Source organism: Variovorax sp. AC194 (assembly GCF_979257995.1).
In genome coordinates, this window is the sequence record NZ_OZ409823.1 from 4,040,179 (window position 1) to 4,152,677 (window position 112,499).

100 protein-coding genes and 1 tRNA gene (1 of these 101 running past the window's edge) are annotated in these 112,499 nt (G+C 68.5%); 62 read left to right on the top strand and 39 right to left on the bottom strand.

The genetic code is table 11. The features are described from left to right. Positions 1-21: 21 nt before the first annotated feature. From ACZYRS_RS19245 to ACZYRS_RS19255, 3 genes are read right to left on the bottom strand one after another with little or no spacing between them, the layout of a single operon-like run. Positions 22-291 (bottom strand): helix-turn-helix domain-containing protein, encoded by a 270-nt coding sequence (locus ACZYRS_RS19245; protein WP_013541111.1) that lies wholly within the window; start codon positions 289-291, stop codon positions 22-24. Then, positions 288-1,202, bottom strand: coding sequence for a serine O-acetyltransferase EpsC (epsC, locus tag ACZYRS_RS19250; protein WP_463420529.1), 915 nt, complete (start codon positions 1,200-1,202; stop codon positions 288-290). Before epsC ends, ACZYRS_RS19245 begins: the two co-directional genes overlap by 4 nt. Positions 1,203-1,240: 38 nt before the next feature. Further along, the gene (locus ACZYRS_RS19255; protein WP_463420530.1) at positions 1,241-1,720 is read right to left on the bottom strand and encodes a rhodanese-like domain-containing protein; all 480 of its coding nucleotides are present in this window, start codon (positions 1,718-1,720) and stop codon (positions 1,241-1,243) included. A gap of 176 nt (positions 1,721-1,896) precedes the next feature. On the opposite strand from ACZYRS_RS19255, the gene ACZYRS_RS19260 reads away from it, so the two are divergent. Beyond that, positions 1,897-2,259 (top strand): hypothetical protein, encoded by a 363-nt coding sequence (locus ACZYRS_RS19260; protein ID WP_463420531.1) that lies wholly within the window; start codon positions 1,897-1,899, stop codon positions 2,257-2,259. Between the two features lie 82 nt (positions 2,260-2,341). On the opposite strand, the gene ACZYRS_RS19265 is transcribed toward ACZYRS_RS19260, so the two are convergent. Next, positions 2,342-3,295 carry a TauD/TfdA dioxygenase family protein gene (locus tag ACZYRS_RS19265; RefSeq protein ID WP_198784146.1) on the bottom strand — a complete coding sequence of 318 codons (954 nt, stop codon included), beginning with the start codon at positions 3,293-3,295 and terminating at the stop codon, positions 2,342-2,344. Positions 3,296-3,440: 145 nt separating this feature from the next. Between ACZYRS_RS19265 and ACZYRS_RS19270 the strand changes: the two genes are divergently transcribed. Beyond that, the gene (locus ACZYRS_RS19270) at positions 3,441-3,887 is read left to right on the top strand and encodes a hypothetical protein (RefSeq protein WP_463420532.1); all 447 of its coding nucleotides are present in this window, start codon (positions 3,441-3,443) and stop codon (positions 3,885-3,887) included. A 58-nt stretch (positions 3,888-3,945) separates the two neighbouring features. Here ACZYRS_RS19270 and ACZYRS_RS19275 read toward each other — a convergent pair whose 3' ends face one another. The 11 genes from ACZYRS_RS19275 to ACZYRS_RS19325 all read right to left on the bottom strand — a co-directional run bounded on the left by ACZYRS_RS19275 (position 3,946) and on the right by ACZYRS_RS19325 (position 13,089). Next, positions 3,946-4,161 carry a TOBE domain-containing protein gene (locus tag ACZYRS_RS19275; protein WP_042579699.1) on the bottom strand — a complete coding sequence of 72 codons (216 nt, stop codon included), beginning with the start codon at positions 4,159-4,161 and terminating at the stop codon, positions 3,946-3,948. Between the two features lie 49 nt (positions 4,162-4,210). Further along, positions 4,211-4,807, bottom strand: a complete 597-nt coding sequence (locus ACZYRS_RS19280; RefSeq protein ID WP_463420533.1) for a malonic semialdehyde reductase — start codon at positions 4,805-4,807, stop codon at positions 4,211-4,213. 22 nt (positions 4,808-4,829) lie between these two features. Continuing rightward, positions 4,830-6,116: an O-acetylhomoserine aminocarboxypropyltransferase/cysteine synthase family protein gene (locus ACZYRS_RS19285; RefSeq protein ID WP_463420534.1), complete on the bottom strand. Its 1,287-nt coding sequence runs from the start codon at positions 6,114-6,116 to the stop codon at positions 4,830-4,832. Between the two features lie 111 nt (positions 6,117-6,227). Beyond that, positions 6,228-7,091: an ATP-binding cassette domain-containing protein gene (locus ACZYRS_RS19290; RefSeq protein WP_198784150.1), complete on the bottom strand. Its 864-nt coding sequence runs from the start codon at positions 7,089-7,091 to the stop codon at positions 6,228-6,230. Between the two features lie 4 nt (positions 7,092-7,095). Next, positions 7,096-8,061 carry an aliphatic sulfonate ABC transporter substrate-binding protein gene (locus ACZYRS_RS19295; protein WP_463420535.1) on the bottom strand — a complete coding sequence of 322 codons (966 nt, stop codon included), beginning with the start codon at positions 8,059-8,061 and terminating at the stop codon, positions 7,096-7,098. An 11-nt stretch (positions 8,062-8,072) separates the two neighbouring features. Further along, positions 8,073-8,930: an aliphatic sulfonate ABC transporter permease SsuC gene (gene ssuC / locus ACZYRS_RS19300; protein WP_463420536.1), complete on the bottom strand. Its 858-nt coding sequence runs from the start codon at positions 8,928-8,930 to the stop codon at positions 8,073-8,075. Positions 8,931-8,943: 13 nt separating this feature from the next. Then, entirely contained in the window at positions 8,944-10,113 is a 1,170-nt protein-coding gene (gene ssuD / locus ACZYRS_RS19305; protein ID WP_463420537.1) for an FMNH2-dependent alkanesulfonate monooxygenase, read from the bottom strand. Beyond that, on the bottom strand, positions 10,113-11,072 hold the full coding sequence (locus ACZYRS_RS19310) for a sulfonate ABC transporter substrate-binding protein (RefSeq protein ID WP_463420538.1): 960 nt from the start codon (positions 11,070-11,072) through the stop codon (positions 10,113-10,115). The genes ssuD and ACZYRS_RS19310 overlap by 1 nt, the downstream gene beginning before the upstream one ends. A 31-nt stretch (positions 11,073-11,103) precedes the next feature. After that, positions 11,104-11,241: a hypothetical protein gene (locus tag ACZYRS_RS19315; protein ID WP_198784155.1), complete on the bottom strand. Its 138-nt coding sequence runs from the start codon at positions 11,239-11,241 to the stop codon at positions 11,104-11,106. Positions 11,242-11,362: 121 nt separating this feature from the next. Further along, positions 11,363-11,947: an NADPH-dependent FMN reductase gene (gene ssuE / locus ACZYRS_RS19320; protein WP_198784156.1), complete on the bottom strand. Its 585-nt coding sequence runs from the start codon at positions 11,945-11,947 to the stop codon at positions 11,363-11,365. A gap of 92 nt (positions 11,948-12,039) precedes the next feature. Continuing rightward, the gene (locus ACZYRS_RS19325; protein ID WP_198784157.1) at positions 12,040-13,089 is read right to left on the bottom strand and encodes a sulfate ABC transporter substrate-binding protein; all 1,050 of its coding nucleotides are present in this window, start codon (positions 13,087-13,089) and stop codon (positions 12,040-12,042) included. A 140-nt stretch (positions 13,090-13,229) separates the two neighbouring features. On the opposite strand from ACZYRS_RS19325, the gene ACZYRS_RS19330 reads away from it, so the two are divergent. Beyond that, entirely contained in the window at positions 13,230-13,505 is a 276-nt protein-coding gene (locus ACZYRS_RS19330) for an oxidative damage protection protein (RefSeq protein ID WP_013541095.1), read from the top strand. A gap of 15 nt (positions 13,506-13,520) precedes the next feature. After that, positions 13,521-15,359 (top strand): bifunctional tRNA (5-methylaminomethyl-2-thiouridine)(34)-methyltransferase MnmC2/FAD-dependent 5-carboxymethylaminomethyl-2-thiouridine(34) oxidoreductase MnmC1, encoded by a 1,839-nt coding sequence (mnmC, locus tag ACZYRS_RS19335; RefSeq protein ID WP_463420539.1) that lies wholly within the window; start codon positions 13,521-13,523, stop codon positions 15,357-15,359. Here mnmC and ACZYRS_RS19340 read toward each other — a convergent pair. Next, positions 15,356-15,697, bottom strand: coding sequence for an antibiotic biosynthesis monooxygenase family protein (locus tag ACZYRS_RS19340; protein WP_463420540.1), 342 nt, complete (start codon positions 15,695-15,697; stop codon positions 15,356-15,358). The genes mnmC and ACZYRS_RS19340 overlap by 4 nt on opposite strands. Before the next feature lie 113 nt (positions 15,698-15,810). Here ACZYRS_RS19340 and ACZYRS_RS19345 point away from each other — a divergent pair, with 113 nt between their 5' ends. Then, positions 15,811-16,710, top strand: coding sequence for a transglutaminase family protein (locus ACZYRS_RS19345; protein WP_013541092.1), 900 nt, complete (start codon positions 15,811-15,813; stop codon positions 16,708-16,710). 196 nt (positions 16,711-16,906) lie between these two features. Then, entirely contained in the window at positions 16,907-18,421 is a 1,515-nt protein-coding gene (locus tag ACZYRS_RS19350) for an alpha/beta hydrolase (RefSeq protein WP_463420541.1), read from the top strand. A gap of 28 nt (positions 18,422-18,449) precedes the next feature. Here the strand turns inward: ACZYRS_RS19350 and ACZYRS_RS19355 are convergent, their stop codons facing one another. The 3 genes from ACZYRS_RS19355 to ACZYRS_RS19365 form a co-directional block, all read right to left on the bottom strand. Then, entirely contained in the window at positions 18,450-19,394 is a 945-nt protein-coding gene (locus ACZYRS_RS19355) for a crotonase/enoyl-CoA hydratase family protein (protein ID WP_463420542.1), read from the bottom strand. 135 nt (positions 19,395-19,529) lie between these two features. Beyond that, a complete protein-coding gene (locus ACZYRS_RS19360; protein ID WP_198784161.1) occupies positions 19,530-21,017 on the bottom strand; it encodes a sensor histidine kinase in 1,488 nt (495 codons plus the stop codon). Continuing rightward, a complete protein-coding gene (locus tag ACZYRS_RS19365; RefSeq protein ID WP_198784162.1) occupies positions 21,017-21,745 on the bottom strand; it encodes a response regulator transcription factor in 729 nt (242 codons plus the stop codon). Before ACZYRS_RS19365 ends, ACZYRS_RS19360 begins: the two co-directional genes overlap by 1 nt. A 97-nt stretch (positions 21,746-21,842) precedes the next feature. On the opposite strand from ACZYRS_RS19365, the gene ACZYRS_RS19370 reads away from it, so the two are divergent. The 4 genes from ACZYRS_RS19370 to msrA all read left to right on the top strand — a co-directional run bounded on the left by ACZYRS_RS19370 (position 21,843) and on the right by msrA (position 24,414). After that, positions 21,843-22,487 (top strand): cytochrome b/b6 domain-containing protein, encoded by a 645-nt coding sequence (locus tag ACZYRS_RS19370; protein ID WP_463420543.1) that lies wholly within the window; start codon positions 21,843-21,845, stop codon positions 22,485-22,487. 1 nt (position 22,488) lies between these two features. After that, on the top strand, positions 22,489-23,280 hold the full coding sequence (locus tag ACZYRS_RS19375) for a molybdopterin-binding protein (RefSeq protein WP_463420544.1): 792 nt from the start codon (positions 22,489-22,491) through the stop codon (positions 23,278-23,280). Between the two features lie 87 nt (positions 23,281-23,367). Further along, the gene (locus ACZYRS_RS19380; RefSeq protein ID WP_198784165.1) at positions 23,368-23,619 is read left to right on the top strand and encodes a pentapeptide MXKDX repeat protein; all 252 of its coding nucleotides are present in this window, start codon (positions 23,368-23,370) and stop codon (positions 23,617-23,619) included. Between the two features lie 93 nt (positions 23,620-23,712). Then, a complete protein-coding gene (gene msrA, locus ACZYRS_RS19385; protein ID WP_463420545.1) occupies positions 23,713-24,414 on the top strand; it encodes a peptide-methionine (S)-S-oxide reductase MsrA in 702 nt (233 codons plus the stop codon). A 9-nt stretch (positions 24,415-24,423) separates the two neighbouring features. Here msrA and ACZYRS_RS19390 read toward each other — a convergent pair whose 3' ends face one another. Genes ACZYRS_RS19390 through ACZYRS_RS19410 form a run of 5 tightly spaced genes read right to left on the bottom strand, consistent with a single transcriptional unit; the run spans position 24,424 to position 30,069 of the window. Continuing rightward, positions 24,424-25,719, bottom strand: coding sequence for an acetyl-CoA hydrolase/transferase family protein (locus tag ACZYRS_RS19390; RefSeq protein ID WP_463420546.1), 1,296 nt, complete (start codon positions 25,717-25,719; stop codon positions 24,424-24,426). Positions 25,720-25,738: 19 nt separating this feature from the next. Next, a complete protein-coding gene (locus ACZYRS_RS19395) occupies positions 25,739-26,764 on the bottom strand; it encodes a class I fructose-bisphosphate aldolase (RefSeq protein ID WP_463420547.1) in 1,026 nt (341 codons plus the stop codon). A 47-nt stretch (positions 26,765-26,811) separates the two neighbouring features. Continuing rightward, positions 26,812-27,984: an NAD(P)/FAD-dependent oxidoreductase gene (locus tag ACZYRS_RS19400; protein WP_463420548.1), complete on the bottom strand. Its 1,173-nt coding sequence runs from the start codon at positions 27,982-27,984 to the stop codon at positions 26,812-26,814. A 13-nt stretch (positions 27,985-27,997) separates the two neighbouring features. Then, positions 27,998-28,903, bottom strand: a complete 906-nt coding sequence (locus ACZYRS_RS19405) for a delta(1)-pyrroline-2-carboxylate reductase family protein (protein ID WP_463420549.1) — start codon at positions 28,901-28,903, stop codon at positions 27,998-28,000. A gap of 8 nt (positions 28,904-28,911) precedes the next feature. Continuing rightward, positions 28,912-30,069, bottom strand: a complete 1,158-nt coding sequence (locus tag ACZYRS_RS19410) for a branched-chain amino acid ABC transporter substrate-binding protein (protein WP_463420550.1) — start codon at positions 30,067-30,069, stop codon at positions 28,912-28,914. 177 nt (positions 30,070-30,246) lie between these two features. On the opposite strand from ACZYRS_RS19410, the gene ACZYRS_RS19415 reads away from it, so the two are divergent. Then, positions 30,247-31,140 (top strand): LysR substrate-binding domain-containing protein, encoded by an 894-nt coding sequence (locus ACZYRS_RS19415; RefSeq protein ID WP_042579678.1) that lies wholly within the window; start codon positions 30,247-30,249, stop codon positions 31,138-31,140. 6 nt (positions 31,141-31,146) lie between these two features. Here ACZYRS_RS19415 and ACZYRS_RS19420 read toward each other — a convergent pair whose 3' ends face one another. After that, a complete protein-coding gene (locus tag ACZYRS_RS19420; RefSeq protein WP_463420551.1) occupies positions 31,147-32,175 on the bottom strand; it encodes an aldo/keto reductase in 1,029 nt (342 codons plus the stop codon). A 120-nt stretch (positions 32,176-32,295) separates the two neighbouring features. On the opposite strand from ACZYRS_RS19420, the gene ACZYRS_RS19425 reads away from it, so the two are divergent. The 4 genes from ACZYRS_RS19425 to ACZYRS_RS19440 all read left to right on the top strand — a co-directional run bounded on the left by ACZYRS_RS19425 (position 32,296) and on the right by ACZYRS_RS19440 (position 34,979). Then, the gene (locus ACZYRS_RS19425) at positions 32,296-32,748 is read left to right on the top strand and encodes a GNAT family N-acetyltransferase (protein ID WP_463420552.1); all 453 of its coding nucleotides are present in this window, start codon (positions 32,296-32,298) and stop codon (positions 32,746-32,748) included. A gap of 14 nt (positions 32,749-32,762) precedes the next feature. Then, positions 32,763-33,188: a PaaI family thioesterase gene (locus tag ACZYRS_RS19430; protein ID WP_463420553.1), complete on the top strand. Its 426-nt coding sequence runs from the start codon at positions 32,763-32,765 to the stop codon at positions 33,186-33,188. A gap of 191 nt (positions 33,189-33,379) precedes the next feature. Continuing rightward, a complete protein-coding gene (locus ACZYRS_RS19435; RefSeq protein WP_463420554.1) occupies positions 33,380-34,228 on the top strand; it encodes a histidine kinase in 849 nt (282 codons plus the stop codon). A gap of 100 nt (positions 34,229-34,328) precedes the next feature. After that, a complete protein-coding gene (locus ACZYRS_RS19440; protein ID WP_463420555.1) occupies positions 34,329-34,979 on the top strand; it encodes an extensin-like domain-containing protein in 651 nt (216 codons plus the stop codon). A 9-nt stretch (positions 34,980-34,988) separates the two neighbouring features. Here the strand turns inward: ACZYRS_RS19440 and ACZYRS_RS19445 are convergent, their stop codons facing one another. After that, entirely contained in the window at positions 34,989-35,339 is a 351-nt protein-coding gene (locus tag ACZYRS_RS19445) for a hypothetical protein (protein ID WP_463420556.1), read from the bottom strand. Positions 35,340-35,662: 323 nt separating this feature from the next. After that, positions 35,663-36,490, bottom strand: coding sequence for an alpha/beta hydrolase (locus ACZYRS_RS19450; protein ID WP_463420557.1), 828 nt, complete (start codon positions 36,488-36,490; stop codon positions 35,663-35,665). A gap of 421 nt (positions 36,491-36,911) precedes the next feature. Here ACZYRS_RS19450 and ACZYRS_RS19455 point away from each other — a divergent pair, with 421 nt between their 5' ends. From ACZYRS_RS19455 to ACZYRS_RS19490, 8 genes are all read left to right on the top strand, one after another. Continuing rightward, positions 36,912-37,895 carry a MurR/RpiR family transcriptional regulator gene (locus ACZYRS_RS19455; protein WP_463420558.1) on the top strand — a complete coding sequence of 328 codons (984 nt, stop codon included), beginning with the start codon at positions 36,912-36,914 and terminating at the stop codon, positions 37,893-37,895. Beyond that, the gene (locus ACZYRS_RS19460) at positions 37,892-38,851 is read left to right on the top strand and encodes an isoaspartyl peptidase/L-asparaginase family protein (protein WP_463420559.1); all 960 of its coding nucleotides are present in this window, start codon (positions 37,892-37,894) and stop codon (positions 38,849-38,851) included. The genes ACZYRS_RS19455 and ACZYRS_RS19460 overlap by 4 nt, the downstream gene beginning before the upstream one ends. A 159-nt stretch (positions 38,852-39,010) precedes the next feature. After that, positions 39,011-40,894, top strand: coding sequence for a dipeptide ABC transporter ATP-binding protein (locus ACZYRS_RS19465; RefSeq protein ID WP_463420560.1), 1,884 nt, complete (start codon positions 39,011-39,013; stop codon positions 40,892-40,894). 73 nt (positions 40,895-40,967) lie between these two features. Further along, on the top strand, positions 40,968-42,521 hold the full coding sequence (gene gsiB / locus ACZYRS_RS19470) for a glutathione ABC transporter substrate-binding protein GsiB (protein WP_198784177.1): 1,554 nt from the start codon (positions 40,968-40,970) through the stop codon (positions 42,519-42,521). 80 nt (positions 42,522-42,601) lie between these two features. Continuing rightward, positions 42,602-43,522, top strand: coding sequence for a glutathione ABC transporter permease GsiC (gene gsiC / locus ACZYRS_RS19475; RefSeq protein ID WP_198784178.1), 921 nt, complete (start codon positions 42,602-42,604; stop codon positions 43,520-43,522). 10 nt (positions 43,523-43,532) lie between these two features. Then, the gene (gene gsiD, locus ACZYRS_RS19480) at positions 43,533-44,459 is read left to right on the top strand and encodes a glutathione ABC transporter permease GsiD (RefSeq protein WP_463420561.1); all 927 of its coding nucleotides are present in this window, start codon (positions 43,533-43,535) and stop codon (positions 44,457-44,459) included. A gap of 21 nt (positions 44,460-44,480) precedes the next feature. Then, positions 44,481-45,560, top strand: a complete 1,080-nt coding sequence (locus ACZYRS_RS19485) for a DmpA family aminopeptidase (protein ID WP_463420562.1) — start codon at positions 44,481-44,483, stop codon at positions 45,558-45,560. After that, positions 45,557-46,378 carry a M55 family metallopeptidase gene (locus tag ACZYRS_RS19490; protein WP_463420563.1) on the top strand — a complete coding sequence of 274 codons (822 nt, stop codon included), beginning with the start codon at positions 45,557-45,559 and terminating at the stop codon, positions 46,376-46,378. Before ACZYRS_RS19485 ends, ACZYRS_RS19490 begins: the two co-directional genes overlap by 4 nt. A gap of 7 nt (positions 46,379-46,385) precedes the next feature. Here ACZYRS_RS19490 and ACZYRS_RS19495 read toward each other — a convergent pair whose 3' ends face one another. Beyond that, positions 46,386-47,348, bottom strand: a complete 963-nt coding sequence (locus ACZYRS_RS19495) for a cupin domain-containing protein (RefSeq protein ID WP_463422512.1) — start codon at positions 47,346-47,348, stop codon at positions 46,386-46,388. A gap of 121 nt (positions 47,349-47,469) precedes the next feature. Here ACZYRS_RS19495 and ACZYRS_RS19500 point away from each other — a divergent pair, with 121 nt between their 5' ends. The 9 genes from ACZYRS_RS19500 (at position 47,470) to ACZYRS_RS19540 (ending at position 56,282) form a co-directional block, all read left to right on the top strand. Beyond that, complete coding sequence (locus tag ACZYRS_RS19500) at positions 47,470-48,006, top strand: carboxymuconolactone decarboxylase family protein (protein ID WP_463420564.1); 537 nt, start codon at positions 47,470-47,472, stop codon at positions 48,004-48,006. Positions 48,007-48,034: 28 nt separating this feature from the next. After that, on the top strand, positions 48,035-48,643 hold the full coding sequence (locus ACZYRS_RS19505) for a peroxiredoxin-like family protein (RefSeq protein ID WP_463420565.1): 609 nt from the start codon (positions 48,035-48,037) through the stop codon (positions 48,641-48,643). Between the two features lie 1,083 nt (positions 48,644-49,726). After that, entirely contained in the window at positions 49,727-51,505 is a 1,779-nt protein-coding gene (locus ACZYRS_RS19510; RefSeq protein ID WP_463420566.1) for a nitrite/sulfite reductase, read from the top strand. Then, on the top strand, positions 51,502-51,897 hold the full coding sequence (locus ACZYRS_RS19515; RefSeq protein WP_463420567.1) for a DUF934 domain-containing protein: 396 nt from the start codon (positions 51,502-51,504) through the stop codon (positions 51,895-51,897). Before ACZYRS_RS19510 ends, ACZYRS_RS19515 begins: the two co-directional genes overlap by 4 nt. A 20-nt stretch (positions 51,898-51,917) precedes the next feature. Continuing rightward, positions 51,918-52,544 (top strand): phosphoadenosine phosphosulfate reductase domain-containing protein, encoded by a 627-nt coding sequence (locus ACZYRS_RS19520; RefSeq protein ID WP_463420568.1) that lies wholly within the window; start codon positions 51,918-51,920, stop codon positions 52,542-52,544. Positions 52,545-52,591: 47 nt separating this feature from the next. Further along, on the top strand, positions 52,592-53,542 hold the full coding sequence (gene cysD, locus ACZYRS_RS19525; protein WP_463420569.1) for a sulfate adenylyltransferase subunit CysD: 951 nt from the start codon (positions 52,592-52,594) through the stop codon (positions 53,540-53,542). Then, positions 53,542-54,882 (top strand): sulfate adenylyltransferase subunit 1, encoded by a 1,341-nt coding sequence (locus tag ACZYRS_RS19530; RefSeq protein ID WP_463420570.1) that lies wholly within the window; start codon positions 53,542-53,544, stop codon positions 54,880-54,882. Before cysD ends, ACZYRS_RS19530 begins: the two co-directional genes overlap by 1 nt. A 42-nt stretch (positions 54,883-54,924) precedes the next feature. Further along, positions 54,925-55,254, top strand: coding sequence for a ferredoxin FdxA (gene fdxA, locus ACZYRS_RS19535; RefSeq protein ID WP_463420571.1), 330 nt, complete (start codon positions 54,925-54,927; stop codon positions 55,252-55,254). Beyond that, the gene (locus ACZYRS_RS19540; RefSeq protein ID WP_463422513.1) at positions 55,212-56,282 is read left to right on the top strand and encodes an NAD(P)/FAD-dependent oxidoreductase; all 1,071 of its coding nucleotides are present in this window, start codon (positions 55,212-55,214) and stop codon (positions 56,280-56,282) included. Before fdxA ends, ACZYRS_RS19540 begins: the two co-directional genes overlap by 43 nt. Here the strand turns inward: ACZYRS_RS19540 and ACZYRS_RS19545 are convergent. Then, positions 56,269-57,570: an aspartate aminotransferase family protein gene (locus ACZYRS_RS19545; RefSeq protein WP_463420572.1), complete on the bottom strand. Its 1,302-nt coding sequence runs from the start codon at positions 57,568-57,570 to the stop codon at positions 56,269-56,271. The two genes, ACZYRS_RS19540 and ACZYRS_RS19545, sit on opposite strands and share 14 nt — an antisense overlap. A gap of 103 nt (positions 57,571-57,673) precedes the next feature. Between ACZYRS_RS19545 and ACZYRS_RS19550 the strand changes: the two genes are divergently transcribed. Then, positions 57,674-58,414: a TetR/AcrR family transcriptional regulator C-terminal domain-containing protein gene (locus tag ACZYRS_RS19550; protein ID WP_463420573.1), complete on the top strand. Its 741-nt coding sequence runs from the start codon at positions 57,674-57,676 to the stop codon at positions 58,412-58,414. On the opposite strand, the gene ACZYRS_RS19555 is transcribed toward ACZYRS_RS19550, so the two are convergent. The 3 genes from ACZYRS_RS19555 to ACZYRS_RS19565 all read right to left on the bottom strand — a co-directional run bounded on the left by ACZYRS_RS19555 (position 58,401) and on the right by ACZYRS_RS19565 (position 63,026). Beyond that, entirely contained in the window at positions 58,401-60,380 is a 1,980-nt protein-coding gene (locus ACZYRS_RS19555; protein ID WP_463420574.1) for an adenylate/guanylate cyclase domain-containing protein, read from the bottom strand. The two genes, ACZYRS_RS19550 and ACZYRS_RS19555, sit on opposite strands and share 14 nt — an antisense overlap. Before the next feature lie 68 nt (positions 60,381-60,448). After that, on the bottom strand, positions 60,449-61,882 hold the full coding sequence (locus ACZYRS_RS19560; RefSeq protein ID WP_463420575.1) for a sigma-54-dependent transcriptional regulator: 1,434 nt from the start codon (positions 61,880-61,882) through the stop codon (positions 60,449-60,451). 259 nt (positions 61,883-62,141) lie between these two features. Beyond that, on the bottom strand, positions 62,142-63,026 hold the full coding sequence (locus tag ACZYRS_RS19565; protein ID WP_463420576.1) for a class I SAM-dependent methyltransferase: 885 nt from the start codon (positions 63,024-63,026) through the stop codon (positions 62,142-62,144). Between the two features lie 526 nt (positions 63,027-63,552). Between ACZYRS_RS19565 and ACZYRS_RS19570 the strand changes: the two genes are divergently transcribed. The 18 genes from ACZYRS_RS19570 (at position 63,553) to ACZYRS_RS19655 (ending at position 94,518) form a co-directional block, all read left to right on the top strand. Then, on the top strand, positions 63,553-70,812 hold the full coding sequence (locus ACZYRS_RS19570; protein ID WP_463420577.1) for an amino acid adenylation domain-containing protein: 7,260 nt from the start codon (positions 63,553-63,555) through the stop codon (positions 70,810-70,812). Then, positions 70,809-75,899, top strand: a complete 5,091-nt coding sequence (locus tag ACZYRS_RS19575; RefSeq protein WP_463420578.1) for an amino acid adenylation domain-containing protein — start codon at positions 70,809-70,811, stop codon at positions 75,897-75,899. Before ACZYRS_RS19570 ends, ACZYRS_RS19575 begins: the two co-directional genes overlap by 4 nt. 4 nt (positions 75,900-75,903) lie before the next feature. After that, positions 75,904-76,761, top strand: a complete 858-nt coding sequence (locus ACZYRS_RS19580; RefSeq protein ID WP_463420579.1) for a serine aminopeptidase domain-containing protein — start codon at positions 75,904-75,906, stop codon at positions 76,759-76,761. Then, a complete protein-coding gene (locus ACZYRS_RS19585) occupies positions 76,754-77,752 on the top strand; it encodes an alpha/beta fold hydrolase (RefSeq protein ID WP_463420580.1) in 999 nt (332 codons plus the stop codon). Before ACZYRS_RS19580 ends, ACZYRS_RS19585 begins: the two co-directional genes overlap by 8 nt. A gap of 56 nt (positions 77,753-77,808) precedes the next feature. Beyond that, positions 77,809-79,020: a polysaccharide biosynthesis/export family protein gene (locus ACZYRS_RS19590; RefSeq protein ID WP_463420581.1), complete on the top strand. Its 1,212-nt coding sequence runs from the start codon at positions 77,809-77,811 to the stop codon at positions 79,018-79,020. Between the two features lie 58 nt (positions 79,021-79,078). Further along, the gene (locus ACZYRS_RS19595; protein ID WP_463420582.1) at positions 79,079-81,382 is read left to right on the top strand and encodes a polysaccharide biosynthesis tyrosine autokinase; all 2,304 of its coding nucleotides are present in this window, start codon (positions 79,079-79,081) and stop codon (positions 81,380-81,382) included. Further along, positions 81,379-82,086, top strand: a complete 708-nt coding sequence (locus tag ACZYRS_RS19600; protein ID WP_463420583.1) for a sugar transferase — start codon at positions 81,379-81,381, stop codon at positions 82,084-82,086. Before ACZYRS_RS19595 ends, ACZYRS_RS19600 begins: the two co-directional genes overlap by 4 nt. 58 nt (positions 82,087-82,144) lie before the next feature. Next, complete coding sequence (locus ACZYRS_RS19605) at positions 82,145-83,125, top strand: GDP-L-fucose synthase family protein (protein ID WP_198784201.1); 981 nt, start codon at positions 82,145-82,147, stop codon at positions 83,123-83,125. Positions 83,126-83,156: 31 nt separating this feature from the next. Then, positions 83,157-84,497, top strand: a complete 1,341-nt coding sequence (locus tag ACZYRS_RS19610) for a hypothetical protein (protein WP_463420584.1) — start codon at positions 83,157-83,159, stop codon at positions 84,495-84,497. Between the two features lie 20 nt (positions 84,498-84,517). Beyond that, positions 84,518-85,609 carry a glycosyltransferase gene (locus ACZYRS_RS19615; protein ID WP_463420585.1) on the top strand — a complete coding sequence of 364 codons (1,092 nt, stop codon included), beginning with the start codon at positions 84,518-84,520 and terminating at the stop codon, positions 85,607-85,609. Continuing rightward, positions 85,606-86,565, top strand: a complete 960-nt coding sequence (locus ACZYRS_RS19620; RefSeq protein ID WP_463420586.1) for a hypothetical protein — start codon at positions 85,606-85,608, stop codon at positions 86,563-86,565. Before ACZYRS_RS19615 ends, ACZYRS_RS19620 begins: the two co-directional genes overlap by 4 nt. Positions 86,566-86,606: 41 nt before the next feature. Then, the gene (locus ACZYRS_RS19625) at positions 86,607-87,563 is read left to right on the top strand and encodes a hypothetical protein (RefSeq protein ID WP_463420587.1); all 957 of its coding nucleotides are present in this window, start codon (positions 86,607-86,609) and stop codon (positions 87,561-87,563) included. Further along, positions 87,560-88,816, top strand: a complete 1,257-nt coding sequence (locus tag ACZYRS_RS19630; protein ID WP_463420588.1) for an MATE family efflux transporter — start codon at positions 87,560-87,562, stop codon at positions 88,814-88,816. Before ACZYRS_RS19625 ends, ACZYRS_RS19630 begins: the two co-directional genes overlap by 4 nt. Positions 88,817-88,826: 10 nt before the next feature. After that, positions 88,827-90,122, top strand: coding sequence for a WcaI family glycosyltransferase (locus tag ACZYRS_RS19635; protein ID WP_463420589.1), 1,296 nt, complete (start codon positions 88,827-88,829; stop codon positions 90,120-90,122). After that, positions 90,119-91,195, top strand: a complete 1,077-nt coding sequence (galE, locus tag ACZYRS_RS19640) for a UDP-glucose 4-epimerase GalE (protein WP_463420590.1) — start codon at positions 90,119-90,121, stop codon at positions 91,193-91,195. The genes ACZYRS_RS19635 and galE overlap by 4 nt, the downstream gene beginning before the upstream one ends. Before the next feature lie 217 nt (positions 91,196-91,412). Next, the gene (locus tag ACZYRS_RS19645; protein WP_198784209.1) at positions 91,413-92,186 is read left to right on the top strand and encodes a response regulator; all 774 of its coding nucleotides are present in this window, start codon (positions 91,413-91,415) and stop codon (positions 92,184-92,186) included. A gap of 46 nt (positions 92,187-92,232) precedes the next feature. Further along, positions 92,233-92,967: a sensor histidine kinase gene (locus ACZYRS_RS19650; protein WP_463420591.1), complete on the top strand. Its 735-nt coding sequence runs from the start codon at positions 92,233-92,235 to the stop codon at positions 92,965-92,967. A 39-nt stretch (positions 92,968-93,006) separates the two neighbouring features. After that, positions 93,007-94,518, top strand: coding sequence for a mannose-1-phosphate guanylyltransferase/mannose-6-phosphate isomerase (locus ACZYRS_RS19655; protein WP_463420592.1), 1,512 nt, complete (start codon positions 93,007-93,009; stop codon positions 94,516-94,518). On the opposite strand, the gene ACZYRS_RS19660 is transcribed toward ACZYRS_RS19655, so the two are convergent. From ACZYRS_RS19660 to ACZYRS_RS19685, 6 genes are read right to left on the bottom strand one after another with little or no spacing between them, the layout of a single operon-like run. After that, a complete protein-coding gene (locus ACZYRS_RS19660) occupies positions 94,467-96,839 on the bottom strand; it encodes a molybdopterin-dependent oxidoreductase (protein WP_463420593.1) in 2,373 nt (790 codons plus the stop codon). The genes ACZYRS_RS19655 and ACZYRS_RS19660 overlap by 52 nt on opposite strands. A 23-nt stretch (positions 96,840-96,862) precedes the next feature. Then, a complete protein-coding gene (locus ACZYRS_RS19665) occupies positions 96,863-97,669 on the bottom strand; it encodes a CoxG family protein (RefSeq protein ID WP_463420594.1) in 807 nt (268 codons plus the stop codon). Beyond that, a complete protein-coding gene (locus ACZYRS_RS19670; protein WP_198784213.1) occupies positions 97,659-98,135 on the bottom strand; it encodes a (2Fe-2S)-binding protein in 477 nt (158 codons plus the stop codon). The genes ACZYRS_RS19665 and ACZYRS_RS19670 overlap by 11 nt, the downstream gene beginning before the upstream one ends. After that, positions 98,132-99,013, bottom strand: a complete 882-nt coding sequence (locus ACZYRS_RS19675) for an FAD binding domain-containing protein (protein ID WP_463420595.1) — start codon at positions 99,011-99,013, stop codon at positions 98,132-98,134. The genes ACZYRS_RS19670 and ACZYRS_RS19675 overlap by 4 nt, the downstream gene beginning before the upstream one ends. After that, on the bottom strand, positions 99,006-101,312 hold the full coding sequence (locus ACZYRS_RS19680; RefSeq protein WP_463420596.1) for a xanthine dehydrogenase family protein molybdopterin-binding subunit: 2,307 nt from the start codon (positions 101,310-101,312) through the stop codon (positions 99,006-99,008). The genes ACZYRS_RS19675 and ACZYRS_RS19680 overlap by 8 nt, the downstream gene beginning before the upstream one ends. 6 nt (positions 101,313-101,318) lie before the next feature. Continuing rightward, complete coding sequence (locus ACZYRS_RS19685; protein WP_463420597.1) at positions 101,319-102,311, bottom strand: Bug family tripartite tricarboxylate transporter substrate binding protein; 993 nt, start codon at positions 102,309-102,311, stop codon at positions 101,319-101,321. Between the two features lie 256 nt (positions 102,312-102,567). Between ACZYRS_RS19685 and ACZYRS_RS19690 the strand changes: the two genes are divergently transcribed. After that, positions 102,568-103,119, top strand: coding sequence for a MarR family winged helix-turn-helix transcriptional regulator (locus tag ACZYRS_RS19690; RefSeq protein WP_463420598.1), 552 nt, complete (start codon positions 102,568-102,570; stop codon positions 103,117-103,119). Between the two features lie 263 nt (positions 103,120-103,382). Beyond that, positions 103,383-104,723 (top strand): purine-cytosine permease family protein, encoded by a 1,341-nt coding sequence (locus ACZYRS_RS19695; RefSeq protein ID WP_463420599.1) that lies wholly within the window; start codon positions 103,383-103,385, stop codon positions 104,721-104,723. Here ACZYRS_RS19695 and thiD read toward each other — a convergent pair. Further along, positions 104,668-105,546, bottom strand: a complete 879-nt coding sequence (gene thiD / locus ACZYRS_RS19700) for a bifunctional hydroxymethylpyrimidine kinase/phosphomethylpyrimidine kinase (RefSeq protein WP_463420600.1) — start codon at positions 105,544-105,546, stop codon at positions 104,668-104,670. The genes ACZYRS_RS19695 and thiD overlap by 56 nt on opposite strands. 44 nt (positions 105,547-105,590) lie before the next feature. Here thiD and ACZYRS_RS19705 point away from each other — a divergent pair, with 44 nt between their 5' ends. The 9 genes from ACZYRS_RS19705 to ACZYRS_RS19745 form a co-directional block, all read left to right on the top strand. Further along, positions 105,591-106,691 carry an FAD-dependent oxidoreductase gene (locus ACZYRS_RS19705; protein ID WP_463420601.1) on the top strand — a complete coding sequence of 367 codons (1,101 nt, stop codon included), beginning with the start codon at positions 105,591-105,593 and terminating at the stop codon, positions 106,689-106,691. Then, complete coding sequence (gene thiS, locus ACZYRS_RS19710) at positions 106,688-106,891, top strand: sulfur carrier protein ThiS (RefSeq protein ID WP_198784221.1); 204 nt, start codon at positions 106,688-106,690, stop codon at positions 106,889-106,891. Before ACZYRS_RS19705 ends, thiS begins: the two co-directional genes overlap by 4 nt. 25 nt (positions 106,892-106,916) lie before the next feature. Next, entirely contained in the window at positions 106,917-107,738 is an 822-nt protein-coding gene (locus ACZYRS_RS19715; RefSeq protein WP_198784222.1) for a thiazole synthase, read from the top strand. 23 nt (positions 107,739-107,761) lie between these two features. Further along, positions 107,762-108,715: a thiamine phosphate synthase gene (thiE, locus tag ACZYRS_RS19720; RefSeq protein WP_463420602.1), complete on the top strand. Its 954-nt coding sequence runs from the start codon at positions 107,762-107,764 to the stop codon at positions 108,713-108,715. A gap of 8 nt (positions 108,716-108,723) precedes the next feature. Next, entirely contained in the window at positions 108,724-110,886 is a 2,163-nt protein-coding gene (locus ACZYRS_RS19725; protein WP_463420603.1) for a TonB-dependent siderophore receptor, read from the top strand. 83 nt (positions 110,887-110,969) lie between these two features. Continuing rightward, positions 110,970-111,045, top strand: a tRNA-Asn gene (locus ACZYRS_RS19730). Positions 111,046-111,207: 162 nt separating this feature from the next. Beyond that, positions 111,208-111,495, top strand: a complete 288-nt coding sequence (locus ACZYRS_RS19735) for a hypothetical protein (protein ID WP_463420604.1) — start codon at positions 111,208-111,210, stop codon at positions 111,493-111,495. Positions 111,496-111,560: 65 nt separating this feature from the next. Beyond that, complete coding sequence (locus ACZYRS_RS19740; RefSeq protein WP_198784232.1) at positions 111,561-111,815, top strand: hypothetical protein; 255 nt, start codon at positions 111,561-111,563, stop codon at positions 111,813-111,815. 117 nt (positions 111,816-111,932) lie between these two features. Beyond that, positions 111,933-112,499: the 5' portion of a hypothetical protein gene (locus tag ACZYRS_RS19745; protein WP_463420605.1), read on the top strand. It continues 93 nt past the right edge of the window; the window shows 567 of its 660 coding nt (coding positions 1-567); the start codon lies at positions 111,933-111,935; its stop codon lies beyond the right edge, outside the window.

Sequence of the window (112,499 nt, forward strand, 5' to 3'; positions counted from 1 at the left end):
CCGGCGCCCCCGGGTTTTCCCTCAACAGGCTATAGCCGCCAAGTTGATCCGCCTCGCAAGGCGCGACTGCTCCAGTTGCTCGCAGCGCGCGAGCAGGTTCACGATGTTGATCCCGAGTGCCGTCGCGAGCTTCTGCGCGGTGACGATCGAGGGGATCACGCGGCCGCGTTCGACCTCGCCCACATAGGAGCGATTGAGGTCCGAGCGCTCCGCGAGCTGCTCCTGCGACCAGCCGTTCGCCTCGCGCAGCTGGCGCACGGTGACACCGAAATCTTCGACAAAGGCTTTCATGGTGCGCTCGCTTTCGGTGCGTTCTGCAAACTGGCCTGGGTCACGCTCGCGCCCGGCTTCACGTCGTCGGTGATCCACACGTTGCCGCCGATTACCGCGCCCTTGCCCAGCGTCACGCGCCCGAGGATGGTCGCGCCCGCGTAGATGACCACGTCGTCTTCCACCACCGGATGCCGCGGCAGGCCCTTCTGCAGGTTGCCCTCGGTGTCGGTGGGAAAGCGCTTGGCCCCGAGCGTCACGGCCTGGTAGAGCCGCACGCGCTTGCCGATGACGGCCGTCTCGCCGATCACGACGCCCGTGCCGTGGTCGATGAAGAAGCCCGCGTCGATCTGCGCGCCGGGGTGGATGTCGATGCCAGTCTGCCCGTGCGCGAGCTCGGCCACGATGCGCGCGAGCAGCGGCAGGTCGAGCCGATAGAGCGCATGCGCCAGGCGGTGGTGGATCATCGCGAGCACGCCGGGGTAGCACAGCAGCACTTCGTCCACGCTGCGCGCGGCCGGGTCGCCCTGGTAGGCGGCGAGCACATCGCTGTCCAGCAGGCGGCGCAGGCCGGGCAGCGCATTCGCGAACTGGCGCACGGCCTCGGTGGCCGCGTCGTCGATCTCGCTGGCCGCGCGCGGTTGCAGGCGCGCATTGAAATTGAGTTCCAGCCGGGCCTGCACCAGCAGCGCCTGCAAGGCGGCGTCGAGCGTGTGGCCGACATAGAAGTCTTCGCTCTCGTGGCGCAGGTCCGGCGGCCCGAGCCGCATCGGAAAGAGCGCGCCCTTGAGCGATTCGACGATCTGCGCGAGCGCATCGCGCGACGGAAACTCGCGCGCACCGGGCTCGCGCGAGCGCCGCTGCGAATCGCGCCACTCGTCGCGCACGCCATGCAGCGCGCGCACGATGTCGCTTACCTCGAAATGGGCCATGTGTTTTTTCTCCCTTGAATGTCTTGCGTGGGCAGCCGTCAGTCCTGCACCCAGGGCAGCTGATGGAAGCGCCAGCCGTCCGCGCCGCCGCGGTGCTGCTGCGCATCGATCTCGCCCTCGAAGCCTTCGAGCACGTTGAAGACGTTCGTGAAGCCGGCCTTCGCCGCGGCTTCGGCGGCCAGTGCGGAGCGCTTGCCGCTGCGGCACAGCAGCAGCGCCACGGCATCCTTGCCGCCGTCCTTGGCGAGCCTGGCTTCGAGTTCGCGCACGAAGCGCGGATTGCGCGTGAGCGCGGTGCCCGTGGCCCAGGCCACATGCAGGCTCTCGGGCACATGGCCGACGAACTTGCGCTCCTCGCCCGAGCGCACGTCGACCAGCACGGCCTGGCCCTTCTGCACCAGGTCCCAGGCTACCGCCGGCGCGATGCCGCCGGCATAGGGCCAGCTGTTTTCGGCGGCCTTGGCGCGTGCCTGTTCCAGTGCTTCGGGCAAGACGAGTTCTTCAACTTCCACGGACATGCTGTGCGCTCCTGTTGTGCGTTGGTAGTCGCCTTGATGGCGATGACCACCACTTTAGGATCGCCGCCCGGAACGTCAAACAACTGAAAAGTCGATTTCTAACAACCAATCGGTCTATAACGCGGTGCCAACGCTTGGACAATATGGCGTCGCCTCGCCCCGAAGGTTCGTTACGCATGCCGAAATCGACCCGTTTCCTGCTCAATCTTGTTGTGCTCTTCGCCAGCATGGGCGCCATCGACTGCCTGATGGCCAGGCCCGACAACGCCAGTCCTCTGGCCATCGTCTATGCACTGATCTTTTCGGGGCTGATGTTCGGCTGGTGCAAAGCCCACGCGGCCGCGCGGGGCAGCGATCCGCCAACCGGCGCGGCCATCATGGCCGCCTTTCTAGCGCCGATTGGCGTACCGCTTTACTTTCTGCGCAGCATGCCCGTCGGCCAAGCGCTCTGGTCGAGCGCAAAAGCCCTGCTCTTCTTCGTCGGCCTTCTTGCGACCTATGGTGTGACGTCGATGCTCTTTGACCTGCTTCGCACCTGAGCGGGGCGAAGGCAAGCCAGGTGCTCTTGCCGGCCAATCACCAGTGCCCTGATCGATCACATCTTGAACTGCGCCTCGGGCATCAACCCGCGACCGCCTCCGCCGCCCGCACGGCCGGCGCGGTGAGGTCCACGCTCTTCGCGCCGTCCACGCCATACGGCACGTCGCCCGCGATCGTCACGCGGCGCACCACGCGGTGCTGGTCGCCGTAGTCGTTGATGGCGTAGTGCTGCGTGGCCCGGTTGTCCCAGATGGCCACGTCGCCCTGCGTCCAGCGCCAGCGCACCGTGTTCTCCAGGCGGTGCACGTGGCTCTGCAGCACGCTCAGCAGGTGGCCGGAGTCGTGGGTCGAATGGCCGGCCAGGCGCTTGACGAAATGGCCCAGCACGAGGCTGCGCTCGCCGGTCTCGGGGTGCACGCGCACCACCGGGTGCTCGGCTTCGAGCAGGCGCCGGGTGAACACCTCCTTGTAGCGCTTGACGCCCTCGTCGGCCAGGTCCGCGGGCTGCCGCGAGGCGGCGTAGTCGTAGTCGTTGCCATGCACCGCGCGCAGCCGGTCGGCCAGCGCCTTCAGGTCGTCCGAGAGGCTTTCGTAGGCGGCGACGGTATTGGCCCAGACGGTGTCGCCGCCATAGGGCGGGATGACGACCGCCCGCAGGATCGACACCTGCGGATAGGCCACCTCGAAGGTCACGTCGGTGTGCCACGAATTGGCGCGGCCGCCGTGGCGCGAATCGAGTTCGAGCAGCTTCGTGCCGTCCTTCGAAGGCACGGTCGGATGCGGCACCAGTTCGCCCCAGAGGCGGCCGAAGGCCTGCTGCTGTGCGTCGTCCAGGTGCTGCTGCCCGCGGAAGAACAGCACCTTGTGCTTCAGGAGCGCGGCCTTGATGGCGCGGAACACCTCCGGCTGCAATTCGCCCGAGAGCCGCACGCCGCGCACCTCGGCGCCGATGTGGCCGGCCTGGCGGACGATGTCCAGTTCGTTGCTGTCCTGTGCGTCCTGTGTCCGGGCTGGAGAAGAAAGAATGGCGCTCATCGAAGGTCCTCTGTGGGGTTGGTCGCAACGATTCTGCGAGGCGCCTGCGCAGGCCGGAAGGAAGCTGTTCGCAGTTCCTCATGCCCCATTCGACTAAGCCATGTTGGATATATCGACGTGCGCCAAAGAGAGGCACAGTCGCGCCATGGATCACAAAGTCATCACCCTCATCAAGTGGCTCTTCCTGGCCGTCGGGCTCGTCCTCCTGGTCGGCGCCATCTTCGTGGACCCCGAGGCCAAGCTGGCCTTGACGATCATGGGCGTGATCTTCGCGGGCGTCGGCGGCGGCATCATCGCCTTCGGCCGCTGGAGCGCGCAGAAGGAAGCCGACCTGCGCCAGAACGGCCAGCTCATCGAGGCCGAGTTCCAGGAGGTGGAGCGCAACGGCAGCATCGAGGTGAACGGCGAGCACCCCTGGCGCATCGTTGCGAAGTGGCACGACACCGCGAACAACCGGCTGCATGTGTTCCGCAGCGCCAACCTCTGGTTCGATCCGACGGACTATGTGCAGGAGTGGATCCCGGTCTACATCGACAGGAACAACCCCAAGCGCTATCACATGGAAACGTCGTTCCTGCCGAGGCTCCAGTAACGCAAAAAAACCCGGCGCCACGAAGGCGCCGGGTTGTTCGCAATCGCCCGAGGGTCCGTCAGAGCTTCGCGATCGAAACTTCGGTCGACTTCACGAGCGCGACCACGTCGGAGCCGACCTTCAGCTGCAGCTCGTCGATCGAGCGCGTGGTGATGACCGAGGTCACGATGCCCCAGGCGGTTTCGACATCGACTTCGGAGACGACGTCGCCGCGGATGATTTCGCGGACCTTGCCCTTGAACTGGTTGCGCACGTTGATGGCTTGGATGGACATGATGGTTTCTCTTTCAGGTTGAAAAAATAAAAAGGATGGGAGGACGGGATCAGACGATCTCGGCCACGTCGTCGAACGCGAGCCGCGGCCCACGCTCGAAAGTGCCGGCGTGATCGGCCACGCCGAGGTTCACGAGGAAGTTGGCGCGATAGCGGCCGTCGGGGAAGAAGGCCTTGTCGACCAGTTCCGCGTTGAAGCCCGACTGCGGCCCCACATCCAGCCCGAGCGAGCGCGCCGCCAGGATCAGGTAAGCGCCCTGCAGGCTGCTGTTGCGAAAGGCCGTGGCCGCCGCGGCCTCGGCGCTCTTCTCGAAGAAGGGCTTGGCGTCGTAGGCCGGAAACTGCGTGGGCAGGTGCTCGTAGAAGCGCGTGTCGTGCGCGACGATGACCGTCACGCCGGCCGCCAGCGTCTGCGCCGTGTTGCCCGACGAGACCGCGGGCTTGAGCTTCGCCTTGGCCTCCTCGCTGCGCACGAACACGTAGCGCGCGGGCTGCGCGTTGTAGGCGGTCGGGCCCCACTTCACGAGGTCGTAGAGCTTGCGGATGACTTCGTCGGTGATGGGCACCGGCTGGAAGGCGTGCACGGTGCGGGCCTTGCGGAACAGCTGGTCGAGCGACGCTTCGGGAATGGCGTTGAGTGTTGTCATGGTTTTCTGTGCCTCGAAGCGGTCAGGACGCGGCGGCCAGGGCCACGTCGAGGTCTGCGATGAGGTCGTCGATGTGCTCGATGCCGACCGACAGGCGCACGGTGTCTTCCGTCACGCCGGCCTTGGCCAGTTCTTCGGGCGACAACTGCCGGTGCGTGGTCGAGGCCGGGTGCGTCGCCAGCGAGCGCACGTCGCCGATGTTCACGAGGCGCGTGAAGAGCTTGAGCGCATCGAGGAATTTCGCGCCGCCCGCGCGGCCGCTGCCGATGCCGAAGGTCAGCACGCCGCTCGATTTGCCGCCGAAGTACTTCTGCGCGAGCGCGTGGTCCGGATGGTCTTCCAGCGCCGCGTAGTTGACCCAGCTGACGGCCTTGTGCGTCTTCAGGTGCTGCGCCACCTTGAGCGCGTTGCTGCTGATGCGGTCCATGCGCAGCGCCAGCGTCTCGATGCCCTGCAGGATCAGGAAGGCGTTGAACGGCGAGATGGCCGCACCCGTGTTGCGCAGCGGCACCACGCGCGCGCGGCCGATGTAGGCGGCCGGGCCCAGCGCCTCGGTGTAGACCACGCCGTGGTAGCTCACGTCGGGTTCGTTCAGGCGCTTGAAGCGCGCCTTGTGCTCGGCCCACGGAAACTTGCCCGAATCGACGATGGCGCCGCCGATGCTCGTGCCATGGCCGCCCAGGTACTTGGTGAGCGAATGCACCACGATGTCTGCGCCGTGCGCGATGGGGCGGCTGAGGTACGGCGAGGGCACGGTGTTGTCCACGATCAGCGGCACGCCGTGGCGGTGCGCGATCTCGGCGATGGCCGCGATGTCGGTCACGTTGCCCGCGGGGTTGCCCAGCGATTCGACGAACACCGCCTTGGTCTTGTCGTCGAAGAGCTTCTCGAAGCTCTTCGGGTCGCGGTGGTCCGCAAAGCGCGTGGTGATGCCGAACTGCGGCAGCGTGTGCGCAAAGAGGTTGTACGTGCCGCCATAGAGCGCCGTGCTGCTCACGATGTTGTCGCCGGCCTCGGCAATCGTCTGGATCGCGTAGGTCACCGCCGCCTGGCCCGAGGCCAGCGCGAGCGCCGCGATGCCGCCTTCGAGCGCGGCCACGCGCTGCTCCAGCACGTCCTGCGTCGGGTTGTTGATGCGGGTGTAGATGTTGCCCGGCACCTTCAGGTCGAACAGGTCCGCGCCGTGCTGCGCGCTGTCGAAGGCGTAGGCCACCGTCTGGTAGATCGGCGGCGCGACGGCGCGCGTGGTCGGCTCGGGCGAGTAGCCGGCGTGCACGGAGAGGGTTTCGAATTTCCAGTTCTGCGACATGCGAGAGCCTTTCAGGGTGGAAAGAAGAGAAGAAACAACAAGCCGTTCACGCTGAGCCTGTCGAAGCGCCGCGCGAGGCTTCGACAAGCTCAGCCCGAACGGTCGCGGGCATCAGATCGCCCAGCGCAATGCGTGCGCGGGTGTTCCAAGCCAGCTGGCGTCGGTGCTGCTCTCAGCCTCTTCGGGTGTCCCGGGCTTTTGCAGCACCCTGTCGAGGATGCGTTTTTCAATGGCCGCGAAGGCCGGATCGCCCTGCGAGCGCGGGCGGGCGAGCGCGATGTTTTCGTCCAGCGCGATGCGGCCGTCTTCGATCAGGATCACGCGGTCGGCAAGGGCCACGGCCTCCTGCACGTCGTGCGTCACCAGCAGCGCGGTGAAGCGGTGACGTTGCCAGAGGTTTTCGATGAGCCGGTGCATCTCGATGCGGGTGAGCGCATCGAGCGCGCCCAGCGGCTCGTCGAGCAGCAGCAAGCGCGGGTGATGCACCAGTGCGCGCGCGAGCGACACGCGCTGGCGCTGTCCGCCCGACAGGCGCGCCGGCCACTCGTTCTCGCGGTCGGCCAGGCCCACCTGCGCGAGCACTTCCTTGCCGCGCGGCTTGGCATCGTTCGCGAGACCCAGCGTCACGTTGTCGAGCACGCGGCGCCAGGGCAAAAGGCGCGCCTCCTGGAACATGATGCGCGTGTCGTCGTGCAGGCCGTTCACGGCCTTGCCGTCGGTGTAGAGGCCGCCGGACGTGGCCTCTTCGAGCCCTGCGATCAGCCGCAGCAGCGTGCTCTTGCCGCAGCCGCTGCGGCCCACGATGGCGATGAATTGCCCGGGCTCGATGGTGAGCTGGGTGTTGCGCAGCACGTCGCGCGTGCCGTAGCGCTTGTGCAGGCCGCGCGCTTCGAGGCGCACGCCGCCGGCGATGGCCTGGTGGCCCGGGGCTTGGGCCTGGGCCCGGGGTTGGATGTCTTTCAGAACGGCACTCATGGCTTCAGGCTCCGGGTTTGAAAAGCGCAACGTCGAGCGCATTGAGTTTTCTGGGCAGCAGCTTTTCGCCGAAGAACGCATCGGCGATGCGCTGCTGCTCGGCGAGGCCCTCGGCCACGACCGGGCGCACCGCGTAGCTGCGGCGGCTGTTGGCCTGTTCGATGGTCGCGGCGTCCAGGCCCCACACGGGCGACAGCAGCGCGGCCGCTTCCTTGGGGTTCTGCTTGACCCACTTGCCGGTCTTCTCGAGCTCGGCGTAGATGACGCGCAGCACGTCGGGCCGCGCCTTCGCGAACTTGGTGCTCGCAAGGTAGTAGCGCTGGTACGACGCGATGCCCGCGCCGTCGGCCAGCACGCGCACCTTCGACTGGCGCTGCGCGGCGGCGAGGAACGGGTCCCACACCACCCACGCGTCGATCGCGCCCTTCTCGAAGGCCGCGCGGCCATCGGCCGGCGTGAGGTACGCGGGCTCGATGTCCTTGAACGAGAGGCCGGCCTTCTCGAGCGCGGCGATCAGCAGGTAGTGCGCGCCGGCCGCTTTTGCGAAGCCGACCTTCTTGCCCTTCAGGTCGGCCACGGTCTTCAGCGGCGAGTCTTCTTTCACGACGATCGCCTGCGCAGCCGGCGACGGCGCTTCCTGCGCGATGAAGGTCAGCTCGGCACCGGCCGCCTGCGCGAACACGGGCACCGTGTCGGCCACGTCGGCGCTGAGGTCGAGGTTGTCGAGGTTCAGCGCCTCGAGCAGCGGCAGGCCGCTGGTGAACTCGTGCCAGCTCAGCGTGGCGTTGAGCGGCGCGAGTTGCTTTTCGAGCGTGCCTTGCGCCTTCAACAGCGCCGTCAGCGTCGACGACTTCTGGTAGCCGAAGCGCACGGTGACGGGGCGCGGTGCGACGCTTTGCGCCAGCACGGCACTTGCGCCCAGAGCACCCAGCGTGGCGATCGCCGCGCGGCGGGAAATGGATGTGTTCATCTGCCCTGCCCTCACTTCGGCTTCTTCTGATAACCGGGGTGCCAGCGCAGCCACCACTGCTCCAGGCCGCGCGCGAACAGGTCGGCCAGCTTGCCCAGCAGCGCGTACAGCAGGATGCCCACGAGCACGATGTCGGTCTGCAGGAACTCGCGGGCGTTCATCGTCAGATACCCGATGCCGGCTTGCGCCGAGATGGTCTCGGCCACGATCAGGATCACCCACATGAGGCCGAGCGAAAAACGCAGCCCCACGAGGATCGACGACAGCGCCCCCGGCAGGATCACCTCGCGGTACAGCTGCCAGCGCGTGAGGCCGTAGGTGCGGCCCATCTCGATGAGCTGCGGATCGACGTTGCGGATGCCGTGGAAAGTGTTCAGGTAGATCGGGAAGAACACCGACACCGAAATCAAAAACAGCTTGGCCGATTCGTCAATGCCGAACCAGAGGATCACCAGCGGAATCAGCGCGAGCGCGGGAATGTTGCGCACCATCTGGATGGTCGAGTCGAGCAGCGTCTCGGCGAACTTCACCGAGCCCGTGAGCAAGCCCAGCGCGAGCCCCGCGCCGCCGCCGATGGCCAGGCCCGCGAGCGCGCGGCCCGCGCTCACCTTCACATGCGTCCAGAGTTCGCCGGACACGGTGAGCGACCACGCGGCCTTGACCACGTCGACCGGTGCCGGCAGCACGCGCGTGGAGAGCCACCCGAGCGAGGAGGCGATCTGCCAGAACACGATGAGCCCCACCGGCACGAGCCAGGGAACGAGGCGGCCCGCCACGTTGAGGCCGAAGGCCTTGAACGCATTGCCGGCTCCTGCGCCTGCGCTTTCGTCGGTCGAAGCCACCGGAAGCTCCTGTACTTGTTCGGTCATGAGGATTCCCTGTTCAGCTTTGCGAGACGAGGCGCGACGGCGCATCGAGGTTGGCGACGACCTCGCCGAACGGTCCGCTCAAAGAACCACCCGCCAGCTGCTTCTTCGCCGTGCGCGAGAGCAGCGGGAACACCAGCTCGGCGAAGCGGTAGGCCTCTTCGAGGTGCGGGTAGCCCGAGAGAATGAATTTGTCGAGCCCGAGCGCCGCGTATTCCTCGATGCGCGCGGCAACGGTCTTCGCATCGCCCACGAGCGCCGTGCCCGCGCCGCCACGCACGAGGCCCACGCCCGCCCACAGGTTCGGCGAAATCTCCAGCTCGGCGCGCGAACGCTTCGCGCCGCCCGCATGCAGCGCGGCCATGCGGCGCTGGCCTTCGGAGTCCATGCGCGCGAAGGCGGCCTGGGCGCGGATGACGGTGTCGTCGTCCACGCGGCTGATCAACTCTTCGGCGGCCTTCCATGCGGTGTCTTCGGTCTCGCGCACGATCACATGCAGGCGGATGCCGAACTCGACGCGCCGGCCTTGCTTCTGGGCACGGGCGCGCACGTCGGCGATCTTCTTGGACACCTCGGCGGGCGGCTCACCCCATGTCAGGTACGCATCGACCTGCTCTGCCGCGAGGTCGTGTGCGGCGGCCGAAGAGCCGCCGAACCACACCGGCGGATAGGGCTTCTGCACCGGCGGGTACAGCAGCTTGGCGCCCTTCACGCTCAGGTGCTTGCCTTCGAAGTCGTAGCCCTGGCCGTCGTGGCTGCGCGTGAGGATCTCGCGCCAGATGCGGATGAACTCGGCCGACTGTTCGTAGCGCGAGGCATGGTCCAGGTACACGCCATCGCCTTCGAGCTCGGCCTGGTCGCCACCGGTCACGAGGTTCACGAGCAGGCGTCCGCCCGAGAGCCGGTCGAAGGTCGCGGCCATGCGCGCGGCCAGGCTGGGCTGGTGCAGCCCCGGGCGCACGGCCACCAGGAACTTGAGGTTCTTCGTCGCGCCGATCAGGCTGGAGGCGATCACCCACGGGTCTTCGCACGAACGGCCGGTGGGAATCAGCACGCCTTCGTAGCCCAGGTTGTCGGCCGCGCCGGCGATCTGCTGCAGGTACGCCAGGTCGATGGGGCGCGCGCCCTCGCTCGTGCCGAGGTAGCGGCTGTCGCCGTGCGTGGGGAGAAACCAGAAGATCTGCATCACGCGACTCCCGCGCCGGCGGCTTCGAGCACGTTGATTTTTTTCGGGATCAGCTTCAGCTCGAAGAAGGTGTCGGCGATCTTCTGCTGCTCGGCGAGGATGGCCTTGGTGATCGGCACGATGCCGTAGGCCGTGCGCGCCACGGTGACGTCGGCCACCGGTTTGGGCAGCCCCCACAGCGCGGCCAGCTCGGCGGCCAGATCGCCCTTGTTCGCCGCGCCCCAGGTGTCGACCTTGTTGAGCTCTTCGACCGCGATGGCCAGCACGTCGGCGTTCTTCGCCACGTAGTCGAGCGACGAGAAGTAATAGGCGCGGTTGCCGACCACGCCCGTGGCGTCGGCGAGGATGCGCGCCTCGAGCGTTTTCTCGGCGGCGGCCAGGAACGGGTCCCAGATCACCCACGCATCGACCGAGCCTTTTTCGAACGCGGCGCGCGCATCGGCCGGCGGCAGGTAGGCCAGGTTCAGGTCGGCATACGAGAGGCCGTGCTTCTCGAACAGCTTGACGATGAAGTAGTGGACGTTGGAGCCCTTGTTGAGCGCGATCTTCTTGCCCTTCAAGTCGGCCACGGTCTTGATGGCCGAGCCCTTGGGCACCAGCACCGCCTCGGTCTGCGGGCGATGCTGCGTGGCCGCCACGTAGGCCAGCGGCGCACCGGCGGCCTGCGCGAAGATGGGGGGCGCTTCGCCCACGTCGACGAAGTCGATCGAGCCGACGTTCAGCGCTTCCAGCTGCACCGGGCCGGCCGTGAACTCGGTCCACTTGACCGTGACGCCCAGCGGCGCGAGCCGCTTTTCCAGCGTGCCGCGGCCCTTCAAGATATTGAGCGTGCCCTTCTGGTTGCCGATGCGGAACTGGCGCGCGGGCGCCTGCGCCAGCGCGGCGAACGAAGGCAGCGCGATGACGGCGGCTGCGGCGCCCTGGACCAGACGGCGGCGAGGAATGGAAATGCGGTTCATGGCTGTGGTTGGGTATTGGGGCGCCACGCGATCACGCGGCAGAAATGAAGCTCACGATCAACGCGATGGCGCTGACCACGATGGCGCTGACGACGAGGTCGCCCAGCGCGTGCCAGAAGGAGCGCGGCGGCGTCTCGAACGCGTGGTCTTCGGTGGCGACGGGGTTCATGCGGGATTCCTTGGTGCAAAAACTTGGGGCAAAGCTGTCCCCTTGCCGCGCACAGGCGGCTTTGAAAAGCGGGGACGGGGATGGGTCTGTTCGAAGCCGGGCTCAATGGAGAGCCCGGTCGTCAGACGCTACATCGCACGCGGGAGAACGGCACGGGCTCGAAGCCGTGTGTGGCTGGCAGCTTCAGGCCCTCGGTCGCAAGCACCTCGACGGCCTCGTTGAGTCGCTCGGCCAGGTCGTTGTGCACCTGGTAGGCGTTCTCGGGCGTGAGCGCGATCTGCGAATCGCTCGCGTACACGCCCGGCAGGATGTGCCGCGCCGCGAGCGACTGCAGCACGGGCCGCAGCGCGTAGTCGAGCGCGAGCATGTGATGGGGGCTGCCGCCGGTGGCCAGCGGCAGCACGGTCTTGCCCTTGAGCGCGTTCTGCGCGAGCAGGTCGAGAAAGACCTTCAGCACGCCGCTGTAGGCCGCCTTGTAGACCGGCGTGGCCACCACGATCACGCGGGCCGCCGCCACCTGGGCGATGGCGCGCTCGATGGCCGGATGGGTCCACTCGGCCAGCAACAGCGCCTCTGCCGGCAGGTCGCGAATCGAGAGCCGCTCGATGCGGGCATTGCGTTTGGCCAGCCGCTCGCCCACGGCCTCTAGCAAGGCGGTGGAACGGGACGGGGCCGAGGGGCTGCCGGCAATCAGGAGAACGGACACAGGAGGCTTTCGGTTTTCTTCGGAAATTCGAGGCGTGCCGGGTCGCGGCCCCCGCGAAACGGGCGCCTGGACAACCGGCTCGGTAGCGCGGGTTACTTTTGCTTCGTGGTGTAGATCTGGTCGAAGGAGGCACCGTCCGCGAAGTGCTCCTTGTCCGCCTTCGCCCAGCCGCCGAAGGCCTGGTCGATGGTCACCAGCGTGAGCTTGGGGAACTGCTTGTCGTACTTGGCCTTGGCCTTCTCGGACGTCGGGCGGTAGAAGTTGCGGCCCGCGATGTCCTGGCCTTCGTCGGAGTACAGGTACTTCAGGTACTCCTCGGCCACGGCGCGGGTGCCCTTCTTGTCGACCACCTTGTCGACGACCGCCACGCTGGGCTCGGCCAGGATGGAGATGGACGGCACGACGATCTCGAACTTGTCCGGACCGAATTCCTTCAGCGCCAGGAAGGCTTCGTTTTCCCAGGCCAGCAGCACGTCGCCCACGCCGCGCTGCACGAAGGTGATGGTCGAGCCGCGCGCGCCGGTGTCCAGCACGGGCACGTTCTTGAAGAGATTGCCGATGTATTCCTTGGCCTTCGCATCGCCGCCGTACTTGCGCTTGGCGAACTCCCACGCGGCCAGGTAGTTCCAGCGGGCGCCGCCCGAGGTCTTGGGGTTGGGGGTGATCACCTGCACGCCGGGCTTGACCAGGTCGTCCCAGTCCTTGAGGCCCTTGGGATTGCCTTTCTTCACCAGGAACACGATGGTCGAGGTGTACGGCGCGGAATTGAGCGGCAGGCGCTTTTGCCAGTCGGCCTTGACCAGGCCGCCGTGAGTGACCAGCGCATCGATGTCGCCGCCCAGCGCGAGCGTGGCCACGTCGGCGTCGATGCCGTCGATGATCGAGCGGGCCTGCTTGCCCGAGCCGCCGTGCGACTGCTTGACGGTCACGTCCTGGCCGGTCTTGGCCTTCCAGTACTTGGCGAAGGCCTGGTTGTAGTCCACGTAGAGCTCGCGCGTCGGGTCGTAGGACACGTTCAAGAGCGTCACGGGGCCCTTGCCGGCGGCTGCGCCTTGCGCGAACGTCGGCAACGCCGAGAGGGCCATGGCACCGGCCACGCCGGCACCCAGGGAAAGCTTGATAAAGTCGCGGCGAAGGCTCATGGTGTCTTGCTCTAAAAAGGCATATCAATGAAGCTGCGTATTCTCAATACGACATATAGAAACTGGAACGACCAAGTTTTCAGTTCTAAATAGCCAAATCAACTAAGCGACACGCTTACCCCACCCAAGAGGCAAAAAAAATGGCACGCATGGTTCAGTGCATCAAGCTCGGCAAAGAGGCCGAAGGGCTCGACTTTCCGCCCTATCCCGGCGACCTGGGCAAGCGCCTGTGGGAGAACGTCAGCAAGGAAGCCTGGGCCGCCTGGCTCAAGCAGCAGACCATGCTGGTCAACGAAAACCGGCTGAACCTGGCCGATCTGCGCGCCCGCCAGTACCTGGCGCGGCAGATGGAAAAGCATTTCTTCGGCGAAGGCGCCGACGTGGCGCAAGGCTACGTGCCCCCTCCGGCGGCCTGAGCTTCACTGCCCGCCGTGACCGCTGAGCCAGTGGCCTGGCGCGCCGACGGCGTCCCGCGCAGCGAACGCTTCGACGACATCTATCACACCGAAACCGGGGCACTGGCGCAGGCTCGCCATGTGTTCCTGGGCGGCTGCGGGCTGCCCGCGGCCTGGACCGGGCGGCCGCAATGGCGGATTCTCGAAACCGGCTTCGGGCTGGGCCTCAATTTCCTGACAACCTGGCAGGCGTGGCGCGCGGATGCGAGGCGGCCGCGGATGCTGCACTTCGTCTCGGTCGAGGCGCATCCGGTCGGGGCCGGCGATCTCTTGCGGGCGGCCGAGGCGTATCCCGAACTGGCGTCGCTTGCCGAGGAACTGGTCGTGCAGTGGCATGGGCTGCTGCCGGGCTTTCACCGGCTCGCTTTCGACGAGGGCCGCGTGCTGCTCACGCTGTGCATCGGCGACGTGCAGCCGATGCTGCGCGCCCAGCGCTTCGAGGCCGACAGCCTCTTTCTCGATGGCTTCAGCCCGCAGCAGAACCCGGCGATGTGGTCGCCCGAAACGCTGAAGGCGGTGTCGCGATTCGCCCGTCAGGGCACCGGTCTTGCCACCTGGACCTGTGCGCGCACGGTGCGCGATGCGCTCTCGCAGAACGGCTTTCAACTCGAGCGGCGCGAGGGCCAACCGCCCGAACGCGACTGCCTCAGCGGTGTGTTCGCGCCCGCCTGGACCGTGCGGCACCGCGGTCCCGTGCCCGAGCGAATCGAAACGCCGGGCCGCTGCGCCGTGATCGGCGCCGGCCTCGCGGGTGCGGCCGTGGCCGCGAGCCTTGCGCGGCGCGGTTGGCAGGTCACCGTGCTCGATGCGGCCGTGCGCCCTGCCGCGGGTGCCTCCGGCTTGCCGGTCGGCGTGCTGGCACCGCATGTGTCCCCCGACGACGCCCTGCTCTCGCGCCTCACGCGCGCGGGCATCCGTGCCACCTGGCTGGAACTGCAGCGCTTGCTCGAAGAGGGCCGCGACTGGCGCGCGAGCGGCGTGCTGGAACGGCGGCCTGAAGGCGACACGCGCGTTCCCACCGGTTGGAGCGACAGCGGCCCCAACGAATCCTGGCCCGCCCACGCCGCACAACTGATTGCTGCCGGCCTGCCCGCCGATGCGCCCGCCCTCTGGCACACCCGCGCTGGCTGGGTGCGCCCGTCGCGGTTGATCGAGGCTTGGCTGCGTGAGCCGGGTGTCGAATTCCGAGGCAATGCATCCGTGGCGCGAGTGGCACGAAACACAGACGGCTGGCATCTGTTCGACGCAGCGGACCAGTTGTTGATCGCAGCAGACCGCGTGGTCGTCGCCGCAGGTTTCGAATCAGGCCGCTTCGCCCCGGCGCTGCCGCTGCAACCGGTGCGCGGTCAGGTCGCATGGGGCCACGCCAATGACAGCGCCCTTCCGGCAACACCGCTCAACGGCGACGGCCACCTGATTGCCCACGTGCCCGATGCGGACGGCGCCCCGCTCTGGCTCGCCGGCGCCACCTTCGACCGCGACAGCACGGACCTCGGGCCGAACGCCACCGACAGCGCCGCAAACCGCGGCCGTCTCGCCCGGCTGCATCCCACCGCAGCCGCCGCATTGACACCGGCCTTCGAGCGCGGCGAGGTCAACACCTGGGTCGGCGTGCGCTGCGCCTCGGGCGATCGTCGGCCGCTGGTCGGTCCGCTGGACGAAGCGGCGGATGGAGTCTGGGCCTGCACCGCGCTGGGCTCGCGCGGCCTCAGCTTCGCGGCCCTGTGCGCCGAACTGCTGGCCGCGCAGTGGCATGGCGAACCGCTGCCCTTGCCCGCCACGCTTGCGAAGGCACTCGGCACGCAGCGGCTCTAGGAGAGCGCCACGCCGGATGGCGAAGGCGCCAGCAGGTGGTCGATCCGGCTGTCCCCATAGGTGCGCACCACCTCGGAGATCACCACCTTGTAGCCGTCCAGCCAGTTCGCCTGCGCGGCCTTGGCCTCCCGGTGCGCCGGGTGGCTGATCAGCGCCTGCAGGCTCTCGAGCGAATCCCAGTAGTAGACGTTCGACACCAGCCCGTTGCCCGTGTTCTCCCACGTCTCCTCGCCCAGGTAGCCGGGCAGCGACTTCGCGGCCGTGGCGATGGTCTGGTCGAGGCGGTGGAACGCGTCGTCGAACTGCTTCTTGGCGAAGATGAAGGTGGCGGAGTACATGGCGGCCGGAATCCCCTTGAAAGCTCGCCCGAAGCGCGAGTGGGCGCCGATTCTGCGGCATTCGCCCACAAGAACAAGCCACTGCGCCCCCCGCGAACGCGTGAGAATGCCCCATGGCCATCCAGTACGACATCACGCACACCACCATCTACCGCTACAACAAGCCGGTCACCTTCGGCTTGCACCGGGTGATGTTCCGGCCCCGCGACAGCCACGACCTGCGCGTGCTCGCCACCGACCTGCAGGTGAGCCCGCAGGCCTTCACGCGATTGATCCAGGACCCGCACTCCAACTCCGTCGCGCTGGTGCAGCCGATGGGCGAGGCGACCGAGCTGCGCATCGTGTGCTCCTTCACCATCGAGCACGTGCCCGCGCAGCAGGACCAGCTGGCGCTCGACCCCGCTGCCGAATTCCTGCCCTTCGCCTATTCGGTGCAGGAGCGCCTGGACCTGGAGCACTACCTGCGCCCGCACCACGAGGACGATGCCAGCGGCACGCTGATCCGCTGGGCGCACCAGTTCCTGCACAGCGACAAGCCCAACAACACGCGCGAGGTGCTCACGCGCATGAACGCGCACATCGGCCAGAGCCTCGAATACAAGGCGCGCGACGAGGAAGGCACGCAGACGCCGCTGGCCACGCTCGCGCTGGGCAGCGGCAGCTGCCGCGACTACGCGCTGCTGATGATGGAAGCCGCACGGCGCCTGGGCATCGCGACGCGCTTCGTCTCGGGCTACCTCTACGACGCCGCGCTCGACCGCGCGGCGCAGGCGCCAGGCGAATCGATGACCGGCGCGGGCACCACGCATGCGTGGCTGCAGGCGTACCTGCCCGGCATCGGCTGGCTCGCGTTCGATCCGACCAACAACCTCATGGGCAGCGGGCAGCTCATCCGCGTGGGCGTCACGCGCGACCCGGCGCAGGCCGCGCCGATCTCGGGCAGCTGGTATGGCGATGCCGAGGCCTACGAGGGCCTCGATGCCACGGTGGTGGTCACCCGCCGCAAGGGCTGATCGCTCCTTGGGTTCTGCGCCGGTGTCGCGCAGGAGATAGCAGCTACGGGAAACCCCGGGCCGATGCGCCCGGCAACGCCCCTACGCTGCGCCGCCGGTCAGCGAAATAGCACGGTCGTTCTTCATGGCCGTCCGGGCAGCGCTGCGCCGGCGATCTTCCCAACCAAGAACCCATAAGAACGGAGAGAGACACCCCATGCATTCCGCGCGCCTGACACTCCTTGCCCTGGCCGCCAGCCTCGCCGTCGCATCCTGCGGCGGTGGTGGCGGTGGCAACGGCTTCGCCTTCACGCCCCTGCCGCCGGCACCTGCGCCAGCGCCGCCGGCGCCGCCGCCGCCCGCACCACCGCCGGTTCCTGAAGAAACGCGTGTGCAGGACACCCGCAACTCCTTCGCGCCCGCCGACCCCGCGGCCACCACCTTCGCGGCGCTTGCGGCCGACGGCAGCGACCTCGTCGACAACGCCACCACGAGCCGCTGGTCGGGCATGCTGGGCGGCGCGCAGTACCGCGTCGAAGTGCCGGCCAACTGGAACGGCAGGCTCGTGATGTACGCGCACGGCTATGTGGGCGAAGGCAACGAACTGAAGATCACGAACCCTGCCATTCGCCGCTACCTGATCCAGAACGGCTACGCCTGGGCGGCATCGAGCTACAGCAAGAACTTCTACGACGTGCGCGTCGGCGTGGAAGACACCAATGCGCTCGCATTGGAATTCAACAAGATCGCCAAGGCCAACGGCCGGGAGCTCGCTGCGCCCTCGCAGACCTACATCACCGGCCACTCCATGGGCGGCCACATCACCGCCGCAGCGATCGAGGACGAGGCCTTTGCAACCGCCAACCACAAGGTGAAGTACAACGGCGCGGTGCCGATGTGCGGCGTGGTCGGTGACACGGAGCTCTTCGACTATTTCGCGGGCGCACAGGTCACGGCGCAAGCACTCGCGGGCCTGCCCAAATATCCGACGCCCAATTGGCTGGACATCCGTGCACAGGTCACATCGACACTTTTCAACACCTTCCCCTCGGCTCCGACGGCCACGGGTGCGAAGTTCGCCACGGTGGTGAAGAACCTCACCGGCGGCGAGCGTCCCATGTTCAACCTCGGTTTGCTGGCGGGCGGCTCGTTCGCCGCGGTCTGGGGCGTGTTCGGCAGCGACGGCACCGTCACCGGCATCCTGAACAAGAACACGCTGGATACCAACCGCTTCACCTACACCATCGACGGCGATGCGCCGGGGTCGACAACGTTGAACAACTCGGTCATCAAGCTCACCGCGGCCGCAGACGCCAATCGCCTGCGCACCGACGGGCTGCGCTGGATTCCCAAGGTCAATGGCGAGTTCAAGATCCCGGTGGTTTCACTGCATACGCTGGGCGATCTGTACGTGCCGTTCAGCATGGAGCAGATCTACAACACGCGGGTGGCAGCCAAAGGAAACAGCGACTGGTTGGTGCAACGCGCGATCCGCGGCATCACCCATTGCGACTTCACGGTCGCCGAGCAGGTCGAGGCCTTTGCCGAAATGGTCAGTTGGGAGCGCGGCGGACCGAAACCTGCAGGCGACGACGTGGTGACGCCGGCGACCGTAGCCGACACGAACTACGGCTGCAAGTTCACACGCCCGCTCGGCCCGGTGGACGAAAACCCCTCGTTCCAGGCCTCGCGCACCTACGCACTGGCCAACTCGGCGGCCTGCCCTCCCTGAGCGGCGCTGGCCGCTGGCCAGCTTTGATTCACCGGCCGGGCGGCACCGCCGCCCGCGCCGCCGCGAGCTTCGCCTCCAGCTCCGCGACGAGCGCCCTCGCCTCGTCGCCCTCCGGAATATCCCGGCCGCTGTCGCGCCATGCGACAGCGCTCTTGAACCCTTCGGCCTCCGCCTGCCTGCGAAACCACATCCCTTCCGGGTTGTGTCGCGTGATGCCGTCGAACACGGTCGCGAACATCTGCGTCTGCTCCAGCCCCATCGAATGCCACACCTGGTTCACCACCAGCTTGTGCATCATCAAATGCGAGCGCGGCACGCCCGCGATGCGCAGCGCGAGCTTCAGCGTCGCGGCGTCGAGTTCCTCGGCCGGCACCGAGAAATTCGCGAGGCCCCATTCGGCCGCCTGCGCGCCATCGATGGTGTCGCCCGTGAACATGAGTTCCTTCGCGCGCATCGCGCCGAGCCGGTAGGTCCACATCGCCGTCGTCGGGCAGCCCCACACGCGCGTGGGCATGTAGCCGATGCGCGCATCGTCGGCCATCGTCAGCAGGTCGCAGCACAGCGCGATGTCGCTGCCGCCGGCCACCGCGTAGCCGTGCACCTTGGCGATGGTGGGCTTGCGGCAGCGCCACAGGGCCATCAAGTCGTCGGTGTTGCGCTTCATGACGGCGTAGTCGAGCATCGGGTCCCACGGCGTTTTCTCTTGCCGGCAAGGGTGGTCGCCCTGGCCTTCGCGGCCGTGGCCTTCGGCGTAATCGCCCAGGTCGTAGCCGGCGCAAAAGGCGCGGCCCGCGCCTTCGACCACGATGACGTGCACCTCGTCGTCGGCCTCGGCCCATTCGACGGCCTGGCGGATTTCCGACGGCGTGGTCTCGCCGATGGCGTTGAGCTTCTCGGGCCGGTCCAGCACGAGGCGCGCGATGCGCGGATGCTGCGGGTCCTTGTCGATCCGCACGGTCTTGAAGGCGGGCATGGTCGTGTGTCTCCTTGGGTTGTGTCGCGCTGCTTTTGTAGCATCGCGCCCGCCGCAGCCGGCACAGGCAAACCCAGGGGGAGCATCACGTGGTAACCGCAAAAAGCGGCCGCCGTCCCGAAGACCCGAATCGCGTCAGGCGCCCTGCGCGCCGCCGAGCTGGAAGCGGAACACCGCGCCCTTGCCCGCCTGCGGCACCAGCCGGATGTCGCTGCCGTGCAACTGCAGGATGCGCTGCACGATCACCAGCCCCAGCCCGCCGCTGCCCGAGCCATCGCTTCGCGCGCCGCTCAGGAACACGGGCCGCACGAAGAGCCCCTTCTGCAGCTCGCCCGGAATGCCCGGGCCCGTGTCGCTCACCTGTACCGCGACGCCCGCGTTCGCGGGGCGCAGCTGCACTTCGATTTCGCCGCCGGCCGGCGTGTGGCGGATGGCGTTGTCCAGGAGGTTGGTCAGCACGCGCTCGATCATCCCGAGGTCGGCCGACACCACCGGCAGGCCCGGCGCGATGTCGGGCCGAAGCTGCTGGTGGCGCGCTTCGGCCGCGAGCTCGAATTTCTGGAACACGTCCTGCACCAGATCGGCGAGCGCGAAGTTCTCCTTCTCGGGCTTGACCACGCCGTACTCGAGCCGTGCGAGCTCGAACAGCTCCTGCGCGAGCCGGCCCACCTTGCGGCTCTGGCCGAGTGCGATTTCCAGGTAGCGCCGGCGCTCCTCGTCGCTCAGCGTGCCGGCCTTGAGCAGCAGCGTTTCGAGGTACCCGTGCAGCGAGGTGAGCGGCGTGCGCAGGTCGTGCGAGATGTTGGCGAAGAGCTCGCGGCGCTGCTGGTCCTGCAGCGTGAGCTCGCGCCATTGCTCGGCGATGCGGCGCGTCATCTGCGTGAAGGCCTGGCCCAGCAGCGCGATCTCGCCGCTGCCGTGCGAGAGCCGCTCCAGCGTGGGCGCCTCGCTCTCGAGCGAGGCGATGCCCTCGGTCTCGAAGCGCTTGACCGCCTTCGTGAGCTCGCGCAGCGGCCGCGTGATGAGCCTGAACGCCGCCAGCCCCGCGATCAGCCCGAGCAGCGCCACCAGCGCCATCGACCACAGCGTGGTGCGCAGCACGTTGTCGGTCGCGACGTTGGCCGCGAGCGCGTCGTAGTCCTCGCCCTGCAGCACCACGTACACATAGCCCGCATCGCGCCCGCCCATCTTCAGCGGCGCGGCGCTGAACACCTTGGCCGCATCGGCGCTGCGCGGGTCGTCGCCCAGGATAGGGAGCGGCGCGCCCGCCAGGAGCTTTCGGATCGGCGCCAGCGCCACGCGCTCGCGCTTCATGTGCCCGGGCGGCGCGGCCTGCGCCTCGATGCGGCCGTCCAGGCCCAGCAGGTAGACCTCCACGCTGGGGTTGACGGCCATCAGCTTGTCGAAGAGGTCCTTCACCGCGGCCTGGTTCAAGCCGCCGGGCTGCATCAGCTCCGAGTTCTCGGCGATGTGCGCGGCCAGCCCGCCGGAGAGGCGCTGCACCACCTCCTGCTCGTGCAGCCCGCTCGATCGCATCTGCAGCCAGGCCGAGGCGCCGCAGCAGGCCAGCAGCAGCACCGCGAAAACCATCGAGAGGCGGCGAGAAAGCGTGGCCCGGGTCATCACACGCCGCCCTCGTCACCCGCGCCCGTCGGCGAAAGCTTGTAGCCCCGGCCCCACACGGTGAGGATGCGCCGCGGCTCGGCCGGATCGGCCTCCACCTTCGTGCGCAGCCGGTTGATGTGCGTGTTGACCGTGTGCTCGTAGCCGTCGTGCTGGTAGCCCCACACCTGGTTGAGCAGGTCGAGCCGCGAGAACACCTTGCCGGGGTTGCGCGCAAAGAAGTACAGCAGGTCGAACTCGCGCGGCGTGAGCTCGATGAGCTTGCCGTCCACGCGCACCTCGCGCGCCAGCGGCTCGATGTCCAGGTTGCCCAGCGTGAGGCTGCCCGACTCCATGCGCGCATTGCGCGCCAGCGCATCGGTGCGCCGCATCAGCGCCTTCACGCGCGCCACCAGCTCCAGCACCGAGAAGGGCTTGGCCAGGTAGTCGTCGGCGCCCAGCTCCAGCCCGAGGATGCGGTGCACTTCGCTCGAACGCGCGCTGATGATGATGATCGGCGTGTAGCGCGCCATGGCCCGCGCGCGGCGGCAGATTTCCAGGCCGTCCACGCCCGGCAGCATCAGGTCGAGCACCAGCGCGTCCCAGTTGCCGCGCTCCAGCTCGCGCAGGCCCGCGTGGCCGTCGGCGGCGTGTTCGATGGCATAGCCTTCGTCGCGCAGGTGCATGCGCAGCAGTTCGGCGATGTGGGCGTCGTCCTCGACGATCAGCACGCGTTTGGGGGTGTCCATGGCGCCGATTGTCCCGCGATACGGATTCCCGAGTTATCACGATTAATTGAACATTGCGTGATGAATCGGCCATGGGGTGCGCCCAAGAATCCACCCCATGAACAGCACAGCCCTCCCCGCCCACACGGCCAGCGCCGGCCCGGATGCCCGTCCCATCCACCCGCTGTGGATGCGCATCACGCACTGGCTCAACGCCCTGGCCGTGCTCGTGCTGGTGACCAGCGGCTGGCGCATCTACAACGCGGCGCCGTTCTTTCCGTTCAGCATTCCGAACTCGGTCACCCTGGGCGGCTGGCTCGGCGGCGCGCTGCAGTGGCACTTCGCGGCGATGTGGCTTCTGGTGTTCAACGGCTTCGTGTACCTGGCCATCAACATCGCGAGCGGCCGGCTCGCATCCAAGTTCTTCCCGGTCACGCCGGCCGGCATCTGGCACGACGCGCTCTCGGCGCTCAAGGGCAAGCTCTCGCATGCCGACCCGCGCCGCTACAACAGCGTGCAGCGCCTGGCCTACCTCTTCGTGATGCTGGACATCGTGGTCATCGTGCTCTCGGGCCTGGTGCTGTGGAAGTCGGTGCAGTTCGCGGTGCTGCGCGACCTCCTGGGCGGCTACGAGTTCGCGCGCCGCATCCACTTCTTCGGCATGGCCTCGCTCGTTGCGTTCGTCGCCCTGCACCTGGTGATGGTGGCGCTGGTGCCCCGCACCCTTCTCACCATGATCCGCGGCCGTGCGCCCAAAGCCTGACATGAGAATCTTCAAAGCTCCCAAGATGACCGGCGTCGACGGCGATGCCGTGGTGCGCGAGGCCCGCACGCTGATCGCGAAGAACCTCGACCAGCCCGCGCGCCGTGCCTTTTTGCAGCGCTCGCTCACGCTGGGGGGCCTCTCGCTGCTCACCGGCTGCAGCATCAGCGACGACAGCCATGTGGAAGCCGCGCTCTCGAAGATCTCGCGCTTCAACGACAAGGTGCAGGGCCTGATCTTCAGCCCCACGCAGCTGGCCGAGACCTTCCCCGAATCGATGATCACGCGGCCCTTTCCGTTCAACGCCTACTACGGCGAGGACGAGGTCCGCGAAGTGGACGAAGCCACCTACAAGCTCGAAGTGACCGGCATGGTCGCCGACAAGCGCAGCTGGACGCTCCCGGAGCTGCGCGCCATGCCGCAGCACGACCAGGTCACGCGGCACATCTGCGTGGAGGGCTGGAGCGCCATCGGCAAGTGGGGCGGCGTGCGCTTTGCGGATTTCCTTCGCCACATCGGCGCGGACACCACCGCCAAGTACGTCGGCTTCAAGTGCGCCGACGACTACTACACCAGCATCGACATGCCCACCGCGCTGCACCCGCAGACGCTGCTCACGCTCACCTACGACGGCCAGCCGCTGCCGCCGAAGTACGGCTTCCCGATGAAGCTGCGCATGCCCACCAAGCTTGGCTACAAGAACCCCAAGCACATCAAGGCGATGTTCGTCACCAACACCTATTCCGGTGGCTACTGGGAAGACCAGGGCTACAACTGGTTCGGAGGGAGCTGAGGCGTCTTCGCGACACCTCGACTGCCGAAGAAAAGCGCGAAAGCGAAAGCAAAGACCTCAACCTCAACGTCAACTCAAGGACTTCCAATGAACAAGATCACCGCAACCCTGCTCGCAACCTGCATGGCCTTCGCCGGCGCCTCGGCCTTCGCCGCGGACGAAATGGCGAAAGACGGCATGGCCAAGGACTCGATGGCCAAGGACGGCATGAAGAAAGACTCGATGGCCAAGGATTCCATGTCGAAAGACGGCATGAAGAAGGATTCGATGGCCAAGGACTCGATGTCCAAGGACGCCATGAAGAAGGACAGCATGGGCAAGGACGAGATGAAGAAGTAAGGCACGCGCCATTGACGGCCGGTGGATTCGGCGGCAATGTCGCCGCCATCGGCTTCTCTCTTCCACGCGCCAACCTCCCCTGAAGGACAAACCATGAAATCCCTCGCACTCACCGCCGGCGCACTGGCTGCCGCCGCCCTGGTCTGGTACGCGGTGCCCTCGTTCGCCGAGCCGGCCAGGCGCGTGCCCGCGCCCACCGCCGACCTCGCCGCCCCGGCCGCCGCGAAGACCGAAACCGCTGTGTTCGCCGGCGGCTGCTTCTGGGGCGTGCAGGGCGTATTCCAGCGCGTGCAGGGCGTGAGCAACGCGGTGTCGGGCTACGCCGGCGGCGACGCCAAGACCGCGCGCTACGACGAAGTGGGCTCGGGCCGCACCGGCCATGCCGAGGCGGTGCGCATCACCTACGACCCCAAGCAGGTGAGCTACGGCAAGCTGCTGCAGATCTATTTCTCGGTGGCGCACGACCCGACCGAGCTCAATCGCCAGGGCCCCGACACCGGCACGCAGTACCGCTCCACCGTGTTCGCCGAGAACGCCGAGCAGGCCCGCATCGCCAAGGACTACATCGCGCAGCTGAACCAGGCCAAGACCTTCGGCAAACCGCTCGCCACCACCATCGAGACGGCCAAGCCCTTCTATGCGGCCGAGGACTACCACCAGGACTACCTCACGCTCAACCCGAGCCAGCCCTACATCGCGATCAACGACATGCCCAAGATCGACGACCTGAAAAAGCTCTTCCCCGAGAGCTACAAGGCCACGCCCTCGCTGGTGCGCGCGGCCAAGGCCGGTTGACGGCCTGGGTCAGAGCAGCTTCGCGCGCTTGACGTGTTCGGTGAGCTCCGCCCGGAAATCCGGGTGGGCGATCGCGATCAACTCCAGCGCACGTTGCCTGGCCGACTTGCCGCGCAGCTGCGCCACGCCGTATTCGGTGACCACGTAGTTGATGTCGTTCTTGCTCGTGCTCACATGCGTGCCGGGCGAGAGCGAGGGCACGATGCGCGAGATGGTGTCGCCCTTGGCCGTCGAAGGCAGCACGATGAACGCCTTGCCCCCGCGCGAGCGGTTGGCCGCGCGCACGAAGTCCGACTGCCCGCCCGTGCCCGAATAAGGCGCATGCCCGAGGCTCTCGGAGCCGCACTGGCCCAGCAGGTCGATCTGCATCGTCGCGTTGATGGCGATGAGGTTGTCGTTGAGCCCCGCGAGCGCCGGGTCGTTGGTGAAATTCACCGGGTGCATCTCCAGCGACGGATTCCGGTTCATGAAGCGGTAGAGCTTGGCCGACCCGAGCGCAAAAGTGGCGACGGACTTGCCCGGCAGGTAGTTCTTGCGCCGGTTGGTGACCGCGCCGCTCTCCACCAGCGTGAGGATGCCGTCACCGATCATCTCGGTGTGGATGCCCAGGTCGTGCTTGTGCGTGAGCTGCATCACCACCGCATCGGGAATGCCGCCGTAGCCGATCTGCAGCGTGGAGCCATCGTCGATCAGGTCGGCCACGTGCTTGCCGATGGCCTCCTGCACGGGGCCGATCTTCGGCAGGCCCACTTCCATCACCGGCGCGTCGCTCTCGACGAACGCCGCCACCTGCGAGATGTGCACATGGCAGTTGCCGTGCGCGAAGGGCACGTTCGGGTTCACTTCCAGCACCACCGCGCGCGCCTTGGCGATGGCGGCCATCGTGTAGTCGGCGCCCAGGCTCACGGCGAAGTAGCCGTGCGCGTCCATCGGCGAGGCCATGCTGAAGACCACCTCGGCGGGGATCTGGCCGCGCTCGATCTGCGCGGGAATCTCCGAGAAGTAGTTGGGGATGAAATCGATCCAGCCCTCCTGCCCGCCCGCGCGCGTGGCGCCGCCGAAGAAGAGCGCGACGTGCCGCACGTGGTCCACGGTCTCGGGATCGATGTAGGCGTACTTGCGCATCGCGAGGATCTGCGCGACCTTGACGTCGCGGAAATCGCGGCGCTGTTCGGAGAGCGCGGTGAGCAGCGATGGCGGCTCGCCGACGCCGGTCGGCACGATGATGAGATCGCCGTTGCGCACGAGGCGTACGGCATCGGCGGCGGCAACGCGCTTGCGCGCATAGAGGTCCTGGACGGTCATTCGCTCTTTCTTTTTTTAGTTATCGCGGCGCGTCGGCCTGCGCGTCGTAGCGGCCGCCGCGCGCGGCCTTGTTGCAGCCCGTGCGGAACACCAGCGCCTGCTGCGCCTGTGCGACGTTGGCGGCCTGGCCCTTCCAGAGATCGAGTGCCGGCTGCTGCACGGCGCGCGAGAACGAGAAGGTCAGCGCCCAGGGCATGCGCGACTTGAATTTCACATTCATCGCCTGGAGCCGCGCGGACGCCAGCTGCGCCGACTGCCCGCCCGAGAGAAATGCCACGCCCGGCACGGCGGCCGGCACGGTGCGCAGGAGGCACGCCACCGTCGCATCGGCCACCGCATCGACGCTGTCCTGCGTCTGGCTGCCCTGCCCCGGCAGCACCATGTTCGGCTTGAGCAGCATGCCTTCGAGCAGCACGCCCTGCGCGTTCAATTGAACGAACACTTCGCGCAAGACTTCTTCGGTGACCTCGGCGCATCGCGCGAGGGAGTGGTCGCCGTCCATCACCACTTCGGGCTCGACGATCGGCACCACGCCAGCCTCCTGGCACAGCGCCGCATAGCGTGCGAGCGCGTGGGCGTTGACGTCGATGCAGGCCCGCGTGGGCAGGCCGTCGCCGATGGCGATCACGCCGCGCCACTTCGCGAAACGGGCGCCCATGCCGACGTATTCCGCCAGACGTTCGCGCAGGCCATCAAGGCCTTCGGTGACCGTCTCGCCCGGATGCCCGGCCAGCGGCTTCGCGCCCATGTCCACCTTGATGCCGGGGACGATGCCTGCGTCCGCCAGCGCCTGCGCGAACGGCTTTCCGGCATTGGTTTTCTGGCGGATGGTTTCGTCGAACAGGATCGCGCCGCTGATGCTGTCGGCCAGTCCCGGCGCGGTGACGATCAGCTCCCGCCAGTCGCGCCGCGCGCTCTCGGTCTGCGGGATGTTGAGCGCGGCGAAGCGCTTGTTGCAGGTGGCGTTGCTCTCGTCCATCGCGAGCAAGCCCTTGTCGCCGGCGACCAGCGCCTGTGCGGTATCGATCAATGTCTGTGCAGTCATTGGGGCACCTTTCTGGCGGGCATGGTACGCCCGCGCGCCCCCTGCATCTAGATCACGTTCTTCTCGAGCAAGGGTTTGTTCTCGAGGATGCGCGCGAACGAAACCGGCGAGAGATCCAGGCTGCGGTACTCGCCGAAGCGGATCAGCTCCGCGATGCCGCGCCCGGCCGCCGGGCATTGCTGCAGCCCATGTCCCGAAAAGCCATTGGCGAAGAACAGGTTGTCGCACGCCGGGTGCAGGCCGAGGATCGCGTTGTGGTCGAACACGTTCATCTCGTAGTAGCCGGCCCAGGCGCCGGTCATGCGGATGGCTTCGAAGGCCGGGATGCGCTCGGCGAGCGCGGGCCAGATGAGTTCGTCGAACGCGCCGTACTCGACATCGAGGGGCACGTCGTCGTGGTCCTGGTCTTCGGGCGGCGCGAAGCCGCAGATGAACTGGCGGCCCTCGGGGCGCAGCCAGATGCCCGAGGTGTCGATGACCAGCGGGCAGCCCGGCAAGGTCTCGGGGCACGAGAAGCTGAACACGCTGCGGCGGCGGCCGCGCACCGGCAGGTCGATGCCGGCCCACCCGGCCACCTTCGCGGCCCAGGCACCGGCGGCGTTGACGACGATGTCGGCATCGAGCGTGTCGCCGTTGTCGAGCTGCACGCCGGTCACGGTGCTGCCCTTGCACCGCAGCCCGGTGGCATGCGCTTGCACGTACCGCGCGCCCTGCGATGCGGCCTTCTTGCGAAAGGCTTGCAGCAGGCTGTAGCCGTCGTACCAGCCTTCCCCCGAGAGGCCCAGCGATGCGAGTTCGACGCCCTCGGTCGAGATCCACGGGAAGCGCGCCTTCAGTTCTTCGGGCGCGAGCAGCGCCACGTCCACCGCATGCGCCTTCTGCATCGCGTGGTTCTCGCGCAGCACCTCGACGCCCGCCGGCGAGGCCAGGTACAGGTAGCCGGGCTCGACCAGGCCGATGTCCGGCACGTCGTCGCCGACGCGCAGGGTCTCGCCCAGGTGCCGGAAGAAGTCGATGCCGTAGAGCGACATCTCGATGTTAATGGCAGTGGAGAACTGCTGGCGGATCGAACTGGCCGACAGCGCCGACGATGCCTGCTTGTACGAGAAGTCGCGCTCGACCACCGTGACCTCGAAGCGCTCCGCCTCCGGGTCTTGGGTCAGGAAGTAGGCGATGGCAGAACCGATGGCCCCGCCGCCGATGATCACCACTCGACGCATGGATTCTTTCCGTTCATCGTTGCTGTTGATGCGTGTACGCCAGCTGCGCCGCAGCCAAGTCCCACAGCGCATGGCCCACGGTCTTGATCAGCACCGGCCGGTCTGGCGTTGCCGGCTCCGCGTTCGCGAAGGCCTGCACGCCGGACCAGTCGATGCCCGCCTGGATCAGATCGCCCGCCTCGTGGCGCGCACCCTCCAGCGTATCCACAAACACGGCGCAGCGGCGCACGAGTTCGGGCGGCACCTCGGCCATGTCGGCACGGTAGGCGCCGACGGCGATGACAGTGGCGTCCGGCCGCACCTGCGATGGGACCACCGGACTCGATGAATTGGTGGTGGCGACGATCACATCGGCTTCTTCGGAAACCTGCGCCGGATCATCGATCGCGCTCGCGTCCACGCCGAGCGTGCGCATGTGCTGCGCCAGCTGTTCGGCATGGGCTTGCATGCGCGCGTGAATCCACAGATGGCGCACGCCTGCGACCTCCGCAAAAGCCTCGGCGTGCGAACGCGCCTGCACGCCCGCGCCGATCAGCAGCATGCGGCCGCCGACATGGCGCCCTGCCCTTGCAGCCCCGGCCAGCGACAGCGCCGCCGTGCGCCGGGCGGTCAGCACATTGCCATCCATCGAGAGCAGCCGGGTGCCCGTGGCCGCGTCCATCAGCGTGACCTCGCCCTGCACCACGGGCAATCCAAGGCCGGCGTTATCGGCATGCACGGTCACGGTCTTGAGCGCCGCGAAGCGCGCATCCGCCGCGGGCATCAGCAGCAGCACGCCGCCGCCCGCGAGCGGCACCGAGGTTCGTGTCGCCGCATGCGCCTCGCCAATGCGCTCGCGCTCGAACATCTGCAGCAGCGCCTCGACCAGCGCGCCATAGGGCAGCGCAGCCGCCGTCTCCGCCGCGTCCAGCGCCCGCATGCGTGCGTTCAGGAGCCGGCCACGCGGACGCGCTTGCCGTCCTTGTAGGTGAAGACGGTGAAGTCGGGCTTCTGCAGGTTGCCCTTGGCATCGAAGCTGATGGCGCCGGTCACGCCGTCGAACTTCACCTTGCGCATCGCCGGGAGGTAGGCCTCGGGCTCGACCGAGTTGGCCGCGCGCATGCCGGCGGCCAGCGCCATCATGGCGTCGTAGAGGTACGGCGCATAGGTCAGCACCTCGACGCCGAAGCGCGCCTTGTAGCGCTGCTCGAACTCGGCGCCTTTGCTGGTCTTCTCGATCTCCTTGCCGCCGCGCGTGCAGTACAAAAGGTCGTCGACCGCGCCGCCGCTGATCTTGGCAACCTCGTTGGTGCACAGGCCGTCGGTGCCCAGCAGCTTGGCCGTGATGCCCAGCTGCTTCATCTGCCGCGCGATGAGGCCGCCCTGCGCGTCCATGCCGCCGTAGAACACCACGTCGGGCTGCTTGGCCTTGATGCTGGTGAGGATGGCCATGAAGTCGGTCGCCTTGTCGCTGCCGAATTCCTGCGCGACGATGGTGCCGCCCAGCCCTTTCACGCCGCGCGTGAACACCTCGGCCGCGCCCTGGCCGTAGGCGGTGCGGTCGTCGATCACCGCGATCTTTTTCGCCTTGAGGTCCTTCACCGTGAAGTCGGCGATGGCCATGCCCACGTCGTCGTCGCTCGCGAGGATTCGAAAGACGTTGCTGTAGCCCTGCTTGGTGAAGGTCGGGTTGGTCGCGGTCGACACGTCGGGCAGGCCCGCGCGGCTGTAGACGGCCGAGGCCGGAATGGCGGCGCCCGAGTTGAAATGGCCGAGCATGCCCTTCACGCCCATGTCGGCCAGCTTGTTGGCAACCACCATGGCCTGCTTGGGGTCGGCCTGGTCGTCTTCGGACTGCAGCACGAACTTGATCTTCTTGCCGCCGATGACAAGGCCCTGCTTGTTCAGGTCTTCGACCGCGAGGCGCGCGCCGTTGTCGTTGTCCTTGCCCCAGTGGGCCGCGCCGCCGGTGAGCGGGCCGGCATGGCCGATGGTGACGGTCTGCTCGGCCTGCGCGAGCGCGGCGGTGGGCAGTCCAAGAACGGAGGCCAGTGCAATGCCCAGAGCAGTGGTCCGGGCAGTACAGCGGGTGCGCAAGACAATCATCGGAAGTCTCCTCATATCGTTGGCAGGGGTCGAGACGCAGAATAGGATCGCGGCGGCATGCGAAACAAACGCTAAATGCGCACAACGTTGTGCAGCGCCGGAAGGACCGAGGCAACGAAGGCGCCGGGCACGGCAGGTGCTTGCGCCACGCAGCACAGAAGAGACAACAGGCATTCGATGAGAAAAGACATTCCCAACCTGGGCGCGCTGCAGGCCTTCGAGGCCTCGGCGCGCCTCGGGAGCTTCACCCGCGCCGCGGCCGAGCTGGCGCTCACGCAGAGCGCGGTCGGGCGGCAGGTGGCGATGCTGGAGCAGCGGCTGGGCGTGCCGCTCTTCTCGCGCGTGCGCCGGCGCTTGACGCTCACCGACGTGGGGCGCGAGTACGCGGCGCGCATCCGCCGGCACCTGGACCAGATCCGCCGCGACACGCTGGAGATCAGCGCGGGCCACGACATGGGCTTCGTGCTGGAGCTGGCCGTGGTGCCCACGTTCGCGACGCAATGGCTCATTCCGCGGCTGCCCGATTTCAGCCGGCTGCATCCGAACATCACGGTGAACTTGTCGGCGCGTTCGCAGCCCTTCTCGTTCCAGGAGAACGCGTACGACGCGGCCATCTATTTCGGCGACCAGTTCTGGCCCAACACGCGCGGCGGGCTGATCTTTTCAGAGGGCGAGATGGTGCCGATCTGCAGCCCAGCATTTCGCGATGCCAACGGCCCGTGGGACGAAGCAGGCTTCGAGCGCTGCCGCCATGTGCACCTGAGCACGCGCGCGCATGCCTGGCGCGACTGGTACGCACAACAGGGCTGGGACTACACGGTGCATGCCTCGCGCGGGCCGCGCTACGAACTCTTCACGATGGTGGTGGCCGCGACGGCCGCGGGCATGGGGGTGGGCCTGGCGCCGCGCATCCTGATCGAGCACGAGCTGCGCACCGGCGAACTCGTGATCCCCGTGGACCGGCACCTCGACGTGCCGCAGGGCTACTACTTCGCGTACCCCGAAGGCCGGCCGGCCTCCGGGGCGCTGGAGCACTTCAAGCAGTGGGTGCTTGGCCTCACACCGAGGTAGGCCTGCCTAGACCGGGTTCGGATTGCGCTCCAGAAAGCCCTGCTGGTGCCAATAGGGATAGGTCCGCGTCACCGCGCTGGCCGCATCGAGCTCGGCGACCTGCGCGGGCGTGAGGTTCCAGCCCACGGCACCGAGGTTCTGGCGCAGCTGCGTTTCGTCGCGCGCGCCGACGACCACGCTCGACACCGTCGGCCGCTGCAGGAGCCAGTTGAGCGCGACCTGCGGCACGGTCTTGCCGATTTCTCCGGCGACCTTCTCCAGCGCATCGACCACGCGGTACAGCAGCTCGTCGGCCACCGGCGGGCCCATGTCGGCCGTCACGTGCAGGCGGCTGTTGGCGGGCAGCGGCTGGCCGCGGCGGATCTTGCCCGTGAGGCGGCCCCAGCCCAGCGGACTCCAGACCACGGCGCCCACGCCCTGGTCCTGCGCGAGCGGCATCAGCTCCCACTCGTACTCGCGGCCGATGAGCGAGTAGTACGCCTGGTGCGCCACGTAGCGCGCATAGCCGTAGCGCTCGGACACGGCCAGCGACTTCATCAGGTGCCAGCCCGAGAAGTTCGATGCGCCCACGTAGCGCAGCTTGCCCGCGCGCACGAGGTCGTCCAGCGTGGACACGGTCTCTTCGACGGGCGTGCTCGCGTCGAAGCCGTGCAGCTGGAAGAGATCGATGTAGTCGGTGCCCAGGCGCTTGAGTGCGGTGTCGACCGCCCGCACGAGGTGATGGCGCGACGACCCCGCTTCGTTCGCCCCAGGGCCGCTGCGGAACGTGGCCTTGGTGGAGATGATGAGCTTGTCGCGCGGCCGGCCCTTGATGGCCTCGCCGAGCACCGATTCGGCGGCGCCGTCGGAGTAGATGTCGGCGCTGTCGAACATGTTGACGCCCGCGTCGATGCAGATGTCGATCAGCTTGCGCGCCTCGGCCACGTCGGTGCTGCCCCAGGCGCTGAAGAACTCGCCCTTGCCGCCGAAGGTGCCGGTGCCAAAACTCAACACGGGGACCTTGAGGCCCGATTTGCCCAGATGACGGTATTCCAAAGCACTGCTCCTTCGAAGATTGAGCGGCGAGCCGACCGGCGCGCCGTGCGGCATTGTTGGCCGGGGCGTTGAACCTCGTCGCGAGTCGGGCTTTGCGGGGCGCTGGGTAACATCGGTTGAATGCAGATTGCGATTGAAAACCCCGGCCAGCCCGACGTCGTCCAGCTCATCGACGACCTCGATGCGTACCAGAAGCCGCTCTATCCGCCCGAGAGCCATTACGGCATCGACATCGCGGCGCTGTCCGCCGCCAACGTGCTGTTTGCCGTGGCACGGGATGAGAGGGGCACGGCGATCGGCTGCGGGGCCATCGTCATGGAGCCCGGGTACGGCGAGCTCAAGCGGATGTACGTGCGGCCGCAGAACCGCGGACAAGGCGTTGCGGCCCAGGTGCTGACCTTTCTCGAAGGCGAAGCGACGGCACGCGGCCACACGATGTTCAGGCTGGAGACGGGGGTAAGCCAGCCGGAGGCGCTGTCGTTCTATGCGCGCTCGGGCTACGCGCGGCGCGAACGCTTCGGGCGTTACCCGGAAGATCCATTGAGTGTTTTCATGCAGAAGGACGCGGGCTGAGGCCGGCGATGCACATGAGCGATATCCAGCAAAGAATCTCCGCCAGCTTCGACGCACAGGGCCTCATGAAGACCATCGGCGCGAAGCCCGCATCGGTGGCCGACGGCGAAGTGCAGATCGAGATGCCGTTCTCCACCGCCCTCTCGCAGCAGCACGGCTACGTGCATGCGGGCGCCATCACGAGCCTGGTCGACAGTGCCTGCGGCTATGCGGGGCTGACGAAGGCGCCACCGGGGTTCGAGGTCGTCACCGCGGAGTTCAAGATCAACTTCGTGCGGCCCGCGCTCGGCGAACGGTTCCTTGCGATCGGGCGGGTGCAGAGTGCCGGCAAGTTGCTGGCGGTGTGCACCGGCGAGGTCCGTGCGTTCGCGGGCGATGGGCCCGACTACAAGGTGATCGCACTGATGCAGGCGACGATCGTCAACGTGCGGCGCGACTGACGCAGCCGCGTGTGCCCTGCAGCGCGCGGCGTGCGCCTACAAGCGGTGTTGCAAAACCTGACATCGCACAGGCGCGCAAGCAAGCACGATGTCGCGTCGATGCGCTGGCCCCCGCCGTCCGGGCCGTCGATCTCACGGACCGCCCGGTCACGGCGCTCCTGAAACCCCCACACGGCCTGCCGAGAGATTCCATGCCAGACACGCTGCTGTTCGAGGATTCACGCTTGCCGAAATGGACGCCCGCCTCGTCGCCCACCGCACCTCGCGTCGCAGGCGCGCAACCGGTGTCGGTGGGATGGGCGCTGTCCAACTGGTCCGCTGCGGCGCACGCGCTGCAGCCGCGCCCCGATCTTTCGCCAGCAGCACCGGCGCCTGCGCACGACTGCCAGAGACTGATCAACGCCGCAGTGCACGACATGCGCAACTCGCTGTCCGCCATCCGCCTGGGCATCGAGCTGCTCGCGCGCCGGGGCGACCCGCAGCAGCCCGATGCGGTGCTCGAGCATGTCGACCATGCCGCGAACCGCGCGATCGAACGGTCCGAAGAGCTCGCGGATGTGTGCCGGCTCGCGACAGGGAAGAACCTCGACATCGCCACCAAGCCGTTTTCGCTGCATGCGGTGATCCGGCAGGCGATCGATGCGCTCGTCCCCACTGACTCCTGCGCCGCGCACACCGTCTTCGAGCACGACCGGCTGGGCGACGGCGACTGCTGCGGCGATGCGGCTCGCATCGCGCAATTCCTGGCCCTGGCTTTCGAAGAGCTCGCGAGTTCGGGATGGCCGGCACGGGTGATCGTCGTGAGCGAAGTGGCCGGCGACCGGTTTCGCATCGCGCTCTGCGAAAGCGCCGCGACGGTAGAACGGCAAAGCGGCGACCGGCCCGGTGCATTGCTCGCTCGCACGCGTCGGCACGTGCTGCTGCACGGCATCGCCGGCGCGCACCGGGGCCGCGTCGAGTTCGGCGACGCCCGCGGAGGCCGCCCGTCGATCGAGGGCAGTTTCCGCAGCGTCCGGCGCGGGCCGCCGGCTGGCGATTGAAGGCCGCGCCCTGCCCGCACCTTCCGCGCCTTCATCACGCCGCGGCCTGTGGGCCGGCCCCGCGCTGTGCGCCGCGCTCGCAGCGGGCGCGTGGGCGGTGATGACGGGCGCCGTCGAAATTCCCGAGCGCTTCAACCCCTGGGCGCCGCTGGACGTGATGGCCGAGCCCGACTGGCTCACGAACTTCAAGCTCGCCCGCGCCCGCCGCGAACCGACGCGCTGCCTCACGGCGCTCGCGCGCACGGACATGAAGTACGAACAACTGCCCGACCGCGTGACCGGCGAAGGCTGCGGCTTCGAGAACGCGGTGCTGCTGCGCTCGGCCGGCGTGCGCCTGGGCACGCCGCCTGCATTGAGTTGCCCGATGGCGCTGTCGTTCTTCATGTGGGAAAAGCATGCGCTGCAGCCGGCCGCGAAGCAGCACTTCGGCGAGCCGGTCGTGGCCATCGTGCACCTGGGCAGCTATGCGTGCCGCAACGTGAACCGCGGCGAAGGCGCGGTGCCGGGCGCGCCGCGCAGCAGGCATGCGACCGCCGATGCCTTCGATGTGGCGGGCCTCACGCTGGCCGGTGGGCAACGCATCACGGTGCGTCGGGATTGGACAGGCAATGGCGATCCGGCAGACCTGCTGCTGCGCGATGCGCACCGCGGGGCCTGCCGATTCTTCGATGGGGTGCTGGGTCCCGACTACAACGCAGTGCACCGGGACCACTTTCATCTGGAGACTGGCGGCTATTCGATGTGCCGCTAGCCATGCGCCCTATGCGCCGGACGGGCTCGGCGCGAACACGCTCGGCGTCATGGCCGCGCGCATCGCCTGCACGGCCTTGTCCACTGACTCGATGCGGCGACTCAGTTCTTCGTTGACCACGCGCACCAATGCACTGAGTTCATTGCGCGTCGGACTCAGTTCTTCGGCACCGCCCGGTTCAGGCGACACGATGAGCTTTTCGAGGCACGCGTAGGCGCTGTGCACATCTCGAAGACTGTCGGTGTCGTCGCAGACCTGCAGTGCCAGAGTCTCGACGGTGGGTTGCTCCGGGTCGAAGGCGATGCCATGACCTTTAGAAGCATTTGAAGATTGCGCGTTAGCGTTAAGAGGGGCAGCCATATGGCCTCCAAGGAGTGTGATTTGATAAATCGCCACATCCAACGCCAATTGGAGGCGGCGACTCGAACGGGTTGGCGTACCGGACACCCCTTGCGAGAACCGGCGAGCCTCGCGGCTCCCCGCCCGAGCCGCCAAAAAAACTGGAGGCACGAACGACGAAGCCGCAGAGTCTCTGCGGAGAAATCTGCGGCTTACGTCGCAGGGTGTATTGGGACGCCAATCCCATGCGCGCCTTTTTTTGACGCACGGTGGCAGTGTATCGCCGACGCTCCCAACCGCCTACCCAAAGACTCGCACGATCACGTCTTCGGTCGCTCGACGATCTATTTCAAGACCCGTGTCACCGCATCCTCGAACGCAGGAACATCCGTCTGCGTATGCGAGGTCGAAGAGAAAACAGTCTCGATCAGTTGCAGGCCCGCGTAGTGCCGGTCGGTCAGCTTCTGGTACAGGTCGCTCACCTGCAAGGTGTTGCAGTCGGGCCCGCTGTTGCATCGGGCAAGAAGCAGCGTCACCGGAAACTGCTTGCCGGCCGATGCGTCGAACATCCTCTGCTCCAGGTCCTGCCACTCGGTCGGGCGGAATCCGAAGGACCCTTCGAAGGACAGGAAGTACGAAAAGGTCAGCTTGTCCGGCGCTTCGAGGAAGAACGAAATGCCGGTCATCAGGCCACCGAGAGACAGCCCGGTGAGCATCCGCTTCTTCGCATCCGCGCGGTACTTCGCTTCGATGAACGGAACGAGTTCCACCGTCAGGAAGTCGTGGTACGCAAGGGCGCCGGGCAGGATGTAGTCGGTCTCGCGCCGTGCGGTTCCGCCGATGGCTACAAGGATCGCCTTGGCGCCGCGCTTCTCAAGGATGGCCCTGAAGTTATCGAAGCGGGTGCCCGGCGGATTGAAGTTCGCGTCGCCGTCCATGGCGTAGATGACGGGGTACGCCGCCGTGTCCGCGTCGTACGAGGCCGGGATGAAGATGTTGATCGGATAGGTCGCGCCGGTCTTTGCGGACTTGATGCTGTCGGACACCACGCGCCCCGTCGCCGAGGGCGGCGGATTGGCGGGCGGCGCCACGGGCAGTATCGGCAAGGCCGCGCCGCCACCGCCCCCGCCGCCGCCGCCACCTCCTCCGCAGGCTGACAACGCGACCAGCAACGCACAACCGCACACGCGCGCCAGTGCGCGGAAAACTCCTCCATCCCTCATGGCGAATCCTCTTTCTTTTTGAACGGTGCAACGCACACCGTGGCGGATCGTCGTCGGTGCTTCGGTCAGCAGTCAATAGCGTCGCGGGACCCACGCTGCGCATGCATCGGCGCCGAGCAGAACCGCGCGATCGCCTCACGTCGCGCGAAGCTGCCACCTCGGGGAAACACCTAGAAGCCGAATCCGCGGCGAACTCGATCGCTTGGCTCCCAGAGGGGAAACCGCGCACTCGCGGTTTTTTCCGAACCCCTTCACCGCTGGCCCGCTCCTTGCAACCTCGTTCAAAAATGACAGAAAATTTTCAAAACTGACTTATATTTGAAAACTGGTTTTCACAAAACGCACACTTTCAGGCTCCTCCGCACCATCCATGAGCACCCCCGTCGACACCCCAGGCACCACCGTGGCCCAGCGCATTGCGCAGGCGCTGCCGCGGCTGACGCGTTCGCACCGGCAGGTGGCCGACTACGTGCTGGAGCATCCGCTGCAGGTCGCCACGCTGCCGATCGATGAGCTCGCCGCCGCGGCGGGCGTGTCGGTCGCCACGGCCAACCGCTTCGCCCGCGCGCTGGAGTTCGACGGCTACGCCACCTTTCGCGCCGAGCTCGTGCGCGGCTTCGAGTCGCTGGTGGCGCCCGTAGAGCGCCTGCGCGGCAACCTGGAGCACCCGACCACGGTGGCCGAGGTGTTCGCGACCGCGCTGGACGAGAGCCGCCGCAACATCGAAGCCACGCGCCAATCGCTCGACTACGCCGCCTGCGAGGCCGCGGTGCAGCGCATCGGCAAGGCGCGCTCGGTGTACATCGCGGGCTTCGGCGCGAGCGGCTGGCTCGCGGGCCTGTTGCAGCACGGGCTGGACAGCAGCTGTAGCGACGTGCGCCTGCTGCCGGGCGTGAGCGGCGTCACGCATGCGGCGCGCTCGCTGATGCATGCGGGCCCGAAGGACGTGTTCATCGGCCTCACTTTTCCGCGCTATCTCACCGACACCGTGCTGCTCGCACAGATTGCGCGCGAACAGGGCTGCGGCGTGATCGCGCTCACCGACCGGCCGACCTCGCCGATGGCGCCGCTCGCCGACATCGCGCTCTACTGCCAGACCGAAACCAACTACCGCCCCAACTGCGAGACCAGCGTGCTCGCGCTGGTCGAGGCGCTCACCAGCGCCGTCGCGCTGCGGGCGCCCGACCCGGTGCAGTCCGCGCGCCGCACGCTGCAGGTGCTGCGGCCCTGGCTGCACGGCGCGAACGGGCTGGCGCGCATCGACGGCGCCGGCGCCGGTCAGCGCGCCTCCGGCACCTCCAAAGCCATCGCCCTGAACGGCGCGGCCAAGAAAAAGAAGAAAGCTCCCCGATGAAGAACACCACGCCCGTCATCGCCATCCACGGCGGTGCCGGCACCATCAGCGCCGCCACGACCAATGCCACGCAGGCGCAGGCCTATCACGACGCACTGCAGAACATCGTGCGCGCCGCGCAGGCGGCGCTGCTCAAGGGCGCGTCCGCGCTCGATGCCACCTGCCTCGCGGTCGAGCTGCTCGAGGAGTGCCCGCTCTTCAACGCGGGCCACGGCGCCGTTTTCACGCACGAGGAAACGCACGAGCTCGATGCCGCCGTGATGGACGGCGCCACGCTCGCCGCCGGCGCCATCGCTGGCGTATGCCACGTGCGCCGCCCGGTGCGCGCAGCGCGTGCCGTGCTCGAAGACGGCGCGCACGTGCTGCTGGCCGGCGCGGGCGCCGAAGCGTTCGCGCGCGACCACGGGCTCGAAATGGTCGAGCCCTTCTTCTTCTCGACCGAGGCGCGCCGCCAGCAGCTGTACCGCGTGCGCGACACCGGCCGCGTGGTCACCGACCACGAAGGCGCCGCGATGACGCCGCCGCTCGATGAAGACAAGAAGTTCGGCACCGTCGGCGCCGTCGCGCTCGACATGCACGGCCACCTCGCCGCCGCCACCTCGACCGGCGGCATGACCAACAAGCGCGTCGGCCGCATCGGCGATTCGCCGCTGATCGGTTCGGGCACCTACGCCGACGACCGCACGGCCGCCATCTCCTGCACCGGCAGCGGCGAAATGTTCATCCGCGTCGCGGCGGCCCACGACATCTGCGCGCGCATGGCCTACGGCGGCGCGACGCTCGAGGCGGCCACGCGCGCCGTGGTGCATGAGTCGCTGCCCGCGATCGGCGGCACCGGCGGGCTGATCGCCGTCGACCGCCACGGCAACCTGAGCCTCGCCTTCAACACCGAAGGCATGTACCGCGCCCACGCGCGCGGCGACGAAGCCCCGGTAACGGCCATCTTCGCAGCATGAAGCACACCCCCAGTCTTCGCGCACTTCGTGTCGCTTCGCCCACCCCCTTGCAGGGGGCAACACCTGCGGCCCGGCAAAGCCGGTTCCGCGGTGTTCCACGAAAAACCGCGACGCACGCTTGAGCAATTGAGCGCCACTGCCACCCTCCTTCGCACCGCCATGTCCTCCCCTGCCCTCAACCTGCCGGACGGCCGCGTTCTCGCCGTCGACGACCTCACCGTGCGCTTCTCGACGTCCGAGCGCACCGTCGATGCGGTCAAGCACCTCTCATTTCATGTCGACCATGGCGAAACGCTCGCGGTGGTGGGCGAATCGGGTTCGGGCAAGTCGGTCACCTCGCTTGCGCTGATGCGGCTGGTGGAGCACGGCGGCGGCCGCATCCTGGGCGGCAGCATGGCGTTTCGCCGCCGCAATGGCGAAGTGCTCGACCTCGCACAGGCGCGCGACGGCACGATGCGCGGCATCCGCGGCGCGGACATCGCGATGATTTTCCAGGAGCCGATGACGTCGCTGAACCCGGTGTTCACCGCGGGCGAGCAGATCGCCGAAGCCATCCGCATCCACCAGGGCAAGAGCAACACGGCCGCGCGCGCCGAGGCGCTGCGCATGCTCGAACTCGTGCGCATTCCCGAAGCGCGCAACGTGCTCGACCGCTTTCCGCACCAGCTCTCGGGCGGCATGCGCCAGCGCGTGATGATCGCGATGGCGCTGTCGTGCAAGCCGCAACTGCTGATCGCCGACGAGCCCACCACCGCGCTGGACGTGACGATCCAGGCGCAGATCCTGCAGCTCATCCGCGAGCTGCAGAAGGAGATGCGCATGGGCGTGCTCTTCATCACGCACGACATGGGCGTGGTGGCCGAAATTGCCGACCGCGTGCTCGTGATGTACCGCGGCGACAAGGTCGAAGCGGGCGCCTCCGAAACCGTGTTCGCCGCGCCGCAGCACCCGTACACGAAGGCGCTGCTGTCGGCCGTGCCCAAGCTCGGCGCGATGCAGGGCACGGACCTGCCGGCCAAGTTCGAACTGCTGCGCGCCGAGGGCGCGCCCGAGACGGTGCCGTCCACCCCCATCGACACGACGCCGCCAACCACCGTGCGCGAAGAGGCCGGCCCGATCCTGCGCGTGCGCGATCTCGTCACGCGCTTCGACGTGCGCAGCGGCATCTTCGGCCGCGTGAAGCGCCGCGTGCATGCGGTGGAGAAGATCAGCTTCGACCTGTACCCCGGCGAGACGCTGGCGCTGGTCGGCGAGTCGGGCTGCGGCAAGTCGACCACCGGCCGCTCGCTGCTGCGCCTGGTCGAGAGCCAGAGCGGCGCGATCGAGTTCGGCGGGCAGAACATCCGCGAGCTGCCCACGCGCGAATTGCAGGCGCTGCGCCGGAACATCCAGTTCATCTTCCAGGACCCGTTCGCTTCGCTCGATCCGCGCGTGACGGTGGGCTTCTCGATCATGGAGCCGCTGCTCATCCACAACATCGCCAAGGGCGCCGAGGCACAGCAGCGCGTCGACTGGCTGCTGCAGAAGGTGGGCCTGCCGCCCGAGGTGGCGCAGCGCTATCCGCACGAGTTCTCGGGCGGCCAGCGCCAGCGCATCGCGATTGCGCGCGCGCTCGCGCTCAACCCGAAGGTGGTGGTGGCCGATGAATCGGTGTCGGCGCTGGACGTGTCGATCCAGGCGCAGATCGTCAACCTCATGCTCGACCTGCAGCGCGAGCTGGGCGTGGCGTTTCTCTTCATCTCGCACGACATGGCGGTGGTCGAGCGCATCAGCCACCGCGTGGCCGTGATGTACCTCGGCCAGATCGTGGAGATCGGCCCGCGCCGCGCGGTGTTCGAGGCACCGCAGCACGCCTACACGCGCAAGCTGATGGCCGCGGTGCCGGTGGCCGATCCGTCGCGCCGCCACAAGCCGCGCGCGCTGCTCGAAGGCGAGATCCCGAGCCCCATTCGCGCGGTGGGCGACGAGCCCGACGTGCCGCCGCTGGTGCAGGTGGCGCCCGGCCATTTCGTTGCGCGGCATGCCATTGGCGGCGCGTTCTGACCTTTTGATTCCGAACCGTTTTTCAACCCGCAGGCCCTCCTGCTTTTTTCCTCGAACCGACTGGAGTTCTTCCATGAAGCAATCTTCTTCCTCCCTGCGATGGGCATCCGCACTGCTGGGCCTGGCGGCACTGGCTGCATCGGGCACGGCGCTGGCCGCCAAAGACGTGGTGCTGTCGATCGGCTACCAGCCCGAAACGCTGGACCCATACAACACCAACACCACGATCACCACCGCGGTGACCAAGTCCTTCTATGAAGGCCTCTTCCAGTTCGACAAGGACCTGAAGGTGCAGAACGTGCTCGCCGAGAGCTACGACGTCTCCAAGGACGGCCTGGTCTACACCATCAAGCTGCGCAGCGGCGTCAAGTTCCACGACGGCACCGACTTCAACGCCGAAGCCGTGAAGTTCACGCTGGACCGCGTGCTGAACCAGGACAACAAGCTGCTGCGCTACAACCAGTTCAACCGCGTGAGCAAGGTCGAGGCACTGAACCCGACGACCGTGCGCATCACGCTGAAGGAACCCTTCGGCCCCTTCATCAACTCGCTGGCCCACGCATCGGCCGCGATGATTTCGCCCACCGCGCTCAAGAAGTGGGGCAACAAGGACATCGCCTTCCACCCCGTGGGCACCGGCCCCTTCGAATTCGTCGAGTGGAAGCAGACCGAAGCCGTGAAGGCCAAGAAGTTCGACGGCTACTGGAAGAAGGGCTTCCCCAAGATCGACAACCTGCAGTGGAAGCCGGTGCTGGAGAACAACACGCGCGCCGCGATGCTGCAGACCGGCGAAGCCGATTTTGCGTATCCCATTCCCTATGAGCAGGCCGAGCTGCTGAAGAAGAGCGACAAGCTCGAAGTGGTGGCCTCGCCCTCGATCATCACGCGCTTCCTCGCATTCAACATGCTGCAAAAGCCCTACGACAACCCGAAGGTGCGCGAGGCCATCGGCTACGCCATCAACAAGGAAGCGCTGTCCAAGGTTGCGTTCGGCGGCTACGCCTTCCCCGCGCAGGGCATCGTGCCGCAGGGCGTGAAGTACGCCGAGAAGATGGCCCCCATTCCCTACGACCTGAAGAAGGCCAAGGAGCTGATGAAGGAAGCCGGCTATCCGGACGGCTTCGAGTCGGTGCTGTGGAGCGCCTACAACAACACGACCAGCCAGAAGACGATCCAGTTCGTGCAGCAGCAGCTCGCGCAGATCGGCATCAAGCTGCAGGTGCAGGCGCTCGAAGTGGGCCAGCGCACCGAGCAGGTCGATGCATGGCCCGATCCGAAGACGGCCAAGGTCCGCATGTACTACACGGGCTGGTCGTCGTCGACCGGTGAAGCCGACTGGGGCCTGCGTCCGCTGTTCGCCTCGGAGGCTTGGGCGCCCAAGCTGAACAACATGTCGTTCTACAAGAGCGAGGTGGTGGACAACGCGCTGGCCAAGGCACTGGTGACGGTCGACGAAAAGGAAAGAACCGCGCTCTACAAGACCGCGCAGGACGAGATCCGCAAGGACCTGCCTCGCGTGCCGATGGTCACGGAACAGAACCTGTCGGCGCATGCCAAGCGCCTCTCGGGTGTGTTCGTGATGCCTGACGGCAACATCAACATCGACGCCGTCGCGGTGTCGAACTGATCGCGGCTTCTTCGTTTTCTGACTGACTGTCCGGCGGGCGGTGGCACTGTGCCATCGCCCGCACGCGACACCTGCACCCCATGCTGAATTACTTCCTCAAACGCCTGCTGGGCCTGATCCCCACACTGCTCATCGTGGCCGTGCTGGTGTTCCTGTTCGTCCACATGCTGCCCGGCGATCCGGCGCGCCTGGCCGCCGGCCAGGAGGCCGACGAGCAGACCGTGGCCATGGTCCGCGCCGAGCTCGGCCTCGACAAGCCGCTGCCCCAGCAGTTCGTGAGCTTCTTCACCCACATGCTGCAGGGCGACTTCGGCACCTCGATCCGCACGCGGCGGCCGGTGTCTGTGGAGATCGGCGAGCGCTTCTTCCCGACGGTGATGCTGACCATCACCAGCATGGTGTGGGCGGTGATCTTCGGCATGGGCATCGGCATCGTCTCTGCCGTGTACCGCAACAAATGGCCGGACCGGCTGGGCATGACGCTCGCCGTGTCGGGCATCTCATTCCCCGCATTTGCATTGGGCATGCTGCTGATGCAGATCTTCTCGGTGCAACTGGGCTGGCTTCCCACCGTGGGCGCCGCGACCTGGAAGCACTACATCCTGCCCTCGGTCACGCTCGGTGCCGCCGTGGCGGCCGTGATGGCGCGCTTCACGCGCGCCTCGTTCGTCGAGGTGATCCAGGAAGACTTCGTTCGCACCGCGCGCGCCAAGGGCGTGCACGAATCCCGGGTGATCTTCAAGCACACGCTGCGCAACGCGCTGATCCCGGTTGTCACCATGATGGGCCTGCAGTTCGGCTTTCTGCTGGGCGGCTCCATTCTTGTGGAGGCGGTGTTCAACTGGCCCGGCCTTGGCCGCCTGCTGGTCGATGCCGTGCAGATGCGCGACTACCCCGTCATCCAGACGCTGGTGCTGCTGTTCTCGCTCGAATTCATTTTGATCAATCTCGTGGTCGATGTGCTCTATGGCTACATCAACCCGACCATCCGCTACAAGTGAGCAAGCAGCCATGACGCAAGCTTCCGGCGTGCCTGCCGAAACCCTCATTCCAACGACACCGGTCGCGGCCGTCCAGATCGCGGGCAAGGTCCGCACGCCCTGGGGCGAATGCTGGCGCCGCTTCAAGAAGCAGCCCGTGGGCATCGTGGCCGCGGTCTTCGTGCTGCTCCTGGTGTTCGTCGCGGTGTTCGCGCCGTGGATCGTGCCCTTCGATCCCGAGAACTTCTTCGACTACGACATGCTGAACAGCGGCCCCTCGGCCACGCACTGGTTCGGCGTCGATCCGCTGGGCCGCGACATCTTCAGCCGCATCCTGGCGGGCGCGCGCATCTCGCTGATGGCGGGCTTTCTGTCGGTGCTGGTGGGCGGCTTCATCGGCACGGCCTTCGGCCTGCTGGCGGGCTACTACGAGGGCTGGTGGGACCGCATCGTGATGCGCATCTCGGACGTGCTGTTCGCCTTTCCGGGCATCCTGCTCGCGCTGGGCGTGGTCGCCATCCTGGGCAGCAGCATGACCAACGTGGTGGTGGCGGTGTCGGTGTTCAGCGTGCCGGCGTTCGCGCGGCTCGTGCGCGGCAACACCCTGGTGCTGAAGCAACAGACCTACATCGAGGCCGAGCGCAGCATCGGCGCGTCGGACTGGACCATCATCGTGCGGCACATCCTGCCGGGCACGATCTCCTCGATCGTCGTGTACTTCTCGATGCGCGTGGGCACCTCGATCATCACGGCGGCCAGCCTCTCGTTCCTCGGCATGGGCGCGCAGCCGCCCACGCCCGAGTGGGGCGCGATGCTCAGCGAGGCGCGCGCGGACATGGTGACCTCGCCGCACGTGGCGCTGTTCCCGAGCCTGGCCATCTTCTTCACCGTGCTCGCCTTCAACCTGCTGGGCGATGCCCTGCGCGATGCGCTCGATCCGAAGATCGACCGCGAGTAACTCCATCCGTCTTTTTTCTTCATGGCATCGACGAACACCCTGCCCTACATCGGCACCCTGCTGCAGGGCGCGCGCAACGCCATCACCGACGTCCAGGGCGTCACGGTCGGCCACCGAACGCTCGATGACGGCGGCGTGCAGACCGGCGTGACGGTGATCCGCCCGCATGCGGGCGACGCGTTCCGCGACAAGGTGCCGGCCGCCGCCGTGGTGCTCAACGGCTTCGGCAAGAGCGTGGGGCTGGTGCAGCTCGCGGAGCTCGGCGTGCTGGAGACGCCGATCGCGCTGACCAACACCTTCTCGGTCGGCACGGTGGCGACGGCGCAGATCAGGCACTGCATCGCGAGCAATCCCGAGAGCGGCCGGTCGCTGCCCACGGTGAATCCGCTGGTCTTCGAGTGCAACGACGGCTTTCTCAACGACATCCAGCGGCTCGCGGTCACCGAGGCCGATTACCTGCAGGCGCTCGACGCAGCGAACGCAGAGTTCGCGCAGGGCTCGGTGGGCGCGGGGCGCGGCATGTCGAGTTTCCAGCTCAAGGGCGGCATCGGCAGCGCCTCGCGCCGCGTGTCGTCGCCCTGCGGCGAGGTGCACACGGTCGGCGCGCTCGTGCTCGCGAACTACGGGCGCCAGCCGCAGCTGGTGCTGGCCGGCCACGCGGTCGGCGAACGGCTGGCCGCGCAGCAGTGCACGGCCGAATGCAAGGAGCCCGAGAAGGGCTCGATCATCATCGTGGTCGCGACCGATGCGCCGCTCGATGCGCGCCAGCTGCGGCGCCTGGCGCTGCGCGCGGGCGCGGGCCTCGCGCGCACCGGCTCGGTCTTCGGCCATGGCAGCGGCGACATCGTGCTGGCCTTCTCGACCGCCTACACCGTGCCCGACCGCGTCGACCGCCCGATGCCGACGATCGCGATGGTGCACGACGGCCTGCTCGACGGCCTCTTCCAGGCCGCGGCCGACAGCACCGAGCAGGCGATCCTTCACGCGCTCTGGCGCGCGACGGCCGTGACGGGCCGCGACGGCAACCACCGGGCGGCGCTTTCCGAGGTGCTGCCGCCCTCTTCCCTTTTCTCTTCCGCAGAGGCGCACGCGCACCCATGAAAGTCCTGATCTCCACCGACATCGAAGGCGTTGCGGGCGTCTACCACCACGAGCAGGCACGCCAGGGCAACCCCGAGTACGAACGCGCGCGCCTCTTGATGGCGCACGAGGCCAATGCGGCCATCGCCGGCGCCTTCGACGCAGGCGCGACCGAAGTGCTGGTGAACGACTCGCACGGCGGTTTCCGCAACATGCCGCCCGACGTGCTCGATGCGCGCGCCCGTGTCGTGCAAGGCAAGCCGCGCTACCTGAGCATGGTGGCGGGCGTGGAAGAAGACGGCGTGGAAGCGCTGTGCATGGTCGGCTACCACTCGCGCGCGCAGGGCCGCGGCATCCTTGCGCACACGATCAACAGCTTTGCCTTTGCCAACATCCGATTGAATGAGCAAGAGCTGGGCGAGGCGGGCCTCTATGGCGCACTCGCGGGCGAATACGGCGTGCCCGTGGTGATGGGCAGCGGCGACGACATCTTCATCGCCGAGAACCGCGCGCTCTTTCCGCACGCGACCTTCGTGGAGACCAAGAAAGCGACCGGCTTCAACAGCGGCGTGTCGCTCTCGCCGGAACAGTCGCGCAAGGCGATCCGCGCCGGCGTGGCCGAGGCACTGGCTGCGCGGGGCAACGCGAAGCCGCTGGTTTTCGAGGGGCCGCAGGTGGTCACGCTGCGCACGCAGTCGCCGATGATGGCCGACCTGTTCTGCCAGTGGCCCAGCTTCGAGCGCGTCGACGGCGTCACGCTGCGCTTCAGCGCGGACACGGTCGAAGCGGCAGTGCGCATGCTCAACTGCTGCTCGGCCATGTCGTCGATGCTGCGCTGACGAAGGCTCACTGTTCAGCGGTGATTGATCGGGCCGCCGTTCGCCGCCAGTCCGCCGGCGAGATGCCCATGCGCTTCTTGAAGGCCAGCCTGAACGCTCCGACGGATTGATAGCCCACTTTCTCGGCGACCGCCTCGGTCGATGACAAAGGGTTCTGCAGTTCGTTGATCGCCAGGCCGATGCGGATGTCGGTCAGGAGATCGCTCGCCGAGCGCCCCACCCGGTCCTGGAAGTGCCGCGCCATGGTGGCCCGAGACATGTGGCACAGCCGTGCGAGCTCGGGCAGCGTCCATGGATGCGCCGGGTCGTCGAGCATCGCCGCCAGCGCGGGCGCGAGGCGCGGGTGGCCTGCCAGCGCGAGCAGGCCGACCGGCGCGTCTTCCGATTCGCCGGCCAGGCGCAGCGCGACGGTGAAGAGCGCCGCCGACAGCGCGTTCAGCATCGCGAGTCCGCCCAAGGCATCGGCCGTGGACTCGGTGCGCATCATTTCCACGAGGCGCGTGACCTGCGCATGCGTCGCGCGCTGCGCCTCGGCCGTGTCCGCGGCGCCCCGTATGACGAGCGTGGAAGGCAGGTAGTCGCGCACCAGCCGTTCGTGCTGGGGGGCCAGCACGAACCGTCCGCACAGCATGTCCAGGCGCTCGCCGCGCCCCGCGTTCTCGCTCACGACCACGCTGAGGTTTTCGCGCTTCTTCACCCGACCCGGCTTGGCGCCGCTGCCGTCGTGCAGCACGTGGGCGCTGCCGTGCGTCATCAACACGATGTCGCCGGCCGACAGTTCGTGGGGCGTGCCGCCGTCCGCGCTTTCGATCAAAGCGCTGCCGCTGAGGACCACGTGATAGGGCATCTCGCCTGCCGGCGAAGGCTCGTAGACGATGCGCCAGGGTGCGCCGTACAGGCACCGGAGTTCCAGCCGGCCGCTGACCGGGATCATGCCGAGGAAGCGACTGAGCCAATCCATGAGAGAGATCCTTGAAGATTTCGTGTTGAGACGATTCGATAGTTTATTGACGGTATTCAGCCTTATCAAGCTCATTTCAGAGCCATACAGTCAAGGCTTCTCAACAACGTTTCTCCCAAGGAGTTTCACCATGACCCGCATCGCCACCCCCGCCATCGACACCGCCACCGGCGCCACCGCCGAGGTCTACGCACAGATCAAGAAGGCCGCCGGCAGCGTGCCCAACACCTTCGCCACCATCGGTGCGCACGGCCCCGCCGCGTTGAAGGCCGTGCTGCAAGCCGACGGCGCGCTCGCCGGCGGTTCGCTGAGCAAGCAGGACCAGGAAACCATCAAGCTGACCGTCAGCAAGGTCGCCGGTTGCGACTACTGCGTTGCCGCGCACAGCCTTCTGGGCAAGTTCGCAGGGCTGCCGCAGGACGTGCTCAAGGCCATCCGCGACGGGCAGCCCACCGGCGACGCCAAGCGCGATGCGCTCGTGCATTTCGTGAGCAAGCTGGTGCGCACCAGCGGCACGGTCAGTCAGGGCGAGTTCGATGCGATCAAGGCAGCCGGGTACACCGACACGCAACTGGTGGACATCAGCCTGGCCATCGCGGTGACGGTGTTCACCAACGTGTTCAACCGCATCAACGACACCGCGGTGGACTTCCCCGCGGTGGCCTGAACCACGCACGCACCCAGGAGAGATCGCCATGACGAACACGGCCGTTGAAATCGATGCGTTCATTGCCGGCCTGCGGGCTTCGGGCCTGCAAGAGCGGGCCCTGCGCGAAGGAAGCAAGGCGCCCGATGTCACCCTGCCCGATGCGCTCGGGCGCCCGGTTCGTCTGGGTGACCTGTGGAAGGACGGCCCGCTGGTGGTGTCGTTCTACCGCGGCGGTTGGTGCCCCTACTGCAACACCGAACTTCGCGCGCTGCAGCAGCGGCTGGGCGAACTGCACGGGTTAGGGGCGAAGCTGGTGGCGATTTCTCCGCAGACGCCGGACCACTCGATGAGCACGGCGCGCAGGAACGCCCTGGCCTTTCCCGTACTGAGCGACTCGAACCTGGAGGCTGCGCATGGGTTCGGCATCGGCACGACGCTGGCGCCGGAGCTCGTCGATCTGTACGGCGCGGGTGGGGTCAACCTGCCGGTGCTCAATGGCAATGGGCAGTGGGTGCTGCCGGTGCCGGCGACGTTCGTGGTCGATGAAGCGGGTGTGATCCGGTTTGCGCATGTGGATGTGGATTACCGGCAGCGGGCGGATCTGGACGAAGTGGTTGCGGCGATCGGGCGTGCTCGGCTCGCTGAGGTCGCTTGAACCTGGCGATGCTGCGCTGAGGTGGCCTTTCTTTCTCTTTGCTGAGGGCGGAGGCCGGGTCTCGCCCCGGCGGGCGACTTACTTTCTTTTGCTTCGCCAAAAGAACGTAAGCAAAGAAAAGGCGACCCTGCTGTCTGCGACCCTTCGCTTCGCTGCGGGCAACCTGCGGTGCTCGCGTTTCGCGGGGTCTCGCCGAACTCGCTGCGCTCAAACAACGGCGAGCCCTTGTCCGCGAAACGCTCCGCTCCTCGGCGCAGACAGAAGGGGTTGGGGGACCAGACACGCCATCGCTGCGCTCGGCGCTCCTTCGGGCCTTTGCTTCGCTCGGCTTGGATTGGCTCCCTCCCTTCCGGGGAAGGGTTGGGGTGGGGGCACGCGGCGCTCGTCGATGCCCTGTCGTGTAGCGAGCGCCGTCGTGCCCCCATCCCAGCCTTCCCCCAGAGGGGGAAGGAGCAATGCATCAAGGCCCTGTGTTGCAGGTCTTGTCTTTCTCCCTCCCCCCTGGGGGAGGGTCGGGGTGGGGGCACGGAGGCCGAGCGAAGCGATGGCCCGACCCCAAGCCGAGCGAAGCGATGGCCTGTTCGGTATCCACCCCCCTCTGGCTGCGCCGAGGAGCGCAGCGTTTCGCGGATCAGGGCTCGCCGCTGTCTGAGCGAAGCGAGTTCGGCGAGACCCCGCGAAACGCGAGCACCGCAGGGTGCCCGTAGCGCAGCGAAGGGTCGCAGACAGTGGGGTCGCCTTTCTTTTGCCTACCTTTCTTTGGCGAAGCAAAGAAAAGTAGGTCGCCCGCCGGGGCGAGACCCGGCCTCGGAACTCAAAAAAACAAACGCCTTAAAAGAACCCTGAGCCCAACCCCCGTCCCACAGATTCCTAAAATCTCAGCCTCGGAAAACCGGTTTCCGACCTGCCGCCCTTATCCGGAATAAGCATTCAACCGCCCGCAAACCCGCATGGATGCTGGTGAATAAGCTTATCCGCATAAAGCGTGAACCAAAAAATAGTTTGTTTCCATAAGGCCCGCTTTCAGAATCCTGCTTCTTGCTGGGGCGCTGGACGCACTGCACTTTCAAGACATAACGCACGATGTACCAATACACAGAATTCGATCGCCAGTTCGTTCACCAACGGGCCGCCCAGTTCAGAGACCAGCTCGAGCGCTGGCAAAAGGGGCGCCTGCACGAGGACGAGTTCCGCCCGCTGCGGCTGCAGAACGGCTGGTACGTCCAGCGCTACGCGCCGATGCTGCGCGTGGCCGTGCCCTATGGCGAGCTCTCCAGCCGCCAGCTGCGCGTGCTCGCGAAGATCGCCCGCGAATACGACGAGCCCGAGGCAGAGGTCTACCGCAAGGCCATCGAAACGCAGGGCCTGCTCGGCAGCCACAAGCTCCCGACCCACTACGCCCACTTCTCGACGCGCCAGAACGTCCAGTACAACTGGATTCCGCTGGCCAAGTCGGCCGACGTGATGGACCTCCTGGCCTCGGTCGACATGCACGGCATCCAGACCAGCGGCAACTGCATCCGCAACATCACGAGCGACGAGCGCGCCGGCATCGCGGTGGACGAAATCGCCGATCCGCGTCCGTTCGCGGAAATCATGCGCCAGTGGAGCACGCTGCACCCCGAGTTCGCCTTCCTGCCGCGCAAGTTCAAGATCGCCATCACCGGCGCCACCGAAGACCGCGCGGCCACCGGCTGGCACGACGTGGGCCTGCATGTGGTGAAGAACGAAGCGGGAGACATCGGCTTTCGCGTGCAGGTCGGCGGCGGCATGGGCCGCACGCCGATCATCGGCACGGTGCTGCGCGAGTTCCTGCCGTGGCAGCAGATCATGAATTACCTCGAAGCGGTGATCCGTGTCTACAACCGCTATGGCCGCCGCGACAACATCTACAAGGCGCGCATCAAGATCCTGGTGAAGGCCGAGGGCCAGCGCTACATCGACGACGTCGAGGCCGAGTACAAGCAGATCCTGGAACACGACGGCGCACCGCACACCATCACGCAGGAAGAGTACGACCGCGTGGCCGCCTCCTTCGTGCCGCCGACGCTGGCCACCCGTGTGCTGCAGAGCGCCGAGAAGACCGACGCCGAGCTGCGCACGCAGGCCGCCGACGACGTGATGTTCGCCCGCTGGCTCGCCCGCAACGTGGCGCCGCACAAGAACCCCGCGCTGCGCGCCGTCACGCTGTCGTTCAAGCGCCTGAAGCAGGCGCCCGGCGACGCATCGGCCGACCAGCTCGACACGCTCGCGCAACTGGCCGACCGCTTCTCGGCCGGCGAAGCCCGCGTGACGCACGACCAGAACGTGGTGCTGCCCTGGGTGCACGCCGAAGACCTGCATGCGCTGTGGCTCGCCGCACGCGCGGCCGGCTTCGCGAGCGCCAATGTGCACCTCTTGACCGACATGATCGCCTGCCCCGGCGGTGACTTCTGCGCGCTGGCCAATGCGCGCTCCATCCCGATCGCCGAAGCCATCACCGAGCGTTACCAGGACCTCGACGAGCTCGACGACCTGGGCGAGATCGACCTGCACATCAGCGGCTGCATCAATTCGTGCGGCCACCACCACAGCGGCCACATCGGCATCCTGGGCGTCGACAAGGACGGCAAGGAGTGGTACCAGGTCACCCTGGGCGGCTCCGACGGTTCCGCGCTCAGCGGCGCGTCGCAGGCCGGCAAGGCGGTCGGCCCCTCGTTCTCGGCGGCCGAAGTGCCGGGCGTGATCGAGGCCGTGCTCACCACCTACCGCGACACCCGCGAAGGCGGCGAGACCTTCATCGACACGCTGCGCCGCGTGGGCCACGACCCGTTCAAGGCCGCGGCCAACGGTGCGCGATTCAAGGTGGAGGAAGCAGCATGAACAAGACGTTGAACATTCTTTCGGCCGAAGAGCACATCGACGACGGCGACCCGAAGGTGCTGCAACTGGCCAACGATGCCGACCCGCTCGCCATCGAGGTGTGCCTGGCCGACATCGAGCGCATCGACCTGAACTTTCCGAAGTTCACCGACGGCCGCGCGTACAGCCAGGCCTTCCTCCTGCGCCGGCGCCTGGGTTTCACGGGCGACATCCGCGCCACGGGCGATGTGCTGATCGACCAACTGGTGCAGATGGAGCGCACGGGCTTTTCCAGCGCCGTGCTGAAGGAAGGCGTGGACGCCTCCGACGCGCAGCGCCAGTTCGACCGCTTCAACGCTTTCTACCAAGGTGATGCGGTGAAGACCGCGCCGCACTTCGTGGCCGACAACTGAGCTGCAAGAAAACATCCGACATGAGCATCGACATCGACTTCGCAGGCATCAACGCCAAGCTCGGCCGCAACGCCGAAGGCCTGGTGGACTGGGCGATTGGCCTCGGCCAACCTTCGATCATCACCACCAACTTCCGCCCGTTCGAGGCGGTGATCCTGCACATGGTCACGCGCGCACGGCGCGATGTGCCGGTGGTGTGGATGGACAACGGCTACAACACCGAGGCCACCTACCGCTTTGCCGACGAGGTGACCAAGCAACTGGGCCTCGACCTGCACATCTACCTGCCGCGCCGCTCGCGCGCGCACCGCGAAGCGGTCGAAGGCCCGACGCCCGCACTCGACGATCCGCGCCATGCCGCGTTCACGGAAGAGGTGAAGCTGGAGCCCTTCGCCCGCGCGCTGCGCGAGACAGCGCCCAAGGTGTGGTTCACCGCGCTGCGGGCCACCGACACGGCCGTGCGCGCGCAGATGGACCCGGTCAGCGTCAATCCGGACGGCCTCATCAAGGTCGCGCCGCTCTTGCACTGGTCGTCCAAGGAGCTGCACGAGTACTGCGAGGCACACGGCCTGCCGAACAACTTCGACTACGTGGACCCGACCAAGGGCGAAGACAACCGCGAGTGCGGATTGCACATCGCGCACTGAGCGGCAACGCAACGCCTCACCGATCCTCTGAATCCAGCCCTCACCCGATGAACGCCCGAACCGAAACCGAACTGCTGCTGTCGCCGGCGCATCTGCCCCATCTGTCCAACACGCACCTCGATGCGCTGGAGGAAGAAACCATCTTCATCCTGCGTGAAGTGGCGGCCGCCTTCGAGCGCCCCACCCTGCTGTTCTCGGGCGGCAAGGACTCGCTGGTGCTCCTGAAGTGCGCGGAGAAGGCCTTCGGCGCGGGCCGCATTCCCTACCCGCTGCTGATGATCGACACGGGCCACAACTTCCCCGAAGTGACGGCCTACCGCGACCAGCGCGCCAAGGAACTGGGCGCCGAACTCATCGTGCGCAGCGTGGAAGACTCGATGAAGCGTGGCACCGTGCGCCTCGCGCACCCGGGCGAATCGCGCAACGCGCACCAGTCGGTGACGCTGCTCGAAGCCATTGAAGAATTCCGCTTCGACGCGCTCATCGGCGGCGCCCGCCGCGACGAAGAAAAGGCGCGCGCCAAGGAGCGCATCTTTTCGCACCGCGACAGCTTCGGCCAATGGCAGCCCAAGGACCAGCGCCCCGAGCTGTGGACGCTGTTCAACACGCGTCTCGCGCCCGGCGAGCACTTCCGCGTGTTCCCGATCTCGAACTGGACCGAGCTGGACGTGTGGCAGTACATCGAGCGCGAACACGTCGGCCTGCCGTCCATCTACTACACGCACAAGCGCGAAGTGGTCGAGCGCCGGGGCCTCCTGGTGCCGGTGACCGAACTCACCCCGCCGCGCGACGGCGAAACAGTGCAGGTGCGCGACGTGCGCTTTCGCACCGTGGGCGACATCACGACGACCTGCCCGGTCGAGAGCCTCGCGGCCGATGCGGGCGACGTGGTGCTCGAAACGCTCACGGTCGACGTGAGCGAACGCGGGGCGACGCGGATGGACGACATGACCTCCGAAGCCTCGATGGAAAAACGAAAGAAAGACGGTTACTTCTGATGAGCGCGACGACGACAGCCACCCCCCACGAACTCGCCGTGCACGGCGACACCGGCACCGCCCTGCGCTTCATCACCTGCGGCTCGGTGGACGACGGCAAGAGCACGTTGATCGGTCGCCTGCTGGTGGACAGCAAGACCGTGCTGCAGGACCAGCTGGCCGGCGTGCAGCGCGGCGGCGAAACTGACCTCGCCTTGCTCACCGACGGCCTCTCGGCCGAGCGCGAACAGGGCATTACGATCGACGTGGCCTACCGCTACTTCTCGACCGCAAAGCGCAAGTTCATCATCGGCGACGCGCCGGGCCATGAGCAGTACACCCGCAACATGGTCACCGCCGCCTCGGCCGCCGATGCCGCCGTGGTGCTGGTCGATGCGACCAAGCTGGCCTGGGCCGCCGAAGTGGAAGACGGCACCGTGGTCAAGCGCGAGCTGCTGCCGCAGACGCGCCGCCACACGCTCCTGTGCCACCTGCTGCGCGTGCAGTCGATCGTGTTCGCGGTCAACAAGCTCGATGCCATCGACGACGCGGGCCTCGCGTTCGAGCGCATCTCGACGGCGCTGAACGCCTTTGCCGAAGCGGCCGGCGTGCAGGTCGCGGGCATCGTGCCGATCTCCGCGCTCAAGGGCTGGAACGTGGCCACGCGCCATGCCGACTGGGTGGGCTACGAAGGCCCGAGCCTGCTCGCGCTGCTCGAAGACCTGCCGGTCACCGTGCAGGACGAGGCCGTGCCCTTCGCCTTCCCGGTGCAGTGGGTCGAGAAGTTCTCGGCCTCGGCCGACACCTCGCAGGGCCGCCGCGTGTTCTGGGGCCGCGTCGCCTCGGGCCATGTGGAGCCCGGCCAGCGCGTGACGGTGCTCCCGAGCAACCAGACCGCCACCGTCGCGCAGGTTCTGAGCCACACGCGCCAGCCGAAGTCGGTGCATGCGGGCCACAGCGCCGGCATCGTGCTGGACCGCGAGGTCGACGTGTCGCGCGGCGACTGGCTGCTGGCGCCCGGCGCCTTCGAGCCGGTGCGCGAGATCACCGCCACCGTGGCCTGGCTGGACGACGAGCCGCTGGTCGCGGGCCGCGTGTACTGGGCGCTGCAGGGCCATCGCTGGGTCAAGGCGAAGGTCGCGCGCATCGTGGATCGGGTGAACATCACCACGCTCGAATCGGAGCCCGCGACGCAACTGGAAGCCAATTCGATCGGCGATGTGGTGCTCGCGCTGCAGCAGCCGCTGGCCGTGCTGCCCTTCACGCAATCGCGCGCCCTGGGCTCGCTCGTGCTGGTCGATACGGCCTCCCACAAGACCGCTGCTGCCGTTCTCGTGCAGCCCGCCGCCGCAAAGGCCTAAAATCTGGGGTTTTCCCCGATCAAACTGACGTTTAAAAGACAAATGACCCACGTCGTTTCCGAAGCCTGCATCCGTTGCAAATACACCGACTGCGTGGACGTTTGCCCCGTCGACTGCTTCCGCGAAGGTCCCAACATGCTGGTGATCGACCCGGACGAATGCATCGACTGCGCGGTCTGCATCCCCGAATGCCCGGTCAACGCGATCTACGCCGAGGAAGACCTTCCGGCCAACCAGATCGCCTTCATCAAGATCAACGCCGAGCTGGCCGTGGCCGACGGCTGGAAGAGCATCACCAAGCGCAAGCCCGCTCTCCCCGACGCTGACGACTGGAAAGACAAGGCGGACAAGGTCGGGGAGCTGGTGCGCTGAGCGCGCTGCCTGCCCCCATCGAAACCGACGCGCTGATCGTCGGTGCGGGCCCTGTCGGGCTGTTCCAGGCCTTCCAGCTGGGCCTGCTTGAAATCTCCTGCCACATCGTCGATGCACTGCCCGCCGCGGGCGGCCAGTGCGTGGCGCTCTATGGCGACAAGCCGATCTACGACATTCCCGGCACGCCGGTGACCAGCGGGCGCGAGCTTGCGCAGTCGCTGCTCGCGCAGGTGGCGCCGTTCAAGCCGCAGTTTCATTTCGGCGAGCAGGTCGCCACGCTGGCCCGTCAAGCCGATGAGCGCCTTCTGCTGACGACCTCGGCCGGCAAGGCGTTCCTCGCGAAGACGGTGTTCATCGCAGCCGGCGTCGGCGCCTTCGTGCCCAAGCGCATCACGCTCGAGGGCATCGCGCAGTTCGAGGGCACTTCGCTTTTCTATCACCCCGAATCGCTGGACCGCTTCGCGGGACAGACGGTGGTGGTGAATGGCGGCGACGACATCGCGCTAGCAACCGCCATAGCCCTTACGGCCATCGCCAGGCAGGTCACGCTGGTCCATCGCCGCGACGGCTTCCAGGCCGACGAGGCGAACATCGCCGCGATGCGTGCCCTCGTGGCCGCCGGCAAGCTGGCCTTCAAGGTCGGACAGCCGACCGGGTTCGACGGCAAGCAGCTGCAGATCACCACGCCCGACGCGACGGCCGTCGACCTGCCGCTCGATGCGCTGATCGCATGCCTGGGCATCTCGCCGCGCCTCGGCCCCATCGCCGACTGGGGCCTGGAGCTCGAGCGCAAGCAGGTGCCCGTCGACACCGAGAAATACGAAACGCGCGAGCGCGGCGTGTTCGCGGTCGGCGACATCAACACCTACCCGGGCAAGAAGAAGCTCATCGTCTGCGGCTTCCACGAAGCCACGCTGGCCGCCTGGGGCGCCACCGCCATCGTGTTCCCGGGCAAGGCCGTGCCGCTGCAGTACACGACCACCAGCACCCGGCTGCACGAGCTGCTGGGCGTGGCTACTTCGCGCTAGACAACAGCGCCCGGTACTCGCCGATGAAGCTGCCGATGGCGGCGACGTAGCCGTCGATGTCCGCATCGGACACCGGCAGCGAGAGCACCACGAAGCCGCGCGGCGAGGTGTAGATCCCTCGGCTGAGCAGGTGGAAGAACAGCAGCTGGCGCAGGCGCCCGTCGACCGACGCCAGATCGTCCACGCGCCGCACCTCACCCTCGAGGAAATGCGCATTCATCAGCGAGCCCACGCCTGTGAACTGCATCGCCACGCCCTCTTTCGCGCACAGCGCATCGAGCCGCGCCCGCATCGCCTCGCCGCGCTCGGCCAGCGTGCCGGCCGCCTCGGGCGTGAAGAGCTTCGTGAGCCCCGCATACCCGGCCGCCATCGTCATCACGTTGTTGTTGAAGGTGCCCGAATGCGCGAGCGCGCCGGTGCGCGGATCGAACTGCGCCATCACGTCCGCGCGCCCGCCGAAGGCGCCGAACGACATGCCGCCGCCGATGTACTTGCCCAGCGTCGTGAGGTCCGCCCGGATGCCCAACTGGTTCGCGAGGCCGTGCGGCGCGAGGCGCGAGGTCATCACCTCGTCGAAGACCAGCAGCGCGCCGGCCTCTGTGGCGCCATCGCGCAGCGCCTGTAGGAAATCGAGGCGCCCCGGAATGCATCCGCTCGCCCCCTGCATCGGCTCGACCAGGATCGCCGCGATCTGCGGTCCGTGCTTCGCGATCTCCTCACTCGCGCGCTGCGCGTCGTTGTAGGGCAGCACGAGGAAATCGAAGGGCACGGTCGTCGGCGAAGGCTTGTCGCCGAAGCCGAGCACGCCGCCGTGATAGCCGCCCGAGAACACCACGATCTTTCGCCGCCCCGTGAAGTGCAGCGCGGCCGTGAGCGCCATCAGGTTCGCCTCGGTGCCCGAGTTGGTGAAGCGCAGTTGCTCGATCTGCGGAAAGCGCTCGCAGATGGTCTTTGCCAGCCGCCCTTCGAGCAGGTTGTGGCCCGTGAGGTTGATGCCGTCCGCCATCGCCGCGATGACCGCCTCGCGGATCTCGGGCGCCGAGTGGCCGTAGACGCCGGCCGTGTACTCGGCGATGAAGTCGGCATAGCGGTGCCCGTCGGCATCCCAGAGCGCGGCCCCCTCGCCCTTGGCGATGGTGAGCGGGAACGGCGCGTAGAACAGCACAGAGCGTGTGTTGGCGCCGGGCATGTAGCGCGTCTGCGCGTCGAAGAGGCGGCTGCTCTCGGGGTTGCCCTCGGTGAAGCGTTGATGCGCCCCGGCGAGGGCTTGGTCGATGGCGTCGGTCATGGAACGGTCCTTGGGAAATGGCGGGCTTGGCCGCGATTAATTGATCAGTGCTCAATTAATAATATTTATACAATCAATTCGCCCGCCGCACAATGCTGAATCCATGAAGAAGAAGCCCGAGCCCGAACCCAAGCCGAAAACCGCCGGCCGCCCCGCCGGCGGCGGCGCGCTCTCCAAGCGCCTCATCGCCGAGGCCGCCCTCGCGCACATCGACGAATTCGGCCTGGGCGCGTTCAGCATGCGCGAGATTGCCTCGCAGCTGGGCGTCTACCCGGCCACGGTGCATTGGCACGTGAGCACGCGCGAAGCGCTGCTGGCCGAGGTGGCCGCCGCCGTCATGGCGCAGGTCACGCCGCCGGCGGGCACGCTCGCATGGCAGGCATGGATCACCGAGCTCTTCCACCGCTGCCGCTCTGCCGTGCGCAGCCACCCGAACGTGGCGCAGTTGCTGGGCGCGCAGCTGGTGTCGAACGGCAGCCTGCCGACCGAACTCGTCGAAGGCGTGCTCGCCGCGCTGGCCGAGGCCGGCTTCGAGGGGCAGCCGCTGCTGGAGGCCTACAACTGCGTGATCGCGGCGATGCTGGGCTTTCTCACGATGGAGTTCTCGCCCCTGCCCGCCGACAACACCCAGGCCTGGGCCGAGGAGCTGCGCGAGCGCGTGCACACCATTCGCCCGCTCGACCACCCGGTGCTCGCGCGCAACCTGCCGCTGCTCGCCAACAAGGCCTTCATCGTGCGCTGGGACAACGGCACCACCGTGCCGCTGGACAGCAGCTTCGAGCGGCACGTCCAGATCACCATCGACGGGCTGGAGGCGTTCGCGCGCAGGGTCAAGGGCGCTTGACGGACATCGCCGGGTCCAGCAGCTCGTACAACACCATGCGCGTCTGCCGCCCGCGCAGCTCCACCAGTTCCTCGATGCGCCGCGTGGCCAGCCGCCCGCCCAGCCCTTCGAACGTGGCCTCCGAGATCAGGGTGCGCGTGCCCAGCTGCTTGTTCGTGCTCTCGATGCGGCTCGCCACGTTGATCACGTCGCCCAGCGCCGTGTAAGACAGCCGGTCGCTCGAGCCGAGCACCCCCGCGATCACGACGCCCGTGTGAATCCCGATGCGCGTGCGGAACTCCTGCAGCCCCTCTTCCCGCCACTTGCGGTTGAGCGCCTGCATCTCGTCGTGCAGTTCGAGCGAGGCCACGCAGGCCTGATGCTCCGCATCCGGCAGGTCCGCCGGCGCGCCCCAGAGCACCATGATCCCGTCGCCCATGAACTTGTCGACCACGCCGCCATGCCGCGCGAACACGCGCGTGGCGAGGTTGAAGTACGCGGTCAGCTGGCGCATGAGCAGGTCGGCGTCCATCGATTCCGAGATGCTGGTGAAGCCCTCCACGTCGGTGAACATCGCGGTCACGCGGCGCGGCGAGCCGTTGGGCGCGAGCGCATGGCCTTGCGCGACGAGCTGCTTGATCACGTCCACCGGCACGAACTTGCGAAAGGCCTGGAGGCTGCGCGCCGAGTCGTCCAGCGCCTGGCTCAGGTTCTCGATCTCGAACACCCGGCTCGATTCGCGCGGCAGGTTGTCCAGCTCCAGCCGCCCGACGCGCCGCGCGGTGCGCGAGAGCTTCTCGATCGGCGCCGTGACGAGCTTGGAAAGGCGCAGCGAAATGAAGAGCGCCAGCGCCAGGAACGCCAGCGTCAGCAGCAGCGACCACAGCACGTTGCGGTGCAGGCCGCCGAGCAGCGCGTCCTCGGGCTCCCAGCTCACGAGCCGCCAGCCGGTCGAGGGGATGTGCGAGGTCTGCACCTTGTAGCGCTCGCCGTCGTGCACGAGGCTGAAGGCCATGTCGTCGGTCCAGCCATGGCTGCCGTTGGCCAGCATGTGCGCGTGCACCGCGCCGAGCACGCCGCCCTCTGGGTTTTCCAGCGCGCGCACGACGTGGGGCTGGTCGCTTCGGGCGATCACGTGATGGTCCGCGCTCAACAACGCGCTGTGGCCGTGGCCCGTGCCGCCGAACACGCGCACCAGGTTCGACAGGTGCCCGAGCGACACGCCGCCCGCCACCACCAGCGTGCGCACCGCGCCTTCGTCGTCGCGCCGCCGGCTGGGCCGCGCATGGCCGATGCCCAGCTCCTTGGCCGAGCCGAGCACGAAGGGCGCGGTCCAGACCGGGTGCTGCGCTTTCTGCGCTTCGACGAACCATTCGTCGTGCACCGGGTCGTCGTCGCTGCGAAAGGCCTCGATGCGGTTCGTGGCGTAGCGCTGGCGCGGGTCGTCGTCTCCATCTGCGTCGGGCAGCTGCTTGTATTCCCAGGTCTCGGTGCTGAAGTCCGCATCGCGCAGCACCTGGCGCACCACCGGCTCGGGATAGCGCATCGCCATCAGCACGTGGCCGTCGTCGCTGGCCACGCCGATGCTGTCGAGCTCGGGTGTCTGCGCCAGCGCGGCCCAGAGCAGCTCGGCGGTCTGTTCGCCGTCTTCGCCGGCCGGATGCAGGCTGGGCGTGTGGGCGACGGCGCGCACCAGTGCCTCGGTCTTGGCGAGGAAGGCCAGCACGTTGTCCTCGACGCGGTCGTGGTTGACCTTGTGCGCCGACTCGCCGACCCGCGACACCAGCTGCTCCGCGCCCCAGTAGCCGAAGGCCACCAGCAGCAGCGACTGCAGCAGCGCGACCGCGCAGATGATGGTGCCGACGTCGACCCGGAAGCGGCGGAGGCGCGCGCCCGTGGAGGTTGTGGAAGGCGTGGAAGGCGCGGAGGGCGCGGAAGGCGAAGGCGATGCCTGCGCCGCGTCGGGATGCCTGGAATCGTCTGTCATGTGCGCGGTCCTCTCTCTCGCGCCGATTCTCGCCCTGCTTCAGCGCGCGGCCGGCGGCTCCCGGTACTTCACAGGCGGTACTCCTTCAGGCGGTTGTAGAGCGTCTTCATGCTGATGCCCAGCACCGCGGCCGTGCGCTCCTTGTTGCGGCCGCAGCTCTCGTAGGTGGCGAGGATCACGCGCCGCTCCACGTCGGCCAGCTGCGTGCCGACTTCCACCATCAGTTCGTTGCCGCCCGGCTCCAGCGCGCCCGGCACGGTGTCGTCGAAGCCCGCCATCGTCGCGCGCGCGGTCGGCACGTCGCGCCGCGGCAGTGCGCGGGCCGCCGCGGCGGGCGCAGCGGCAACCGTCGGCGGCGGCAGCCACTCTTCGCCCACCTCCGGCCCCGTGGCCATGACCCAGGTGCGCTGCACGATGTTGCGCAGCTCGCGCACGTTGCCCGGCCAGTGGTAGGCCGACAGCCGGGACAGCGCCGTGGGGGTGAAGCGCTCCGCGCCGCCGTCCGCGTGATGCAGGTCCTGCAGGAAGCTGCGCGCGATCAGCTGGATGTCGTCGCCGCGCTCGCGCAGCGGCGGCAGCCCGATCGGAAAGACGTGCAGGCGGTACAGCAGGTCTTCGCGCAGCTTGCCGCTGGTCACCGCCTCGGCGGCATCGCGGTTGGTGGCCGCGATGATGCGCACATCGGTCTGCTGCAGCTGGACCGAGCCGACGCGCATGAAGATGCCGCTCTCCAGCACGCGCAGCAATTTGGCCTGCAGCTCCAGCGGCATCTCCGTCACTTCGTCCAGGAACAGCGTGCCCCCGTGCGCCCGCTCGAAGAAGCCGCGGTGCTGGTGCTCCGCGCCCGAGAAGCTGCCGCGCTCGTGGCCGAAGATCTCGCTCTCGATGAGGTGCGGCGAAAGCGCCGCGCAATTCACTGCCAGAAAGGGCTGGTCGCGCCGGCCGCTCAGGTCGTGCACCCCGCGCGCCACCAGCTCCTTGCCGGTGCCGCTCTCGCCATGCACGAACACGCTGACCGCTGTATCGGCCACCCTGGACATCTGGCGGTACACGCGCTGCATCGGCGGCGAGCGGCCGATGAGGTGGCCGAAGCGGCCGGTTTCGCGCCAGCGCTCCTGCACTTCATCGAGTTCCAGGCGCAGCTGCGAGGGCTCGACCAGGCGCGACAGCAACTTCTTCAGGTGCTGCGGGTTGATCGGCTTGGGCAGGTAGTCGGTGGCCTGCAGGCCCGGCGGGCCGGTGGAGGTTTCGGGGACCGCCTGGGCGCTCATGAGCACCAGCACCGTGTCGCCCAGGGTGTCCAGGTCGGCCAGCAGGTCGAAGCCGCTGCCATCGCGCAGGTGCAGGTCCAGCAGCAGCAGGTCGGGCCGCCGCGTCGCGATGAGGCGGCGGGCCGCGCCGATCGAATGGGCGCACGCGGCCGTGTGCCCCTCGCGCACGACCAGCGCGGCGATCATTCGCGCCGATTCCTCGTCGTCTTCAACAATCAGTGCATGGCCCAATCGTGACTCCCCTTTGCCCTGGCGCCGCAGGGCGGCGCCTGAACCCTGCCATTGGCGGCGGTTTGTTCACCCGAGACAGCGCAACGCGTGCCCATCGCGCCCCAGTTGCGATGTAGTACGCAAGACCTAAAGCGCCGGATTCACAGCATTTGACGTTGTTTCAAGAGGTTTGGGAATATAACGATCGAAAGCCATTCGCGCCCGTTTTTTCGGTCGCCGCATGGCCATTCGGCCGACGCCGCCCTCGGCGCGGGGCCGTTCAGGCCGCCGCGCCGGCCCCTTGCCGGCTGCGCCGCGCGATGCACATGAGCGACAGCGCGCTCGCAGGCGCCGCCGGGTCGCGGCCCGAGAGCAGGTTCCCGATGCGGTACTTCCATTGCGCCGGGCCCACGTCGCCGCGCAGCGCCGCGGCGCCGACCTGGTGGTTGTGCGGGTGCACCGCGACCTCGAAACCCAGCGGCTCCAGCGTCGAGGTGAAAAATTCCCGGGTGACCCCGTCGCCGGGCCGGTGGTGGATTTCGGTCTTCAGGCCCCACGACTGCTGGTTGCCGGTTTTGTGAAATCCATGCCGGATCAATCGGTAAATACCCAGCCGCGCATTCCAGAGCAACCGGGCCACGCCTTTGTAGTCCCAAGCGGTCAATTGCGGATCGTGATCGGTGATAAGCAAACCATTTGGCTTAACCAGCCGCGCACCTTCACGCAACACCGCTTGCATATCGTCGCAATGGTGCAGTGAAGCATTGATGACGACGATATCGGCAATCTGCGAACGGAATGGCGTGTTCGCCGCATCGGCCAGCACGGCCGTGTAGCCGATTCCGGCCGCCATCTCCAGCGAACCGCCCGCCACGTCCACGCCCACCAGCAGCCGGGGCTTTCCGCCCACCGTGGCAAACACATTGCCGGGGCCGCAGCCCAGATCGACGACGACCTTGTCCGTCCAATCGCCGCCGGCGGCGAGCCATCTATTGCGGAAATGCGCATCGCGATGGCAGAAGGCGAAGTATTCGCCCGCCCATTCCTTATTTCCGAAATAGAAGGCATTGGCCGATCTTCCGTCGGAATTTCCCTCCATGTTCGATCGCCAATAACCGTCGGAATAATTCAGAACAACGCCGGGTAACAGGATGTCGTCGAGCATATTCAGCCTTTCGTTGAATCATCGAACTCCCTGGAGTATTTTTTAATAGGGTTTTCGGCCAACTCTTCTGCAATTTGATTTTTTAACCGCTTAAAAGCGGAAATCAAACAGGAAACGCTTTCAATTCGATTCTTCATGTTTACAAGATTGCCAAACTTGACAAGTGTCAAGACGGAGCGGCGCTTGCCGCGGGCCCATGGCCCATGCCTCCCGGAATGCCTCCAACAGCCCCCTGCACGGGGCGGCCGGGCCGTTATTGAAACGGGATTCCACCGTCCGATCCGTAAATTCGGCAGTCAACCGAACGGCAAATTATTCAAAATCATGAATTGGGTACCCCAAACACCATAAATAGGGTAGTTGAATCCAGAAATAAGTATATCTCGATGTAACAGACCCCTGAAACACCCACACGGACAGTTCACCAAGCTCCTAGGATCGCCACAAGCCGATCCCGACTTGAATTCCGATTGTTAGGTCAATCTTAATTCAGGAATTATCCATTGCAATTCAGCTTGGTAATTAAATGGAAACTCAGACTGTTCCGCTGGCGCAAACGCCCGCCGCTTCCGGGCCTTCGCTCAACGACCTGTTCGTGGCGCAGCCCTCGCTGGAAGCGGGCGGCGGGCGGTTCACGGCCACCCTGGCGCTCGACGCGGACCTCGCGCAGCGCTCGCTGGCCGCCCTGGGTACCACCGGCCATCTGCCGGACACGCTGTTCGCCGGCGCCTGGCAGTTGCTGCAGGTGCGCTGGCTGGGCCAGCCGCTGCCGTCGGCCACGGCGAGTGCATGGCTGGCGCAGATCGACCGCGACCGCCGCACGACCGCCGAGCCTTCCGACGCTCCGCTGCGCCTTCGGTTCGATGCCCCCTCTGGCCACCCGGCCTGCCTGCACCTGGAAATCGCCCCGGGCCTGATGGACGCGCCAACGGCCGACCGCCTGCTCGCCGCCATCGCCGACACCGCCGCCGACCTGCTGGCGCGCCCCGATGCGCCGCTCGGCGACATCCGCACCCTGCCCGCCGCCGATCGCCACGACCAACTGGCCGCCTGGAACACGGCGCCCTCCACGCTCGACCGCGCGCTCACCGTGCCGGCCGTCTTCAGCCGTCAGGCGGCCGTCGCGCCCGATGCAGTGGCGATCGTGGAAGGCGACGCGGCGATGCGCTACGGCGAGCTCGACGAGCGCAGCGACCGCCTCGCGCAGCGCCTGCAGCGCCTGGGCGTGCAGGCCGGCGACAACGTCGGGCTGATGCTGGAGCGCTCGATGGCCGCCATCGTCGCGATGCTCGGGATCCTCAAGGCGGGCGCCGCCTACGTGCCGGTGCCGTCGGACTTTCCGGCCGAGCGCGTGGCGAACATGCTCACGCAGGCAGGCGCCACGCACGTGCTGACGAGCGACGCGCTCGGCCATCTCGTGCCGGCCGGCCGCACCGCCGTGCTGCTCGATGCGCCTGAAGACGACTCGCATCGCACTCTTCAGAACACGCCGCGCATCGATGGCGAATCGGTGGCGTACCTCATGTACACGTCGGGCTCGACGGGGATACCCAAGGGTACGGCGATCAGCCACCGCGCGATCTTGCGGCTGGTGGTCGGCGTGGACTACGTCCAGCTCGCGCCCGGCCGCGCGGTGCTGCATGCGGCGCCGCTCGCCTTCGACGCCTCGACGCTGGAGATCTGGGGGCCGCTGCTGAACGGCGGCCGCTGCGTGGTGCACGACGAACGGGTACCCACCGGCGCCGGCCTCGCGCGCACCATCGCCCGGCACGACGTGCACACCGCCTGGCTCACGGCGGCGCTCTTCAACGCGGTGATCGACGGCGATCCGCAACACCTCGCGGGCCTTTCGCACCTGTTCACGGGCGGCGAGGCGCTGTCGGTGGCGCATGTGCGCCGCGCGCTCGATGCGCTCCCGGGCCTTGCGCTGAGCAACGGCTACGGCCCGACCGAGTGCACGACCTTCGCGGCCACGCACCGCATCGAGCGCGCGAGCCTCGCGCCCGGCCTGCGCTCGGTGCCGCTCGGCCGGCCGATCAAGGACACGGTGCTGCGCGTGCTCAGCCCGTCGCTCGCGCTGCTGCCCAGCGGCCTCGTGGGCGAGCTGTGCATCGGCGGACATGGCCTCGCGCACGGGTACCTCGGGCAGCCCGAGCTCACCGCCGCGCGCTTCGTGCCCGATCCGTTCGGCGGCCCCGACGACCGGCTCTACCGCACCGGCGACCTCGCGCGCTGGCTGCCCGACGGCACCGTCGAATTCATCGGCCGCATCGATGGCCAGGTGAAGATCCACGGGCACCGCATCGAGACCGGCGAGGTCGAGGCGGCGATCCTCGCGCACCCGGCGATCCAGTCGTGCGCGGTGGTGGCGCGGCCAGCCGGTGATGGCGCCTTGCGCCTCATCGCCTACCTCGTCGCGCGCTCGCAGCCGCTGCCCTGGGACGTGCTGCGCGCGCACCTCGCGGCCCGCCTGCCCGCGGCGATGCTGCCCTCGGCGCCGGTGTGGCTCGCGCAGTTGCCCGTCACGCCCAACGGCAAGCTCGACCGCAAGGCGCTGCCCGAGCCCGCGGGCGAGCGGCCCGAACTCGCGCAGCCTTATGAAGAGCCGCGCGATGCGCTCGAGCAGCAGGTGTGCGACGCCTTCGCGCGCGCCCTCTGCATCGCCAAGGCCGGGCGCAACGACAACTTCTTCGACCTGGGCGGCAACTCGCTGCTGGTGCTGCAGGTGCTGGCCGACCTGCAGCGCGATGACGCGCCGACGCTGTCGACCAACCTCTTCTTCCGCCAGCCGACGCCGGCCGCCATCGCGGCGCAATTGCAGCCGGCCGAAGCGATCGCGCAGCCCGTGCTCACCACCGCCCGCGGCACCCCTGCACACCGCGCACCGGCCGCCGCCCCCGAAGCCATCGCCCTCATCGCCACCGCCGGCCGCTTCCCCGGCGCGGGCGACGTCGAGCAGTTCTGGGACAACCTGGTCGCCGGCCGCGACACCGTGAGCTTCTTCGACGACGCCACGCTCGATGCTGGCGTGAGCCAGGCCCTGCGCAACGACCCGGCCTACGTGCGGGCGCGGGGCGTGATCGAAGGCATCGAGAACTTCGACGCCGCCTTCTTCGGCATCGGCCCGAAGGAAGCCACGCTCATGGACCCGCAGCACCGCGTGTTCCTGGAGATCTGCTGGGAGTGCCTGGAGCGCGCGGGCTACGTGCCCGACGAAGCACCGGGCCCCGTGGGCGTGTACGCGGGCACGTACAACGCGACCTACTTCCAGCGCCACGTCGCCTCGCGGCCCGATCTGGTGGAAGCCGTCGGCGAATTCCAGGTGATGCTGGCCAACGAAAAGGACTACATCACCACCCGCGTGGCCAACCGCCTGAACCTGCGCGGGCCGGCCGTGAGCGTGAACACCGCCTGCTCGACCTCGCTGGTGGCGGTGTCGCAGGCCTTTCACGCGCTGCGCACGGGCCAGTGCTACATGGCGCTGGCGGGCGGCGCCTCGGTCACCTGCCCGCCCCGAAGCGGCTACCTCTACAACGAGGGCTCGATGCTCTCGCCCGACGGCCACACGCGCAGCTTCGATGCCGAGGCCAAAGGCACCGTCTTCAGCGACGGCGCGGCCGTGGTGCTGCTCAAGCGCCTGTCGGATGCCCAGGCCGACGGCGACACCATCTACGCCGTGCTGCGCAGCGCGTGCGTCAACAACGACGGCGGCGCCAAGGCCAGCTTCACCGCGCCCAGCGTGGACGGCCAGGCCGCGGTGATCCGCGCCGCGCTGGCCGCGGCCGACGTGGACGCGCAGAGCATCGGCTACGTCGAGGCGCACGGCACCGCCACGCCGATGGGCGACCCGATCGAGGTCGAGGCGCTGGCCGTCGCCTACGCCGAGCACACCGATGCGCGCGGCTACTGCACGCTCGGCTCGCTCAAGAGCAACGTGGGCCACATGGTCACGGCCGCGGGCGCCGCGGGGCTCATCAAGGCGGCGCTGTCGCTGCACCACGAACAGATTCCGCCCACCGCGCACTTCACCGCGCCGAACCCGTCGATCGATTTCGCGCGCACGCCGTTCTTCGTGACGAACCAGCTGCAGCCCTGGCCGCGCGCCGACCTGCCGCGCCGCGCGGGGGTGAGCTCGTTCGGCGTCGGCGGCACGAATGCGCACGTCGTGCTCGAAGAAGCGCCGGCGCGCGCCGTTGCAGCACCGGTCACGGCCGGCATCCACGTGCTGCCGCTGTCGGCCCGCTCGGAGGCCGCGCTCGCGGTGGCCACGCAGCAACTCGCGGCGCACCTGGAAGCGCACCCCAGCCTCGCGCTGGCCGATGCCGCCTTCACGCTCAGCGTCGGCCGCAAGGCCCACGCCTTCCGCCGCGCCGTGGTGGCCGCCGACGCGACAGAAGCCATCGCTGCACTGCGAATGGACGACGCCCCCTGGCGCACCAGCGGCAGCATCGCCGCGCGCGCCCCGCAGCCGGTGCTGATGTTCCCGGGCCAGGGCGCGCAGTACGCCGGCATGGGCCGCGCGCTGCATGCGAGCGACGCGGTGTTCGCCGCCGCGTTCGACGATTGCCTGCGCGCGCTCGAAGGCACCACCGATTTCGACCTGCGCGAGCGCATGTTCAGCGACGACCCGGCCGCGCTCGCGCCCACCGCCGTCACACAGCCCGCGCTCTTCACGCTCGAATACGCGCTCGCGCGGCGGCTGCTGTCGCTGGGCCTGCGGCCGCATGCGCTCATCGGCCACAGCGTCGGCGAATTCGTCGCGGCGGTGATCGCCGGCGTGATGCGGCTCGAAGACGCGGCCCGGCTCGTCGCGCGGCGAGGCGCGTTGATGCAAGCGATGCCTGCCGGAACGATGCTGTCGGTGCGCCTCGGTGCGGACGATCTGGCCGCGCGGCTCGCGTCTTCTCCCTCCGTCTCGCTCGCCGCGGAGAACGGACCGACCGCCTGCGTGGCTGCCGGCCCCACCGAGGCCGTCGCCGAACTGCAAGCCGCACTCGAAGCCGAAGGCATCGCCTGCCGCGCGCTGCAGACTTCGCATGCCTTCCACTCTTCGATGATGGACGGCGCGGTCGCGCCCTTCGAGGCGCTCGTCGCCGAGTTCGCGCTGCACGCACCGGCGATCCCGATCTTCTCGACGCTCACCGGCCGGCTGCTCGAAGACGCGGAGGCCACGAGCCCCGCGTACTGGGCAAAGCACCTGCGCGGCACGGTCCGTTTTTCGTCGGCGCTGCAAAGCGCGGCCGCCGCGGCGGCGAACCCGGTCTTCGTGGAAGCCGGCCCGCGCAACACGCTCGCCACGCTGGTGCGCCAGCACGGTGCGAAGACGCTGGCCCTCACGTCGAAGGCGGGCGTCACTGCCGTCTCGCTGCTGCACGGCGAGCCGGCCGACGAGGCCCGCACGCTGCGCCTGGCCGCTGCGCGCCTGTGGACCTGCGGCGCCGACGTCGAGCTCGCCCGCCTGGCCGCACGGGCCGGCGCACGGCGCGTGTGCCTGCCCACCTATCCGTTCGAGCGCAAGCGCCTCTGGGTCGACATCGCGCCCATCGCTTCCACCGCTTTCACCGCGCCCGTTGCATCGGCCACGCCGATGCCCGCCGCCCTTCTTCCCGCCCTTTCCGTCCCAACCGTTTCATTGGAGCCGACCGTGACCGCTGCAGTGCCTTCCACCTCATCGACCCCTGCGCCTTCATCCGCCTCGTCCGCGGTGGGCACGCGATTGCGAACGCTCTTCGAGGACATCTCGGGCATCGACATGGCCGAGGCCGAAGGCCACGCCGCGTTCGCCGAGCTCGGGCTCGATTCGCTCACGCTGACCCAGGCGGCCACGCAGATCAAGAAGACCTTCAAGGTCAACCTGAGCTTTCGCCAGCTGATGGAGAACTACCGCAGCCTCGATGCGCTCACGGCGTTCCTGCAGCAGAGCCTGCCGCCCGAGGTCGCGCCGGCGCCGCAGCCCGCGGCCACGGTTGTGGCCGTGCAGGAAACGGTGCAGCAGCCGATGGTGCAGGTGATGCAGGCGGCCAGCCAGTTGCCCCAATTGCCGGCCGGTGCCGTCAACCAGCTGATTGCGCAGCAAATGGAATTGATGCGCCAGCAGCTGGCCCTGCTGTCGGGCTCGACCGCCGCCGTGGCGATGGCCGTGCCGGCGACGGTCTCGATGCCCGCCGTCGTGGTGCAACCGGCGCAGCCAGCGCAGGCCCAGGACGCCTCGCCCGACGCCCCCCGCGAACCCGTGCGCTACGACGTTGCCAAGGCCTTCGGCGCCATCGCCCGCATCCACACCAAGGCCACCGCCGAACCCAGCGCGCGGCAGAAGGCGCGGCTGGCCGCGTTCGTGCGCCGCTACGTGGCGCGCACGCAGAACAGCAAGCGCTTCACCGAAGACAACCGCGCCCACATGGCCGACCCGCGCGTGGTCAACGGCTTCCGCCCGATCACCAAAGAGATCACCTACCAGATCGTGATCGAGCGCTCCAAGGGTTCGAAGATGTGGGACATCGACGGCAACGAATACGTCGATGCGCTCAACGGCTTCGGCTTGAACCTCTTCGGCTGGCAGCCCGACTTCGTGCAGGAGGCGGTGAGAAAGCAGCTCGATGCCGGCTACGAAATCGGCCCGCAGCATCCGCTCGCGGCCGACGTGACGCGCCTGCTGTGCGAGCTCACGGGCTGCGAGCGCGCGGGCCTGTGCAACACCGGCTCCGAGGCCGTGATGGCGGCGCTGCGCATCGCGCGCACCGTCACAGGCCGCAGCACGGTGGCTGTCTTCACCGGCTCCTACCACGGCACCTTCGACGAAGTGCTGGTGCGCGCCGGCAAGGGCGGCAAGGGCCTGTCGGCGGCACCCGGCGTCATGAGCGGCATGTTCGGCGACGTGCGCGTGCTGGACTACGGCACGCCCGAGGCGCTGGCCTTCATCCGCGAAAACGCGGACGACCTGGCCGCCGTGCTGGTCGAGCCGGTGCAGAGCCGCCGGCCCGACTTTCAGCCGCGCGAATTCCTGCACGCGGTGCGCGACATCACCACGCAAAGCGGCACCTGCCTCATCTTCGACGAGGTCATCACGGGCTTTCGCACGGGGTTGGGCGGCGCGCAGGAACTCTTCGGCGTGCGCGCCGACCTGGCCACCTACGGCAAGGTGATCGGCGGCGGTTTCCCGGTCGGCGTGATCGCGGGCAAGCGCCCGTTCATGGACGCGCTGGACGGCGGTGCGTGGCAGTACGGCGACGATTCGATTCCCGGCGTGGGCGTGACCTACTTCGCCGGCACCTTCGTGCGGCACCCGCTCGCGCTGGCCGCGTGCAAGGCCTCGCTCGAACACCTGAAGGCCGCGGGCCCTGCGCTGCAGGCCGCGCTCGGCGCGAGCACCACCGCGATGGCCGAGGAGCTCACCGGCTGGTGCGCCGAGGTGGGCGCGCCGATCGCCATTCGCCACTTCGCCTCGCTCTGGCGCGTGAACTGGCTCGAAGACCATCCGCTGCAGGACCTGCTCTTCGCGATGATGCGCAGCCGCGGCGTGCACATCCTGGACAACTTCCCGTGCTTCCTCACGACGGCGCACAGCCAGGAAGACATCGCGACGATCCAGCGCGCGTTCAAGGAATCGGTGGCCGAGATGCAGGAGTCGGGGTTCCTGCCGCGCCGCACGCCGGCGGTGCCGGCCTTCGACATGCGAAAGCCCGCCGAGGAAGGCTCGGTGCTCGGCCGCGACGTCGACGGCCAGCCGTTCTGGTATGTGCCGGGCAGCGCGGATGCGATCCAGATCTCGAACGGGCGGGCCGCATGAACGCCGTTCTTCGCCCCACCCCGGCCGCAATGGGCTCGGCCGCCAACTCTGGCGCTCTTGTCGGCGCATTCGTCGAATGCGTCATTCCCACCACCGAATCTCAGCGCGAGGTCTGGCTCGGCGCCATGCTCAGCCCGGAAGCATCGCTGGCCTACAACGAATCGGTGCTGCTGCGCCTGCGCGGCCCGCTGGACCGCCAGGCCATGGCGCGCGCCGTGGCGCAGCTGGTGGCGCGGCACCAGTCGCTGCGCGCCACCATCTCGCCCGACGGCACCTGCATGCTGGTCGGCCAGGCCGAGCCCGATCCGCTGGTGCAGCAGGACCTGGAGCCGCTCGATGCCGAGGCGCGTGCGCTGGCGCTGGCCGACGCACATGACGCGGCGGTGGGCACGCCGTTCTCGCTGGAACACGGGCCGCTCTTTCGCGCGGTGCTCTATCGCCTGGGCGAAGGGGAGCATGAGCTCCTCATGTCGGCGCACCACGTGGTGTGCGACGGCTGGTCGTGGGCGGTGGTCACCGAGCAGCTGGGCCATCTCTATGCCGAACAGACCGGCGAGGGCCTGCCGCTGAAGGCGGCGCCCACCTTCGACGCCTTCGCCACCGAGGAAGCCGCCGAGGCCGCGCACCCCGACATGCAAGGCCACATCGACTACTGGCTGGAACGCTTCTCGGGCGGCACGCTGCCGGTGCTCGACCTGCCGCCGGACCACCCGCGCCCCGCCGTGCGCACCTTCGCCTCGCGGCGCACCGAGCGGCTGCTCGACCGGCGCCTGGTGACCACGCTGCGCGGCATGAGCGCCCGCACCGGCGCGAGCCTTTTCGCGGGGCTGCTCGCGGGCTTCGTCGCCACGCTGCACCGCCTCACCGGGCAGGACGACATCGTGGTCGGCATCCCGGCCTCGGGGCAACTGGCGCGCGACATGCCCGGCCTCGTGGGCCACTGCGTGAACCTGCTGCCGCTGCGCATCGCGGCGCACGCCACGCTGCGCTTCGATGCGCTCATGGGCGAATGCAGCACCACCGTGCTGGATGCGTTCGACCACCAGTCGCTCACCTACGGCGCGCTGCTGGGCAAGCTCGCACTGCAGCGCGATGCGAGCCGCCTGCCGCTGGTGAGCGTGATGTTCAACGTCGACCCCGACGTGGCCGGCAGCGCGCAGACCTTCTCGGGCCTGCACGTGGAGCAGGACACCGTGGCGCGCCGCTGCGAGAACTTCGAGCTCTTCCTCAACCTGCGTCCGCTCGAGGGCGGGCTGCAGATCGAGGCCCAGTACAACACCGACCTCTACGACGAGGAAAGCGTGCAGCGCTGGCTCGACATGTTCGAGTGCGTGCTGCGCTCGGCCGCGCGCAGCCCGGCCGATGCGATCGGCCGGCTGGAGGTGCTCTCGCCCGAGGCGGCGAACGCGCTCGCCGCGCTGCAGCCGCCGCCCACGCCGCTGGAAGGCCTGCCGCTCGCGCACGCCGGCTTCATGGCACGCGCGCTGCTGCAGCCCACGCGCCCCGCGGTGCGCGACGGCGCACGCACCTGCAGCTACGCCGAGCTCGATGCGCGCTCCAACCGCCTGGCCCATGCGCTGCGCGCACGCGGCATCGGCAGCGGCGAAACCGTGGGCCTGTGCCTGGAGCGGGGCCTGGACATGGTCGTGGCGCTGCTCGCCGTGCTCAAGTCCGGCGCGGCCTACGTGCCGCTGGACCCGGCCTTTCCGCAGGCGCGGCTGGACCACTACGCGGTGGACGCGAGCCTCACCCTCCTGGTCACCACCTCGGACATCGCCGCCGCGCCGCGCCGCTGGAATGCCGACGCGGCCGCGCGCATCTTCGAGATCGACCGCGACACCGCCTGGCTGCAGGAGCCGGCCGAGGCCCTCGCGCCGGGCAGCGGCGACGCCGGCCCCGACGACGCCGCCTACGTGATCTACACCTCCGGCTCCACGGGCCTGCCCAAGGGCGTGCGCGTGCCGCACGGCGCGGTGGCCAACCTGCTCGCCTCGATGCAGAAGGCGCCGGGCATCGGCGCGAACGACCGGATCGCCGCGGTGACCACGCTGTCGTTCGACATCCACGTGGCCGAGATCCTGCTGCCGCTGGCGGCCGGCGCCGAAGTGGTGATGGTCCAGCGCGAGACGGCGATCGACGGCAACCGCCTGCGGGCGCTGCTGGAGTCCGAGGACATCACCGTGCTGCAGGCCACGCCCGGCATGTGGCAGTTGCTGCTGGACGCCCAATGGGCCGGCACCAAGGCCTTCCGCGGCTGGATCGGTGGCGAAGCCGTGCGCGCCCGGCTCGCGTTCGACCTGCTGGACCGCGCCGCCGAAATCTGGAACGTCTACGGCCCCACCGAGACCACCGTCTGGTCCACCGCATGGAACATGCAGCGCGAGACGATCGCCGCGCGCGGCATGTCCGTCGGCACGCCCATCGACAACACCGAGGTGTGGATCCTGGACGCCGAGATGCAGCCCTGCCCCATCGGCGTGCCCGGCGAGATCTGCATCGGCGGCGAAGGCCTCACGCTGGGCTACCACGAGCGGGCCGAGCTCACGGCCGAGCGCTTCGTCACGGCGCGCGTGCTGGGCCACAACCGCGCGGTGTACCGCACCGGCGACCGCGGCCGCTGGCGCAACGACGGCCTCATCGAACACCTGGGGCGGCTGGACTTCCAGGTGAAGGTGCGCGGCTACCGTATCGAGCCCGGCGAGATCGAGGCGCGCTGCAACGAAGTGGCCGGCGTCTCGCGCAGCGTGGTGATGGCGCGCGAAGACCACCCGGGCGACGTGCGGCTGGTGGCCTACCTGGCGCTGGTGCCGGGCGCTGAGTTCGAGCTCGATGCGCTGATGCAGCACCTGCGCGAGCGCCTGCCGGCCTTCATGCTGCCGCAGCACGTGGTCACGCTCAAGAGCCTGCCCACGCTGCCCAACGGCAAGCTCGATCGCGTGTCGCTGCCCGCGCCGCAGGCCATGCCGCGCGGCGAGGTGCGACGCGGCGCGGCCCCGCGCAACGACGCCGAGCGCACCGTGCTCGCGGCCATGGAACAGGTGCTGAGCCTGCCCGGCCTGGACATGCACGACGACTTCTTCACGATGGGCGGCCATTCGCTGCTCGCCGCGCGGCTGGCCACGCTCCTGAGCCGCGAATTCCAGGTCACGCTGCCGCTGCGCACGCTGTTCGAGGCGCCCACGGCCGAGCGGCTGGCTGCGGCCATCGCGGTGCTGCAGGGCGCCGGCGGCGGCATGCAGAAGGCGCTCCCGTTCCGGCCCGATCGCGTGGCCGCGCCCATGACGCCTTCGCAGGAGCGCATCCGCTTCATGGAAGAGCTGCATCCGGGCCGCTCGGTCTACAACGTGCCCTCGGCGCAGCGGCTCGTGGGGCCGCTCGACGTGGCGCGCTTCGAGGCGGCGCTGGCCGAAATCATCCGCCGCCAGCCCGCGCTGCGCACCTCGGTGGGCACCGAGCCGACCTCGGGACAGCCCGTGCAATCGATATCGCGGCATGTGGAATTTTCATTGCCGCTCGTCGACCTGCGCGGCCTGCCCGCGGACCAGCGCGAGGCCGAGCTGGCCGAGCGCATGCAGGAGCTGGCCGACCAGCCGATCGACCTGCACCGCGCGCCGATGGCCCATGCGGCGCTGTTCCAGGTGGACGACGACGACCACGCCTTCGTGTTCGTGCCGCACCACCTCGTCTGGGACGGCTGGTGCTTCGACCTCTTCCAGCGCGAGCTCACCGCGATCTACGACGCCGCCGAGCGCGGCCGCCCGCACGCGCTCGCGCCGCTGGCCACCACGCACGGCGACTACGCCGAGTGGCTCACGCAATGGATGCGCGAGCCCGAGTTCCGCCAGCAGCTGGACTTCTGGCGCCGCCGCTTCGAGAGCGCGCCCGTGCCGCGCGCCCCCCGCACCGACATGCCGCGGCGCGCGGGCAAGAGCGGCCAGGGCGGCACGCAGTGGATCCACATCGACCTCGCGACCACCGCGCGGCTGCGCGAGGTCGCGCGCAGCATGGAAGTGACGCTCAGCATGCTGACCTTCGGCCTCTACGCGCTCACCATGAGCCAGGTCATCGGCAGCGAATCGATCGTCATCGCCAACCCGGTGCGCGGCCGCCAACAGCCCGAGACCGAGGACGTGATGGGCGTCTTCAACAACGTGCTGCCGGTGTCGCTGCAGATCGACACGGCGCAATCGCTGCCGGACTTCATGCGCTACGTGAAGCAGGAGCTGCTCACGCTCATGAACTACCAGCAGGTGCCGTTCGAGCGCATGGTGGCCGATGGCGGCCTGGGCGGCCAGAACCGGGGCGCCGGCCCCTACCAGTCGATGTTCTCGTTCCAGGATGCGCGCGAACGCGCACGCACCCTGGGGAGCCTGCAGACCCGCCAGATGCACCTGATGCAGCGCGGCGCGACCGACGACATCGGCGTGTGGCTGATGGACAAGCCGCACGGCCTGGAAGGCGCGCTGATCTACAACGCCGACATCTACCTGCGCGAGACCGGCGCGCAGCTGCGCGACCGCTACCTGGAGTTGCTGCACCGCGCGGCCGACCGCCCCGCGGCCACGCTCGCCTACCTGGCCACCGACGAAGGTTCGGCGAGCGCGGCGTACCTGCGCAAGCTCGCGGCGGCCGAGCCCGAGAAGCCCAAGGAGGCGCTGGCCACCGCCGCGCCCGGGGCACCCGCGGCACCCGGAGCGCCCGGTGCAGCCGATGCAGCCGCCCCGCGCATCCCCGTGCAAAGCCTGCTCACGCCCGAGCAGGCCCCGCTCGCGCAGATCTGGGCCGGCGTGCTGGGCATCGACGTCAACGAGATCCGCGCGAGCGACAACTTCTTCGACCTCGGCGGCGATTCGCTGATGGTGCTGCGCGCGGTGGAGCAGACCGCGCGGACGCTGGGCGTGCGCGTGGCCTCGCGGCGCTACCTGTTCGAGAACCTGGGCCAGATCGCCGCCTCCCCCTCGCCGCGCGCCGGCATGGCCGACACCGAGCCGGGCGAGCTGGCGCAGGTGCCGCTCGGCCAGGTCAAGAGCGCATCGCACGAGGGCCTGCTGGGCCGCGCGTTCGGCGGCTGGCTGCGCAAGGGCTGATGCCATGACCGCCATCGCCTTCGCCACCACCGCTGCGGAACGCACCGCGGCGCAGCCCATCATGTTCGGCCCGGCCTCGCGCCAGCTCTTCGGGCTGTTCCATCCGGCCGAGAACGACCGCGCCGAGGACAGCGCGGTGCTGGTCTGCCCGCCGTTCGGCCAGGAGGGCCTGCGCACCCACCGCTTCTTCAAGGTGCTGGCCGAGCGGTTCGCCCGCACCGGCACGCCGACGCTGCGCTTCGACCTGCATGGCACCGGCGACTCCCCCGGCGACGAGCGCCTGGGCGAGCTCGACGGCTGGCGGCGCGACCTGTGCGCGGCGCACGAAGAGCTGCGCCGGCGCGCGCCGGACAAGCGCATCGTCTGGGTCGGCGCGCGGCTGGGCGCCACGCTGGCGGTGCTGGCGGCCCGCAACGGGCGCTGCGACCCGGTGCGGCTGGTGCTGTGGGAGCCGGTGATCGACGGCCGCCGCTATGCGCGGTTCCTGCGCGAACAGCACGTGGCCGCGATCGACGCGACCTTCTGCATCCCCGACCTGGCATGGCGCCGCGACCTGGCCCGCGAGCCCGCGGCGCTCCCCGACGAGGCGCTGGGCACGGCCCTCTCGCCGGCGCTGCGCGCGCAGCTGGAGGCGCTCACGCCCGAGTCGCTGCCGCTCACCGCGCTGCACGACACGCTGGTGCTCGTGCCGCCGGACGACGCGCACACGCCGCAGTGGGCGGCCGAGCAGCAGTCGCGCCACATGCCGGTGCGCCTGGCGTACTTCCAGCACCGGCTCGACTGGACCGCGGACCCCTACCCCAACAGCGCGATGGTCCCGGCCGATGCGCTCAGCCGTCTTCAAGGGGCGCTTCATGAATGACACGACACGGGGCCTGCAGGCGACGCAGGTCATCCAGATGCCGCAAGCCACCCGCATGGCGCAGCAGCCGGTGCGCTTCGGCGCGGACGACGCGCTGGTCGGCATGATCACCACGCCGGTCGGCCAGGCGCCCGCCGCCGTCGCCTGCCTCATGTTCAACATGGGCGCCAACCACCGCGTGGGGCCGCGCCGAATCAACGTGAAGCTGGCGCATGCGCTGGCCGCGCGCGGCGTCGCGAGCCTGCGGCTGGACCTGGGCGGCATCGGCGACAGCGACGCGCCGGCCACGGCCGCCGACCTGCCCGCGCGCGCCGTGCTCGACCTGAAGGCCGGCATGGACCTCCTCGAACAGACGCTGGGCATCCGCGAGTTCGTGATCATGGGCATGTGCTCGGGCGCGGAGCACGCCATGTCCACCGCCGCGGCCGATGCGCGCGTGGTCGGGCTCTCGCTGTTCGACGGCTACGCCTTTCCGCAGCGGCGCACGCGCTGGGAGCGCACGCTGCGGCGCGCGCTCGCGGCGCCCGCCCATCCCTCGTTCGCGGGCAAGACGCGGCGCTGGCTCAAGCGCCACGTGCTGCGCAGCGAAGCGGCCAAGCCGATGCCCGGCTTCTTCACGCAGGAGACCTCGCCCGAGGCCACGGCCGCGTGGTTCGGCCGGACCATGGCGCTGCTGGCCGAGCGCAACGTGGCCATGCAGCTTCTCTATTCGGGCTCGCTGCACGTGTGCGACCGCGACCGCGACCAGCTCGGCGCCTTTCGCCACGAGCCGTTCGCCGAGGCGCTGCAGTACGAATTCATGCGCGAGGTGGACCACACGGTCTGCACGGCAGAGGGGCAGCAGCTGTTCCTCGAAGCCGTGGGCGACTGGGTCGCCGAGCGCTGCCTGGGCACCGGCGCCGGCAGCGCGACCGGTGCCGGACGGCGCGGCGCCGGCCGCCCGGCCGCGAGCACCCCGCGCCCCATGCCGACCAAGTGGGCCGCGCCCTGATCACTGCCCACCGACCCATCACCGACCCCCGACCACCGACAGCCAAGGAGAACCTCATGATCCGCATCGATCCAGCGAGCACGCCGCAGGGCGGCCGCGTTCCGTTCTTCACAGGGTGTGCCGACCGCGGCGCACGCGCCTCGTTCGCGGCTGGCCGCGTCCGATGGCTGGCCATGGCGATGCTGCTGTCGCTGGGCCTTTGCGGCTGCGTGCCGGGCTTCGGCACGCCGGGCGTGCTGCGCAACGACGACGGCACCGTCGGCACCAACAAGGTCAAGACCATCACGCCCGAGCTGATCCGCGCGCAGAACGCGGGCAACACGGGTCTTGCGCCCGAGGTGAAGGCGCTGTTCGGGCGGGCCTCGGCCTACACCATCGGGCCGGGCGACGTGGTGGGCATCATCGTCTACGACCACCCCGAGCTCCTGCCCAACGCGGGCGCGGTGATCGCCCAGCAGAGCGACCCGACCGGCGTGACCGTCGCGCCCGGCTTCATCGTCGATGCGTCGGGCGAGATCAGCTTTCCCTACATCGGCCGCACGAAGCTGCAGGGCCTCACCGAGAGCAGCGCCTCGGAGCTGATCGCCAAGCGCATCCGCGCCTACATCAAGGCGCCGCAGGTGAGCGTGCGCATCCAGTCGTTCCGCAGCCAGCGCGCCTATGTGGAGGGCGAGGTGCGAACGCCGGGGCTGCAGATCTTCACCGACGTGCCGATGACGCTGGCCGAGGCGCTGAACCGCGCGGGCAGCATCACCGCCGCGGGCGACCGCTCGCAGGTGGTGCTCTCGCGCGGCGACACCTCGGTGGCCATCGACCTCCTGCAGCTCAAGCGCCTGGGCGCCGACCCCAACAACATCCCGCTGCGCAACGGCGACATCGTGTATGTCGGCGCACGCGACGACAGCCGGGTCTACGTGATGGGCGAGATCCTGCGGCCCTCCGCGCTCTTGATGCGCAACGGGCGCCTGAGCCTGAACGAGGCGCTGGGCGATGCGGGCGGGCCCGACCTGTTCTCGTCCGACCCGGGGCAGATCTACGTGATCCGCAACGCGTCGCGGTCGGACGGCGGGCCGGACACGACCGAGATCTTCAACATGAACGCCAAGAACCCGGCCGCCCTCGCGCTGGCCGACCGCTTCGAGCTGAAGCCGCGCGACGTGGTCTACGTGGACCGCGTGCCGCTGGTCTCCTGGAACCGCGTGGCCAGCCTGATCCTGCCGGCCGCCCAGGTCCTGAACCTCGCGCGCGACACCGCGCGCAGCCGGTAGGCCGCGACGCCGCCGCCCACCGCCCCCACCCCGCAATTCCGGAACAAAGGTGACCCCCATGAACGCGCGCTGGTACCCCCCGCTTCCCGCCCCCCAGGGCGCGGAACCCGACATGCCCCGCTCGGGCCTGAAGGAATACATCGACATCCTGCTGGACCACCGCTGGCTCATCGCGGCGGTCACCGCCGTGGCGCTGGTGCTGGGCGCGTGCTACGCGCTCTTCGGGCCGCGGGTGTACGAGGCGAACGTGCTGATCCAGGTGGAAGACGCCGAGCGCTCGGGCAGCCCGGGCGATGCGGTGGTCAACGGCGTGAACGTGAAGACGCCGACCTCGGGCGAGGCCGAGATCCTGAAGTCGCGGCTGGTGCTGGGCCAGGCGATCGAGAACACCAAGCTGTACATCAGCGCGCAGCCGCACTACCTGCCGATCGTCGGCGCGTTCATGGCGCGGCATTCGAAGGGGCTCTCCACGCCCGGGTTCCTCGGCATGGGCGGCTACGTGTCGGGCACCGAGCGGATCGCGGTCGCGCAGATGGACGTGCCGCCGGCCTTCGAGGGCGAGCGCTTCATGCTGACCGCGGGCGAGGACGGCGCCTACACGCTCACCCATCCCGACCTGGCCGCGCCGCTGCAGGGCCGCGTCGGCGCGCCGCTGGACGCCGCGGTGCCCGGCGGCACGCTCCACCTGCTGGTGGGCTCCATCGATGCGCGGCCCGGCGCCGCCTTCGAGCTCACGCGGCGCTCGATGCAGCTGGCCTTGCTCGATTTGCAGCGCGACCTGCGCGTGATCGAGAAAGGCAAGCAGTCCGGCGTGATGGACGTGAGCTGGCAGACCGGCGACCGCGCGCAGCTGCCCGAGCTGCTCAACGAGGTCTCGCGCCTCTACGTGCGCCAGAACATCGACCAGAAGACGGCGCAGGCCGAGCGCACGGTGAACTTCCTGGGCACCGAACTGCCGAAATTCAGGCAGCAGCTGGAGCAGTCCGAAGACGTCTACAACCAGTACCGCAACCAGAACGGCACGATCAGCCTGGACGACGAGGCGCGCAACGCGCTCACGCAGAACGTCGACCTGCAGGCCAAGCTCTTCGATGCGCGCCTGAAGCGCCTGGACCTCACCAGCCGCTTCACCCCGCAGCACCCGATGGTGGTGACGCTGGACGCGCAGATCGCCTCGCTGAAAAAGGAACTGGGCAACGTGGACGGGCGCATCCGCCGCATGCCGATGCTGCAGCAGAACTCGCTGCGCATGCAGCGCGACATCAAGGTCAACACCGACCTGTATGCGTCGCTCCTGAACAGCTCGCTGCAGGCGCGGCTGGCGCGCGAAGGCCGCATCGGCAACGTGCGCGTGCTCGACCCCGCCCTGCTGCCCGAGAAGCCGGTGCGGCCCAAGGCCGCCATCGTGATGGCGCTGGCGCTGGCCGCGGGCCTCTTCGTGGGCGCGGCCACGGCGATCCTGCGCAAGACGCTCAAGAGCACGGTGGCCAACCCCGACGAGATCGAGGCGCACACGGGCCTGGACGTGTACAGCACCATCGCCCTCAGCACGCACCAGGGCGCGCTCGACCGCGCCATTCGCCTCGGCCGCCCGGGCATGAAAGTGCTCGCGGCGCTGCATCCGGACGACCCGGCGCTCGAAGGCGTGCGGCGCCTTCGCACCACGCTCGGCTTCGCGATGCTCGGCGCGCCGAACAACCGCATCCTGCTGACCAGCGCCACGCCGGGCGCGGGCAAGAGCTTCGTCTCGGCGAACCTTGCGGCGGCGCTCGCGGCCTCGGGCAAGCGCGTGCTGCTGATCGATGCCGACATGCGCCGCGGCAGCCTGGCGGCCCAGTTCGGGCTGGAGCAGGACACGGGCCTCGCGGAGCTGATCGCGGGCAGCGCGACGCTCATGCGCACGATCCAGACGCATGTGCTGCCCAACCTGGACGTGATCGCCAGCGGCACGCTGCCGCAGGACCCGGCCACCGTGCTGACCAGCGACGCCTTCGCCAAGCTGCTGGAGACCCTCTCGGCGCGCTACGACACGGTGCTGATCGATGCGCCGCCCATTCTTCTCGCGACCGAGAGCGTCGCGATGGCGCCGGCCATGGGCACGCTGCTGCTGGTGGCCCGCGCGGGCGAAAGCCAGCTGGGCGACCTGGTGGAAAGCGCCAAGCGGCTCGCGCACGTGGGGGCGTCGTTCCATGGCGTGGTGCTCAACGGGCTGGACATGCGCCAGCGCCACTACGGCAGCTACGGCTACGCATACGGCCTGTACCGCTTCCGCCCGCACAGCTATCCGGCGCTGGGCCATACCCCGAGCGGGCCGACCGCGCCGCACGCCGCCCGCAACGAACCGGAGCGCGCCGCATCATGAACACGCTTCGCCCGGGCACGCAGGGCCGCTCCCCGGCCAACCCCGGCAGCGGCACCACGGCGCCGGCACCGGCGCCGCTGGGCGGCTCGCCGGCCCTGCAGGCCGCCAAGCGCGCCATCGACATCCTCATGGCGGGCAGCTTCTTCGTCTTCTTCGGCTGGGCCTACGCGCTCATCTGGGCAGGCGTGCTGCTGACCTCGGGGAGCCCCGCCATCTACATGCAGCCGCGCTACGGCCGGGACGGCAAGGTCTTTCGCTTCCTCAAGTTCCGCACCATGGTGCCCGACGCCGAGGCGGTGCTGGCGCGCCACCTGCGCGACAACGAGGCGGCGTGGCGCGAATGGCAGGTGTTCCAGAAGCTGGAGCACGACCCGCGCATCACCCGTTTCGGCGCGTTCCTGCGCAAGTACAGCATCGACGAGTTCCCGCAGTTCTGGAACGTGCTCAGGGGCGACATGAGCATGGTCGGCCCGCGCCCCTGCATGTTCGCGCAGAAGGACCTGTACGGCCCCTACTGGAGCCACTACTGCGCGGTGCGCCCGGGCATCACGGGCCTGTGGCAGATCAGCGGGCGCAACGAGGTGAGCTACCGCCGCCGCGCGGCGATGGACGCCGAGTACGTGGCCACGCTGTCGGTGCTGCACGACATCCAGATCGTGCTCAAGACCTTTCGCGTCGTGATGGGCGCGCGAGGCTCGCGCTGAACCGCCAACACCTTTTTCTTCTTCCCGAATTCATCAACTCCTTCACCGAAAGAACGATATGCGTATCTATGTTGCAGGTCATCGCGGGATGGTGGGCCAGACGCTCACGAGGCGCCTTGTCGAACTCGGCCACGAGGTGGTGACGCGCACGCGCGCCGAGCTCGACCTGCTGGACCAGGCGGCGGTCGCGCGCTTCTTCGCGAGCGAGCCGATCGACCAGGTGTACGTGGCCGCGGCCAAGGTGGGCGGCATCCACGCCAACATGACCTACCCCGCGCAGTTCATCTACGAGAACCTGCTGATCGCGGCGAACATCACGCACCAGGCGTTCGTGGCCGACGTCAAGCGCCTCCTGTTCCTCGGCTCCAGCTGCATCTACCCGCGCCTGGCGGACCAGCCGATCCGCGAGGACGCGCTCCTCACCGGCAAGCTGGAGCCGACCAACGAGCCGTATGCGATCGCCAAGATCGCGGGCATCAAGCTGTGCGAGAGCTACAACCGGCAGTACGGCGCCACGCACGGCATCGACTACCGCAGCGTGATGCCGAGCAACCTGTACGGCCCGGGCGACAACTACCACCTGGAGAACAGCCACGTGGTGCCCGCGCTGATCCAGCGCTTTCACCTGGCAAAGATCAGCCGCGCGCCGAGCGTGCTGATCTGGGGCAGCGGCCGCGCGCGGCGCGAGTTCCTCTACGTGGACGACATGGTCGAGGGGTGCCTGGATGTGATGGCCCTGCCGCGCGCGGCCTACGACGAGCACACCGACCCGATGCGCGGGCACATCAACCTGGGCACCGGGGAGGACGTGTCGATCGCCGAGCTGGTCGAGCAGATCCGCGAGACCGTGGGCTACGAGGGAAGCATCCGCTACGACCTCGCGCAGCCCGACGGCGCGCCGCGAAAGCTCCTGGACGTCTCGCGCGCGGCCACCTTCGGATGGCGCGCCACGGTGCCGCTGGCCGAGGGCCTGCAGCGCACCTACGCGGACTACCAGAAGGCCATCCGGCCGGTCGAAGCGACCGTCGAGCACGCCTGAGAACCCCAACGGAACGCAACGGAAAGCTGCCATGAGAACCCTCGTCTTCTGGTTCGGCATCGCCTGCACCGTGCTGTGCGGGCTGGTCGACCCCGTCTGGGGCTACGCGGCCGTGTTCGTGCTCGCGGCGGTGCAGCTGTCGATGCTCGGCAACGCGGGCGACAGCGTGTTCCTGCTGATCCACTACACGGTGGTTCTCATCTATTTCTCGATCGCCCCGGCGATGCAGATCGCCACGGACTTCGACTTCTGGGAGACGGGCATCGTGGGCAGCGTCGCGCACACGCAGGCGCTGATGATGCTGCTGCTGTACATGGCCGGCGTGGAAGCGGCGCGCCTGGGTATGCCGGTGCGGCCGCTCGCGCGGGAGCTGCGTCCCTCCGAGCGCGGCGCGGGCGTGGCCCACCCGTTCCTGCTGCTCCTGAGTTGCTCGTTCGCGGCCTTCGCGGCGCTCTTCATCCGGCCGGACCTGAACTTCGTGGCGCGCGGCGTGATCGCCGACGACGAGAGCATGCCGATCGAGTTCGTCGTCTATTCCACGATCCCCAAGCTGGTGGTGCTCATGTGCTTCGTGGCGCTGGCGATCCACGCGGTGCGCCAGCGCACGCTGTGGGCATGGTGCGCCGCGGCCATGGCGTTCGCGCTGGCCGCGCTGGCCGCCAACCCCATCAACACGGCGCGCCAGATCATCCTCATCGGCCTGCTGCCGCTGCTGGTGCATGCCATCGCGCGCAGCCACCGCTGGACGCTGTCCATGCTGATCTTCGGCGCGATCGCGGGCGTGGGGCCGGTGCTGAACCTGATTTCGCGCGACAGCATGTGGGGCGCAAGCCTGAACACGTTTCCGTTCAGCCAGGACTTCGACGCGATGTTCGTCGTCGCGGGCCTGCTGGAGCGCGCGCCCTCGCCCGATGCCGGGTTCGGCCGCTACCTGCTGTCGGCGTTCTCGTTCTTCCTGCCGCGCGACCTGAAGATGTTCCCGGGCTTCGATCCGCTCACCTGGTCGGCCGTGGCGGCCAACTTCTCGCAGAGCAACCTGTCGCTGCCGCCGTTCGCCACCGCGTACTTCGACTTTGGGCTGCTGGGCCCGGCGATGCTGGGCTTCGTGATCTCGGCGGGCTTTCGGGTGGTCGACCGCATCGTCGATCCGCGCCGCGCGCTCACTGCCACGTACCTGTGCGCGCTGGTGCTGCTGGCGGCCTACGTGCCGTTCATGCGCGGCCCGATCCTGGGCTGGGGACCGTTCGCCGCGTCGGGGCTGATCGCGGCGGTGGTGGCGGGCAGCCTGAGCTCGTGGTTCCGGCGCACGGTGCGCAGGCCCGTGTCGCAGCCGGTGCACGAGCCCGTGCGCGCCGACATGCCCGCCGCGTGAAAGAGACGCAGAGACCGCCCATGGCCACCTATCTCTTCTACGACACCATCCGGCTGAACAAGTCGGCCGGCGGCGTGCTGAATGTGTCGGAGGTGCTGCTCCAGAGCATGCGCCGCTCGACCGACGACCAGGTCCAGCCGATCAGCGAGCGCCATCCGCGCATCTACGAAGCCGCGCGCCGGCTGGGCGTGAGCCGCTTCGTGCTCGACACGCTGCTCTACAACTTTCACCGCGTGCGCGCGTGGCTCTCGGGCGAGCGGGCGTTCTCGCTCTTTCCGAACTACTTCCTGCCGTTCTCGCCCTTCGGGCGCCACGCCGATTCGATCGTGGTGGTGCACGACCTGCAGTACAAGGCGTACCCGCAGTACTTCACGCCGACCAAGCGCCGCTGGCTCGACTGGAACCTCGCCCGCATTGCGCAGAGCGCCGCCGACGTGGTGTTCATCAGCCGCAGCAGCCAGGAAGATTTCGAGCGGCACTTCGGGCGCTGCGAGCGGCCGGCGGTGATCTTCAATCCGGTGGATGCGGGCGTGGCCGCTGGCACCGCGCCCGGCGCGGACGGCACGGCCACTCAAGGCGGGCGCTACCTGATCGCGTCCTACCACTACTACCCGCACAAGAACTTCGGCGGCATCCTCAAGCTGTTCGCGCGCATGCAGCGCGAGGGCCTGGTCGATTACCTGGACATCACCGGCAACGGCGCGGCCGATGTGCAGCGGATGCTCGCGGCCGAAACGCCGGCGCTGCGCGCGAGCGTGCGGCACCGCGGGCTGGTCTCGCGCGACGAGCTGTTCCGGCTCTACCGCGGGGCCACGGCGTTCATCTCGCTCTCGACCTCGGAGGGCTTCAACCTCTCCGCGGCCGAGGCCGCCACGCTGGGCGTGCCGCTGCTGCTCTCGGACATTCCGGTGCACCGCGAGCTCTTCGCCGGCTACGCGCTCTTCATCGGCAGCGAGGCCTGCGACCTCGGCGAGATCGCGCGCTACCTGGCCCATCACCAGCGCACGCGGCCGGTGTGGACGCACTCGCGCGACTGCGCACCGAGCGCGGTCGCGGCAAGCTATTTCACGCTCAAGCGCAGCCGCGCTTCGCTGGCGGGGGCCGTGCAATGACCGAGCGCCCCCCTTCCGCCGTGCTGTTTCGCAAGCTCGCCGCGCTGGTGTTCGCGCTGGTCGCGTGGCCGCTCGGCGCTGCAGCGGCGGTGCCGATCGCGCCGCCGCCGCCGGGCTTCGGCGTGATGGTCCATTACCTGCCCGACAAGCAATCCATCGGCGAGGTCACGCGCTTCGATGCGGAGGCCTTCGCGGCATCGCTCGCGCAGATGCGCGCCACCTACCTCATCCTCACGCTCGGGCAGAACAACGGCCAGTTCATCGCGCCGAACGCGGCGCTGGAAGCGCTGTGCCCGCGCAGCGCGAAGAACCGCCCGCCGCGCGACCTGCCGATGGCGATCGGCCAAGCGCTGCAGCGCCACGACATCGCGCTCATCCTGTACCTGCCGTTCCGCGCGCCGCAGGCGGACCCGTACCTCATGGAGTGCCTCGGCGACGTCTCCGAGCAGTTGCCGCCGCCGCCGCGCTTCATCGCCGCCTGGTCGGCGGTGATCAAGGACTGGTCGGACCACTACGGCCCGCTCGCCAAGGGCTGGTGGTTCGACGGCACCTACAACACCACCGGCATGACGCCGGACGACTGGAACAAGCTCTGCGGCGCCGCCCGCAGCGGCGCATCGAACCGGTGGCTGGCCTTCAACGCCGGCGAGGGCGCGACGCGCTTCAGCCTCAAGAGCGCGCCGTGCCAGAACCTCATGGCGGGCGAGCTGCTGCAGCCCGCCGCGCACCTGGCCTCGCCGCCCTCGGAACTGCGGCTGCATGTGCTCACGCCGCTGGGCGCGTGGTGGGCGCGGCCGAGCGCGCCGCGCTTCTCGGCGGCGCAGCTGCGCGGCTGGATCGCCGACGCGAACGCCGCGGGCGGAATGCTCACGCTGGACATGCCGCTGGACAACGACTTCCGCTTTCTCCCCGCACACGTGGCGCTGGTGCGCAGCGCCACCGCGCCGCAGCGCTGAACGGCCCACCTTTCACACACACCCGCACACGCCGCCCGACCATGAACAACGCCCTCGCCTTCATCGTGGTGGAAGACCGCCAGAACAAGACGCTGCTGCTGTGCCGCAAGGCCGCGGCGCAGGCCGGGGAGCACCTGCTCGTGCTGGCCGGCACCGAGGCGGGCTACGCGTACCGGCGCTTCTGCGAGGTGTACGTGCACCTCTCGAGCAACACGCCGGCGTTCGAGAAGATCTGCTTTCGTCGCTACTTTCTCCTGGCCGACTACCTGGCGGCGCACCCCGAGTGCCGCGAGTTCGTGCTGATCGACAGCGACGTGCTGCTGTTCCCCGGCGCCGGCGCGCACATCGCGCAGCTCGTGGGCGACGCCGGCTTCTCGGGCTCCTTTATCCGCCCCGCCGCGGGCTGGAATCCCTGCCAGATCTCGCCGCACGTGAGCTACTGGACCGCGCAGGGCCTGCGCGATTTCGTCGCCTATGTGATCGAGACCTACAGCACGCCCGCGGGCCAGCAGCAGCTGCGCGACATTGCCGACCGGTTCGCCGCGCGCGGCGAGCGCGGCGGCGTGTCCGACATGACGCTGCTGTACCTCTGGGCCGAGGCCTCGGGCAATGCCGCGCCGATCAACCGGGTGCAGGACGGCCAGGTGATCGACCACAACGTCAACGGCGGCACCAACCATCTCGCGCGCGAATTCCAGGTTCGCGGCGGCGCCAAGCGGCTGGAGCTCATCGACGGGCAGCCGTGCCTGCGCACGCCCGCCGGCGATGCGGTGCGCGTGCTCGCGCTGCACTTCCAGGGCTCGGCCAAGAAGGCGATGGCGCATGCGCTCGCCGGCCGCATGCGCACCGTCGCGGCGCTGACCTGGGCGCTGCAGCTGGCGCGCACGGCGAAGAACAACGCGCACCGCATCGCCTCGCGCGCGCGCCGCATGGCCGAAGCACCGCGCCTGGCGCATGCGCCGACGGCCAAGCACCCGGCGGATGGAAGCACCCCATGAAGCTGCCCGCCGCCCCCTCGTTCGCCCTGCCCGGCGCGCGCCTCGCGCAGCGCTTCGGCCTGGGCGCGCTCGCCTCGCGGCTGTATGTGTACCTGTCGGGCTTTCTTGCGATCTTTCTGATGGCGGCCGAGGTCGCGCCGGCGCGCTTCGGCGAGTACTCGATCTACCAGTCGGTGCTGGAAGTGGCGCTGGTGGTGGGCACGCTGGGCAGTTCGCTGCTGTTCTCGCGCAACGCCGCGATGGTGCCGCCCGCGGTGACGCGCGGCGACCTCGCGCGCACGCTGGCGATCGGGCTTCCGCTCGCCGCGCTGCTGGCGGCCGCCATCGTGGGCGCGCAGCGCCTGCCGGTGGTCGGCATGCCGCTGGCGCTGGTCGTGGCGACGCTGGCGGTGTTCGCGTTCAACAGCCTGCGCCTCTCGTACAGCCGGGGCCTGGGGTTCGCGGGCCTGCTCAACCTGGAGTCGGGGCTGCGCTCGACGCTGCTGGTGATGGGCGTGGCGGCGCTGGCCGCGTTCGGCTTCGAGATCGGCGTCGTGCACCTGCTGGCCATCAACCTGTTCGCCTTCGTGCTGGTGTGCGCGGCCATCGGGCTGCCGTCCAACGGCCCGGCGCCGCCGGCCGGAAAGCCCGCGCTCGATCTGGCCTCGCAGGCACATGCCACGGTGTATTCGCTGCTCACGTTCCTGCTGCGCAAGTCCGACCTGCTGGTGGTGGCGCTCTTCATGCCGCTGAGCTACGTGGGCGCGTTCAAGCTGGCCTTTCTGCTCGCAGAGGCTCCCTCTCAGTTCGTGCAGGCCTTTCTCTTCACCAGGACGCCCGCGATGCTGAACGCCAACGCCGGCAACTTCACGGCCGCCAAGCTGCAGCTCGCGCGCCATGCGTTTCTTCTGGGCTGCGCGCTCTTCGCGGCGCTGGCGGGCCTGCTGGCGGTGGCGGCGCCGCTGCTGAAGGTGGGCGGCCAAGCGCTGGAGATCTTCGTGTGCATCGCGCCGTATTTCCTGCTGCGCACCTACACGGTCCACCACGAGATGCTGCTCTCGCTGAACGTGCCGATCGGCACGCTCGGGCGCTGGGCGCTGCTGGAGGTGGCGCTGCGGATGGCCTCCTACGGCGTGGTGATCGCGCTGTTCCCCGATCGGCCGCACTACGTGTTCTTCCTCGCCTTCTTCTTCGATTTCCTTTTGTACGAGCTGCGCATGCGCGCGCTGTTCGGCTTCTTTCCGCTGGTTCGCCTGCTGCGCCCGGTCCATTGAGAGGGTCCCCGTGAAAATCCTTCTGTATTCGATGAACTTCGCGCCCGAGCTCGCGGGCATCGGCAAGTACTCCGGCGAGATGGCCGAGTGGCTCGCCGCGCGGGGCCACGAGGTGCGCGTGATCGCGGCACCGCCCTTCTTTCCGCAGTGGGCGGTGTTCGAAGGGCATTCGGCCTGGGCCTACCGCAAGAGCGAGGCCAAGGGCTTCACGGTCTGGCGCGCCCCCACCTGGGTGCCCGCGAAGCCGCGCACGCTGGCGCGGGTGGCGCACCTCGCCTCCTTCATGTTGTCCAGCATGCCGCTGCTGCTCGCGCAGGCGCGCTGGAAGCCCGACCTCGTGTTCGTCGTGGAGCCGCCCCTTTTCTGCGCGCCCGCGGTGCTGCTGTTCTCCAAGGTGCTGGGCATCAAGTCGTGGCTGCACATCCAGGACTACGAAGTCGATGCCGCGTTCGGCCTGGGCTGGGTGCGCGGCGCGGGGGTGCGGCGCTTCGCGCTGGCGGCCGAGCGGTGGTTGATGGGCAAGTTCAACCGCGTCTCGACCATCTCGGGCGCGATGCTGGAGAAGGCCCGCGGCAAGGGCGTCGGCGAAGCGCGGCTCGTGCTGTTTCCGAACTGGGTGGACGTGTCGGCGATCCGGCCCGCCACGCAGGCGCCGGCGCAGCCCATCGAGGCCGAGGCCTCTGCTGGCTTCAGGGCCGAGCTGGGCATTCCGGCCGATGCCCTGGTGGTGCTCTATTCGGGCAGCCTGGGCAGCAAGCAGGGCATCGAGCTCCTGGCCGAGGCGGCGCGCCTCCTGGTCTACGCACGCAACATCCACTTCGTGATCTGCGGCAACGGCCCGAGCCGCGAGTCGCTGATGTCGGCCTGCATGCGCCTTCGCAACGTGCACTTTCTGGACCTGCAGCCGGCCGCGCGGCTCAACGAACTGCTGGGCATGGCCGACATCCACGTGCTGCCGCAGCGCGCCGATGCCGAGGACCTCGTGATGCCCTCCAAGCTGGCCGGCATGCTCGCCAGCGGCAAGGCCGTGATCGTGACCGCCAACCCCGGCACCGAGCTCGCCCGCGTGATGACCGACCGGGGCCTGGTGGTGCCGCCGGGCGACGCGGCGGTGCTGGCCGACGCCATCGAGCAGCTGGCGCTTGCGCCGACGGTGCGCGAGGCGCTGGGCGCGGCGGGCCGGGCGTTCGCGCAGGCCGAGCTGGACCAGGACGCGATCCTCTCGCGCTTCGAACAAGAGCTGTTTCGCTGCGTCGCGGGCGCACAGACGGCACCCTGCACGCCCACCATCGAGTCCAAGGCATGAACCTTCCAAAGATCCTGGTGACGGGCGGCGCGGGCTTCATCGGGAGCCACGCCTGCGTGGCGTTGATCGCGGCCGGCTACCAGCCGGTGGTGCTGGACACACTGGTCAACAGCGACCCGCGCTCGCTGCTGCGCGTGGCGCGCATCACTGGGGTGGAGCCGGTGCTGGTGCGCGGCGACGTGCGCGACGCGGTGGCGCTGGACCGCGCGTTCGCCGAGCACGGCGTCGATGCGGTGCTGCACCTGGCGGGGCTCAAGGCGGTGGGCCATTCGGTGAGCGATCCGATCGGCTACTACGACGTCAATGTGGCCGGCAGCCTCGCGCTGGTCCGCGCCATGGAGCGCGCGGGCGTGCGCACGCTGATCTTCTCCTCGTCGGCCACGGTCTACGGCGACCTGCAGCGCTCGCCGATCCGGGAGAGCGCGCCCTATGCGGCCGTCAATCCGTATGGGCGGACCAAGGTGATGGTCGAGCGCATGCTCGCGGACCTCGCGCGGGCCGACAAGCGCTGGGGCATCGCCTGCCTGCGCTTCTTCAACCCCATCGGCGCGCACGAGAGCGGCCTCCTGGGCGAGCACCCGCACGGCCCGCCCGACAACCTGCTGCCCTACGTCTCGCAGGTCGCCGTCGGCGAGCGCACGCACGTGGTGGTGCACGGCGACGACTATGAAACGCCCGACGGCACGGGCGTGCGCGACTACGTGCATGTGATGGACGTGGCCGAGGGCCATGTGGCGGCGCTGCGGCATGCCACGAGCCACCGGGGGCTCCTCACGGTCAACCTGGGCACGGGCCGCGGCGCCTCGGTGCTGGAGGTGATCTCGGCCTTCGAGCGGGCGTGCGGGCGGGCGATTCCGGTGCACATCGGCCCGCGCCGCGCCGGCGATGCCCCGGCCTACTGGGCCGACGTGCGGCATGCCCGCGACCGGCTCGGCTGGCGCGCCCGCCGGAGCCTGGACCAGATGTGCGCGGACTGCTGGCGCTGGCAGCTGGCCAACCCGCGCGGCTTCGACGAGCCCGAGCCGGAGCCTGCACCGCCCGCGCCGCCGGCCTCGGCCGTTACCGCCGAATGAAAACGCAGAGGCCAAACCGACACCGACAGCCCCGATTCAGTCCTACAGCCAAGGGAGTACGCCAAATGCCGAATGAACCAAAGCTCTATCTTTCAGAAACGTAAGACATTTGTTATCTTTTAATTGCTACAAACGTTAACAGTTCCATACCAAGAACCGAGGGCATCCCATGCTTGACAACACGCTTCACTTTTCCGGAGAGCGACAGTCCGCCCCGATGGCCGAGCGTCGCGCGGTGCACACCGCCGGCGTCTGCATGCCCGCGGCGATGCCGTGGCCCGACTTCCTCACCGGCCAGGAGACCGCGCCGGTGCGGGTGCTGCTCATCGACGACGACGAGTTCGTGCGGCGGGTGATCGCGCAGGAGCTGCTCTCGGACCTGCGCATCCAGCTGGAGGGCCAGGCCGACAGCATTCGCGAGGGACGCAAGCTCCTGGCCACGCACGAGTTCGACGTGCTGATGGTGGACCTGCGCCTGAGCGACGGCATGGGCTTCGAGCTGATCGACGAGGCGCGCAACCACCACAGCAACGGCGAGATCATCGTGATCTCGGCGCTGGAGGACGACTCGCACGTGCTGCGCGCCTTCGAGCTGGGCGCCACGGGTTATCTCCTGAAGAACGCGTGGCTGCAGAGCTTTGCCGAAGCCGTGCTGCACGTGGTGAACGGCGGCGCGGCCATCACGCCGCGGCTCGCACGGCGATTGCTGCACCGCATGAACCAGAACAATCATCATCACACTCATCAGGATGAACTGGTCAGCGAGGCCTCGCCGATGCTGCGCCCGCCCACGCGCGATGCGACGCTCACGCCGCGCGAGAGCGAGATCCTGCGCTTCGTGGCGTGCGGCTACGTCTCGGCCGAGATCGGCGCCCGGCTCGGCATCACGGGGCAAACGGTCAACGTGCACATCAAGAGCATCTACAAGAAGCTGCACGTGCATTCGCGCGCGCAGGCCGTGAACTTCGCGGTTCACACGGGCCTGATCTGAACGGCGGACCTTCCCGCCCGCCAACGCCCCCGGGGAGAACCCTTTCATGCCATCCGAAGCTTCCGATCCCGGCCTCGCGGCGATGCTCGCCGAGCGCCAGCGGATCGCCGACGACCTGCACGACGGCGTGGCCACGCGCCTGGTGATGCTGCTGGCCAGCATTCCGGTGCACGACGACGGCCCGAACGCGGAGATCGCGCGCGGCCTGCAGGAGTGCCTGCTGGAGCTGCAGATGACCGTGGACGGCCTGGGCGCCGAGCGCATGTCGCTGGGCGAGATGCTGGGCAACCTGCGCTACCGGTTCGAGCCGGCCTTCCGGCGCAGCGGCATCGGGTTCGAGTGGGACGTGTCGGACCTGGAGAGCCAATTGCTGGACGACGTGCGGGTCCACCGCGAGCTCTGCAAGATCGCGCAAGAGGCGCTGGCCAATGCGCTGCGCCACGCGGGCGCCAGCCACGTGCAGGTGCGCGTGCGGCTCGCGCGCAACCGCGGCAAGGAGCTGCTCACGCTGGAGGTGAGCGACGACGGCCGCGGGCTGCCCCATTCGAACGACTCCAGCGACGGCCGCCATGACGATGCGGCCGGGGCGCCGCGCACCCCGGGCCGCGGCCTTCGCACCATGCGCTCGCGCGCCGAGGCCATCGGCGCGGGCATCGGCATCTCGAATCTGTCGCCGCGCGGCTTGCGGGTGGCCGTGATCCTGCCGCTCGGCGGCCCTGCGAGCCGTGCGGTTCTCGCGGGCCGCGCTGCCAGGCCCGCGCTGGCGTCGGCCCGCCGGTAAGCGCGCTTTCCCATCCACTTCACACAAAGGCTGGTCTCCATGAACGCTCCCACCATTCATCCCGTGCTCCTGTGCGGCGGCAGCGGCACGCGGCTGTGGCCGTTGTCGCGCAAGGCGCTGCCCAAGCAGTTCGCACCGCTGATCGACAACAAGAGCCTGCTGCAGCTCACGCTGGAGCGCCTGTCGGGCCTGAACCGGACCATCACCTGCGTGGCCTCGGAAGACCACCGCTTCCTGGTGCGCGAGGCGATGGACAACGCGCGGGCGCAGGGCCGGCAGATCCTGGAGCCGATGCCGCGCAACACCGCCGCAGCGATGGCCGCGGCCGCCCTGCTGGCCGCGCCGGACGACCTCTTGCTGTTCGCGCCCGCCGACCACCACATTCCCGACGCCGCGCTGTTCGCGGCCACGGTGCGCAGCGGCGTCGAGGCGGCGCTGGCCGGGCGCATCGTCACCTTCGGCGTGGCGCCCAGCTTTCCGAGCACGGCCTACGGCTACATCGAGGCGGCCGGGCCCACGGGCCACGGCGCGAGCCGCGCGGTGGCGCGCTTCGTGGAGAAGCCCACGGCGGCGGTGGCCGAATCGCTGATCCTGCAGGGCAGCTACTGCTGGAACGCGGGCATCTTTCTCGTGCAGGCGCGCGCGCTGGTCGCCGCGCTGCGCACGCACGCGCCCGACATCCTGGCGGCCTGCGAGCGCGCGACCGCGGCGCACTCGGTCGACGGCAGCTTCGTGCGGCTGGACCGCGAGGCCTTCGAAGGCTGCCGCAGCGAGAGCATCGACTACGCGGTGCTCGAAAAGCACACCGGGGTGGCGGTCGTGCGCTTCGAGGGCGCCTGGAGCGACGTGGGCAGCTGGAACGCCGTGGCCCAGCTGCACCCGGCCGACGAGGCGGGCAACCGCCTGAGCGGCGGGATGGCCAGCGTCCTGCGCTCGCGCAACACCTTCGTGCATGCGCCGCACCGTCCGGTGGTGGCGCTGGGCACCGAGGACCTGATCATCGTGGACACGCCCGACGCGGTGCTGGTGGCCGGCGCGGACTGCGCCGAGCAGGTGGCCGAGGTGGTGCGCATGCTGGCCCGCGAGGGCCAGGCCGTGGCCACCGAGCACCGCCGCGTGGTGCGGCCCTGGGGCGCCTACGACAGCGTGGACACGGGCGAGCGCTTCCAGGTGAAGCACCTGACCGTCAAGCCCGGCGGCAAGCTCTCGCTGCAGATGCACCACCACCGCGCCGAGCACTGGATCGTCGTCAAGGGCACGGCCAAGGCCACGCGCGGCGGCGAGGTTCTGCTGGTGCGGGAGAACGAATCGATCTACCTGCCCTCGGGCACCATCCACCGGCTGGAGAACCCCGGCAAGACGATGCTGGAGGTGATCGAGGTGCAGACCGGCGGGTACCTGGGCGAGGACGACATCGTGCGCTTCGACGACACGTATGGGCGCTGCGCGGCGATCGAGGTGCGGGACGCGGTCGAGCGGGCCGCCACGCCGTCGGCCAATCAGCCGGTGATGCCGCCGGTGGCCGAGGCCGGCGTCAGCGCGGCAGCCTGAGCGGGCGCCGGTTCGATCGCGGGGAGATCGAAGGCGCTGACCCTGGGCGGGTTCACGCACTTCTCGATCTGCACCAGCACCGTCTGCGCGACCGAGGACTGCGTGAGGCGCGAGGTGCCCTTGTCCATCGTCACCACGTTGGGGTTGCCATGTTTCTCGACGGAGCACGGTGCCGCGGGGTCCTCGGGGTCGAACCATGCACCGGTCGCCACCTGCAGCACGCCGGGCATCAGGTCGCACGAGATCACGGCCGATGCGAGGAAGGCGCCGCGGTCGTTGAAGACCTTCACCACATCGCCGGCAACGATGCCGCGGCGCTGCGCATCCGATGCGTGCAGGGCCAACGGCTCGCGGCCATCGACCTTCGTCGCGCGGCTGACGGCGCCCGCGTCCATCTGGCTGTGCAGCCGCCCCTTGGGCTGGTTCGACAGCAGGTGAAACGGAAAGCGCGCCGCGCTTTCGCCGCCGAGCCATTCGGCGGGCTCGAGCCACGCGGGGTGCGGCGGGCAGTCGTCGTAGCCGAAGGCCTCGATGCGGCGCGAGAAGAGCTCGATCTTTCCCGAAGGCGTGGCCAGCCTGTTCGCCACCGGATCGCCGCGAAAGGCCGAGAGAAAGAGCGGCGGCTCCGCGGCCATCGGGAATTCGTAGCTGCCCGCCTCCCAGAAATCGTCGAACGCCGGGGGCGAGAAACCCAGCGCGAAGGCGCGCTCCCGGGCCTGCGCGTACATGTGGCGCAGCCACCCCATCTCGTCGCGCCCCTCGGTGTAGGCGTGCCTGAAGCCCAGCCGGTCCGAGAGCTCCGCGAAGATGTCCATGTCGTTGCGCGCGCCGCCCACCGGATCGATGACCTGGCGCATCGCGATGTAGTGGCGCTGCAGGTCCGTCGCGAGGATGTCGTTGCGCTCCATGGTGGTCGTGGCCGGCAGCACGATGTCGGCGTACTTCGCGGGCGGGTTCCACCAGGGCTCGTGCACCACCACCATCTCGGGCTTGCGCCAGGCCTGCACGAAGCGGTTCAGGTGCGTGTTGTGGTGAAAGGGGTTGCCGCCCACGGAATAGATGAGCCGGATGTCCGGCATGCGGATCGTGGTGCCGTTGAATTCGAGTTCGCTGCCCGGGTTGAGCAGCATGTCGGCCACGCGCCCGACCGGCACGAAGCTGCGCACGGGGTTCCTGCCCAGCGAAAGCGTCGGGCGCGGAATGCCGTCGGGCCGGCTCGTCGTGATGCCGTTCACGGCGCCGAACCCGAGGCTGAAGCCGCCGCCGGGCAGCCCGATCTGCCCGAGCATCGAGGCGAGCGCCACGGTCGCCCACACCGGCTGCTCGCCGTGGTCGGCGCGCTGGATCGACCAGGTGGTGGTCACCAGCGTGCGGCAGCGCGCCATCCGCAATGCGAGGTCCTCGATGGTCCGTGCCGGCACGCCGGTGATGGCCGAGGCCCAGGCGGCGCTCTTGGCCACGCCGTCGTCCTGCCCGAGCAGGTAGCGCTCGAAGGCGCCATAGCCTTCGCAGTGCGTCGCAAGAAAGCCGGCATCGTGCAGGCCGTGCGCGGCCAGCGAGTGCGCCATGCCGAGCATCATCGCGACGTCGGTGTTGGGGCGGATCGGAATCCAGTCCGCCTCGAGGCCCTCGGTCATGTCGCTGCGCGACGGGCTGATGTTGACGAAGCGCACGCGCGATGCGGCAGCGCGTTCGATCCAGCGGGCGTTGTCGTGCGTCACGGCGCCGCCGGCGTCGATCTGCATGTTCTTCGTGTGCGCGCCGCCGAACATCACCACGAGTTCGGAGTGCGCGACGATCGAGGGCCACGGCACGACCATCGCGGTGATGTCGTTGTCGCCGGTGACGTAGGGCATCACGCCCAGCGCGGCGCCGAAACTGTGGTTGCCGCGCTTGTCGACGTAGCCGCCGAAGAGGCCGAGAAAGCGCTTGAGCACGCTGGGCGAATGGTGCAGGCGCCCTGCACTCGCCCAGCCGTAGGAGCCGCCGTAGATGGACTCGTTGCCGTGCTCCGACTTGATTCGCTGCATGCCGTCCACGATGAGGTCCAGCGCGGTGTCCCAGGACACGGGCACGAAGGATTCCGAGCCCCGGCCCTGCGCCGATCGCTCCCGGTTTTTCAGGTACCCCGAGCGGACGTAGGGGCGGTCGATCCGCAGCGGGCTGCGCACCATGTCGGGCAGGCTGCGAATGAGCGCGGTGGGCGACGGGTCGTTGGCGAAAGGAACGGTCGAGCCGATCTCGCCGGAGGCCGACACCTCGACCGAGTACACGCCCCAGTGCGATGCGGTCTGGATGGTTCTGTTCGAAGCGGTCGTCATGGGGCGCGCTCGTTCTGCATGCCTCACTCCTGGCGCAAGAGGTAGTCGCGCAGCCACTGGCTGCAATGGCTCGCGCCCTCGACCGGCCAGAGCACCTTGACCACCGTGTCGCCGCGATGAATCTCGATGCAGATGTCCGTCGATTCGCGCTTGTGCGAACGGCCGAACCAGCGCGACCACCACGTGTCGGCCGGCGCCGCAGCTTCGTGCTGCACGACGACCGGTGGTGCGGGCCGCGGCGCGTCGATCGAAGTGTCGATCGGCCGGGCCACAGGCGGGCGAGCAACCGGCGGCGAGGCAGGCATCGCCACCGGCGCCTTCGCTGCCGCCGGCGGCTTCGCAGGCGCTTGCGTCACCTTGACGCCGCTGGCCGCCGCGTCGCTCGTGCCCGTGATCCGCGCCACGAGCTTTTCGGTGAACTCGTCCCACATGCGGTCGGCCTTGGTCTTCATCGCGCTCAGCCCGAAGGTGCCCAGGCGGCCCAGCACATCCACCTTCACAAGGATGCGCAGTTCGGTCTGGCCGTCGGGCTGCTCGGCCAGGAAGATCTCGCTGGTCTGCTTGAGCGAACTGGCCACCGACGTGTCTTCACCCGTGCCTTCGGTTCGCAGGTAGTGCGGCGCGCGCTGCTCGACGATGGTGGTCCTGAGCTTGAACTTCGCGCTGATGAACGAGACCTTCACCTTGATCTCGGCGATGTACTCGACGTCGCTGATGACCTGGATGGACTGCATGCCGGGCACGCAGCCGCCCATCACCTGGGGATCGAGCAGGAGTTCCCACACGCGGCTCGCGGGGGCGGGAACGACAACGGTTTTTTCAATTTCCACGCATCTTCTCCGCGGCAACAAGAATGGATTCGACGATCTGGGTGTAGCCGGTGCAGCGGCAGAGGTTGCCGTTGAGCCCGTGGCGCACCTGGTCTTCGGAGGGCGACGGGTTCTGCGCCAGCATGGCGCAGGAGGTCATGAGGAAGCCGGGCGTGCAGTAGCCGCATTGCAGGCCGCCGCAAGCCATGAAGCTTTCCTGCAGGGGATGCAGCGCCTCGCCCGCCGAGAGGCCCTCGACCGTCGTGATGCTGCGGCCGTCCACCTGCACCGCGAGCATCAGGCAGGACTTGACGACCTCGCCGTCCAGATGGACCGAGCACGCGCCGCAGATGCCGGTTTCGCAGCCGCGCTTGGTGCCGGTCAGGTGCAGGTCGTCGCGCAGGAAATCGCTCAGGAGGCGCGGGGACGGCACCTGCACCGCGTGGACTTCACCGTTCACGGTGATTTGGATGTCATGTTGGCTCACGGCCTGGCTCCTTCTTCGTTGTCCAGCCCGAACACTTCGAGCAGGGTTCGCCGGGCGACCACGCGCACCATGTCGCGCCGGTACTCGGCCGCGCCGCGCAGGTCGGACACGGGCTCGATGTCGGCGGCCACGATGTCGGCGGCCTCGGCGATGCGCTCGGCCGTCGCCTCGCCCTCCGCGAGAAAGGCTTCCGCCCTTCTCAGCCGCAGCGGGATCGGCGTCGAGGCGCCGACCGCGATGCGAATGTCCTCCCATGCCGCGCCGCTGCGGCGCGCCGATGCGGCCACGCTCGCAAGGGGCCGGTGCTCGGCCGCGGTGCGCAGGAACCGCGAGTACACGCCCGCGGTGCCAGGCTGGGGCGGCGCGATCCGGATCTCCGACAGGATCTCGTCCGGCGCCAGCGCGGTCGTGTAGTAGTCGACGAGAAACGCCTCGATGCCCATCACCCGGTCGCCCTGCGTGCCGGTAACGACCACTTCGGCGTCCAGTGCCATGAGACAGCCCGGCGGATCGGTCGCGGGATCGGCGTAGCAGAGATTGCCGCCGATGGTTCCCTGGTTGCGCACCTGCGGGTTGGCCACGCGCGATGCCATGCTCGCGAGCATCGGGTAGTGCGCCTGCACGAGCGGCGAGCGCGCGACCTCGGCGTGCAGCGTGAGCGCGCCGATGCGCAGGCCCTGGGTCTCGTCGTACGCAATGCCCTTCAGGCTGGGCAGCGTGCCCAGCGAGACGAGGTGCGTGGGCGTCAGCATGCGCTGGCGCATCGCCAGCATCAGCGCGGTGCCGCCCGCGATGACGCGGCATTCGTCGCCCAGATCGGCCAGCATGTGGGTCGCCTCGGACACCGACACGGGCTGCAGGAAATCGAAATCACGCACCGGCGGCCTCCTTCTTCTCGCGCAGGGCGGCGAGTATTTTTTCGGGCGTGATCGGCAGGTCGACGATGCGCACGCCGATGGCGTCGTACACCGCGTTCGCGATCGCGGGCGCGCCCGGAAGAATCGCCGTCTCGCTCGCGCCCTTGGCGCCGTAGGGACCGTTCGGGTCGTTCGATTCGACGAAGCCGCCGCGCAGCATGGGCACGGCATCGGCCGTGGGCATCGTGTAGTCGGCGAAGTTGCCGTTCGCGATGCGGCCCGCCTCCAGGTGCAGTTGCTCGTACAGCGCCCAGCCGAAGGCCTGCACCGTCGCGCCGTTGGTCTGGCCGTGGATGGCCATGGGGTTGAGCGCCTTGCCGCAGTCGTCCGACACGAAGCTCTCGACGACGGTGACCTGCCCCGTCTCCGTGTCGACCTCCACCTCGACCGCCTGCGCCGCGAACGAATAGGCTGGCGCGATGTTGCCGTGGACCTTGTCGTCGTGCATCGTGGTCTTCGCGTCCCACGTCGCGCTCACCTGGATGGCCTCGCCGCCATGGCGCCACACATGCTGCCGCGCGAGATCGCCGATGGTGAGCCGGCGGTCGGCCGCCTCGCGCACGTGGACGGCGCCGTCGGCCATGTCGAGTCGCTCGACCGGCGCCTCCAGCAGCTCGGCGGCCAGCGCGAAGAGCTTCGCCTTCGCCTTGCGGGCCGCCTCGATGGCGGCGTTGCCCGCGACGATGGTCACGCGCGATGCGAGCGAGCCGATGGCGAACGGCGCGACGTCGGTGTCGGGCGCCATCACGTGCACGTGCGAGAGCGGAATGGCCAGCTCGTGCGCGACGATCTGGCTGAGCATGGTCATCGCGCCCTGCCCCATGTCGCATTCGCCGCTGTGGACGACGACGCGGCCGTCTTCGTTGATCTTCACGACCACGGTCGAGCCGTCCCAGTTGCCGATGGTGCGGTTGCCGCTCACGTGCATGGCCGCGGCCATGCCCACGCCGCGGCGCTTGGCGCTGCCCGGCGCGGGGCCCTTCCTCGGCTCGCCCCAGCGCAGCGCGCGCGTCGCTTGGTCGATGCATTCGACCAGGCCGGTGCTCGCGACCTGCCAGCCGTGCACCGACACCTCGCCCGCGCCGATGGCGTTCTTCTTATGGACCTCGGCCGGGTCGAGCCCGAGCTGCCCGGCCATGGTGTGGATGTGGCTGTTCAGCGCGAACAGCATCTGCGTGCCGCCGAAGCCGCGGAAGGCGCCGTGCGGCGGCGTGTGGGTGTAGACCATGGTGGCGTGGGAGCGCACGTTCTTCAGGCGGTGCATGTTGTCGCTGCGCATGGCGCTCACGTGCATCACCTCGGAAGCCAGGCCCGCGTAGGCGCCGCAGTCCGCGACGATGCGCACGTCCTTCGCGACGATGAGGCCCTCGCGCGTCATGCCCAGCTTGAGCGTGATGCGCTCGGGCAGGCTCGTCGGGCACGCGAGAAAGTCTTCGAGCCGGTTGTTGACCAGCCGCACCGGCTTGCCGGTCTTCACCGCGAGCAGGCCGGCGACCAGCTGGTTCGCGTCCTCCACGATCTTTCCGCCGAAGCCGCCGCCGGTCGTCGCCTGGATCACGCGGACGGTGGATACGGGCCGCTCCAGTGCCGCGGCCAGGCGCGCGCGGGCGAGGAAAGCGGATTGCGTGGAGGTCCACACGACCAGGCGCCCTTCCGCGTCGAGCATGGCGACCGAGCCCATCGGCTCCAGATACCCCGGGTATTGCGCATGGGTCGTGTAGGTGGCTTCGTGAATCAGGTGAGCCTCCGCGAAACCTTCGTCGACGCTGCCGCGCTCGAAGCGGATCTCGTGCGCGATGTTGTCCTTGCGGCCGTCGTGAATGTTCGGAGCCTCCTCGTCGAGCGCCTCCTCGGGCAGCAGCACGGCGGGGAGTTCTTCGTATTCGATGCGGATCAGGTCGAGCGCGTCCCGTGCGATCTCCTCGGAGGTCGCGGCCACGGCGGCGACCTCTTCGCCGCAGAAGCGCACCACGCCCTCCGCAAGAATGCGCCGCTCCTTGTGGCTCACGCCCCAGAGCGCGCGCGGGGCGTCGGCGCCGGTCAGCACCGCCTTGACGCCGGGCAGCGCCAGTGCCTCGGCGGTGTCCACCGAGACGATGCGCGCATGCGGGTAGGGGCTGCGCAGGACCTTGCCGTGCAGCATGCCCGCGACCTTGATGTCGCCCGCGTACTGCGCCTTGCCGAGCACTTTGGCGCGCGCCGTGACCTGCGGCGTGTCGCGCCCCAGGGTCGATTGCGTCGTCGTGGTCATGGGGATCATGGGGGCTCAGTCCGCCTGGATGTTCAGGTCCCTGATGACCTTGGCCAGGCGCTCGTAGTCGGAGGCATTGACCCTGGCCATCGCGGCGGGCGGCCCGCCGACCGGCGCCGCGCCGAAGGTGCCCATCTTGGCGATCACGTCGGGCATCTTGAGAATCTCGTTGAGGTTGGCGTTCAGCAGGTTCACCACCGCGGCCGGCGTGTTGCGCGGCGCGAAGAAGCCGTTCCATGCGCCCGAGTCGATGTCCTTGTAGCCCAGCTCGGCGAGCGTGGGCACGTTCGGCAGCAGCGGGGAGCGCTTCGCGTCCGAGATGGCGAGTGCGACCAGCTTGCCCGTGGCGATGTACTGGGCCACCGGGCCGAGCGTCACGTAGGCGAGCGGGATGTGGCCCGCGACGACGTCGGTGACCGATGGCGCCACGCCGCGGTAGGGCACGTGCTGCACCTGGATGCCGGCCGACCGGTTGAGCCACTCGCCCGCGATGTGCATCGGCGAGCCGGCGCCCGGCGTGCCGTACGACAGCGGCTTGCCCGCCTTCGATTGCGCCACCAGGTCCGCCACGCTCCTGATGCCGGAGGCCGGGTTCGCGACCAGCAGCACCGCCTGGTTGGCCGAATGGATCACGGGCGTGAAGCCGTTGACCACGTCGTACGAAGCCGCGGGCGCGAGCTTCATGACCAGCGGCGCGGTGGTGAACGGGTTGGGCGTGAACAGCAGCGTGTAGCCGTCCGGCGCCGCGCGGCCCACGTAGGTGTTGCCGACCGTGCCGCCCGCGCCGGGCCGGTTGTCCACGATGACGGACTGGCGCAGGCGCGCCTGCAGCTTCTCGGCGAAGAGGCGCGCCATGGCGTCGGTGTCGCCGCCGGCCGGGTACGAGACGACGATGGTGATGGGCTTGGTCGGGTAGGCCGGCGCCGGGGCCTGGGCGTGCACCGCACTCCCCCAGAGTCCTCCCGCAAGAACACCCAGGGCAAGGAACAATTGACGGCTGACTTTCATCTTGGAGCTTTCATAGGGAGCGCGCGCCGGAACCATCAAGGCGGAACGGCACAACACCCGAGCCAACATCTGGACTACACTGACGTTTCATATATGGAACATCGAACCGTATTTGAAACGTTGACGCATCGTAAAATGAAGCTGTTGATCAATCAACCAAGTGAAACTTCGAATTGACATTAGAATTTTTTCTTCTAGGTAAGTAATAAATAAGTGTGATCGCGGGCGAAGGCCCGCCTCATCGACGAGACAACCCATGCAAGACGACGCCCTGACCGAGCGCTCCGCCCTCCCACCCGCAGTGCCCACCGACCCGTGGTCCGGGCTCGACGAATCGGGCGACAACCTCACCGTCGACAACTTCATCACCACCGTGATGAGCCAGACCGTGAACGCGCTGCGCCGCGTGACGACGCTGCCCTACGCCAGACGCTTCGGGCTCACGGTGTCGGAGTGGCGCATCCTGTCGCTGATGGCGCATGCGCGCTCGTTGCCGTTCGCGGAGCTGGTCGTGCAATCGACCTCCGACAAGGCGCTCGTGAGCCGCACGCTGCGCCTGCTCGAGCAGCGCGGCCTGGTGGCGCTGGAGGCCGAAGGCCCCGCGCCGAGGAAACGGCTCATCTGCAACATCACGCCCGCCGGCGAGGCGCTGCATGCGCAGGTCATCCCGGTCGCGCGCAAGGCGCAGGCATCGATGATCCAGCTCATGACGCCGGAGGAGCGCCGCGTGATGTACGTCGCCCTCAAGCGCATTCATCGCCAGTGCCTGGAAGTCGACGCCTCCGCCGGCGAGGACGAAGAAAGCTAGGGCAATCCCGGCCGCCTGCGGGCTTGGAAGCCGCCGCGGCAGGCTCGTACAATGACCGCCGCTTCGCGCTCAGGCGCGCAGCACACGCTAGGGGTGTCGAACCGGAATCCGTTCCGGGGCTGACTGAGAGAGTCCCTTTGAACCTGACTGAGGTAATCCTCGCGCAGGGAAGCTGGTCCGGCGGCCTGTCACGTTGTCTCGCGTGGCGGCAGCGCTGCCGGAGCCTCGCCCACCTGCCAAACCTTTTGCACTGGAGCAAACGGATGGCACATGACGACGACAACAACAATTCAATTTCCTCCGGCAACGAGGCGCTGACGCCCCTGCCCGCGTCCCGCCGCGTGTTCGGCTGGACCGACCACGCCTCGCTCTGGTTCAGCCTGGGCGTCGGGCTGCTGGTGATGCAGATCGGCGCGTACCTCGTGCCGGCCGTGGGCACGCGCGATGCGGCACTGGCGATCGCGCTCGGCTCGGTAATCGGCGCGGGCCTGCTCGCGTGGACCGCGCGCCTGGGCTGCGAAACCGGCCTCGCGAGCGCGGGCCTCATGCACGCGACCTACGGCAGCGCCTTCGCGCGGCTGCCGGTGCTGCTCAACATCGTGCAGCTGGTGGGCTGGACCACCTTCGAGCTCGTGATCATGCGAGAGGGCACGCAGGCGATCGGCCAGGTCGCCTTCGGCGCATCGCTCGGTGGCTTCTGGGGCGGCGTGCTGACCACGCTCGTCTGGGGCGCGGTGCTGCTGGCGCTGCTCGCGGGCTCGATGGTCAAGCTGGTGCGGCGCTTCGTGAGCCGCTTCGGCCTGCCGCTGGTGGTGATTTCGCTGCTCTGGCTGACCTGGCAGTTCGCAACGCGGCTGCACGCCAAGGGCCTGGACGCCTTCTGGGCGCGCCCCGGCGACGGCAGCATGGGCATGTTCGGCGCGCTCGATCTGGTGATCGCGATGCCGGTGTCGTGGCTGCCGCTGGTGGCCGATTACGCACGCCACGGCAAGCGCAGCGCGGGCGGTCTCGGCAGCGCCTTCAGCGGCACCTGGATCGGCTACGCGCTCGCCAACGTCTGGTGCTACGCGCTCGGCGTGATGGTGGTGAGCGTGGCCGAACCGGGCACGGGCCTGGTCACCGCGCTGCTGCTGGCGCAGGGCGGGCTGGTGGCGCTGGGGCTCATCCTCATCGACGAGCTGGACAACGCGTACGGCGATGTCTATTCGGGCTCGGTCTCCACGCACAGCCTCTTGCCGCGCTGGAGCGTCAAGCGCTGGGGCCTCGTGCTGGCCGCGCTGTGCATCGCGCTCGCGCTGGTGCTGCCGATGCACACGCTCGAACCATTCCTGCTGCTGTTGAGCTCGGTGTTCGTGCCGCTCTACGGCGTGATCCTCGGGCGGCTCGGCGGCGGTCAGACGGCAGTGCAGACCGGCACACGCCAGATCGACTGGGCCGCGGCGCTGATCTGGATCGCGGGCATCGCCGCGTACCACGCGCTCGCCAAATGGGCGCCGCAGTTCGGCTCCGCGCTGCCGACGCTGGCCGCGACTTTCGTGCTGGCGTGGATCAGCCGGCCTTCGCCTGCAACCGGTGCGTCGGCACTGGCGCAAAACCGTGGTTGAGCGGACCGTGGCCCGCGCCGATCTTCACGTCCGCACCGGCCGCCATCGCGCCGAGGATGTAGGCGCGTGCGCGCTCGACGGCTTCTGGCAACTTCAGTCCCAGTGCCAGATGCGCGGCGATGGCGGACGACAGCGTGCAGCCCGTGCCATGCAGGTTGCGGCTCGCGATGCGCTGCGAAGCCAGGCGCTTGCGCGTGCCATCCGCCTGCAGCAGCACGTCGACCACTTCGTTGCCCGGCAGGTGGCCGCCCTTGAGCAGCACGGCCTTCGCGCCGAGCGCCAGCAGTTCGTCGGCCGCGCCGTCGAGCGCGTCGATGCCCTCGATGGCATGGCCGATCAGCAAGGCGGCTTCATCGAGATTGGGCGTGACCACCACGGCGCGCGGGAACAGCTCGCGCACGAGCACCTGCACAGTCTCGGAGGCGATCAGGCGATCGCCGCTAGTGGCGACCATCACCGGGTCGAGCACCACGTTCGGCAGCTTGTAGTGGTCGATGGCCCAGGCCACGACCTCGACCACCTCGGGCGCATGCAGCATGCCGAGCTTGACCGCGTCGACGCCGATGTCCTCCACCACCGCCTGGATCTGTGCCTTCAGAAAAGCGGGCGGCACGCCGTGGATGCCCGAGACGCCGAGCGTGTTCTGCGCCGTGAGCGCGGTGATGGCCGTCATGCCGTAGCAGCCGAGCGCCGCGAAGGTCTTGAGGTCGGCCTGGATGCCGGCACCGCCGCCGCTGTCGGAGCCTGCGATGGAGAGCACGCGTGCGTAGCGCAGGGGCTGATGCAGGGACGCTTGCGGCGCGGGGGAAGGTGCTTGGGTCATGCCGAAAATTATCGGCGACCCACGCGAGCTGCTGGAGCGTCGGCATGAGCGTGCCATTTCAAACAGCGGCCGTCATCGGCGCGGGACTCATGGGCCGCCTGATGGCGGTCACGCTCGCACAGGCCGGCTGCAAGGTCGCGCTGTACGAAGCCGGCAGCCCCGAAGCCGAAGGCTCGGCGGCCCGCGTCGCGGCGGCGATGCTCGCGCCGCTGGCCGAATCGGCGGTGGCGCCCGTGTCGGTCGTGCGCATGGGGCACTACGCGTTGTCGCGCTGGCCCGAACTGCTCGCGCCGCTGGCGCAGCCCGTGTTCTTCCAGCGCGAAGGCACGCTGGTGCTGTGGCACCGGCAGGACGCCACCGAGGCCGCGCGGCTCGAACGCGTGCTCGCCCACACCGGCACGCAGGTGCCTGAACTGACGCCGATGCAGACGCTCGACGGCGCAGGCATCGCCGCGCTGGAGCCATCGCTCGGCCAGCGCTTCGCCAAGGGGCTGTTCCTTCCGGGCGAAGGCCAGCTCGACAACCGCGCGCTGCTCGCTTCGCTGCTCGCGACGCTGCAGGCCTGCGCGAACGTCACGCTGCACTGGCAATCGCCGCACGTGCCGGAGGACTTCACGCCCGGCACATCCGGCCAGCCCGACTGGGTGATCGATTGCCGCGGCCTCGGCGCCCGTCCGCAATGGAACGCGCTGCGCGGCGTGCGCGGCGAGGTGATCCGCGTGCATGCGCCCGAGGTCGCGCTCAAGCGGCCGACGCGGCTGGTGCATCCGCGCTATCCGCTCTACATCGCGCCCAAGCCCGGCCACCTGTTCGTGATCGGCGCGACCGAGATCGAGTCGGACGACATGTCGCCCGCGAGCGTGCGCTCCACGCTCGAGCTGCTGAGCGCGGCCTACGCGGTGCACAGCGGTTTCGCCGAAGCGCGCATCGTGGAGATCGCCACCCAGTGCCGCCCCACGCTGCCCGACAACCTGCCCGCCATCCGCCAGCCGCAGCCGCGCGTGCTGCAGATCAACGGCCTCTACCGGCACGGTTTCATGATCGCGCCGGCGCTGCTCGACGCGGCGATGGAACTGCTCACGCACGGGCACTCCGCACTCGCGCAGGGCTTTGGCATGGGCACCTGCGCATCCGAGAACGCATGACGATGAACATCCTGATCAACGACAAGCCCTACACGCTGCCCGACGGCGCCGCGCTCACCGACGCGCTGGCCGCGCTCGAGGCCGTGCCGCCCTTCGCGGTCGCGGTGAACCGCGAATTCGTGCCGCGCTCGGCCTATGCCGCGCGCACGCTGCAGCCCGACGACCGCATCGAAGTGATCCGCCCCGTGACGGGCGGCTGAAAAAAAGAGATTGGAGACCACACCCATGACCACCCCGAACGACCCGCTGGTTCTCTACGGAGAAACCTTCCAGAGCCGCCTGCTGCTGGGCACCGCGCGCTATCCCTCGCCCGACCTGCTCGAAGCGGCCGTGAAGCGCGCCAAGCCCGCGATGCTCACCGCGTCGCTGCGCCGCCAGACCGCGAACCAGGGCCCCCAAGGCTCGGCCGGCAACGACACGAGCAACGGTTTCTGGGCGCTGCTGCGCCAGCTCGCCGTGCCCGTGCTGCCCAACACGGCCGGCTGCCACAGCGTGCAGGAGGTGATCGCCACCGCGCAGATGGCGCGCGAGCTGTTCGACACGCCATGGATCAAGCTGGAGCTCATCGGCGACGACTACACGCTGCAGCCGGACACGCTGAACCTCGTCGATGCCGCCTCGCAACTGATCCGCGACGGCTTCAAGGTGCTGCCCTATTGCACCGAGGACCTCGTGGTGTGCCAGCGGCTGGTCGACGTGGGCTGCCAGGCCGTGATGCCGTGGGCCGCGCCCATCGGCAGCGGGCGCGGGCCGGTCAATCCGTATGCGCTGCAGGTGCTGCGCGAGCGGCTCAAGGTGCCGATGCTGGTCGATGCGGGCCTGGGCCTTCCGTCGCACGCCTGCCAGGTGATGGAGTGGGGCTACGACGGCGTGCTGCTCAACACCGCGGTCGCGCTCGCGCAGGAGCCGGTCGCGATGGCCGGCGCCTTTGCCGATGCGGTGCAGGCCGGCCGCACCGCGTACCGCGCCGGCGCGATGGCCGCGCAAGACTCCGCGCAGCCCAGCACGCCGGTGCTCGGCACGCCTTTCTGGCACCACACCGCATGAACCCCACGAGCCCCATGAGCCCCATGAGCCCAATGACCGACGCCCGTTCCATCGCCCACGCCATCGTCGCGGCGCACGGGTTGCGCTTTGGCGCCATCACCGCATCGACCGTGGGCGCCACCAATTTCTCTTCGGATGAAGCGGTTTATCGCGGCGCCAAACAGGCCTGCACGGCGCTCGGCTTCATCGAGATCGATGCCGAGTGCCTCGCGCTCGCCTGGCACGCGCAGACCGAGCGCATCGGCCATTTCGACGCCGACCGATGGCCCGACGCGCCCGCCGATTTCGGCATGCGTTCGTTCCCGCCCGCCTCGCGCGACGACGCCTTCCTGCCCTGCCCCGAACGGCTCGGCCTCTACGCCGTGCTGCCCGATGCGGCCTGGGTCGGCCGCATGGCGCGCGCCGGCGTGCCGACGGTGCAGCTGCGCTTCAAGTCCGACGATGCGGCGGCCATCGAGCGCGAAGTGCAGGCGGCCGTCGAGGCCGTGCAGGGCACGGGCGCCCTGCTCTTCGTCAACGACCACTGGCAGGTCGCCATCGCCGCGGGCGCCTACGGCATCCACCTCGGCCAGGAAGACCTCGACGCCTTGTCGCCCGATGAACTGCAGCAGCTGCGCGCCTCGGGCCTGCGGCTGGGCGTCAGCACGCACGGCTATGCCGAGATGGTGCGCGCCGATGCGGTGAGCCCGAGCTACATCGCGATGGGCGCGGTCTACCCGACCACCCTCAAGAGGATGGCGACCGCGCCGCAGGGCGTGGCACGGCTCGCCGCCTATGCGCGCCTCCTGCGCAGCTATCCGCAAGTGGGCATCGGCGGCATCGACGCGGTGCGGCTGCCCGAGGTGCTCGCCACCGGCGTGGGCTCCGTCGCGGTGGTGCGCGCGCTGGTGACGGCCACCGACCCCGAGGCCACGGCCGCGCAATGGATGGCGGCCATGAGCGCCGCGACCGCCGCGAACGGTATGACCGGCAACTGAATACATCGATGACTCCACAACGCTTTCCCTCTTTCCCGGTGCTGAAGCCCTCGCCCGTTTCGCATGCCATCGCCATCGTGCTTCTTGCCGCCGCCTGCAGCGCACACGCTCAGCAGGCCGCGCTGCCCGCGGTCGTCGTCAACCAGGGCCCGGCCGCGCCGCAGGCCGACGTCAGCGGCTTCGGCGATGTGCCGCTGCGCGAACTGCCGCTCTCGGCCACGGTGATCGACAGCAAGCAGCTGAGCGCCAGCGGCGCGCGCCGGCTCGCCGACCTCACGCAGTTCGATTCGTCGGTCACCGACGCCTACAACTCCGCCGGCTACTGGGACTACCTCACGGTGCGCGGCTTCGTGCTGGACAACCGATTCAACTACCGGCGCGAGGGCCTGCCGATCAGCGCCGAGACCTCGATCCCGCTCGACAACAAGGAGCGCGTGGAGATCCTGCGCGGCACCAGCGGCATCCAGGCCGGCACGAGTGCGCCGGGCGGGCTCGTCAACTACGTCGTGAAGCGCCCCACCGAGCAGGACCTGCGCACGGTGCGCATCGAGACCACCAGCCGCGGCAGCGTGCTCGGCGCGCTCGACCTGGGCGGGCGCTTCGGCGAAGACCGCCAGTTCGGCTACCGGCTCAACGTGGCGAGCGAAAACCTCAAGCCGCTCACGCACAACCTGGACGGCAACCGCAACATGTTCTCGCTGGCGGCCGACTGGCGCATCACGCGCGACTCGGTGCTGGAGTTCGAGATCGAGCAAAGCCGCAAGACCCAGCCGAGCCAGAACGGCTACAGCCTCCTGGGGAGCGTGCTGCCCGCGCCGGTCGATCCGCGCATCAACCTGAACAACCAGCCGTGGTCGCAGCCCTCGGTGTTCAAGGCGCTGACCGGCACGGTGCGCTTCAGCCAGGCGCTGAACGCCGACTGGCGCTGGAGCGCGCAGATCGGCCAGCAGCGCCTGAAGAGCGACGACCGCCTGGCCTACGCCTTCGGCTGCGGCGCCGAGGGCAACTACGACCGCTACTGCTCGGACGGCACCTTCGACGTCTACGACTTTCGCAGCGAGAACGAGCGCCGCACGCAGACCGCGGGCAGCATCAACTTGAAGGGCAACGTGATGACCGGCAGCGTGCGCCACGAGTTGGGCTTCGGCCTCCTGCAAAGCCGCGTGCGCAACCGCTTCGAGAACCAGGCCTACAACTATGCGGGCACCGGCAACATCTGGGCCACGGCCATGGTGCCGCCGAGCCCCGACGCCACCACGCCGCAGACCAATCGCGACGAGCGCTCGACCGAGCTCTCGGTGCAGGACGCGATCCGCTGGAACGACCGCTTCACCACCTGGCTCGGCGCGCGCCACACGCGCATGGACCGCAGCAGCATCGGCAACGACGGCTCGAACCCGACGGGCTACAAACAGGGCGTGACCACGCCGTGGATCGCTGCGAGCTACGCCATCCAGCCGGGCCTCCTCGCGTATGCGAGCTGGGGCAAGGGCGTCGAATCGCAGGTCGTGCCGAACCGGAGCGACCAGTACAGCAACGCCGGCCAGGCACTGCCCGCGCTGAAGTCGCGCCAGTGGGAACTGGGCATCAAGGGCGGCAACGACGCGTTCAACTGGCAGCTCGCGTGGTTCGACATCCAGCGTCCGATGACCAACCTCGATGCGTGCAACCGCCTGGGCATCGCGCCGTGCGAAGCGAAGTACGACGGCCGCGCCGTGCACCGTGGCCTGGAAGCCGGCGCGCAGTGGACCGAAGGCCCCTGGCGCATCGGCGGCAGCATGACGCTGATGGACGCCAAGCGCCGCGGCAGCACCGTCGAGCCCGCGAGCAACGGACAGTGGCCGACCAACGTGCCCAAGCAGGTGCTGCGCGCGCAGGCGGCGTACCGCGTGCCGTCAGTGCCGGGCCTGGAAGTGGCGGGACAGCTCTCGCACGAAGGCCGGCGCAACGTGCTCGCCGACGGTTCGATCACGCTGCCCTCGTGGACGCGCGTCGACGCGGTGCTGCGCTACGACACGAAACTGCGCGGCGTGAACACGAGCTGGACGCTGGCCATCGACAACCTGTTCGATCGCCGCTACTGGAAGGAATCGCCCTACCAGTTCGGGCATGTCTATCTGTTCCCCGGCGCGCCGCGCACGCTGCGTCTGGGCCTGAGCGTCGCGCTGTGAAAACACGCGAGCGAAAGTTTTTTGTGCAAAAGTTCGGGAGGCCTGAGAAGGCCAAAAAAACCACGCTATAATTTGAGGCTTGTTCCTCGATAGCTCAGTTGGTAGAGCGCCGGACTGTTAATCCGTAGGTCCCTGGTTCGAGCCCAGGTCGAGGAGCCACAATAAGCCGCAAGGCAACTGAAAAGCCCGCTACAAAACGTAGCGGGCTTTTTTCATTGTGGGCGCTTATCGCCGCCTCGCACACGCTCATGTGCAGGTACGTGCCGCATCGAGCTTGCGCATTCACACGCCGTTCAGGTCCGCGCTGCACATTCCGGCGCCATGACCCTCAAGAACGTGAAGCGCGCCGCCGTCACCGGCATGCTTCAAGTGACTCCGAAAGGCCCCGGCCCCGAGAACCAGTTCATCCAGTTGCGCCCGACATTGCACGGACGCGAAACGGATGTGTTGAAGGCAGTCGCCACGCTGCCCCCGGAAATCCGCACGCCCCAGGCGACGGCGACCGAACTCGTCCGCAGGGGGATCGGCATTCCTTATTCGACGCTTTGCTCGATCCTTCGGCGGCTGGAGCAAAAGGGCGCGTTGCGCCTGGGGCGCGTCAAGTCTTGAGCCCTTCGTTCCGGCTGCAAGGCAGCCGCTAGACTCGCCCTTCGTCCATCGAATCGAGGTCTTGAATGAAAAGCACGAGTCAATACGAATTCAGCCTGCCCCTTTGCAACGAAGAGCAGCAGCGCCAGGTGCAGAAGGCGCTCATGTTTCCCGGCGCGATCACCACCGCCACCGTCAATCGCACCATCGGCGCAGCCGGCGTGATCGTGCAGGCCAGTTTCACGCCGGCCCAGTCCCTCGGGCTCATGCATGCGGAGATCATTTCGCGCATCGCACCGCTGGGCCTCGTGCCGATGCGGGTCCCCTCCGTTGCGGCCTGATCGGGAAGCCAGACGCACCCTTCGCGGTTCCTGAATGCCTCGCTGCCCGAACGGCAGCGGGGCATCTTTCATTGGGGAGCCCTTGCCGAATAAACTCGGTGTGCAACGAAAGCTCACATGCCCGCCATCTCCCGCATCCAGAAAGAACAGGCCCTGCGCGCCGCCGGCATCGCGCTCAGGCCGTACCCGACGCTGGCGACTGTCGCACCTGCAGGAGACCAGCGCGCAGCCGACCTCGCGCTGCTCGACGCAGGCACGGCCTGGGAGCGCGAACTCGAACGGCTGTACCTGCAACTGCTCATGACCCAGGCCCAGGCCGCCTCGGGTGACGCGGGCGAGGTGTTCGTGGAACTGTCCCGGCGCGAAGGCCTGGCGGCCGGGCTGGAACAACTGAACCAGCGCGTGCCGCACCGGTACACCGCGGTGTACCGGCTCGAGGGCGAACTGCTGCGCAACATCGAGCTCGTGGACAAGGCCCACGAAGTCCGGCCCGAATTCCTGGCCGAGGTCCCTTTGGGCACCAGCTTCTGCCAGTACGTGCTGCGGGATGGCATGTTCCTCACCAGCAACTCGGCGCAGGACGACCGGCTGAACGGCCATCCCTACCAGGGCGTGATGGTCGCCTACCACGGCGTTCCGATCATGGACAGCACCGGCGCGCTGTTCGGGTCGCTCTGTCACTTC

What these genes read in the sequence shown, in the direction of transcription:
- ACZYRS_RS19455 (WP_463420558.1), top strand. Translation starts at nt 36,912, where the DNA reads ATGAGCACCCCCGTCGACACCCCAGGCACCACCGTGGCCCAGCGCATT.
- ACZYRS_RS19605 (WP_198784201.1), top strand. Translation starts at nt 82,145, where the DNA reads ATGCGTATCTATGTTGCAGGTCATCGCGGGATGGTGGGCCAGACGCTC.
- ACZYRS_RS19255 (WP_463420530.1), bottom strand. Translation starts at nt 1,720, where the DNA reads ATGTCCGTGGAAGTTGAAGAACTCGTCTTGCCCGAAGCACTGGAACAG.
- ACZYRS_RS19685 (WP_463420597.1), bottom strand. Translation starts at nt 102,311, where the DNA reads ATGAAAGTCAGCCGTCAATTGTTCCTTGCCCTGGGTGTTCTTGCGGGA.
- ACZYRS_RS19295 (WP_463420535.1), bottom strand. Translation starts at nt 8,061, where the DNA reads ATGAACACATCCATTTCCCGCCGCGCGGCGATCGCCACGCTGGGTGCT.
- ACZYRS_RS19530 (WP_463420570.1), top strand. Translation starts at nt 53,542, where the DNA reads ATGAGCGCGACGACGACAGCCACCCCCCACGAACTCGCCGTGCACGGC.
- ACZYRS_RS19625 (WP_463420587.1), top strand. Translation starts at nt 86,607, where the DNA reads ATGAACAACGCCCTCGCCTTCATCGTGGTGGAAGACCGCCAGAACAAG.
- thiD (WP_463420600.1), bottom strand. Translation starts at nt 105,546, where the DNA reads ATGACCCAAGCACCTTCCCCCGCGCCGCAAGCGTCCCTGCATCAGCCC.
- ACZYRS_RS19315 (WP_198784155.1), bottom strand. Translation starts at nt 11,241, where the DNA reads ATGAACCCCGTCGCCACCGAAGACCACGCGTTCGAGACGCCGCCGCGC.
- ACZYRS_RS19680 (WP_463420596.1), bottom strand. Translation starts at nt 101,312, where the DNA reads ATGATCCCCATGACCACGACGACGCAATCGACCCTGGGGCGCGACACG.
- ACZYRS_RS19740 (WP_198784232.1), top strand. Translation starts at nt 111,561, where the DNA reads ATGAAAAGCACGAGTCAATACGAATTCAGCCTGCCCCTTTGCAACGAA.
- ACZYRS_RS19575 (WP_463420578.1), top strand. Translation starts at nt 70,809, where the DNA reads ATGAACGCCGTTCTTCGCCCCACCCCGGCCGCAATGGGCTCGGCCGCC.
- ACZYRS_RS19265 (WP_198784146.1), bottom strand. Translation starts at nt 3,295, where the DNA reads ATGAGCGCCATTCTTTCTTCTCCAGCCCGGACACAGGACGCACAGGAC.
- ACZYRS_RS19520 (WP_463420568.1), top strand. Translation starts at nt 51,918, where the DNA reads ATGAGCATCGACATCGACTTCGCAGGCATCAACGCCAAGCTCGGCCGC.
- ACZYRS_RS19485 (WP_463420562.1), top strand. Translation starts at nt 44,481, where the DNA reads ATGGCATCGACGAACACCCTGCCCTACATCGGCACCCTGCTGCAGGGC.
- ACZYRS_RS19440 (WP_463420555.1), top strand. Translation starts at nt 34,329, where the DNA reads ATGACGGGCGCCGTCGAAATTCCCGAGCGCTTCAACCCCTGGGCGCCG.
- ACZYRS_RS19550 (WP_463420573.1), top strand. Translation starts at nt 57,674, where the DNA reads ATGAAGAAGAAGCCCGAGCCCGAACCCAAGCCGAAAACCGCCGGCCGC.
- ACZYRS_RS19355 (WP_463420542.1), bottom strand. Translation starts at nt 19,394, where the DNA reads ATGCCCGCCTTCAAGACCGTGCGGATCGACAAGGACCCGCAGCATCCG.
- galE (WP_463420590.1), top strand. Translation starts at nt 90,119, where the DNA reads ATGAACCTTCCAAAGATCCTGGTGACGGGCGGCGCGGGCTTCATCGGG.
- ACZYRS_RS19410 (WP_463420550.1), bottom strand. Translation starts at nt 30,069, where the DNA reads ATGATTGTCTTGCGCACCCGCTGTACTGCCCGGACCACTGCTCTGGGC.
- ACZYRS_RS19600 (WP_463420583.1), top strand. Translation starts at nt 81,379, where the DNA reads ATGAACACGCTTCGCCCGGGCACGCAGGGCCGCTCCCCGGCCAACCCC.
- ACZYRS_RS19620 (WP_463420586.1), top strand. Translation starts at nt 85,606, where the DNA reads ATGACCGAGCGCCCCCCTTCCGCCGTGCTGTTTCGCAAGCTCGCCGCG.
- ACZYRS_RS19260 (WP_463420531.1), top strand. Translation starts at nt 1,897, where the DNA reads ATGCCGAAATCGACCCGTTTCCTGCTCAATCTTGTTGTGCTCTTCGCC.
- ACZYRS_RS19705 (WP_463420601.1), top strand. Translation starts at nt 105,591, where the DNA reads ATGAGCGTGCCATTTCAAACAGCGGCCGTCATCGGCGCGGGACTCATG.
- ACZYRS_RS19465 (WP_463420560.1), top strand. Translation starts at nt 39,011, where the DNA reads ATGTCCTCCCCTGCCCTCAACCTGCCGGACGGCCGCGTTCTCGCCGTC.
- ACZYRS_RS19645 (WP_198784209.1), top strand. Translation starts at nt 91,413, where the DNA reads ATGGCCGAGCGTCGCGCGGTGCACACCGCCGGCGTCTGCATGCCCGCG.
- ACZYRS_RS19660 (WP_463420593.1), bottom strand. Translation starts at nt 96,839, where the DNA reads ATGACGACCGCTTCGAACAGAACCATCCAGACCGCATCGCACTGGGGC.
- ACZYRS_RS19445 (WP_463420556.1), bottom strand. Translation starts at nt 35,339, where the DNA reads ATGGCTGCCCCTCTTAACGCTAACGCGCAATCTTCAAATGCTTCTAAA.
- ACZYRS_RS19585 (WP_463420580.1), top strand. Translation starts at nt 76,754, where the DNA reads ATGAATGACACGACACGGGGCCTGCAGGCGACGCAGGTCATCCAGATG.
- ACZYRS_RS19690 (WP_463420598.1), top strand. Translation starts at nt 102,568, where the DNA reads ATGCAAGACGACGCCCTGACCGAGCGCTCCGCCCTCCCACCCGCAGTG.
- ACZYRS_RS19380 (WP_198784165.1), top strand. Translation starts at nt 23,368, where the DNA reads ATGAACAAGATCACCGCAACCCTGCTCGCAACCTGCATGGCCTTCGCC.
- ACZYRS_RS19350 (WP_463420541.1), top strand. Translation starts at nt 16,907, where the DNA reads ATGCATTCCGCGCGCCTGACACTCCTTGCCCTGGCCGCCAGCCTCGCC.
- ACZYRS_RS19275 (WP_042579699.1), bottom strand. Translation starts at nt 4,161, where the DNA reads ATGTCCATCCAAGCCATCAACGTGCGCAACCAGTTCAAGGGCAAGGTC.
- ACZYRS_RS19630 (WP_463420588.1), top strand. Translation starts at nt 87,560, where the DNA reads ATGAAGCTGCCCGCCGCCCCCTCGTTCGCCCTGCCCGGCGCGCGCCTC.
- ACZYRS_RS19395 (WP_463420547.1), bottom strand. Translation starts at nt 26,764, where the DNA reads ATGACTGCACAGACATTGATCGATACCGCACAGGCGCTGGTCGCCGGC.
- ACZYRS_RS19715 (WP_198784222.1), top strand. Translation starts at nt 106,917, where the DNA reads ATGACCACCCCGAACGACCCGCTGGTTCTCTACGGAGAAACCTTCCAG.
- ACZYRS_RS19565 (WP_463420576.1), bottom strand. Translation starts at nt 63,026, where the DNA reads ATGCTCGACGACATCCTGTTACCCGGCGTTGTTCTGAATTATTCCGAC.
- ACZYRS_RS19430 (WP_463420553.1), top strand. Translation starts at nt 32,763, where the DNA reads ATGAGCGATATCCAGCAAAGAATCTCCGCCAGCTTCGACGCACAGGGC.
- ACZYRS_RS19345 (WP_013541092.1), top strand. Translation starts at nt 15,811, where the DNA reads ATGGCCATCCAGTACGACATCACGCACACCACCATCTACCGCTACAAC.
- ACZYRS_RS19725 (WP_463420603.1), top strand. Translation starts at nt 108,724, where the DNA reads ATGACTCCACAACGCTTTCCCTCTTTCCCGGTGCTGAAGCCCTCGCCC.
- ACZYRS_RS19510 (WP_463420566.1), top strand. Translation starts at nt 49,727, where the DNA reads ATGTACCAATACACAGAATTCGATCGCCAGTTCGTTCACCAACGGGCC.
- ACZYRS_RS19285 (WP_463420534.1), bottom strand. Translation starts at nt 6,116, where the DNA reads ATGTCGCAGAACTGGAAATTCGAAACCCTCTCCGTGCACGCCGGCTAC.
- ACZYRS_RS19270 (WP_463420532.1), top strand. Translation starts at nt 3,441, where the DNA reads ATGGATCACAAAGTCATCACCCTCATCAAGTGGCTCTTCCTGGCCGTC.
- ACZYRS_RS19425 (WP_463420552.1), top strand. Translation starts at nt 32,296, where the DNA reads ATGCAGATTGCGATTGAAAACCCCGGCCAGCCCGACGTCGTCCAGCTC.
- ACZYRS_RS19405 (WP_463420549.1), bottom strand. Translation starts at nt 28,903, where the DNA reads ATGCGGGCGCTGGACGCGGCGGAGACGGCGGCTGCGCTGCCCTATGGC.
- ssuC (WP_463420536.1), bottom strand. Translation starts at nt 8,930, where the DNA reads ATGACCGAACAAGTACAGGAGCTTCCGGTGGCTTCGACCGACGAAAGC.
- ACZYRS_RS19570 (WP_463420577.1), top strand. Translation starts at nt 63,553, where the DNA reads ATGGAAACTCAGACTGTTCCGCTGGCGCAAACGCCCGCCGCTTCCGGG.
- ACZYRS_RS19505 (WP_463420565.1), top strand. Translation starts at nt 48,035, where the DNA reads ATGACGAACACGGCCGTTGAAATCGATGCGTTCATTGCCGGCCTGCGG.
- ssuD (WP_463420537.1), bottom strand. Translation starts at nt 10,113, where the DNA reads ATGCAGATCTTCTGGTTTCTCCCCACGCACGGCGACAGCCGCTACCTC.
- gsiD (WP_463420561.1), top strand. Translation starts at nt 43,533, where the DNA reads ATGACGCAAGCTTCCGGCGTGCCTGCCGAAACCCTCATTCCAACGACA.
- ACZYRS_RS19735 (WP_463420604.1), top strand. Translation starts at nt 111,208, where the DNA reads ATGACCCTCAAGAACGTGAAGCGCGCCGCCGTCACCGGCATGCTTCAA.
- ACZYRS_RS19460 (WP_463420559.1), top strand. Translation starts at nt 37,892, where the DNA reads ATGAAGAACACCACGCCCGTCATCGCCATCCACGGCGGTGCCGGCACC.
- ACZYRS_RS19695 (WP_463420599.1), top strand. Translation starts at nt 103,383, where the DNA reads ATGGCACATGACGACGACAACAACAATTCAATTTCCTCCGGCAACGAG.
- ACZYRS_RS19650 (WP_463420591.1), top strand. Translation starts at nt 92,233, where the DNA reads ATGCCATCCGAAGCTTCCGATCCCGGCCTCGCGGCGATGCTCGCCGAG.
- ACZYRS_RS19280 (WP_463420533.1), bottom strand. Translation starts at nt 4,807, where the DNA reads ATGACAACACTCAACGCCATTCCCGAAGCGTCGCTCGACCAGCTGTTC.
- ACZYRS_RS19590 (WP_463420581.1), top strand. Translation starts at nt 77,809, where the DNA reads ATGATCCGCATCGATCCAGCGAGCACGCCGCAGGGCGGCCGCGTTCCG.
- ACZYRS_RS19400 (WP_463420548.1), bottom strand. Translation starts at nt 27,984, where the DNA reads ATGCGTCGAGTGGTGATCATCGGCGGCGGGGCCATCGGTTCTGCCATC.
- ACZYRS_RS19330 (WP_013541095.1), top strand. Translation starts at nt 13,230, where the DNA reads ATGGCACGCATGGTTCAGTGCATCAAGCTCGGCAAAGAGGCCGAAGGG.
- ACZYRS_RS19325 (WP_198784157.1), bottom strand. Translation starts at nt 13,089, where the DNA reads ATGAGCCTTCGCCGCGACTTTATCAAGCTTTCCCTGGGTGCCGGCGTG.
- ACZYRS_RS19580 (WP_463420579.1), top strand. Translation starts at nt 75,904, where the DNA reads ATGACCGCCATCGCCTTCGCCACCACCGCTGCGGAACGCACCGCGGCG.
- ACZYRS_RS19610 (WP_463420584.1), top strand. Translation starts at nt 83,157, where the DNA reads ATGAGAACCCTCGTCTTCTGGTTCGGCATCGCCTGCACCGTGCTGTGC.
- ACZYRS_RS19615 (WP_463420585.1), top strand. Translation starts at nt 84,518, where the DNA reads ATGGCCACCTATCTCTTCTACGACACCATCCGGCTGAACAAGTCGGCC.
- ACZYRS_RS19415 (WP_042579678.1), top strand. Translation starts at nt 30,247, where the DNA reads ATGAGAAAAGACATTCCCAACCTGGGCGCGCTGCAGGCCTTCGAGGCC.
- ACZYRS_RS19290 (WP_198784150.1), bottom strand. Translation starts at nt 7,091, where the DNA reads ATGAGTGCCGTTCTGAAAGACATCCAACCCCGGGCCCAGGCCCAAGCC.
- gsiC (WP_198784178.1), top strand. Translation starts at nt 42,602, where the DNA reads ATGCTGAATTACTTCCTCAAACGCCTGCTGGGCCTGATCCCCACACTG.
- gsiB (WP_198784177.1), top strand. Translation starts at nt 40,968, where the DNA reads ATGAAGCAATCTTCTTCCTCCCTGCGATGGGCATCCGCACTGCTGGGC.
- ACZYRS_RS19340 (WP_463420540.1), bottom strand. Translation starts at nt 15,697, where the DNA reads ATGTACTCCGCCACCTTCATCTTCGCCAAGAAGCAGTTCGACGACGCG.
- ACZYRS_RS19555 (WP_463420574.1), bottom strand. Translation starts at nt 60,380, where the DNA reads ATGACAGACGATTCCAGGCATCCCGACGCGGCGCAGGCATCGCCTTCG.
- epsC (WP_463420529.1), bottom strand. Translation starts at nt 1,202, where the DNA reads ATGGCCCATTTCGAGGTAAGCGACATCGTGCGCGCGCTGCATGGCGTG.
- thiS (WP_198784221.1), top strand. Translation starts at nt 106,688, where the DNA reads ATGACGATGAACATCCTGATCAACGACAAGCCCTACACGCTGCCCGAC.
- ACZYRS_RS19435 (WP_463420554.1), top strand. Translation starts at nt 33,380, where the DNA reads ATGCCAGACACGCTGCTGTTCGAGGATTCACGCTTGCCGAAATGGACG.
- ACZYRS_RS19545 (WP_463420572.1), bottom strand. Translation starts at nt 57,570, where the DNA reads ATGACCGACGCCATCGACCAAGCCCTCGCCGGGGCGCATCAACGCTTC.
- msrA (WP_463420545.1), top strand. Translation starts at nt 23,713, where the DNA reads ATGAAATCCCTCGCACTCACCGCCGGCGCACTGGCTGCCGCCGCCCTG.
- ACZYRS_RS19515 (WP_463420567.1), top strand. Translation starts at nt 51,502, where the DNA reads ATGAACAAGACGTTGAACATTCTTTCGGCCGAAGAGCACATCGACGAC.
- ACZYRS_RS19310 (WP_463420538.1), bottom strand. Translation starts at nt 11,072, where the DNA reads ATGAACCGCATTTCCATTCCTCGCCGCCGTCTGGTCCAGGGCGCCGCA.
- ACZYRS_RS19390 (WP_463420546.1), bottom strand. Translation starts at nt 25,719, where the DNA reads ATGACCGTCCAGGACCTCTATGCGCGCAAGCGCGTTGCCGCCGCCGAT.
- ACZYRS_RS19375 (WP_463420544.1), top strand. Translation starts at nt 22,489, where the DNA reads ATGAGAATCTTCAAAGCTCCCAAGATGACCGGCGTCGACGGCGATGCC.
- ACZYRS_RS19490 (WP_463420563.1), top strand. Translation starts at nt 45,557, where the DNA reads ATGAAAGTCCTGATCTCCACCGACATCGAAGGCGTTGCGGGCGTCTAC.
- ACZYRS_RS19500 (WP_463420564.1), top strand. Translation starts at nt 47,470, where the DNA reads ATGACCCGCATCGCCACCCCCGCCATCGACACCGCCACCGGCGCCACC.
- ACZYRS_RS19595 (WP_463420582.1), top strand. Translation starts at nt 79,079, where the DNA reads ATGAACGCGCGCTGGTACCCCCCGCTTCCCGCCCCCCAGGGCGCGGAA.
- ACZYRS_RS19245 (WP_013541111.1), bottom strand. Translation starts at nt 291, where the DNA reads ATGAAAGCCTTTGTCGAAGATTTCGGTGTCACCGTGCGCCAGCTGCGC.
- cysD (WP_463420569.1), top strand. Translation starts at nt 52,592, where the DNA reads ATGAACGCCCGAACCGAAACCGAACTGCTGCTGTCGCCGGCGCATCTG.
- ACZYRS_RS19370 (WP_463420543.1), top strand. Translation starts at nt 21,843, where the DNA reads ATGAACAGCACAGCCCTCCCCGCCCACACGGCCAGCGCCGGCCCGGAT.
- ACZYRS_RS19360 (WP_198784161.1), bottom strand. Translation starts at nt 21,017, where the DNA reads ATGACCCGGGCCACGCTTTCTCGCCGCCTCTCGATGGTTTTCGCGGTG.
- thiE (WP_463420602.1), top strand. Translation starts at nt 107,762, where the DNA reads ATGAGCCCAATGACCGACGCCCGTTCCATCGCCCACGCCATCGTCGCG.
- ACZYRS_RS19365 (WP_198784162.1), bottom strand. Translation starts at nt 21,745, where the DNA reads ATGGACACCCCCAAACGCGTGCTGATCGTCGAGGACGACGCCCACATC.
- fdxA (WP_463420571.1), top strand. Translation starts at nt 54,925, where the DNA reads ATGACCCACGTCGTTTCCGAAGCCTGCATCCGTTGCAAATACACCGAC.
- ACZYRS_RS19655 (WP_463420592.1), top strand. Translation starts at nt 93,007, where the DNA reads ATGAACGCTCCCACCATTCATCCCGTGCTCCTGTGCGGCGGCAGCGGC.